The sequence below is a fragment of the Lactobacillus helsingborgensis genome (assembly GCF_003173695.1).
In the GTDB taxonomy this organism is placed as follows: Bacteria; Bacillota; Bacilli; order Lactobacillales; family Lactobacillaceae; genus Lactobacillus; species Lactobacillus helsingborgensis.
In genome coordinates, this window is record NZ_CP029544.1 from 115,343 (window position 1) to 230,685 (window position 115,343).

Here is a 115,343-nt window from a genome sequence, read left to right on the forward strand (position 1 = left end):
TTCCCCACAATCAATTATTGATGAGCCGTACATGTTTGACTTTTATGACGGCGGCGGGATTGATTTAACATTTTTGGGCTTGGCTGAAGCAGATGCCAAAGGTAATTTGAACGTTTCTAAATTTGGTCCTAAGATTGCTGGTACCGGCGGCTTTGTCGATATTACGCAAAATACTCCTAAAATTATCTTTACTGGTACTTTTACAGCTGCTGGGTTGAAAGAAGAAGTTAAAGACGGCAAGCTGCACATTATCCAAGAAGGTAAGGTCAAGAAGTTTGTTAAGGAAGTTCAACAAGTTACATTTTCAGGGCAAGTGGCTTCTGCTAACAAGCAAAAAGTATGGTATGTCACTGAACGTGCTGTCTTTGAATTAGCCGAAAATGGTTTGAAATTAATCGAGATCGCGCCCGGTGTTGATCTGCAAAAAGACGTTCTTGATCAAATGGAGTTCAAGCCGCTTATTAGTGATGATTTGAAAGAAATGGATTCTAGGATTTTCCAGGAACCGCTTATGAATATAAAAAATAATAATTAGTTTTATTAAGTTAAGCTAATAAAAGAAGCAGTATTTTAAATGGTTTAAGAAAAAATACATTTAATGCTGCTTTTTTTATAAATCTGAACGTGAATGAAAGTAGGAGAGCTTATCTTGGATATTAATCAGATTAAATACTTGCTTGCAGTGGTAGATAATAATTTTAACCTAACTAAAAGTGCGGAAATTTTGCATGTTTCTCAACCAGCAATTAGTAAATCAATTAAAGACATTGAATTTAGGAAGGGCATCAAAGTTTTCAAGCACAAAAAAGGCAGGATTATTGGGCTCACCCGCTATGGCCAGGCTCTAGTAAATGAATCAAGAAAAGTATATCAACAATACGTTGAAATGATGGAAAAACTAAATCGTTTTTCAGAAGAAAAGAATGGAATAGTAAAAATTGGCATAGCACCAGTAATTAATTCTATTGTTTTTAATGACGCCCTGATTGCATTTATTAATTCTAATCCTGGGATTGAGCTTAAATTGGTTGAATGTGGAGCCTATAGTTTGCAAAAGATGCTCGTATTAGGAGATATAGACTTAGCGGTAATTGTTTCCCCCGCTACAATTGAGGGCATCTATGAAAATTTGATTTATGAAAGCAGCGTTCGCGTGTGGTTTAACGCTAATCATCGTTTTAATCAAATCGGTGCCAAGGTAATTCCGTTTGCTGAAATCGAAAAAGAGAAGATCGTGACTTTAACTGATAGTTTTATGGTTACTTTCCAACTAAATAAGAGATTCAGAGGGGACCGCAAGAGACCTAATTATTTTTTACAAACCGTGTCTTGGGATCTGGTGTTAAACCTGGTACAAAGAGATGCAAATTTGGTGGGCATTTTGGCCGCCCCAATTGGACAAAATTATAGTGACAAGGAAATCAAGAGTAAGGAAATGGAACCAGCTTTTCCGTGGCGGATTTCACTTTGCAACACCAGCACGTCTATTGAGAGTCCAGCGGTTGATTACACTAAAAATTGGTTTTTGAAATATTTTTCCAAGTATAAAAAAATTTCTATTGAAGGCTAGAAGGAATAAAAAATGTTGATGCAAATTGCTAATAGGAAAATTTATTATGAAGTGACAGGAAAAGGTCAGGCAGTGGTCTTTTGTCATGGCTTTGGCGGTAACCACGTGGTATGGGCTGGGCAAGTGCCTTACTTAACCCAACACGGCTACCAAGTAATTACTTTCGACTTGGCTGGACACGGCAGTTCAGAAGGACCTGCAGTAAGCACCATGGCAGACTTGGCAGATGAAGCTGCCGAATTAATTTCCAGATTGAATTTAAAAGACATAATTTTAATCGGGCACTCAATGGGTGCAGGTTTAGTGTGGGCCATTTTAAAATATCATCCCGAATTGAAGATAGCTAAGATCATTACAATTGATCAAACGCCCAAAATGCTGAATGACGAAAAATGGCATTATGGCTGGGCTCACGGCCAGATAGAATTAACGCAGCACAATTTTAAAGAAGTGCTATCTCATTATGATCATATTAAAGAAACGCTAAATGGGATTGATAGCCAAGTTTGGTCTGAACTATATCCGTTTAAACGGCAGCATCCCTTTAAGCGCGAGGAAAATATGCCACTGCTTTTTGATCACGTTCAAAAAGATTGGCGTCAAACTGTTTATAGTATTGATTTTCCGGCGCTATCAATCAGTTCAACTAAAAGTCCTTACTTTAGGATCGGCTACGTCAATGAAATGCAAAAGCACAATCAACACATTGAAATCAACACTGTTACTGATGCCGGTCATGACATAATGGCTGAAAAACCGGCAGAATTTAATCATTTGCTGGGCAAATTTTTAGGGATTGAATAGCATGCCCCCAATAGCAATTTGCTACAGGCTTCATTAAAAAAGTGGATGTTCAATAATAGCAGATACCATTATTGGCAGACTGAATAATGATAAATATGACAAAGACAATATGGAGTAAAAGTATGAAAAGAGATAATACAGTTAAATTAGCAGTTACTGCTGTGTTTATGGCGATATTGATTTTACAAACCTTTGTACCTAATATTGGCTACATCCGTATTTTGCCAGCGATTCCGGCTATTACTACCATTCCGTTAACTGTTGCTATTTATGGTAGTTTACTTAATCCTTGTTATGGTACAGTTTTTGGCCTATTTTGGGGTTTGACTAGGTTAGTGGTGGCGTACACACAACCGGGAGATATGGTTAGTCTCTTGCTGTTTCGCAATCCGGTAATTTCTTTAGTACCAAGCATCTTGGCAGGACTTTTTCCTAGTTTGATTACTAAATATTTTCAGCAAAAGAATTTACCGGTCAAAAAGTGGGTTTATGTATTAAATGGGGCTGTAACATCTTTGACCAACACGGGACTGGTCATTACTTTAGCCAGCTTATTCTTTATGCGAAATCCGCAAATATTGCTCTCAAATATCGGCAATTTCACGGCAGGGATGCCGCTATTTATAGTTTTACTTGTTTCGCTGGGAATGAATGGTTTAGTCGAAGCGATTTTTACTGCAATAGTCACACCTATAGTTGTTACGCCTTTGCACTATATAATGAAAAGAGCATAAATGATGAAAAACTTTACTAAAATTTCACGGCAGGATTGGTCCCAGGCAAAGAGTAAGACCAGCAAAATCAGCAAAAATGAGTTAAAAGAACTCACTTCATTAGGCGATATTGTCGACTCCAGCGATGTTAACGAAATTTATGCTCCCTTGGTGCATTACTTGTATCTGTTTGTGCATAACGAACAATTGCTACTGCAATCAATGAACCATTTTATTGGGGCCAATAATGTTAATAAACCCTTTATTATTGGTATTTCTGGTCCAGTTGCCGTCGGGAAATCCACAGTATCGCGCCTGTTAAAAGTCTTGCTTGAACGCCTTTATCCTAAATTGACAGTACAACTGATGACGACAGACGGCTTTTTATATCCTAATCGTGAATTAAAGCAAAAAAGACTGATGGATAGTAAAGGCTTTCCCGAATCTTACAATATGAAACTGCTAGCAGATTTTTTATCAGATGTAGCCAGTGGCCAAAAAGAAGTGTTTTATCCGTTATATTCACACGAACTGTCAGATATTGTTCCTGGCGGTTACGGCAAGATTACTAATCCTAATATTTTGATTATTGAGGGGATAAATACCCTGCAAATTCCACCTAATAAAATGATTGCGACAAGTGATTTTTTTAATTTTTCGATTTATATTGATGCAAATGAAAAACTGATCAGGACGTGGTTCTTGCAACGTTTTGTTCATCTGCTGGTCATGAACCAAAATAATCCTGCCAGTTTTTATTATTCTTGGGCAAACGGACCAAAAAGACGAGCTGTCGAAATGGCGGAAAGGGTCTGGCAAACCGTTAACTTAGTTAACCTACGTGAATTTATCGCGCCTACTAAGTCAAGGGCCAATGTTATTTTGCATAAAACAGCCGGCCATGAGATTAACTATGTGTATTTACGTAATTATTAAAAAAGAAGAAGGCAGAGCGCCTTCTTTTTTTATATGTATCCTCTTTGAAGAGCTACAAAAATGGTGACAATCAGTAAATCGGCACAGCCGCCTAAACTATAATTGTGTGTTAAACAATCACGGCATAATTTTTGCAGTTGCTTTCTTCCAGCCAAAGTCTGATAGCCGCCTAAAGCCAAGTATTTTGTTGCACCTGCGTGCAGCCATTTAATCACGCTATAATTGCCAGCTCGTTTAATCAAATTGCTGTCAACACTTACTGCAGCTATTTTAATTAGTGTGTCAATGAGTCTTGCTTGTAGTGTTCCCGTACTGCTTTTTAAGAAAGGCAAAGCAACTTCTCTGACTATAGGATAACCTTGTTCAGCTTGTGCGCGTGCCCCGCCTATTTGATATTGTATAAATTCTTTTTCTCCGGCTGTTTGCAGCTGGTTATTTTCCACTAGATCATGGTGGACAAGGCCGCGGCACATCTGGGTAATAGTGAGAAATAATTCGGTGTTATTAACTGCAGAATAACTTTCGGCACAAGCACAGATCCCTAAGGCAAATATTGCTCCTTTATGAGTATTGACACCATGCGTAGCAGTAAACATTTCTTTTTCAGCGACGATGCCTCTTTTGCGCAATTGCTGAAACATTTTGGTTAAATCAGGAGCTGAAAAATTTTTTCCAATTTGAACAGCGGCAGCAAAATATGATTCTAAACTTAAGCTGCTATCAATAAAAGTGTAAATATCCATATCTGGATGCGGGCCGGAACTTGCAGGATTTACCAAACCCGGCTTTGGTTCGGTTACGACTTCATATAAAAGAGCACGTAGGGCGTTTGTGGTAATTGAATTAGTCATAGTTATCCGTTTTCTCCATTAGTTGCGTTATTTTTGGAAATTTTAATTGACAGGAATATTATCTACAATTTTTTGAATATCTGGCTTATGGCTTTTAAGAAAGTCAATAAAATCAACAATTCCCGGTGAAAAATTCTGATTGGGGTCATAAACTAAATAAACCTGACGAGTATTTTTAGGTAAGTCCAGTTTGATGATGTGAATATCAAAGCCGCTCAAATAAATAGTTTTAGCAACAATGCCGACAATGTCATTGGTCAACACTTGCCCCGCAATCGCCAATTCATCATGCAGTCTATTTGTGATACTCAGATCAGATGCGGTTGCCAGTAGAGCATTGGTGATGTCGTTACCAATCTGAATTTTTTTAGAATAGGTAATAATTGGCTCACCTTGCAATTCTGCCGGAGAGATTTCATTTATTTTGGCTAGGTCGTTTTCCTTTGAAACGATAGCAACAATTTCCTCGGTGTAAAGGGGAATGTAAGTAAAATAACTAAATTCAGGTACAAATGAAGAAATTCCGATATCATACCAACCATTTTTAATGCCTTCGCAAATCTGATATGAGGGGTTATCGTGGTAGATGAAATGCGGGGAAATATTGCTTTCTTGTTGGAACTGCTTAGTTAAGTGGGGCAAAATAGTCCCAATTGCTGTAGGAATGCCGGCAATATGGATGTTGCCTTGATCTTGACTGATACGCTGTTCGATCTTCTTTTTACCACTATCTAAAGTATTTAGTGATTTGGTCACAGTATCATAAAAAATGCGCCCATATTCAGTTAATTGCACGTAGCGTCCATTATGTTTAAACAATTTGCAGTGCAGTTCATTTTCCAATTGTTTAATCGATATTGAAAGAGTCGGTTGACTGATAAACAAGTTTTCTGCCGCTTTAGTATATTGCTTTTGATCTGCCAATTCACAAAAATAGTAGAGTTGATTTAGATTCATGATCTTACCTCAAAAAGTATTTTTATATTTAATACTTATATTAAAAAACACTATACTCTTTTTTGTAAAGCCCTTACAAGTTTTATTTATATTATTATTGCTAAAATTAATATTTCCGTCGTATTTTTGATTGTTCTATATAGTAGTTGCTGTTCCGGGCAAAGGGGATTTAAAAAACTAGCAACTTTCTTTGCGTTAACAAATAACTTTGAGCTGCCTTGGCAATATGAATATGCAATTTACGATTGTGAGATACCTGATAAGTATCTGTTTAACAAGACAATAGAGGGTATAAATGCTGCTAATTATAGTTATTTTTTATAATTTAGCGATCAGAAATAATTATTCATATCCGTTTTAATAAGATATATTTATTTCTGAAATATTAGCAGTCTTAATTTTGAAAGGTAAAGCTATGAAAAAAGGTAAAAGTTATAGTGGTGTTGCCGCTTCTGTTTATATTCATTTTGCAGTTGTGGGAGCAGCTACCTTATTTATTAGTCAATATAGGGAGATATTGGCTCATTCTTGGAATGCTACTGAAACCCAAGTCTCGCTTGTAATTGCAATGGTGGGCTTGGGTAGAATTTTCACAATTCTATTTGCTGGTGCTATTTCAGATAAGATTGGTCGCAAAAGGACTTTGCTAATTGCATTGTTAAGTGACGCAATCTTTCTTCTTGGTGCTGTTTTTGCCAATAATATTTGGGTTGCCGGTTTAGCGGCAATGGTTTTCGGTGCAACCAATTCATTTGGCGATACTGCGGGTTATCCTGCACTTGCAGATGCTTTTCCAGATAAAACAGCTACAATGAACTCGTTTGTTAAAGCTGCAATGCAAGTGATGCAAATGGTATTTCCATTTTGCGTGAAAATAATTAAAAACCCCAAGATTACAGCGTTAATATTAGTCATTATTATTTTACTGGATGTTGTATTTACAATGAAGACGGCTTTTGCTCCACAAGCTGAAGCAAAAGCCGCACCTGCAGCAGAGAAAAAACAAGAGACTGGTGTTAGTGAGCAGAATCAGCCTAAGTTAGCCGTTGATGGCCTGATGATTATTGGTTTAGGCTTTACGCTTTGCTTTACATTCTATATTTTTTCTCTTTATGCTCCTTACTACGGGCAGTATGTGTTAAATGAGCCCGCTGCTAACGCCAATCAGCTTGTATCATGGTATTCAATTGCTTCCTTAATATCTGTGTTTGTGACATCAGCTTTAGTTACTAAGGTAAAAAGATTGAATTTAATTATGGTATATTCGGCAATCACTGCTCTTGGTCTGCTATTTATGGTCTTAAAGCCATCCCTGTTAGCCGGTGAAATAGGTGCTTTGGCTGTCGGTTTCTTTACTGCAGGAGGAGTATGGCAGGTTGGACTTTCTGTTTTGACTTCTTATTTCCCCCAGAGTCACGGGAAAATTACTTCATACTATAGTTTTGCTCCAGCCGTAGTTTACTTCGTGGCACCGCTTGTAGCCGCGTTTGTATTAAAGGCTAACGCTACAAGTACGCTAATGGTATTTTGGATAACTACAGTCATAACAATCATTTCGGTAGTTCTATGTGTTGTCTTAATTAGTCGTAGTAAAAATTTCAACATCAAAAATTAATGTAAAACGGAAGGTGGAGTTATGTCAGAAAAAACAATTAAAGCAACAGCAGAGGGCAGAAATGGTCAGATCGACTTTGATATTAAAGTTGAAAATAACCGAATTGCCGATATTAATGTAACCAAAACTGCAGAAACCCCAGGTATCTTCAACCAGGTTGTGGGTAAATTAAAAAAGAATATTATTAATAATCAAAGTTTCGCTGTTGACGCTATTTCCGGTGCTTCCATTATGACGCAAGCCATGCTTGACTCCGGGAAGAAGGCCTTAAAAGAAAATGGTGTAAATATTGCTTCTCAGCCTAGTGATCAGTCACATCAAGATGTAACTTATGATGTAGATGTAGCCGTAATTGGTTCAGGGATGGCTGGCTTAATGGCTGCCTCTCGGGCATTATCAATGGGTAAAAATGTTCTTTTACTTGAAAAAAATGGTTATCTCGGTGGGGCTACAATTTTAAATGGCTCAAACGTAGTTGGTACCGGTTCAAAATTAGCAGCTACTTTATTTGGTGAGGAAGCCCAAAAAGATTCTCCGCAGCTTTTAGTTCAAGATATTGCCCGTGAATGCCGGGGGACAAATTATCCCTTACTTTCAAATTTACTGGCGCAAAATATTGGTAAAGCAGTTGATTTTATTACTGAATTTGCGGACCTAACCTATCAAAAGGCCGAAACACAAACTATTGAGCATTCCGTTGATCGCCAAATTGAAATGCCCACAGAAAGTTCTTATGAAGTAGTTTCTAAAGTGGCAAATGCCTTTACCAAAAAGGGTGGTAAAATTTTACTTGAAACTCGGGTGGAACAACTTAATAAAAACAAACAGGGCCAGCTTGTCTCATTAGTTGCTGAAAGCAAGCACGAAACTGTTACCGTAAACTTTAAGTCCTTAGTTATGGCAGCTGGTGGCTGGGGTGCCCGTGATTACCTTAAGCATGAGACCAATATCCCTTATTACGGCCCGATGACTTCTACTGGTGATTATTTTGATTTTGCTAAAAATATGAATTTGGCTTCCCGCAATCTTGACTGGTATAAAGTTTACCCTCATGGTTTAGAAGTTGAACCTGGTATCGCCAAATTAACCACCTATTCAACAAAAGAAGCGACAGACATGGGTGCTATTTTTGTCAATACCAGTGGTAAGAGAATTGTAAATGAATCTGCCCCATACACTCACTTTAGGGATGCTATTGCTGAGCAAAAGGATAAAATTGCTTTTGTAGTAATGGATGAGAGAACTTGGAACAGATTTTATGAATTGCTGCTTAAATATGGTTTTAGCAAAGACGAAGTGCAAGGTTTCTTCGATCTTGATGGCAAGAGGAGTCCGATTTTAGTTAGCGGAGACTTAAAGACAGTAGCTCAAAAAGCCGGCATTGATTATGAAAACCTCAAGAAGACTTTAACTGACTATGATAAATACGTTGCCGCAGGTAATGATCCTGAGTTTGGTCGTCCTTGTCAGTTTATGCATAAATATGAAGGCGAGACCTACTTTGTGATTGAGCAGAAATTACGTTTTTGTACAACCCTTGGTGGCTATGAAACTAATCAGTGCATGCAACTTTTAGACCAAGACTTTAAAGCACTAGATAATTTCTATGCCGCTGGTGAGATTGTTGGCGGTGCTAACGGTCATGATTCAATGCCCAGCATGATGAATTCTTGGTCTTATGCTTCAGGTTTTGTTGCCGGAACAGAGGCTGCTGATAATACTAATTATCAAAAACTGACCACGACTTCACCTGCTTCAACTGATGCAGTGTCTGGCGCTTCTAAAAATTAACGTAGATTAATTATTTTTAATTTTAATAAAGGAGAAAAATGATGACTAATAAAATTACTGGTGTTAATGGTCCTATTACTGGCTGGCTCGATGGTCATACCTACTTAATTGGGTTGATGGCTTATCCTATTCGGCATTCAATGTCACCGACAATGCACAATAATGCGTTTGCTAAGCTGGGCTTGAATTACACCTATCTTTGTTTTGAAGTTGGCAACGATAAATTAAAAGGCGCAGTTGACGCTATTCGCACGTTAGATATGCGTGGTTCCAACGTTTCGATGCCTAATAAAAAAGAGGTCATTCAATACCTCGATAAATTATCACCTGCTGCTAAAATGTGTGATGCTGTTAATACTATTGTGAACGATCATGGCGTTTTGACAGGCTACACCACTGATGGTATCGGTTTTGTGCAATCACTTAAAGATGAAGGCTTTGATATTAAAGGTAAGATTATGACTTTAACGGGTGCTGGTGGTGCTGCAACACCGATAGCAGTTCAGTCAGCTTTAGATGGTGCTAAGGAAATTAGAATGTTTAACATTAGAGATAAAAATTGGCCTCAAGCTGAAAAGACTGTTAAAACTATTCGTGAAAACACTGACTGCAAGGTTTCTCTTACTGAACTATCTGATCAGGAAGCATTTAAACAATCAATTGGAGAAAGTGATATTTACTGTGATGCAACCAGCATCGGAATGAAGCCGTTTGAAGATAAGACGTTAGTTTCAGATCCATCGTGGTTCCATCAGGATATGGTGGTGTTTGACACGGTTTACTCTCCTAGAACTACTAAATTAATGAGAGTGGCACAAGAGGCCGGAGTTAAGCATGTCTATGACGGTATCGGCATGATGATTGATCAGGGAGCAGCATCATTTAAGCTGTGGACAGGTAAAGAGATGCCAACCGATTATATCCGTGAGATTATATTTTCAGACGACAACGATTAGTTGAGGGATTGACTAATGGCTACTGTAAAGATTAGAAATACTGTTTTAGGAGCAGGACTGCCCAAAATTGCCGTCCCTAATGTCGGAACAACCGCAGAAGAAATTTTGACTGCAGCTGAAAAGATTAAGTCTGCCAAACCTGATTTAATGGAATGGCGTATTGATTATTATGCTGCAGGAGTTAATGACTTTGACAAGCTAAATACTACTGCTAAGAAATTGCGGCAGGAAGTGGGCGAACTGCCTATTTTGGTCACATTTCGCACAAAAAATGAAGGTGGAGTTTGCAGTCTGAATGAGGAGCAATATTTAAATTTAGTAGAATATGTCATTACTAATAGACTTGGTGATGCTGTTGATATTGAACTTTTCCACACTGAAAAAAGAGTAAAATCTTTAGTGAACTTAGCTCATGACTACAATGTCGTAGTAATTATGAGTAATCACGACTTTGAAAAGGTGCCAGCTAAAGACGTAATTGAATTTCGTTTACGAAAAATGGCGCAACTTGGTGCAGATGTCCCTAAATTAGCCTGCATGCCTCATAGTGCTACTGATGTTTTAACTCTTTTAGCAGCAACGACAGAAATGAATGCAGAAATTTCTAATCCCTTGATTACTATGGCTATGGGCGATATTGGTAAAGTTACCAGGGTAGCCGGTCAAGTTTTCGGTTCTAGTTTGTCCTTTGGGGCAGTGAGTCAAACCTCTGCACCGGGTCAACTATCGATTGCAGACTTACGTAATGCAGAAAATTACTTAGCTTTATCGTAAAATTTCTTAAAATAAGAGGTATTTTTGAGTTAGCTTTAAATATTAAGGCTAACTCTTTTTTAGTTAAAACCAAATATATGTGCAAAATAAGTGTTAAACTTTTAAATAATAATATTAAGTATTTTCAGGGTAACTTTTGTATTGGAGAAATGTATGACTGCAAACGAGAACATTGAGTGGTTTAAAAACGCTCAGTACGGCATGATGATCCATTGGGGGTTATATTCGCTTCTGGCCGGAGAATATGAAGGAAAAGCAGCAGGTGTATATGCCGAATGGATTCAGTCTAAATTGCAAATACCTAATGCCAAATACAGCCAGCTTGCTGAGGCTTTTAATCCAATATATTTTGATGCTGATCAGATTGCAGCTTTTGCCAAAAGCTGTGGTATGAAATATCTAGTCGTTACAACTAAACACCATGATGGCTTTGCTATGTACCACTCACAAGTAGATCCCTATAATGTTTATGACGCAACACCATTTCATAGGGATGTCATCGGTGAACTTGCAACAGCTTGCGCAAAAAATGGTTTAAAGCTGGGACTATATTACTCTCAAGACTTAGACTGGCATGAACCCAACGGCGGCGGCTATCTGTCTAATACCATTGAATCAGCTGGATCAACTTGGGATAATAGCTGGGACTTTGAGCAGAAAAATAAAAACTTTGCGCAATGTTTTTCTGCTAAAATCTTACCCCAAATTAAAGAGATAATGAGTAATTACGGCGAAATAGCCACGGCTTGGTTTGATGTACCAATGACACTGACAAAAGCGCAAAGTCAAGAAATTTATGATACTGTGAAAAAATTGCAGCCAAATTGTTTAATTAATTCACGACTGGGTAATGGTAAATATGATTATGTTTCACTGGGCGATAATGAAGTTCCCAGTACAAAAGAAGAAAGTAAGGGCAATACTGATTATAATTCACTTACTGGATTTAAGCCCTCTAAGTATGGTTTATATGAAACAGCGGGTACAATCAATGACTCTTGGGGCTTTTCTTACCGCGATCAAAACTGGAAAGCGCCTATGACAATTGCTCATTATCGCAAGCATTTAAATAGTCTGGGAATCAATTACCTTTTAAAAGTTGGACTTGATGGTCTGGGTAGAATTCCTGTGCCAGCCCAAGAAAATATCAAGGCGGCAGCAAAATTGTTTGCAAAATAATAAAAAGGCGCATCATAATTCGATGCGCCTTAATTAATGAAAGTAATTCTAATCAAAACATTAGCTGAATAAATTTCCTTTGATTTCATCAAAATTATAGTGCTTTGACTTTTCAGCTTTTTTAATTTTGTTTACCAGCTCAAGAGCAGTAGTAAATTCATCATATTCTTCGATATCTATGAGTGCAAATTTGCCATAGCCATTTTTGGTGAGAAAAACTGGATTATCTTTTTTAACTTTATCAAGGACTTTATTGTAATTTCTTAATGCTGAAACAGGTTGTATTTGTAACATGAGCATCACTCCCTTAGACAAATATTGTACATTATTTAACTAAAAATTTACAGCATAATAATTAACAGAATTAATAAACGCCATTTTTTTAAGTTTTTCATTACTGTCTGGTATTAGACTAATTAGTTGTTAGACAAAGGATAAGATTCCTCACATAAATGAGGTTAATAGCATATTTTCTGTAGATGATGTGCCCAACTGATATTTAAAAGAAACTATTTTATTGGTATATGAGTGTATAACGACAAGAATTTGTTAGAAAAAGACTTAGAAAAGTAGTTTATTCATCAAAAAACAGGCATACAAATATATGCCTGCTTTTTACTATTTATGTTAATTAATCTTCGTAAGTACCGACTTTTTTCAGGTTACCCAAGACACTTTCACCGTGAGGTGATTGTCCTATTGCTACAGTCAAGTCGCGTCCTGCCAAGTTACCATGGTGCTCACCATCAGTCCAGTGCGGATTACCAGTAACATCATATACGACGCCTTTGATTGCTACATAGGCTGGATTACCATTTTTGCCATCGTATTTTGCTAAAGATTCTTTTGTAAATTTTTCCATTGGAATTATCCTCCTTCCGAATACACTTACTAATTGTCACCTACATTATAAGCTCAAAAAATGGGCAAGTCTAATTTTTATTTTGTTCTTTTTGATAATTAAAACGCCAGCCAGCAATATCCCATGGGGTAAAAGCTAAATCTAACTTACGTTGGTAAGCCTTTTCATAAGCTGCAACTTTTTGTTGATAGTCGCGTTTCATCATGAGCTTGGAATTTTCATTAGCAGTTAGTTTAACGTCGGGGAAAATCGGCGGTAAAACATGGACTACATATTTGGTTTGGTAAAAGTTGGGGTGGCTTTTTTCTATTTTGGTAGTTGATTGTATTTCAATAAAAGTTGAGATCACCGGTACGTTTTGCTTAGCAGCAAAATAATAGGCACCACGCTTTAATTCCCGGGGCTTACGGTAGTTCCACCACATTTCCTGTTCTGGAAAAATCAAAACCCAGCTGTTTTGCTCTAACGCATCATGCAGATGACGAGGAAATTCCGTACCCACATAGCTTGGAACTTGAATTAGGGGAATAGTGCCAACGTAGTTCATTAAGTAGCATAAAATTCCGGGTAATTTCAAGTTGGTATCTTCAATTGCAATTGTTAAAGAATTATGTGTTTTATTTGCCAGGTGCTTGATAGGCAAGGAATCAATTTGGTTAAAATGATTGGCAGTGATAATTGCTCCACCTTGTGGCAAATTAGCCAGATTTTCCAGACCGGTGAACGTAGTAGATGAAGTTAAAAAATGGGTCAAGCTATTAAAGAATAAGTGGCCAATCCGGTCATTTATCTTGCCTTTAATTGTTTTTTGCTCTTGCCAAAAATTGTTGACTAGATCTTTACTTTCATTCAGAGATAAAACAGGATCACCGACTTCGACTTTTGCATTCCAGTTACCGTTTTTTACAGCGTTTTCAATGTTGTGGATAACTTGTTCACGATTGTCACCAATAATCATAAACTGACAGGTCCTTGCTTTTTCACATTTGCCCAGTTATGAGGGTCATTAATAGTTTTATCTTCTTTAGCCAGCATGTGATCTAACTTATGCCGATCTTCATCACGCTGCTGATCAGTGTAATTATTGAGCTCGCTTAAGAGTTCCTCATAAAACTTGGTTTCTTTTGCACTGTTCCAGAAATATTTTTCGTATTGAATGTTCTTGAAGTGCCAAGGCTTAAAGAAAAGGTTGTAGTGAATTAAGCTGGGATTTGCCAGGGGTTCGGTATTGTCATTTGGCATCGCGTCCCATTTAGGGTCAAGATGCAGTATTCTTTTATCCCCAATTTCATTTAAGTAGTCTTGATCAGGAGCGATGCAGTCAAAATGATATTTGGTCAGCAGGTGCAAAAAGTGATCAATAAAGTGCTCGTCGCGAAAAGCTTTGCAGTTTAAAACCAACATTCCAGAATTAATGTACTTCTTGGGATCTAAAACCAGTACATTTTTGATGTAAGCAACCATTTTTGCTACGTATTGAATTGAAGAATCTGTACAGGCAGCAAACAAATGATTGCCAAGTTCAGTATCATATAATTTACCAATATCATCATTAACGACAGTGTCGCTATCAATATAAATAGCTTTATCATATTGCGGGAAAAGATCAGGAATGAATAAGCGGTAAAAAATTGACATAGTAAAGAAATCAGCCCGCAGGAAGTTTTCAGTCCGATTTTGAATGGGCGCAACTATTTCATCATTAATTTTAAAAAACTTAACGTGAACGTTAGCAGCACCTAATGCCTGCAAGTCTTGTTTATGCTGCTCAGATAAATCCTGACTTAAAAAGTAGACGGTGTAATCTTTAGTTTTAGCAGCATTTTGCACTAAAGAATTAAGTGATACAGCTGCATATTGAGTAAAGTCATCACTGATAGCATAAAAAACTGGAATTGTCATATATTATTTTTCTCCAAACATGAATTTTATAAATTGCTTTTTACATTGAGATAGTAAGTCAAAATGTCGTCATATTCATGTAATTTTAATACTTCGTGTACTCTTGTCACATCCCAGGGCTTCACTGTTAATGTGTGAAAAATGGGCAGGAAGCGAAAACTCGTAGTAAAGTGCTGAATTACAGTGTCTGACTGCAATTTATACTGTTCATTATAACGCCGGGGCGCAATTTTCTTCTTTCTGGCATACCGATTAAGTGCAGTTTGATCTGGCATTAAAACGGTTCTGGTCTGTAACAAGCGCCGGATTCTAGTAAATAGCTTAGTTTTCCTGATTTCAGGCAAATTAAGCAGCAATACACCGGAATTGACATAGTCAAAAACTTTGTGCTCATGAAAATTGTGGAAAAAGAACCGTCCCCAATAATCAAGGACACCTGCAAACTCAAAACCGGCTAAGTCTTGCTCATAAAAGCTGACTAAGCTGCGCCTAATAATCACATCAGCGTCAAGATAAAGTATTTTGTTTGGTAGTTGAGGAATTTCATCCGCAAATAGTCTCAGCATCGCATAAGGGGTAAAGTGTGTACTCATGTTGGCTATTAATGGCTCTCTGACAAATAAGCCGGTGCAGTCCATTAATTTTAAAGTGCTATGAGGATTTTGCTTTACCAAAAGAGATTTTAAATAGTCCGCTGCGTGTTTGCTAAAGGGCTTAAACTTTTTATGAAAGCTTTGCGTGTACATCGTTAGAATGTAAATGTGGAGTTCTTCTGCGCCGCTGTTTTTTAATAAAGAAAGAGTGGCGATAAGAATGCCATCTTCGGCGTTATGATCACCGCAAAAAAGAATATTCATTTAGAACTCCTTAATTTATTTTTTGATAAGTGCAATATTCGTAATCGCTCAAAAGAGCGCGTTTTTGCATTGTTTGATGGATTTGGCTGTGCAGCTTTTTTTGCGCCTGCTTTTTATTAAGATTTGTGTCTGGATAAAAAGGACCGTCTATGTAAACAGTCATTTTCGGCTTTGTACCTCTTTTAGGCTTGGAATAAGTAGTTGTCATGGCAAAGCTGGGAGCAGCTAACATAACAGGAAAGTGCATGCTGGTGGCAGGAAAAGGCCTAATTTTAGTGTAATAAGGCCAGACATGAGCTTCAGGGTAAATAACAACTACTTTTTTAGCTTTAATGACGGCAGTGACAGCTTTAATCAGTTTACCAGATTGGTTTAGGTTCTGACCCACTGGCAGCCCAAAATAGGGCAAAACCAACTTGCCTAAAATTGGGAGACTCCAGTTTGCTTGTGAGCCGATAGCATAATAATCTGAGGCAGAAATAATGCTGAGTGGCAAAACGACATCACCGAAGGCTTGTGTATGGTTGCCATATATAAAATAGCCTTGATCCCTTAGCAGCGATAATTTGCTTTTGCCGACAATGCGTACCCGCAGAATTAAACGAATATAGATAATACTGATTAAATGAGCAAGAAAACGCACAATTTTGGACCAAATTCTGCCACCAAGTGAGTGAGGAAAGATAGCGTAGTTCTCAGGCAAATGATATTCTTGTCTCTTAGTGACCACTACATCATCAGTTAAACGCTGGTAGTAGTATTTATGTTTACCCATGAAACCCTTCTTTCAATACAGTCATTAAGTAATTCTATCATGAATTATACCAGATTAAAAAGGGGCCAAAGGCTTCTAAAAAAGAGCTAAATTAAGTATAAAAATATTTTCATATAGTAAATGATTAATTTGTTATTCGGCTCCATTTACTAATTTGTATATAAAAAGAGTTAACCCTTAAATTCTACTCTCTTAGTAGTTAAAAAATGGTATAAATTACTATTTTTATAAAAATAATTTCAGTCTGACAATAATTTTCAGCGTGCAATAATTTTCAGCATGCTTAGTGATTAATAATAGTTTATAAAATTGTAAATACATAATATTTAAGGCGGCAACAATAAATGGTTATTTAGCAGTTGACATAATATTTTATCGCTACTAAAATGATATTATGTAATTACAAAAGGAGAACAAAATGAAATATACAATTGATGACTTTGCCCGTTTGATTGATCATACAAATTTACATGCTGATGCGACAGAAGATGATATGAAAAAACTTTGTGCAGAAGCTAAAAAATACCATTTTAAAATGGTAGCTATTAACCAGGTACAATCACATTTTTGTGCAGAACAATTAAAAGGAACTGATATTGATACTGGCGCTGCTATCAGCTTTCCTTTAGGCCAAACAACAGTAGCCTGCAAATTGGCGGAAACTGAAGACGCTTTAAAAAATGGTGCTAATGAAATTGATTATGTCGTTAATTTAACGCAAGTCAGAGCTCATAACTGGGCTTATATTGAAGATGAAATGCAAAAAATGGTAAACTTCTGCCATCAGCACCAGGTACCATGCAAAGTTATTTTTGAAACTTGCTATTTAACTAAAGCAGAAATTAAACAACTCGCTTTAGTAGCTAAAAAGGTCAAACCCGATTTTATTAAGACTTCTACCGGCTTCGGTACTGCTGGTGCAACAGTAGAAAATGTCAGGTTAATGAAAGAAACCGTGGGTCCAGATGTCAAGGTCAAGGCTGCAGGCGGAATACGCAATACTGATGACTTTTTGGCTATGATTGCTGCTGGGGCTGAGCGTATTGGTACTAGTTCTGGAGTCAAAATTATTGAAGCATTAAAAAAGCGTTTTGCAGAAGACGGTATTAGTGCCATTGAAATATAATTAATTAGTAAGTCGCTGTGAAGCTGGAAGGTCTTTCTTACTTTACACTGGCTTTTTGCATGATATAGTAAATAATTGTAATGACATTATTAGTAATCTGAAAATGGTGGGGTAAATTGACAGAGAAAGAACTTCCTAAATACCAAGTAATTGCCAATGATTTGTTAGCTAAAATTCAAACCGGTTTTTACCCGCAAAATTCAATTATTCCACCAGAAATAGACTTGGCGCAGAAGTATCAGGTAAGTAGGCCAACGGTGCGCCAAGCAATTTCCCAACTGGTGCATCAAGGCTATCTGGAGCGAAAGCGTAAACGGGGCACATTAGTTAAAAAGGTAAAAATAGAGCAAGAATTTACGCATTTAATTGAAAGCTATAGTGAGGAAATGAGTGCCAAGGGCATCTATCCCAAAACTAATCTGCTTTATTTTAATGAAGAAAAAGCCAACTCCGAGGTAAGTAAGAATTTACAATTGCCACTAAACGAGCCTGTTTTTAAGTTGGTACGATTACGGTATGCTAATAACCAACCGATAGTTTTAGTAACAACTTATGTGCCTAAAAGACGTGTACCTGAATTAATTAATTATGATTTTGCTCAAGTCTCTTTATATAGCACGCTTGAAAAATATCACTTGAAAGTGACACGTGTAATTAGAAAACTAGAGGTGCTGGCAGCAAGTGAAACTACCGCTAACTTATTAAATATAGCGGTTAACGAACCTATTTTTTATTTTCACACTCAGGGGTTAACGGCTGACGAGCAGCCAATTGAATATTCGATCGCCGAATACCGTGGTGATATTAATTCATTCGTAATTGATGTGCGACGATAATTGAGGAATTTAAAAAGTCTTGCTTTAACCCATATTAGTCAAAAGCAAGACTTTTTTATTTGATTTTGATTGAGCCTACCGAGCTGAAAGCAGTTAATTGGTTAGCGTTATCGTCGTGTTTGTAAAAATGTTTACCTATTTTACTACCATGGAAATAAATTGAGCCTAAAGTAGTAGATAAATCATAATCAGTCTGATCATCTCTATCGCCTAATGTTTTTAGTGATCCAGCAGCCAGTTTAAAGTGGTTTTTTCCTTGTAAACCTTTGATCTTGACAGATCCAGCAGCTAGTCTGGCGTTAGAATTCATCTTACAGTGATTGATATCTAAACTGCCAGCATCTAAACGTATTTTAGCATCGTTTTGAATCGTGACCCCCTCTAACTTTAACGAACCGGCATTTTCTCTGATCTCAAGTTGTTGCATGTTCAAGTCACTCAAAATAATGCTACCGGCAAAGTCTTTTATTTGTACTTCATTGAGTATGGCAGTCTGGGGAACCGTAATTATCAATTCAGATTTAGTTTTGCGAATATAAATTTTTTCCCGATGATTCTGATAATATTGAGGCTTTTGCTCACGAATAAAAAGAGTTTGTTCTGCGACACTGATTTTCATGCGCTCAGGATTAATATCATGAGTTGATATATGAAAAGCAGAGCCCACTTGAACAGTAACACTAGCGGCGTAAATTTGGGCATCTATGTTAATAAAATTTTCTAAATCAATTTCTTGTGATTCTACTTTTTCTTCTTCAGCGTCAAAGTCTCCGTTAATATATATTTTCATACTTAAGCTATCTCTTATCTTTTTAACACTAATTTAATTTTTATTTTAATTTATCATATCATGCTAGTTTAAGTGAAGCAATAAAAAATTAAACATGGTAGTTATTACTTTTGATATAGATATATAAAAAGACCTGAATTAATTTTTAAAATCAATCCAGGCCTTTTTATTTTATGTGGTTAATCATTTGCGTGCTGCATAGTTTAATTTATGAGAATATCACCGTCGCCACAAGAAACTTTGAGTAGAGGCGTGCCCCTTAATTTTTTAACAAAATGTCTGTGATAGTTATTACCGTGAAATACAAGCTCGTCTTCTGAAGAAGTTGACAACTGATAGCTGGCCTTAGGAGGTCTGCTCATTTGGAAATCTCCTTCACTCAAATTAAAGGAACTGTCAGCCAGTAACTTGGAATCATTGACTCTGACATCACCGTCACCCAAAGTTGCCTTTACTTTAAATTGACTATTTGTAACAGTTAAATCACCATCACTCAAGTTCAAGATACCACTGGTTAAAGTTGAATTAGTAATTTTTAGGTCACCGTCGGCAAGGTCTAGATTGGCTTTGTGAGTTGTCACGTTCTCAGCACTAATATTACCATCTTCAACCTGCAAGTCGAGGTCAGCGATAGATAAGTCAGCTAAATGAATATTCCCCTCAGAACATGATCCTGTTATTTCTTTGATAGAGCCAATTGCCGGAACGGTAACATTTACCTGATAAGTCCCGTCTTCATAAGCATTATTGTCAGAGATAGTCAGCTGGTCGTCTGCAACTTTAGCACTAATCTTTTTGACGTTGGGGCCGCTGATAGTAACCTGAAAGTCGTTTCCCTTAGTAATTTGGATGTTGGGTTCTTCAGCATCAATATTAATCTTAGAAAACTTGTCTAAATTAAAAGTGCGCTTTTTGGCTACTATGTGATGGGACTTTCTACTACTTTCATTGTGATTAAAGAGATTGCCAATATTAGTTGTCCTGCCCGAATGAATGTTATTGATATCATCATTTCCGCCTTTGGCATGACCAAAAATAAATAAAATGATGCCAATAATGACGATCAAGCCGCTAATTTGGTAAAACTTTTTCATTGCTGTCCTCCTTGTTTTGGGCTACGTTTTTTTAAATAGTTGCTACTTACCAAGAAAGCATCTACGTAATTTACTTGCCCACTAATTAATTAAAATATCGCCATCCATACTGGTAACTTTTAGTACGGGTTTATTTTTAACTTTTTTTGCAAAATGGTTGGAATGGTAAGAACCTTTAAAAATAATTTTATCATCCGAGTGATTTGTCAATACATAGTTGATCTTCGGCGCGTTTGACATTGAAAAGTCGCCGTCATTCAATATAACTGAGCTGTTATTTAGTATTTGAGAATCGCTAATCTTAACATCGCCATCATTTAGTTTTAGTGAACTACGTGAAAAAGTCGATTGATTTACTTTGAGGTCACCGTCATTTGAATTTAGGTCAAGGTTTTTCGCAGTAAGCTTATTAATCAAGATGTCGCCATCTTCTATTGTCAAATTGATGCGGGGAACATTTAAACTGTTGATATAAAAATCGCCTTCTGCACAAAAACCAGTTATCTTTTTCACTGCGTTTTTAGCGGGAAGATAAACATCAACGCTGTAATAACCATCGTTATAATCATGTTCAGGCTGATCCGAAATAGTGAGCACATTATGCTCAACTTTAGTTTTTATTTTGTTGATGTCTGCTCCGTGCCCACCTCTAACTACCACTTTGAACTTGTTAATATCCTTAAGTGAGATTCGGATATCGGGTCTGTAACAGGCTAACTTGATACTGTCGAACTTTTTTACGTAAAAAGTCTTGCTTGCATTATAATGAGCGTGTTTACCATTATAATCATGTGATGGGTTATCATTTAATCTAAATACGACTAGAAGAACGAGACCAATAAGTACTATCAGTCCAAAGATTAGCCCACAGATTTTGTACAACTTTTTCATTTTTATTTATCCTCATTAGTATTTTTTTCAGAACTCGTCTGAAAGTAATTTTTCTTAAGCAGATTTTTACCTAAGTTTCTAATAATTTGGGTACACTTGGCAATCAAAATTTGGCCTAGTTTGACGATAAACGGGAGTAACAGCAGGATGACACCGATACAAATTAACGATTTACCTAAGTAGATGCAGCCTGTTGGCCAGTTACTGGTGAATAGAAGGGCCAGTGACCTAAGAAAGTTTAGACCGCCACCAACAAAGAATTTGAACAAAAAGGCTACTAAGGCGAAAAATAAGCCAAAGAAAACCGCCAGTAAAAAGAAGATCACGAATAAAATTGCCAAAATGAGCGGGATGCCGATTGGTGCAGCACAAATTCCCAACAGAATATACCAGCTTGCTTTTAAGTTTGACTTAGGAGTCTCAGGTTTGGCGGGAGCAGAATCTTCTTTGGTTGAATAATCGGCCATAATGTTAATTGCCAGCTGCTTGGGAGTTCCTAGTTCAGTATCAATTGTTGAGCGTCGAACAAAATCACCATCTAACAAAAATTCACGATAAAACTCAACGACATCTTCACGATCTTTTGCAGGTAAATCGACTAAGTTTTGTTCAAGTTCGGAAATATAATCATCAATTACTTTGGTCATTTTGTCCTCCTAATACTTGATTAACTCTTGCACTAAAATCTAGCCATTCATCTTGTATGGTTTTTAATAAAGTTATGCCATCATCGGTAATGTGATAATAACGCCGGTTACGACCTTGATATGGTTCATCATAAGTTGTTAAACAGTTATTTTTCTTTAGTCTGCGTAACACTGGATAGATAGTTGACTCGGAGATGTCAAAAATCTTTTGGACATTTTGCGTCAAAGCGTAGCCATACAGATCATCTTGTTTTAGAAAAGCTAAAACTGCACCATCTAGCAAACGAGTTGGTATTTGAATTGCCATGCTTTGCCTCCCTTAATATTATATGATATATAATATTTTAATTTAGGTTTTACACATTAGCAAGTACTAAAAAGAAATTTTTATTAACTGTCCCGAAAAAAGAAGAAGCTCATAAGAGCTTCTTCTTACTGTATTGTTTTAAAAATTTGAACTGCTTTATTTGATGACTATATCCCCATCTCTGACAGATGCTTTTAGTAAATCACCTTGCTTGGTTTGGCTGGTAAACTTGTTGCCAATACTGGAATTATGATAGATAATGTCCCCATCTTTAACGTCTAATTGTACACCTGTATCATGAGTGATTTGGTGTAAATTCAAATCGCCGTCTGCCATTCTAATATTATTTTGGTGCTCGAGTTGAGTCTGGGTGATATTAATATCACCATCGGCTGCTTCAAGGTTGGAGTTTATATGACACTGTTTGATCTCTAAATCTCCATCACGTGTTTGCACAATTGCCTGTTTGATAATGCTGCGTTTAAAACTGCTGTCGCCATCATGGATTCTGCTTGATAGTTGGGCAATTTCTGACTGTGTAATAAAGTTGTCGGAGTTTTTTCCAGAAAAAATCACTTCACCAGTAACATGAACGTTATTTAAATATAGGTCCCCTGTACGCAGATTAAATGTAATATTATCGAGCTGCAGGTTTTGCACCATTATGTCACCATTACGGCTGTGACCACTAATTTTAGCTAATGAGTCTTTTTGCGGAACTGTGATTTCTACCCGACTGGCACTTGTGAGCCTGTTAAACATTACCACATGATTTTTTTCTTTAGCAATACCTTCCTTAATCAAAAGTGTTTGCTTCATTAAACTAACTTCTATTGGTCTGCTGCTATAATCCGCTACCAATACCTGAAATTTATTCCCTAAATGGATAATGATGTCTGTGCTATGCACTGCCAGCTGGACTTGATCAAAACCTGCAAATGAAAGTACACGTTCTCTGCGAGGATATTTTTTAACCCGTAACCCGTTAAAATAATTGTCACTGGCGTGGGGATTGTTTGCAGAAGACATAACAGCAGTTAAGAACTTAACGTAATCTTGTTTAATTTCGTTAGCCAAGCTGTTAGGCGTTCCCAGCTCTTTAATGATTTCTTCTTTTGTTTGAAAATCACCGTCCAGCAGAAAAGTCCGGTAAAAGTCAAGCGCATAACGCTGCTCAGAGTCAGATAATGTTGACAAGTTTGAAGCTAATTTTGCAATAAAATTTTCAATTACTAGTGTCATTTTTATTGTCCTATTACTAAAATAATTATCGCTTTTCTTTTATTATACGCTATAATTTATGAAAAAAATATTAAAAATGATTATAGTTTAAAGATTAGTTTGACCATAAAAACTGGCCAATATAGCGGTCCACTTTTGAATTTTCATGCAGTTGACTATGTTGGCCCTTTGCACCCTTAATTTCAATTTCGCGGTAATTAACTTTTCCCCTTAATAAATAGCGTAAGGACTGAGCAGAGACACAGCTGACATCATCATCAGAATTAGTGCCGTCTTCTTTATTGCCATAGATATTCAACACAGCAGCTTTGCTGGGAAAATTATGACGTTCTTTTAAAAGAGCGCGGTAAGACTGGGTCATGTATTTTGGCCTGCCGTTATGTAAAAGGTAATTATGATTAGGTTGATCGTCTATGCCGATAATACCATTAAACGGCGCGCCCAGATTAACCTGCTTTTTTAATTGGGGCAAACCTTGTTTTTGACCATATTTCAGTTGATAAGAAAGAGTCATTAAATTGCCCATTGAATGAGCAACTGTATTATAGTGCTTAATATGATATTTGTGCTGCAAAGACAAGATGAGGTTATGAAACCATTCTCTAGTCACAAGGTAATCGCTATTTTTGTTGTCCGTTAAAATTACCTGAATAAGTGGTCGCTTAGTTTGCGGACGCCAATACCCTTGCAGGTTAACTTTGCCGGCAGCAGAAATTCTGGCTGTTAAAACTTTATGAGCACCATTATGTTTTTCTGCAAAGGCAATCATGCTTGCAGTCGAATGTGCTCCTGCACCATAGCCATGTAAGTAAATCGTGGGCGTAGCTTCAGCACGCCTTGCTTTTTGCAAGTCGTATTTAGTTTGCGGTATAGCTGGTTGAGAAGTAGCTTGCTTGCGCAGCCCAATTCCAACAATTACTATCAGCGCTATACAGAAAATAATAATAATTAATAGTCGTTTTTTCTTCATTTTTTTTGCCTATTTTACGAATTTTTGCCGTCAACTAATTATAATAAAGAGCAATTAAGGGATAAGCAACTAATAGCCTTAATAATGTCTTAAGCATTTCATTTTAATATGGAAGTTTGTTATGAAAATTAATAGTATAAAAAGAGCGCAACCTAAGAACAATTAAAAATGTTCGCAGTCACTTTTACTACTAGGAGAAAATTAATGCAACCAATCTTTATCTTAATTAGAGGCAATTCAGGTAGTGGCAAGAGTACTTTAGCTACCAGCTTGCAAGAATATTTTGGCTATCAGCAGTGTCTGCTTTTACACGAAGATATATTACGACTAGATATTTTACATGCTAAGGAAAATATTTCGGGACCAACAGCTAGTCTAATAGAACTAATGACTATTTTAGGAGGAGAATATTACCCGATCACCATTTTGGAGGGAATATTACCTAAAAGTATTTATGAACCAACTTTAACTAAATTGATACATAGATTTGGGTCTGGTGCCTATGTTTATTACTTGGATGTTCCTTTTGCGCAAACCTTGATTAATAATAGTCAGAAGCAAAATCCGTTCCCCACAGAAGTTTTACAAAAATGGTGGCTTGAAGATGATACATTGGGAATCAATGAGCGTAAATTAACAAATGGCACGGTAAGCGAATTGACAAAACAAATTTTGTCAGATATTCAAATTGGGACAAACAAAAAAGACGACTAATTAGTCGTCTCTTTTTTATTTGTCAAAAAGGTAATAAAAAAAGCACCGACTACTTGCAGTGCTATTTTTATTATGGTGGGTGGCCAGGGGCTCGAACCCTGGACCCACGGATTAAGAGTCCGTTGCTCTGCCAACTGAGCTAGCCACCCGTCATTATTTCTGTTGACCGTTAATTATGATAACAATTAATTTATTTTTTGACAAGCCTTTTGTGCAAAAAACTTATTTTAAAAAGTGTTACGGCCTTTTATGCTTAATAAAATCCATAAAAGCTTAAAGATTGACGTGTGATAGATGTATGTTATCATTGTTCAGCCGTAATAATTAGTCTAAAACAGAATACGTCATTTCTGTAGCCAGCATCTTTTTGACAAACAAAAAGGAAGCAACCAAGTGATTGCTTCCTTTAATAATCAATGGGTGGCCAGGGGTTCGAACCCTGGACCCACGGATTAAGAGTCCGTTGCTCTGCCAGCTGAGCTAGCCACCCATAAGCGTTGTATTAAATAACCAACGAAAACTATTATGCTATTATTTTAAAGGAATTGCAAGTTTTTTTATTAAATTTTGATGACTTTTTTGGCTAATAAACTAAAAACCAGTATAATGATAACAAAAGGGGGCTTTTCGATGTCAAAGAAAATTCTCGTTGTTGATGATGAAAAACCGATTTCTGATATTATTAAATTTAATTTGACCAAAGAGGGTTTTGACGTCGACACTGCTTATGATGGTGAAGAAGCCATCAAGAAGGTTGACGAATACAATCCTGACTTAATGATTTTAGACTTGATGCTGCCTAAAAAAGATGGCTTGGATGTAGCACGTGAAGTAAGACAAACACACGATATGCCCATAATTATGGTTACGGCTAAAGATACTGAAATTGATAAAGTTCTAGGTTTGGAAATGGGCGCAGATGATTATGTGACCAAGCCTTTTTCTAACCGTGAATTAGTGGCACGGGTAAAGGCTAATTTGCGTCGGCGCAATATTGTTAAAAAAGATGAGAGTGCTAACGAGGACGCTTCATCCAAGAATATTACCATTGGCAATCTGGTAATTATGCCAGATGCTTATATTGTTGAAAAAGAAGGTAAAAAGATTGAACTTACTCACCGTGAGTTCGAATTACTTTATTATTTAGCCCAGCACATGGATCAGGTGATGACTAGAGAACACCTTTTACAGACGGTTTGGGGTTATGACTACTTCGGTGATGTTAGGACAGTTGATGTTACAGTTCACCGTTTACGTGAAAAAATTGAAGATAACCCAATTCAACCGCAGATTTTAGTGACTCGTCGCGGTGTTGGCTATTATGTAAAACAGCCTAATGAAGACTAATAAAGAAAGCCCGCAATGTTTAATAATGCGTGGCTTTCTTTTTATTTAATTTTGCGAAACCATGAAAAAAATCAAAAACAAGTTTAAACACTTAACCATTTCTATTAACACTACTTTAGCCATTGTATTTATGGCGACGATTATTGCCACAATTGAAGTAATCGGCGCTTATTTTACGCGTCAATTGGAACAAAACAGTATTGAAAACTTTCAATCTTCAATTCAGGTTTTGCCCATTGTGTCGAACCAGCTTTCAAATCAATTGCTAAAAGATAATAAACATACTGATAGCAATTTAAACAGAATAGTAAATGATTACAGCAACGGCGTGGGCACGATTAGCGAAATCATCGTTGTAGATAATAAGGATATTATTCGTGCAGTTTCAAATTTAAATGATAAAAACCGCATTGGTCAGCGCGTTAACAATACTATGGTTAAACAGGTCACTTCAACTGGCAGACAGGCAACTAAAGTTGTTAATGACCGCGGGGACTATATGATTCAAGTCACACCTCTTAGTGCCGGCAACGGTTCTGCTAATACCGTTGGCGCCATCTATGTGCGCGCGTCAATGCAAGGGGTTTTTAACGATTTGCGTAACATTTCACTGATGTTTTTGGTTACTTCGTTGATTGCGGCGGTAATGGGAGCGATTTTGTCCTTAGTTGTTTCCCATGCTATTACTAAGCCGATTGAAGAAATGCAAAGTCAGGCACTTAATATCGCCGATGGCGATTATTCAAGTCAGGTAAAAATTTATTCAAACGATGAGTTGGGCCAACTAGGACAAGCCTTTAATACCCTATCAGTTAGAATTGAACGTTCTCAAGAAGAATCTGAAAGTGAGCAGCGCAGGTTGGACAGCGTTTTATCGCATATGAGTGACGGCGTCCTGGCTACTGACAGGCACGGCAACGTTAATGTTGTTAATCAAATGGCGCTTAACTTCTTAAATACTACCGACGATGAAATTATTAATAAGCCAATCGCTAGTGTATTAGGGTTAGAAGAATCGTCGCAAGACTTAATTGGCAGTCAAAAAGGGATAGTTATTACAATCAATAAGGGCACGCGCGATGAAGTGATTTTACATGCTAGCTTTTCTCTGATTAAGCGGGTTACCGGCTTTGTGTCCGGTAGCGTTTGCGTATTGCATGATATTACTGAGCAGCAGAAAAATGAAAATTCACAAAAGCAATTCGTTTCTAATGTTTCCCATGAATTGCGTACCCCACTTACAAGTTTGCATGCGTATATTGAAACTTTAAATGAAGGTGCTTGGAAAGATCCTAAGATTGCCCCTAAGTTTTTGCAGGTGACGCAAGAAGAAACAGAGCGCATGATTAGAATGATTAGTGAACTGCTTAGTCTGTCACGAATGGATAGAGGAGTTTCAAAAGTTGATTTGGAGTGGGTTAACTTTAATGATTTTGTCGCTCATATCTTGGATCGCTTTGATATGATTGTAAAAACCGATAAGGCAGAAAATAAAAAATATACGATTGAGCGGCACATTGGCAAACAGGCATTATGGGTAGAAATCGACACGGACAAGTTTGCCCAGGTAATTGATAACATAATGAATAATGCGATTAAATACTCACCTGATGGGGGTAAAATTACGGTTAAATTACATTCTGAACAAAACCGAATTGTGCTTAGCATAGCTGATCAGGGGTTAGGTATTCCGCGTGAAGATCTTAATAAAATTTTTGACCGTTTTTACCGCGTTGATAAGGCCCGCTCTCGGGCTCAAGGCGGTACGGGATTGGGTCTTGCAATTGCCAAAGAAATTGTGGAAGAACATCATGGTCATATTTGGGCTAACAGTAGTGAGGGCAAAGGGTCAACTTTCTATATTTCACTGCCGTATGAGCCAATGAGTGAAGGAGATGATTGGGATGAAGTCTAAATTTAAACTCGGTGACGCTTTACTTTTAATAGGAACGTTAGCAGTTTTTATTCTTTCAATCGTTCTCTGGATTTTCATCATGACTAATGACCAGTATTTTCATCACATTAGTCAACCAAGTAGAGTGACTGAGCAAGCCAAAAACCGGCGGGGACGCATTGCTTCTAATCTTTATATTCCTACCAACTCTTATGGCTTTAGAGATGGTCAACTCTACCGTTTGTATGATTCTAAGAAAAATCTGCCGCTAGAATTTATTAAAGAAATGAAGGGCGTTAAGTTTCGCAGTATTAGAAAAAGCAGTACGGGTAAAAAAGAATATGAAGAAATGCTGCATGATGAAGATTGTGTTCAGCTCAGTTTTCCTAAAGAGGTCAGCGTCAATCTGTTCACTAAGAAAAAAGTTAGAGAAAACGATGAAAGATTTAGACGTATTTTTGTCACCAGTAGCGACGATTACCTTTATTTAGGCAACGATAAGACCAATACTATTTACCGCGTTAACTTGATTAAAGCCGACTTTACCAAATTACGTGACTATGCCGGCAGAGCTCGGGGCAAAATTCCGGTTGAATTCGTCCGGCTTAAAAATTGTTATGAAGTCTTTTTTACTAAACAAGACCATTGGCGCATCTACAGCTACCTGACAAATACGCAAACCGATTCTTATTTTGTTTCCCGATTATTAGGTACTACTAGTGTGACTACCCGTTCTAATAAAAAAGGCTGGACCACGTATTCTCTCAACTACTATACAAATTTACGTGTTCCTAAAGCCAAGAGTGATAGGCATGATTTTCATTATACCCGCTTTGAAAAGCAGAAAGATTTGTCACTTAATGAACGTTTGTTAGAAAGTGTTGATTTTGTTCATAAACTGGGTTTAAGTGAGCAGGATCTGCGGTATTTTGATACGATTAATGACTCCATGAGTTATGTGAACTATATTGAAGGAATACCTGTTTTCTGGGATGAAAGCAGTCCCCAAGTCACTACTACCTTTACCGGCGACGCAGTTAAAGTTGACTTTAACAATACCGATTTGCAAATTCCCATACCTTTTGACGGGCAGACCAAGACTTTGCCTACTAGTGCAGCAGTGATGCAGAAACTCTTGAATGCTGGTATGAAAGAAACAGAGATCCAGCGTATTATTGTCGCGTTTCGGGTGGAAAAGGATAACTCTCATGATCATCTGGTTAACCTCATCCCCGGCTATTACATAAAAGCTTATGACCAATGGAAAAGTTTAGCCGCTTGGGAAAAAGAAGATTTTTCCGGCTTAAATAAATATAATGAAACATTGCCGAAAGAAGGAAAATAAGATGGACCGAAAAAGAATAGAATGGTTATTTTTCATTATCTTTCTCTTAATTGATATTTATTTAGGCATTGAGATATGGCGCTCACCTATTAATTTAAGCAGTACCCCGGGAACAACGGCAACCAGTATTCGGGCTGAAATGCGAGCTGATGGCATTGACGTTCCTTTACACATCTCGCGCAAACAGCAGTCTGGCTACTATTTAGCTGTTAAAAACCGTGATTATCTTTCTCGCAAAAGCGGCGGTTTAACCCAAGTAACAACGCATTATTCCAAAAGCGATAATTCGTTAACCGGAACGCCCAAGTCTATGATTTTGCTTAATGGCAACCGTAAAAAAATCATGCAGCAGTTGGAAGAATTTAAGAATGAACCTGCCAATGTTCCTTATGGTAAAGAATTTAAGTTTGAGCCCAGCATGTCAGGAGATAATACGTATTGTTATGTGCAAAATACTGATTATGGTCGTATCTATGACAGTGACGCCCAATTAACAATTAATGTGCGCAATGACCAGATTATTAATTACACTATTTCTTATATGGGACCAATAAAAGCGGTGCGTGAGCCACAATTGATTATTAGTGCTTGGCACGCTGTTAAGGCAATGTATACTGATAGAGAAATTGTTAACAATTCCAAAGTTATGCAAGTTAGTTTGGGATATTCCAAGTTAACCGATGTTCGCGGCAGTACGATCTTGCTGCCAACTTGGCTAATTCAAGTTGAGAATAAAACCACTAAAAATATTACCGTTAAAAGAGTTAATGCATTTACAGCACAAATTTTGCAAGGTAGCTCTTATAATGTTAATGTACAGAAAAATTAGAAAGGGAAAACACAGTGCAGGTTTCTGTTTTAGCTAGTGGTTCGACTGGCAATACCAGTTTAATTGAAACCGACCAGCATAAAATTTTAATGGACGCTGGTTTATCCGGTAAAAAAATAAAGTCTTTGTTAGCAGAAGTTGGTGTTGATATTAATGATATTGACATGGTCTTTTTAAGCCACGATCATTCAGACCATAGCAAGGGACTAGGTGTTTTAATGCGGCGCTATCCCCAAATTGCCGCATTTGCCAACAGCGGCACCTGGGAATATTTAACCGAAACTCAAAAAATTGGGCAAATACCAGTTGAACAAATCAACGTGATTGAACCGGGACAGACTAAAACGTTTGGCGATTTAGACGTTACGGCTTTTGCTACAAGTCATGATGCCGCCGAACCGCAATATTATGTTTTTACTAGTGGCGGCAAGCGTATGGCTTTTTTGACAGATACAGGTTACGTTTCAGGTAAAGTAAAAGGCGTCATTAGCGATGCTGATGCTTATTTAATGGAATTTAATTATGATGACATGATGCTGCGTAACGGCCCGTATTCATGGGGCTTAAAGCAGCGGATACTGTCGGATGTAGGACATTTGTCAAACGAGGACGCGGGTCAAGCGTTGCTAGATGTAGTAACAAGTAGGACAGAGCATATTTTTTTAGCACACAGAAGCCAGCATAATAATACGGCTAAATTAGCTTATGATGCTGCTAAAAAGATCATGATTAACGGCGATGCTAACTTACCCAGTGATGTTAAAATTGTTCTGACTGATCCGGTTCAACCAACTAATTTAGTACAAATTTAAGAAAACTTTTTATCTTTTTTCAAGATTTGTTAGTATAGTAAACAAAGATGTGTAAAGGAGACTGAATGATGTATAATCAAAACTCTGGTCATCAGCAGCATGGCATTGTTAAGACTGTTATTATTGGCTTAGTAGCGGGACTAATTGGTGGTGGCGCCTCGTATGTGGCTCTCGATCAAATAAATAATGCAAATATGAACAACAATGCGCAAACCAGTATTAGTTCAAGCAGCGCGAAGACTTCCAAAAATAGTGCCAAAACCAGTGGCACAATGACACCTGCTTATAATGACGTCAAAGGTGCAGTAGTATCCGTAATTAATATGAAAAGACAGTCAAACAGCAATAACTCTTTGTTTGATATTTTCGGCGATGACGACAATGACAATAAGAGTAAAGGAAAGCTGCAAACTTATAGTGAAGGTTCTGGAGTAATTTACCAGAAAGCTGGCAATAAAGGCTATATCGTCACTAATAATCACGTGGTTTCAGGTAGCGATAAAATACAAGTGATGCTTTCTAATGGTAAAACGGTCAACGCCCGCATTATTGGTACGGATGCAACAACAGACCTGGCAGTTCTTTCAATAGACAGCAGCTATGTTACTCAGACAGCCGAATTTGGCGATTCTAAGAGCTTACAAGCCGGTCAAACCGTAATTGCGGTTGGTTCCCCTCTTGGTAGTGAATATGCCTCTACGGTTACCCAGGGGATTATTTCAGCTCCTGCACGTACCATTACAACTTCATCTGCTAACCAGCAAACTGTTATTCAAACTGATGCAGCTATTAACCCAGGTAATTCGGGTGGTGCATTAGTCAATTCTGCCGGACAAGTTATTGGGATTAATTCAATGAAACTTTCTCAATCAAGTGATGGTACATCAGTTGAGGGTATGGGCTTTGCGATTCCTTCAAATGAGGTAGTCACAATTGTTAACCAGCTGGTTAAGAAGGGTAAAATCGTTCGTCCACAGCTGGGAGTTAAGGTCATAGCTTTGCAGGGCATTCCGTCCAGCTACAGAAAACACCTTAATATCAAGTCTAACCTCAAGAATGGTATTTATGTTGATTCGGTTACCAAGCACAGCGCAGCTGCAACAGCAGGAATTAAAGCGGGTGACGTAATAATTAAAGTTGACAACAAGGCTGTCTCTGATGTTGCTTCGTTACACAGCATTTTGTATAATCACAAAGTCGGAGATAAAGTGACTTTAACCGTTAACAGAAACGGCAAAGAAATTAATTTACAAGTAAAATTACAATCGGATTAGCTGAATTAATATTCTAAAAATAAGCTAAAAAAAGGCTATACTATGCGATTTAAAACATAAGTATAGCCTTTTTGTTAATAAAATTAGTGGGAAACAAAATAAGGTTCGTATTTTAAGTCTGTCAAGTAAAAAACTAGTCGTCAACCTTTGTTGACAACTGTGGAAAACTTTGTGGATTGTGCATAAAAGGCGGAAATTAACTTAGGATAAATTGTGGAAAAGCTGTGAATTGTGTGTAAATAATAGTGAAAAGTAATTAGCACAAACAGTTGTTCAAGGCTTAACAGCAGTATTTGAGGTCTAAAAGTTTGTGAAAAATAACTATGAAAAATCTGTTTGTGGGTAAAATGTTCTCAAGTAAAGTAAAAAAGTTTGCTAACCACAATTTATTTGCTTACTAAAGGTAAAGACCACAAAATATAGATTTTGCTTATACACAGCTGTGGAAAAACCAGGTGGAAACTTTGGGAATTGGGGGATAAAATAGCAATTATGAATATTAAGATTGTTTGTGTGGGTAAGTTAAAAGAAAAATATTTTAGGGCTGCGATTGCTGAGTATCAAAAAAGACTGAGCAGGTTTGCCAAAGTCCAGATAATAGAAGTGCCAGATGAAAAAGCTCCTGAAAAATTTAGTGCGGCAGAACAGGAAAATGTTAAGGAAATAGAAGGACAGAGAATTCTCAGTAAAATTAAAGCTAAAGAATATGTTTTTGTGACGGCAATTAAAGGCAAAGAGAGAAGCAGTGAAGAACTTGCTGGAGAAATAAAAGATTTGGGCACTTACGGTCATTCAGATCTTACTTTTGTAATTGGTGGCAGCCTAGGTACCAGTGCTGCCGTTAATAAGCGGGCGGATGATCTACTCAGTTTTGGCAGGTTGACTATGCCTCACCAGTTAATGCGGGTTGTGCTAATTGAACAAATTTATCGCAGCTTTATGATTAATAGTGGGAGCCCGTATCACAAGTAGACCAAATTGTCTGAATGTTGTATTTTAAAGAGTAGATAGGATTGATTTTAAATTATATTTAGGATGGAATTTTAGTATGAAAAAGATTGGAATCCGTGAAGTTGCCGAAGAAGCACAAGTTTCTACCGCTACGGTTTCACGAGTTTTAAATAATAGGGGCTATATTAGTAAAGAAACTCGTGATAAAGTCCAGGCAGCAATGAGAAAATTAGAGTATTATCCCAACGATTTAGCTCGTGCGCTTTATCAAAAAAGAACATATACAGTCGGTGTCATTTTTCCTTCAAATGTTCATCCTTTTCAAGCTGAATTAATACAGGATATTGAATATTTGTTGTCTCAAAAGGGCTACAAAATGCTTCTTTGCAACAGTCTAAATAATCCCCAAAAAGAAATTGATTATTTGACAATGCTCCGCAAAAATCAAGTAGACGGCATTATTGTTGGCACGCATAATAAGTATGTGTCTGGTTATCAAAATTCTAAATTGCCCATAGTTGCTATTGACCGTGACTTGGGTGAAAATACTACAACTGTTGCCTGTGATAATTATGCTGGTGGTAAAATGGCGGTGCAATTGTTAATTGACCGTGGGTGTAAGCAAATACTTGATATTAGGGGTGATAGTTCAGTTAAGTTGCCAGCTAACGATCGCTCAATTGCCTATTTGAATTTGATGAAAAAAAATAATTTACCTAAAAATGTTCTGGAAGTTCCATTTGTGTGGAGTGCTGCTAAAAAGAAAGAGACTATTGAAAATTATTTGCAGAAGCATCCCCAAATTGATGGCATTTTTGCAGGAGATGACTTATTAGCTTCATTAGCTATTTTTTATCTAGAGATGCATGATAAAAGAGTACCAGAAGATGTCAAAGTTATCGGTTTTGATGGGGCAAAGCAAACTCTATTATATAACCCCAGATTAACAACAATCAGACAACCAATTGGTCAAATAGCACAAGTAGCAACAGAAAAATTAATAAATAAAATTAACGGTAAAAAAGAAACAGATTGCCTTGACCTTCCTGTAAGCCTTTATATAGGGCGCACAGTGTAATAATTACCAGTTTTTTTAACTGGCTTTTTTTAATTTTATATATGTAACCGGTTGACATATGTAACGGGTTGCAGTATATTCAATAGTAAATGTAAGTGCTAACAAGGAGGAAACGATGGATTTAAAGCCGACTAATAATCAACAAATTTACTATCAACCTAAAGATGTTTGGGTAGGAGATATTATGCCTTACGCTCAGGATAGTAAGTTTTATATTTACCATCAACGAGATAAACGGATTCATGGTCCAATTACTGATCCGTTTGGATGGTCGCTTGCAACCACCACAGACTTTGTACACTACGATGATTATGGAGAGGTACTAAAGCGGGGCAGCGATCAAGACTGGGATCAATTTGTTTATGCTGGGTCTGTTTTTGAAGCTAATGGTAAAATTCATGCTTTTTACACAGGTTTTAATAAAGAATTTTTAAAAGAAGGAAAGACTTCGCAAATATTATTGCATGCCACAAGTAATGACTTTATTCACTGGACGAAGTCAAAAAATGCTTTAAAGCTTGAACCACAACCCAGCTATGATAACCGTAATTGGCGTGATCCATCGGTCATTTGGGATGATACCAAAAAGGAATACCTGCTGATTTTAGGAGCGCGTAAAGGTCAAGATAAGCATAAGTTAACTGGAAGACTTGTAAAATACACTTCAAAAGATCTAGAGAACTGGCAATTTGAGGGTGACTTCTGGGCCCCAAATTTATATACCATGTTTGAAATGCCTCAACTTTTTAAAATGGGTGATTGGTGGTATCTGGTTTATTCAGAATATAGCGTCAAAAACAAGGTTTTTTACAGGATGAGTAAAAGTCTAAATGGCCCTTGGATTAAGCCTAAAGATGAAGCTTTTGATGGTCGAGCTTACTATGCTGCCAGAACAGCATTTGACGGCAAGCGCCGAGTACTCTTTGGCTGGGTTCCCACTAAGGTTGGTCTGAATGATATGAACAATTATGAATGGGGCGGTACTTTTGTGCCACAAGAAATTTACCAACGTGCGGATAATACGTTGGGTGTACGTCCTGTTGCAGAAATTTGTGCAGCCTTTGCAAATAAAAGAGAGATTCCGCCGCAGGAATTGCAAACTACAGACACTCTTGAGGAAAAAGAACTTATTAAGGATACGGGGGAACACTTCTATTTCCATACTAAAATCAGTTTTAGCAAATCTGTTAGTGATTTTTCTATTCGACTTTACCGAAATCCTGCAACAGATGAATCTTATGAGTTTAGATTTAATTTAGATGAGAACTGCTTAACTTTGGATAAAAATCCTTGTTACAAGTGGTACCAAATGATGAGCAAGGGACTTAACAGACCAATCGATTTAAAGGCTGGTAAAGAATATGATCTAAAAGTAATTGTGGATGATAATATCCTAACGATTTATTTAGATGGTACTGCGTTAAATGCCCGCGTTTACCACAAATTTGGTCATACTTTAAGTGTGACTGTGACTAACGGAACACTTCAACTTGATCAAATTGAGTTTTCAAATGATTATCGTAAATGATAAAAAGGGATAAAAACAAATGGCAGATTATAATAAAATTGCACAAGAAGTCTTAAAAAATGTTGGTGGTGCAGATAATGTTGTTAGTGCCACTCATTGTGTTACCAGATTAAGGCTAGTCTTAAAAGATGCTAATAAGGCCGACCAAGATGCACTTAATAACATTGAGGGCACTAAAGGAGTAATTTACAACAGCGGGCAACTGCAAATAGTATTTGGTCCAGGAGCAGTAGAACAAGCTTATGATGCTTTTGTTAAAATCTCTGGGACTAAAGAAGTATCAGTTGATCAAATTAAAGATGAAGGTATCAAAAACAAAAATAAATTTCAGCAAGCCTTTAAAGTTTTTGGTGATATCTTTATTCCTATAATTCCGGCTTTTATTGGTGCTGCTATGATCTTAGGCTTAAGGTCATTGCTTGCTACTCCGGGCATGTTTGGTATGACCAAGTCACTGGCCCAACAGAGTGTGTATGTGGGCGATTTTTGTAAATTTTTAAATGTTATCGCCACTACATTTAAAATCTTGCCCGTATTAGTAATGTATTCAGCCACTAAGCGCTTTGGTGGTAATCCAATTTTGGGGATACTAGTCGGCTTTGTCATGATTTCACCTGATTTGGCTGATAGAAATGCTTTTGTCTTGGGACAAGTTCATCCAGCGTACTGGAATTTGTTTGGTCTAAAAATAGCTGCTGTCGGTTTCCAAGGCGGTGTCTTTGCGGCAATTTTAACTGCGTGGTTTCAGGCCAAGGTTGAAAAAATAGCTACTAAATATATACCTCAGGTTGTTTCGTATATACTCGTGCCTGCTGTTACTTTGTTAGCGGCCAATTTATCACTATTTCTAATTTTTGGACCTCTTGGTCTCTGGATTGGGAATATTTTAGGCGGCATTATTAATTTCCTTTATATGAAGATGAGTGCTTTTGGTGCCTTTGTCTTTGCTGCTGGATTGCAACCTTTAGTGGTAACAGGAACGCATCAAGCTATCCAGGGAATTGAAGCTAATTTAATTGTACAGACAGGATTTGATTATATTCAACCTATTTGGTCAGTTTCCATTATTGCCCAAGGCGGTGGCTGTATTGGGATGTACTTGATTTTAAAGCAAAAATCCAAAGATCGTGATATTGCTATTTCAAGTTTTATTCCTACGTTAGTCGGAATTACTGAGCCCGCTATCTTTGCTGTTAATCTTAAATACAGTATTGTGCCTTTCGTATGTTCGTTTCTGGGAGCCGGATTTGGCGGAGTTTACATGAAGCTGTTAAATGTTAAAGGTTTAGCGCAGGGTCTTACTGTACTTCCCGGTTTAACGGTTGCCAGACCGATAGGACCGTATGTTATTGGTAACCTAATTGCATTTGTTTTGCCAATTATTTTTATTCTTGTTTGGAATAAATTCAGGCCGATATTGCCGGAAAACAAAAGAAGAGTGGACCACAAAGAAAGCAAAATACTAGTTGCTACTGATGATAATTCAGTCTTAGCGCCAGTTGATGGTGAATATTTACCTCTTGAAAAAGTTAATGATGAAACTTTTTCCAAAAAATTAGTTGGGGACGGTTTCGCTATTCAACCAACTACCGGTGATATTTTTGCACCCGTTAATGGTAAAGTGATATCTGTTTTCCCGACAAAGCATGCAATTACCTTAAAGAGTGAAAATGGCGTACAAATATTACTGCATATGGGAATTGATACTGTTGATTTAGGTGGCAAAGGTTTTACAATTTTAGTAAAAGATGGTCAAGAAATTGCAGCAGGCGATCCACTGGCTAAGATGGATTTAAAAGCTATTCAAGCATCTGGTAAGCAAACAACAGTCATGGTATTATTCCCTGAATATAAAAATGGTTTTACCACAAAGAACAAGGATATAGAAGTAAATCACGGCAATTTAATTTTGCAATTAAACAAGTAAGCGAACTGAAATTTATAAAAATAAATAAGGAAGAAACAAAAATGCAGGTTCCAGCAAAAATTACTAACGAGCGATATCGCCTTAATTATCATGTCTCAACGCCTTCCGGATGGATGAATGATCCTAATGGCTGTTCGTATTATCAAGGCTACTACCATATTTTTTACCAGTATTATCCTTATTCAGCTGAAAGAGGTCCAATGCATTGGGGGCACTATCGTAGTCAAGACCTAATTCACTGGGAAGAACTGCCAATTGCACTGACACCAGACAGCCCTGAAGATGACAATGGCTGTTATTCTGGCAGTGCGATTAAAAAAGATGGCCGTTTATATCTGATCTATACTGGCAATCATTATTATGATGTGAATGATCACAGTCGTTTTTGCCAAACGCAAAATGTTGCATATAGTGATGATGGTGTTCATTTTACAAAATACAGTGGTAATCCAGTGATTGCTGTACCACCGGCTGATAACTCACAGCACTTTCGTGATCCAAAAGTATGGCAACATGGAGATTCATATTATATTATTGTTGGCAGTCAAGATAAAACAGGATTAGGTCGAGCAATTACTTATAAGTCAACTGATCTGTTGCACTGGGAATATTTAGGACCAATTGCAGTTTCTCAGGGAACTGATAATGAAGGATATACGTGGGAGTGTCCAGATCTTTTTTCACTAAATGGGCAAGATGTTCTGTTATGTTCACCTCAGGGGATTGCAGCAAAGGGTAAAAAGTATCTTAATCTTTACCAAACGGGATATTTCATCGGCAAGATGGATTATCACAAAAACCAGTTTGAACACAGAGCGTTTCAAGAACTTGATCATGGTCATGACTTTTACGCAGCGCAAACCATGTTAACACCTGATAACCGGCGCATTCTTTTTGGCTGGCTTGATATGTGGCATGCTGACTTTCCTGAACAGGCTGATGGCTGGTGTGGTGCTTTAACTATACCCAGAGAATTAACTTTAAAGAACAATCAGCTGTATATGAAACCCATTAAAGAACTGAAACAGCTGCGGCAAGAAAAAGTAATTGATGAAAAGTTGATGACTTCGTTAAAGCAGATTAATGTTTCTGATCCGCAGCATCTGGAATTGCTTTTGACAGCTGAAACTGAAGATTGGTCTGGTAGTGAGATTAATTTTATACTCAAAAATAAGCAGGAAGATTTAGTAACACTCACTTGGAACAAAGGGAATAACGAAGTGGTTTTAACTCGAGCTGATAAACCCGCAGATGATTCTCGACGCTATGGTAGATTAAGACCAAAGTCCAATCTGAAAATCCGGGTATTTATTGATACCAGTTCAATTGAATTTTTCATAAATGACGGTGAACTGGTATTTTCAGAACGATATTATGCTTCCGAAACACCTCAGATTTTTGTCAATGCAGACCAGCCAGTCAAAGTGAATATTATAGGCTATACTTTAGCAAAATAAATTAGGCCAAAGAAAAAGTGGACATGAACGTCCACTTTTTTATTTTAATGTGAATAAAGCCAAGTTTACTAAAAGAAGGATAATGATGGCTGTTAACCAGTCACTTTTTTTAATAGGAATGGGCACAATGACGGAGCGTTTAGCATTTTCCTGATAGCCATGAGATGCCATTCCTTGTGCCAGATTTTCGGCTGAATTAAGGGCCACTAAGATCGCTTTAAAATAGAGAACGGGTGACCAAAAGCTCAGGTAAACGCCGCGCATCATGCCGGCAGTCCGAATTTGTTTAACGGCTGTTTTCATTCGCGGCACAATATTGAGAGCAGCTAAAACGCCATAAGCAAACTTACTCGGTAAATGAAAGTTTTGTTCAAAAGAGCGAGCTAAGTCTGTGGCAGTGGTTCCAATTGAGACACAGTAAATCGTTAGCGTATAGACATAAACACGGCTGGATAAACTCAGTGCATTTTGCAAGTTAGGTTGCGGTGCAAACCAATATAAAGTAGCAAAAACCGTAAATGCAGCAATTAGGGGCATTAAGAGCGTTAGCAGCAAATTCTTTAATTTAATATGTTTGTAAATTAGATAAATTAATGCACAACCGATGATTAACAAATTGGTGCATAAACTGGACTTAAGGGATATTTCTAATGAAATAATTAGTGCCAGAAAAAATTTGAAACTAGGATTCATTGTTGATAGCCTCACTTATTTGTATAGCTTAAATGCTGGTCTTGAAAAACAAGATGATAGTCGCACCAATCAGCCAAATTAGTTAATTCGTGACTAATGATCAATAGCGTTTGGTTGCGGGCCTTTTGGCTTTTTCTTAATAACGTCATTACTTTACCCGCAGAAACCGCATCCAGCCCGCTAAGGGGCTCGTCAATCAGTAATACATCTTGATCAGAGATCAGCATCAGTAAAATTTGCAGTTTCTTTTGTTGGCCACCGGATAATGAGTAAACAACATGATCAAGCAAAGAATCAAGTTCAAGATAGGATAGTGTTTCATTTATTTTTTCATCCGTAAAGAAAGAATTAGTCCGGTGCTTTTTGCTCAGGTTAATTTCATCTGCCACTGAAACGTTGATGAACTGATCACTTGCACTTTGAAAAATTTGCCCGACTTTAAGCAGGTACTTGCGGGTCGCTAATTTGTTAATTTCCTGATTGTGGTAAGTGATACTGCCAGAATACGGCAGCATTTTAGTTAATGCGTTAAAAAGCGAAGTTTTGCCCACACCGTTTGCTCCTGTTATCAGGGTAGTTTTACCAGCAACAATGTTTAAATGTTCTTGCTTGAGAAGCAAACGATTTTGATAAATCCGGGTATTTTGCAGCGTAAAACAATTTGGCTCGTTTTGTTCTGGCAAAGCGAAAGAATAAGAGGCAACCGTCATACTTTTTTGTAACAGCTGTTCTTTTTCATCTGGTGCAAGTTGCACTATTTTTTTACCCTGAAATTGAAACAGGTTATCACAAATGCCCTCATAACCAGATAATACGTGGTCACTCACAATGATTGTTTTGCCCTGATCGCGCAAATGGGCTAGTTTAGCAATCAAAAACTTGCGGGCTGCAGGATCGCAACTGGCAAACGGCTCATCGAGTAAAAAAAGGTCAACATTCATTGCAATTAAAACGGCTAAAGCTACCCGCTGCTGTTCGCCGCCAGACATGGTATTAATTTTTTGATCAAGCAAATAATCAATTTGGGCAAACTGAACGGCTTCATTTAGACGCTTCTCATACTGCGCTTTGGTTAGGCATAAGTTTTCAAGTGCAAAAATGATTTCCTCACGTGGCGTTGCCATAGTGAACTGCTCACCGGCACTTTGAAACATCATTGCTGATTTTAATCCGGCTAAAGTCACAGTGCCGCTTAAGTGACCGGCAAATTTAGGGTATAAGTCTGCTAAAATTTTTAATAAAGTAGACTTGCCGCAGCCGGTAGGGCCAACTAATAATGAAAATTCTCCCGTAGGAATCTTTAAATTAATATCAGTTAATATTTGATTTTCTTTATCGTATGAAAAAGTGAGGTTCTTTAATTTAATCAATTTAGTTACCAAAAAAATCGTCAGGAGAATACCTGACGACGTAAAATCTTTCGTTTTCCCTTCGCTGGCATTATCCATAGCAGGTTCAACGGGTATATTCTCAGCCTATACGGCACCCCGATATTATTTTCATTATACCTAAAAGAATTTTTATTGTCTAGACTGATTAGTCTTGCTTTTAACGGCCTGTAATAATAATTGTGAAATAACAAAAATTTATTAGCAAGCTGCCAATTTGCTATATAATAAATTTATGAAAATAAAAAATAAAACAAGAAGGTGACGTAATGGCGGCAGTTAAGTTAGAACAATATTTGGCTAGTGTCTTGGACTCAAAAAAGTCGGACACAAATGAGATAAGAATAAAGCCGGGAAATGAAGATTTTAATTTATTCAGTGCTTTTTTGGAAAATCGGAATACTGGGATACATCGTTATCAAACTACAGGCTTAACCATTCTTTATTTGGCAAAAGGAGCAGTCAAAACCAGGATTAACGCTCAGGAACTTACTTTGAGTGCTGGTAATATTATTTTTTTACAGAAGAAATGCAACTACGAGATTTTAAAACCAAACCATAAAGATATTTTAGTTAAACTTGAATTTGACCCTAATTTAACTATGCAAGATTTTCTAGGTGATTACTCTAAACTGAATAGTGAAGAAAAGGGTCTACTTAAAAAAATTACTACAGCTTTTAATCAGAAACGCTTATTAAGTATGAGCGGCACGCCAATGTCTAAATCCGCTCATCTAGTTAAAAAAGTAATTGATGAATATCTCAATCAAAATCTTTTTGCACGCAACATAATTATGGCAGAACTTAATTTGCTCTTATTTTTAGCAATTAGAAGCCAAGACTTAGCTGCTGAAACTAGGTTGATTACTAATCATCAGTTTGCTCAAACCGAGTTAGAGCAGTATATTGATGCTCATTTCACTGATGTCAGCCTTAATGATGCGGCCAAGTATTTTGGCTTTAACCCCAATTATTTTTCAAGTTTGGTTAAACAAAAAACGGGCAAAAGCTTTATGGAACATGTTGATGAAAGACGTATGCAGGAAGCGCGAAGTTTGCTGGCACGCCCGGATATCTCTGTTAAGGAAATAATTACCCGTGTAGGTTATAGCGGCAAATCATTCTTTTATAAAAAATTTAGTGAATATTACCATGAAACGCCCGTGCAGATGCGTGCAGAACTATTTCGACAAGCAAATATCAACTTAAAATAAAAGCAGCCTTACTAGAAAAGGCTGCTTTATTTATTACATTTTTTCCAAACGTTTAATTCTATCCGCTGTCGGCGGGTGACTGTCAAATAAATGCGTAAAACTGCGTCTTTTGCGTAATGGATCCTCAATATACATTCCCGCACTGCTCGGATCGGCTTTTTTCATTGGTGCAGAACCGTCAATTTTCTCTAGCGCCGAAATTAATCCTTGAGGATTGCGCGTTAATTCAACTGACGAAGCGTCAGCCAAGTATTCCCGATTACGCGATAATGCCATTTGCGCTAAGCTGGCACAGATCGGACCCAGAATTAACACAAACAAAATAGCTATAACTTTGAAAATCACAACAATAGAACCGCCGTTGTTGTCGTCTCTATCTCTATCATCGTCAATCCACCAGATGTAGCGGCTGGCAATTCCCGATAAATATGAAATGACGCCAACCAAGACTGCAGCAATAGTAGAAACCAGAATGTCATAATTTCTAATATGAGAAATTTCATGACCTAAGACGCCCTCAAGTTCCTCACGGTTCATCATGTCAAGCAAGCCTTGTGTCACTGCTACAGCAGAATGGTTAGGATCACGTCCTGTCGCAAAGGCATTGGGACTAGGATCGGCAATGATAAATACACGCGGCATCGGCACCTGTCCCACAAGTGCCATGTCTCCTACAACATGCCAAAGTTCTGGATTATCCTGCTCATGGACTTCTTGGGCATGATTAAGACTCATTACCATGTTGGCTGGGTTAGGCAAGACAATTAGCATATAAATGATACTAAAAATGACGGCAATAACTAACCCCAAGACGGGCCGATCACTAAAAAGATAACCTAAGCCTGCCCCTACAAGTGCCAAAATAATAACAAACAGACCCATAATACCAACGGTCTTACGCTTATTGCAGGCAATTTGTTGAAATAACATAAAAATAACCTAGTATTTAAAATTTAACTTTAGGTACTTCTTTTTCCGACTCGTTAGTTTGTAAGTAATCAACTTTCTTAAAGCCGTGAATATGAGCAACTATGTTGGATGGGAAAGTTAAAAGTTTTTGATCATATAAGGCAGCTGATGAATTGTACAGTTGTCTGGAATAAGCAATCTTGTTTTCAGTGTTAGTTAATTCTTCTTGCAATTTCAAGAAGTTTTGATTTGCTTTAAGATCAGGGTAATTTTCTGATAAAGCAAAAATTGACTTAAGGGCATCGGAAATTTGGTTAGAAACCTTCAGAGTTTGAGCATGGTCATCGCTAGGAATATTTGTTAACTGGTTACGCAAATGAACAACGTTTTCTAAAGTTTCTTTTTCGTGTTTAGCGTAACCTTTAGTAGTTTCGACCAAGTTAGGGATTAGATCATTACGCCGCTTCAATTGTACGTCGATCTGGCTCCAAGACTCATCGGTGTAAACCTTGGCTTTTTGTAAACCGTTGTATACTGCAATGTAAACTATAACTAATAAAATAGCAATTATTACAATTATCCAAGTTAAACTGATCATAATTTTCCTCCTTAATTTATATCACTCAATTATAACTGATTATGAAGCTTTTGAATATAAAAAAGAAGCTTATGCTATTTCTCATTAGCAAAGCTTTACTGATATTATTTATTATTAAATTAATAAAAGACCCCAGCCGGCAACGGTTAGAACCAGCAGACCAATAAACTGCATTAAGGACCATTTCTTGAAGAATTCTCCTCTTGAAACTGTGGCGTTTTGGGTAAATGTTTTTAATACCAGCATGTTAGCCATTGAACCGATTGGAGAGCCAAAGCCGCCGATATTGGAGCCGAGAAATAATGCCTCCGCGTATGGCGTAAACTTACCAACTAAAATAGTTGCAGGAACATTGCTGATAATTTGACTGGAGATAATCGAGGTAAAGTAGGTCGAGCTTTCCGAATTGATCATTGTGTGAATGATACTGACAATCATCGGAATCTGTTGAATATCACTAATAAAAATAAAAAAGCAGGTAAAAGTTAATAGCAGAGCAAAGTCTACTTTAAGTAAAATTCTGGGATTGATTAATAAAGCCAGTATAATTGCCACAATCATCGGAATGGCAACGTTAATTACCTTAAAGACCCCTAAGAAAAATAGGGCAAAAACCGCAGTCGTAATGATTGTCGGTCTTAAACTAATATTAATTTGTTTAATGTCTTGCCGCGGAATCTCTTTACGAGGAATGAAGTGAAAAATAATAAACGTGATGATCAGCGCCATTAATAGATATGGCAATGACCATGAGAAAAACTGCAGGGCGTTAACAGAATATTTGCTGACCAAAAAAATATTGTGAGGATTACCCCACGGTGTAAAAGCAGCACCAATATTTGCCCCCATCCCAATTAAAGTAACGGGCAAGATTTGAGGCAAATCACATCTTTTGGCGATATTCAAATACAAGGGAATTAATGTAAGCGCTGTTATGTCGTTGCCAAGAAACATCCCAGCAATAATTGCTAAGAGTGTAAACAAAATGTTTAATTTCTGCATATTGTCGGCAATACTGGTCAATTTATACGCCAACACGTCTAACACGTGCAGGTAGGCGTATATTTGAATAATGATTAGCATCGCGGCAACTGAAAATATTGTATGAAGGTTGATATCTTCAAGCCGCGGTCTAGCAAAAAAAAGACTGATAATCGTTATTACAAAAGTAATCTGCAGGATTTTATCACTAAAAACCTTTTTCAAGACGGTCATAAAATGTCCCCTTTCACAAGTTACAATCATCTATAATCGCTATATACATTTTGACCTTTTTTCCTCGTATTCGCAATAATAAATTTTCATATTGAAAATGCTCTTTTACTATAAACATATTTTTTGACACTATAACTTAATATATCCTATACTTGAGAAAATTGCTAAGGTTTAGGAGGAAATATTAAAATGAGTGATTCCGAATCAGTAAAAATGAATGTTAAATCAAGTGCTGCTGATAAGATTAGAAAAAGTGTGAAAGATGGACAAGTTGTTTTACTTTCATTAAATGACGGTTCTAACAAATATTCTAACATTGCTGGCAGCTGTGCTGCCGGTACTCGTTTTCAATTTGTAGTTTTGGATAAGCAAGATCCGGAATTTTCAATTAAAGTTGAAAATAATGCCGGCTTGGATTTATACACCAGTCCTGCAGAAATGCAATATTTAGGCAACAACTTGGTTGTTGATGAAAAGAATGCAGCTATTAGTTTAGCTGATGACAGTGGTGTAATTGATGCAGCTATGACTGTCAGTGAAAATAATTAGTGTAATAAACTAATAATATCTAATTAAAAATCACCTAATTTTTTAGCGGTCTCATTGAGGCCGCTTTTTTGCTCAAACCAAAAAGTCACACTCAAAAAGCGTATCTTGCTTCATTCTAGCTTAAGTGGTAAACTATATAAGATTTTCGAAAATCTTGAAAGGAAGTATAGTACTATGCGTAAAGGTGAGAATTACAACACTGGTTGTGAGCCAAACCAAAGACCTAAGAACAAGAGAAACGGCAAAAAACGTGTTGCGCACGTAGCAGCAGTTGTTGCTTTCTTGAACAAGGCCAAAGCAGACGAAAATAAATAGTCTGTTTTTAATTAAGACTAAAGGGTGGATGAAGCTTTCGTCCACCTTTTTTTATTACTCTAAATTGAGTAAAATTAAATTGAAGTAATTACTTTTTGCTTTAAGGAGAATACTTAAAAGTGAAGTTTCAATGCAGTGCGTGCGGTTTGCGCATGAATGCCAAACATTATAAACAAACAGGCTTACTTAACCCTAAATTAACCAGTATTTGCGATCTGTGTATCCAGAGAGGGGAAACGCCGGAGAATTTTGCCAATATTGCGGTAAAAGTCTTTGCACAATGCCTACTGTATACTTTTGTAGGAAAAGATGATGACTCAGAAAGCCCCGCGCTTTTAATTGCCAAAAATGACCTACGTAAGCGCTATGAGGCTTTTATTCAGGATTATGACGGCAATGAATTAGCTCAGCAGCAACTATCAGCACATGATTTTAACCAGGCAGTAATTGACAGCGAGACGGGTCAAACTGATTTTGTGCCCAGCAGCGAATTTACTTTTGCCGAAAATCTGAGTAAATTAGGATTAACAGTCGACTTTAAACTAAATGAAGTGGATTACATTGATCGTGAGCGTATTCGTGCTAAATACCATTATCGCTGCCAATATTGCGGTAGGCGCGGTCGTAGCGTCGATCACAAAGATCCGGTTTCGCTGTCACATAATAATGATTTTGACAACCTGATTTTATCCTGCACGGAATGCAATCGCATCAAGTCTAACATGCCGTATAAATTGTTTGTCAGTTTAAATAATGAAATCCCTGAAGTTAACCACAAACTCGTCAAATATGAAGACGCTCTTGCTACTTTGAAGGGTGAATTTGAGGAAAGACGGCGCGAATTAGCTGCTAAAATGCACCTAAAAGGCGTTGTTAATGATCCCGAACTTGACCAGATGCGTAAGCAAAACAAAAAACTGCAGGATGCAATTGATAGCTTGGAAAGCGATTATAACGACTTGCGTTCTTTACGCGAGCAGCACTTTATGACTGGCTGGAAACTAGCGCAAGTAAACACAAAAGAAGATATTATTTAACTTTTAAAAGGCTTACAATGAAGTTAAGGAAAAAGGGAGGTTAAAAAATGAAGTCAACTAAATTCAAGCAAAATATTTTAGCAAAATTGGGGATCAGTATGGCTGCCGCAGTCTTGGGCATGATGAGTGGCGCTAATCTGGTCCAGAATGTTTTGGCAGCTTCTGCTACACCTGCTGCTAACGATCAAACTGCAAAAACTACACCAACTGCAACCAGCACTGTCAATAATCAGCTAGGCTTTTGGACTGGCACAGATGGCAGTTGCACTTGGAAATATGATGTTCTTACCGATACTCTGACTATTAGCGGTACTAAGGGAGCACAACTGTCAAGTACGCCTTTTACTAAAGAATTCAAATGGGCTGGGAATATCGAACATATTGTTTTTGAAGATCCGATTCAAATGGCACCGGACTCAAAAGAAAAATTTGCTCAATTAAGTTCACTGCAAGATATCAAAGGCATAGACAAAGTTGATACCAGCAACGTAACTAATATGTCGAAGTTGTTTTCTGACGATTCGAACTTAACCAGTCTTGATGTCAGCCATTTTGATACTAGCCGGGTAACCGATATGAGTCAAATGTTTTTGGGTCTAAAAACGACCGAACTAGATGTTAGTCACTTTGATACCAAAAATGTAGTGAACATGAACGGCATGTTTGCATTCACAAAAGCCAAGCAGTTGGATCTGAAGAATTTTAATACATCTAAAGTAGCTGACATGGGAAGTATGTTTACCAATACGGTTGTTACAAAATTGGACCTAGACCACTTTGATACCAGTAATGTAACTAACATGGCCAACATGTTTGGGGAAGCTAAGGTCACACAACTTAATCTTAAAAACTTTAATACGCAAAATGTAACAGATATGAGTGGGATGTTCGCAAATGACAGCCTAACTAACTTAGACCTAAGTAATTTTGACACCCACAATGTTACTAAAATGAATGGTATGTTTGAAAAGCTTAAAAAAGTAACCAGTCTTGATTTAAGCAATTTTAATACCCAAAATGTGACCACAATGGCCTATATGTTTGCTGACGCGCCTGATTTAGTAAAGGTAAATACCACTGGCTGGGATACCCGCAACTTAACAGATACTCAGTATATGTTTAAAAATATGAATAGCCTAACTGATTTCGATTTGGGTAATTTGAACACCAGTAAAGTCAAAGATATGACTGGGATGTTTACCGGTTTTAATCATCTTGATCAACTGGACTTAAATAAATTAGACACACGCAATGTCATTTCCATGGTTGGTATGTTCGAAAATGTCTCTAATGTTAAGAAAATTGATGTCAGTCATTTTGATGTTCGCAAAGTTACGCGCACTTTCAATATGTTTAGAAAATGTACTGCTTTATCTGAAGTAAATTTGAAGGGTTGGAACCCAAAGAGTTTAACGGATATGGGCAACATGTTTAGGAATGATAAAAATTTAGTTAATGTCGATTTAGGTAAGCTGAACACCAAAAATGTTTCCAGTATGATTGACCTATTCAGAAATGACACCAAGTTGGAAACTGTAGACCTGCATGACTGGAACACGAGTAAAGTATATGCGACGGCTAGAATGTTCATGGATTGTCCTAATCTAACTTATGTCAACTTACACGGGTGGAAAATGCCCAAGTTAGAAGATTCAACGCAAATGTTTTATCACGATAAAAACCTGATCGGTGTGGATCTTAGTCATTTTAATATTCATAATAGTCAAATATTATTGGAGGCTGGCAATCCTAAAGGGTTTGCTGTAAAGCTGGGTCATTACCGTTTGCGTAAGAGTTCAGGAGTAGGTCAAGGATTTAAGCATATTCAGGCTGTAGGCAAAGGAACAATTAGAAATCCGAAAGGCAAAAAATATACTGCAAAGCAATTATTCAAGCTGTATAATCATTCTGCCAAAAAGAGCCCTAAAGAAACTTATGTCATGTATAATGGTAAAAAACCACAGCTGCCAAAATCATTTCATTTTTAATCTTTAGCAAAATAAAAGGATTAGTTCATTTCAGAACCAATCCTTTTTAATTTGGCTTTCCAGCAAACCTTAACTAAAATCTTCGAAGTACAAAGTGTCTATCTGGGTTTTAGTGGTTTCTAATAACCAGTTTGCTTGGTCTACTTGTGCCAAAGTTGCTTTTGTTGATCTTAAAACCACAGCTGCGTTAACTAAAGCATAGTCGTAACTAAGCAAAAGTCCAACATGGCGGCCACTGCCGTTACCAATTTGCTGCCCAGAATCAAAGGCTTTTTGTAGCTGTGCTTTATCACTGGCAGTGGCTATTTTTTGTTTCTGCTCCGTTTCTGCAGGTTTATTTAAAGGTGAAAGCTTAATACCGTCATAAAATTTTACGTCGCTGGCTTTGACGAAACTGTTAACGGAAATTATTTTTTCAGCGGTAGTTAAAGTGCTCCCAGCATTTTGAGAGTCTGACTTAGGACTGCTTAATTGTGTACCGTCATTATTGAGGAGGTCTTTTTTGTTAAAGCTGCTGCTTAAAAGATGGTAATACAATTCAGCCTTATTTGTTGCTGTATTCCAAATATAGAACAAGCCGTCAACATTGAAGATGGACAGCTCCGCAGCATTAAAGCTAACTCCAACAGGGTTGCCTGTGACATCATACAACTTAATGTTTGCAGGCTTCTTTGATTTCACATAACTGCAGACTTGAGCAAGATAATCAGAAGTTGGCAAATAGTTTCTTAAGCTGATGTAGCTTTCATATATGTACTCGTCAGGATGATCATGTAGACGGAAAATATAGCCTTCAAAGTCTTCTGCCCAAGGTTCAACAGCCAAATCAACTTTTATTTTCTGCCCCTTTTTTAAAACATGTTTTGTTGTCTTATTTTTGATAGTTTGAGTTGCTGTCTTTTTTAAGACCGTGGCAGTTGTAACCCCATTGTAAGTTAGAGGATAACCATCTAAGCTTGCCACATTATAGGCTTTGACATAGCGGTTTTTACCAATGGCATAATAATTTTTCCCTTTAATTTTTGTAAGAGGAAGGTAGAAAAAGTGCTCGTCGTTATCTGATTTAAAGTATTTACTATAATAGTATTTCGGCTTTGACTTAACTTGTTTAACTTTGCCCTGATACTTAACAATAGCGCGCTTAGGTAAAGTATAACCACTCTTGTTACCGGCTTTAGTATATACAGCTGATTTCTGTAATAAAACCAATTTGCCCTTTTTGCTGTTCTTACCATTGACTTCTTTAATATCCGCCATACTAATGTAGCAACCATCACCAATATTATAGAATTTTTGTCCATTAATTATTTTGGTGCCGTAATATTGCATAACATCTGCATTAAATCCTGGAATGTACTTATAGCCATTGGCATCATCTTCAGCATAAGGCAGATATTTGTTCTTGTTTTTAATTTTATGACCATATTTATTATAAAGATGGGCATCATAGATTAACGTGATTTTACCCTTTGCGGTCTTTTTACTGCTTTTGGTAGCTGCAACTGTCTGTATTTGATTGCAATTTGCTAAAAAAGGTGTGACGACCAATGCCAAAGCCGTAATCGCCAAACAGATTTTTTTGGTAAGTTTCATGATTTACCTCCTTACTAATCCTTTCTACTAAATTTATTATAACCTAATATAGGGGGTAGTAATACATGTCTTACAGTAAAAGAATAAAGGCTGACAAAGTTTAACTTAAGTTTTAAATTATTAATTAGTTTTAAGTAAAATACCCGTATAATTAGGGTAAGAGAAAAGAGGTGTCAAGATGAAATTACCCAATTTAATCAAGTTAAAAAAGACAGGTGCAGGCTTGGCAGCAATGGCATTAGGTTTAGTCGTAACGTTGCACACCAATTTAAATGTGGCTGCCGCAACAGAACCTCCTACTGTTGTCCCAATTAGTGCGACAGGTTTGCCATCTGATGCCGGTCTGTGGACTAGCACTGATGGTGGCTGCACATGGAAATATGACATTATTACCAGAACCCTGCGGATTAGTGGCGCGCAAAAGAATAGTCAATTATCAAGTACACCGTTTTTAAAACAGTTTAAATGGTCTGGTAATATTGAGCATATTGCGTTTGAAACACCGGTTCAAATGGCTCCGAACTCGGCAGAAAAGTTTTCCGATCTTGAGCATTTAGAGGACATTACGGGCCTCGACAAAGTTGATACTAGTCAAGTGACAAATATGGCTTTGCTTTTTACTAATGACCAAGCCCTAACTAAAGCTGATGTGAGTCACTTTGATACCAGCCAAGTGACTAGTATGGAACGAATGTTTGACAGCACAGCACTGACAGAAGTAGATTTGAGCAGTTTTAATACCAGCAAAGTCACTAATATGGGTGGTATGTTTAGAAACAGTGCGATGAAACGTCTTAATCTGAGTAGTTTTGATACTAGCCAAGTGACCAATATGGCAGATATGTTTGCGGATAGCGATGTGGCAGAACTTAATTTGGCTAATTTTAATACCGGTAATGTCACTAACATGTCTGGTATGTTTGCTGGAGTAAAAGTTCCTGAACTAAATCTGAAGCACTTTAACACCAGAAAAGTTACTAATATGTCCGATATGTTTTCCAGTACCCCAAATCTGTCAAGTCTTGATCTGAGTAGTTTTGCTACCAGCCAAGTGACAAATATGGCTGAAATGTTTTCGGGCAGTAAGGTTATTCACTTAAACTTGGCTAATTGGGACACCAAAAAAGTCACCAGTATGAAAAATATGTTTCAAGGGTGTTCTAACTTAACTAAACTTGACTTAAGTGGCTTTAATACTGGTAATGTTACAGATATGGCGGGGATGTTTGCAAAATTCGCTCATTTGGATCAGCTAAATTTCAGTCACTTTGATACGAGTAAAGTTGAAGATATGAGAGAAATGTTCGCAGACAATCCAGCTGTTACTAGTTTAGATTTAAGTAGTTTTGATACCAGCAACGTTACTAATATGATCTCGCTGTTTTCTGGAGACAGCTCTTTGACCAAACTCAATTTAACGGGCTGGAACACCAAGAACGTACGCTGGATGAATTATATGTTCAGTGGTGACAGCAGTCTAAAAGACATTGACTTGAGACACTTTAATACTGCCAAAGTTACTGATATGCTTAGGATGTTTAAGGGTGCAAAAAGTCTTGAGCAGCTTGACCTGCATACTTGGGATACACGCCAAGTTACTAGGGTCAGCGAAATGTTTATGAACTGTGATAATCTTGTTTTTGTTGATCTGCATGGCTGGCGGTTACCAAAAGTATACGATTCAACGGAAATGTTTACTAATGATCAGAAGCTCGCTGGAGTTGATTTAAGTCATTTTAATATCCATAATAGTCAGGTTTTGAAAAATGCTGGCAATCCCAAAGGCTTTGTTGTCAAGCTTGGGCATTACCGCTTACGTAAGAGTTCGGGAGTAGGCAAAGGCTTTAAACATATCCAAGCAGTAGGTAAAGGCACAATTAGAAAGCCGAAAGGCAAAAAATATACGGAAAAACAATTGCTCAAACTGTATAATCATTCGGCTAAAAAGAGTCCTAAAGAAACTTATGTTATGTATAATGGCAAAAGACCACAGTTGCCTAAAGGGTTCAAACTTAAATAGATAAGACAAAAAAGGCTAGTTCGTTTTAAGTACGAATTAGCTTTTTCTAGTACATCTTTATTATTGTCCATATTGTTACCTCCATTATATTCAATTAATAGAAGTAAATATGGTTATTTTAATTTACCTTCGTCAATAAGTTTATCATCACGTTTTTGAAGTTTCTTATTATGTGCTTCGTATCCTTTATCAGATAAGTCTTTATTAAACTTAAAACCACGTTTCTTTAAATCTTTAATATCATTTTGAACTTTCTTTTTATAATCACTTGGATATTTACGATAATATTTATAATCTATTATATAGTCATCATATAATGTACTATCAATCCAACCACCATGATCTTCTGATGGTTGTTTCTTAGGAGGATTTACAGGTTTTGGCTTAAGATCTCCAGAAGGTTTAGTAGTAGGAACATCTTTCTTAATTTGTCTCTTTAACCATTTAATTTCTGCATTAAGATATTTCTTGAAAGTCTTGGCATACTTAGTCTTATAATTTTTAAAATGCTTCAAGGTCTTCTTGTAAAGGGCTAATTTTTTAGTCTTATTCGTTAACTTCTGCCCCTTCTTGACGTTCTTATTGAAATAATTATTTGCTTTCTGGTGGCGTTTTGACCAGGTCTTCTTAGTCTTGTGGATGTTGGTCTTAGGCTCGGGATCATTATCTTCAATAGGTTGCGAAATTGGTTCAGCTACAGGGGTTTCAGTTTTATCTGTTGCACTTGTGTCTGGATTATTGGTATTAGTATTTGTTTGATTAGTTGCAGCTACATCTGCTAAAACAGCTGAAGTTTGACTAATAATTGGCGCTAAAACGGTAATACCCGCAACAGCTGCAACAATAATATTTTTATGTAATTTCACTTTGGTTTACTCCTTTAAATTTGATTTTAATAGCCTTTATCACTAAGCTTATCACTACTTTTTGTCAGTTCATAGTTATTTTTTAATAACTAATAAATCGGCATTAAACTGATAGTCTCGTTTTTGCCAGGCTCTACATATTGTCTATTATATTTGCTTGGACTATTTTTGTAAAACTAATATTGCTCTGACCAGTAGCCATTTAATCACCGGGAGGGGTAGACATAGTTGTCAGCTGCTTTTTAGCGGTTTTAACATACCAGACAGCCTCATCTACCTGTGTGACAGTTGCCTTATCAGACCTTAACATAGCAGAAGCGTTTCTTAAGGCACAATCATAATTAGACATAAGATCATGATAAGCGCTATTTTGTGCTAGATCTTTTCCTTCATTAAAAAGTGTGAGCAGTTCCTGTTTGTCAGCTCCTGTCGCAATTTTTTGCCCATTTTCAGCCTGCACAATTGTATTCAGTGCTTTTAGCTTTAACCCGCTGACGTATTTCACATCGTTCACCTTAATAAAGTTATTGCCATAGATTAGTGCTTGCTTTTTTGCAGGGTAAGTTGGCTCTGAATTTGGCACCGGGTTTGGTTGGTTGGCATCAATCACACTAGCGTCACTGTAATTTAAACAATGATAAAACAGTTCCGCCTTGTTTTCCTCGGGTACCCAGAGATACATTAAGCCGTCAACTGTCAAATTACTGTATTGCGGCTTTATGATGCGTTTACCAATTGTCTTGCCAGATGTGTCATAAAGTTCAACGCTGTTATCTGTCACTGGCGTAACGTAAGTATAAACTAAGTCGCGATAGTCAATGATAGGCAAATTCTTTTTCAATTTAACATCGTCTTCATCAACATATTCATCCGGATAGTCGTGCAGTCTGTAAAGATAACCCTCAAAGCCATCATTTTGGTAAGGAATAACAGTTAAATCAAGTTTAATCTTCTGTCCTTTTTTCAGTTTACGTTTAACGGCAGAATAATTTACCGTTATGCTGGCGGTGTTCTTAAGAACAGTCGCTGACGAAACACCGTTGTAGCGAGCAATGTGACCGTTAATATAGCCGACGTTAGCTGCTTTAATGTAACTGTTATGTCCTAAGGAGTAAAAATATTTTCCTTTTATTTTGTGGGCAGGTACGTATTTGGGCTGGAAGTACCTTGCGACATCCTTAAGGTAGTAAAAATATTTGGGTGTTTTAGTAGCAGTCTTAGCTTTTCCTTGGTACTTAACAATTGTATTAGTTCTTAGTTTCTTTCCCGTTGTTTTGCCAGTCTTGGTGTAAATCAGTGCATCGTGTTTGATAGTCAATTTGCCTTGTGTGATATTGCGCCCATTGACTTTTAAAACATTAGCACTATTAATGTAATAGTTATGCCCCAAGTGGTAAAATTTTTGTCCGTTAATTTTTTTAGTGCCGTAGTAGGGATAACTGGTTCTACTGTCATCATCATAAACTATCATTTCTGTAGTCAAATAGCCCTTGGGATCAGCGCTAAAGCCGTTAGGAATGTTATAGCTATGTGTACCCCGATTTTGCTTCAATTTTATTTTATGGCCTGACGGGTTGTAAACATAATCGCTCTCAAGCAGCGTGACTTTTCCTTTGGCTTTCTGAGCAGCTTCTACTGTTTGGGAGTTAGCGGTATATGGCAAAAATAGAGTGGTGGATAGGGCCAGGGCTGTTAAGCCAATGCCAACTTTCTTGAAAAAATTCATATTATGACCTCACAAAAAATCGCTTAAGTTAATATCATTGTACCCTAAACTGATATTTAAAATTGTTTTATTATATAAATTGTTAGAACTTTTGTCTGGTTTGTAATATTTTTGCGAGAATAAACTGTGATTTTCTAAACTATTTTAAGTGTAAAACAGCATATAATGAACTTAAAAAGTAGGTCTTAGTTTGAAGTGAGTCTTAATATCATTATATTTTGCCAGCAAAATAATTTTAAGATTTATTAGTCCAGTTTTTATTTTGCATTAAACTTTATAAATTTTAGACTAAAAAATGTTATTGGGATCATTAGTAAAATGAAATTTATAGTGAGGGGTAGCATGGATCAAGATTGGAAAATAGATAAAATTGACACTACTAAGGTTGCCGAGGCTTTTGCAAAGGAGCTTAGAGAAGAGCAACCTAAAACTTTTTTTCTTAATGGTACTTGGGGAAGCGGAAAAACCGAGTACTTGAAAGAAGTTGAGAATGTAAGTAATAACAATTTTAAATTTGTTTATTTGGAATTATGGAAACCTAAAAATAAAGCTTCACTTGCTCAAAATATATTCGAAGCCATTCATCCAAGATTCTATTGGCTAAAGATAATTCTATATATTGCACTGCTCTTTATAACAGTTGTAGCTAGTACATACTTATCAACAATTACTATTATTCAAAGGCAACTTAGTAATCATGAAAAAAGTTGGTTAGTAGTTGTAGCGTGCTTAATCACAACTTTAATTACATATTATCAAAATAAATTTTTTGATATGGATAGGTTATTATTGTGGATAGATAAAAGAAACTTGCAACGTAAAAAGCACCCCAGGATTTTGATAGTTGATGATTTTGACAGACTACATAAGGATGTGCAAAATGAACTTTACTTGTTTTTTAACCAACTTAACGGAAAAACAAGAATCATTTTTGTAGGTGATTTTGATAAAATAAGTAAAAATGAAGATAACTATTTAAGTAAGATAATTGATCGTCAAATCGGATTACCTGTGCAATTACAATCAGTTAATATAGCAAATAAAATCGAAAACAAAATTAGGCAAGAATTAGAAAAAATAAATGATCCCAACGCTAAATACACTACCTATCAAAATACTAGGGATTTTAGTTTTTCTGATATAAAGAAATTATTTATTAGTGAAAAAAGGACAGCAAGAAATGCAAATCAATATTTAAGTTATGTTCAGAATCAGTTGATTTTCAGGTCAAAGCTAGATAGAGTCGATTTAGGTCAAGAATTATTTATTATTTATTTATATTTGTTTCATAAAAGCAATTATAATAAATTACAAAATGGTTATAAACCAGAGGTGAATGATCAGGATAATATTCAAGTTAACAAAAGTGATATTGAGCAATTAATGGATCAAGTTCTTAGCTCGAGAGAGTTAACCATAATAAAATATCTTGAAAAACCAGATTCTTATTTTGTTGATGACTTAGCAACAAGTCATAGCATAGCAGACCTAGAGAATATATTAGAAAATAAAGAGAAGTTAAAGACTATTTTTTATAAAGAAAATGAAGAAAATGTCGCTGAACTTAAAAAATATCTTTACAACAAAGCTGGACTAAATATAATACATGAAAAAGAATATTTGTTTATGGCAGAAGTAGCTATTGAAGTAGTGGGATCTTCAGAATATGAAATGCCAAATAGCTTAATCAGATTTGTATTACAAAAATATGCTAGTCAGCTTTATAATAAAAGAAAAACAAAGATAAACAGCAAATTGTCAGAGCAAGAAAAATTAAAATATAAAGCAAGTGCTGATGAATATGTTATTTCTAAATTTGAAAAGATTTTTAATAAGGTTCAAAAAGAAGCAGATCATGTAGTTACTAATGGTAAAAAACTTCATATCTATAGAGAATTGGTAGATTTATTTAATTTAAAGCAGTTTTCATATGATGATTATGCGCAAAAATATTTTAAACAATTAATAATAAATTCGGAAAAAGAGAAAGATTTTGGAAGAAAACCGTATGATGCAGAAACATTGCTTTATGTACTAAACTTTAATTATATTCATATAAATTTTTCTAAATTTTATACAAAAGTTTCACCTAGGATTGAATCTCAAGTAAAAATTATTGAAAATCTATGTGATACTGAATATATATACTTTTGGAATATTTATTTGATGAACCCGCGCGAATTTCTTCCTGTTGTGTCAGATAGTAACTTATTAGGTGTTGATCAACTGCGCTTTTCATATAGAGGAGAAACCTATGCTGATCACGTACTTACTCGATGTAGAGCCATTTCCGCTAAGTCTTAACTAAATTGTTAACATAAAAAAGTTAATAGGCTGATAGATAGTAAGGATTTTATGAATATTAGTTTAGTTATAAACTGCAATTTTCAAATTAGACAGTAAATTTAAGCAATAAAAAAGGAGTTAGTTCACTTGTATTTGATAGACTAACTCCTTTTTAATTTAACTTCATTGCGCAAAATTTAAAGTGCTAATTGAGTTCTAATTGGTTCAAGTAGCCACAGTGCCTGCCTTACCTGAGCAATTGTTGCTTTAGGTGATTTTAGAACGGAAGAAGCAATCAACAAAGCATTATTATAATTCTTTACTGCACTTTCATCATGACCTTTAACATTCTGGGCATTCTTTTTTGCCTCAAATTTTCTTTGCAATTCTTGCTTATCCTTATCTGTTGCTACTTTCTGATCGTTCTCGGCATCCTTAGGAGAATTAAGAGGGACTAATTTATTTCCTCCGGCATAAGTGACATCACTGACTTTGATAAAGCTGTTACTATAGTGGATCTTGTCTTCTGTCGTTTCAATTGGTTTGTTGGTGTTTTTATCAATCTCTGCATCTTTAAGGTCGGTGCCATCGTTATTAACAAAATAACTTCTGTCCTGTTTGTAGGGTACGTAGTGATAAAACAGTTCGGCTTTGTTTTCGCTAGGTACCCATAAGTAATAAAGACCATCAGTGGTTAGCGGGGTTTGATTACGGTTCCTGTAACTGACACCTGTTGGGGTACCGTCAAGACTATAGAATTTAGTATCTGCTGTAGTCTGAGGCTTTACAAAAGTGAATGTAAGCTCACTATAACTTGATGTTGGCAAATAGTTTCTCAATTTAATGTAACTTTGAGCAACATATTCGTTAGGATAATCGTGCAGGCGATAGATATAGCCTTCAAAGTCTTCTGCCCAAGGCTCAACCGCCAAATCAACTTTAATTTTTTGACCCTTTTTTAGAACGTGCTTAGTAGAATCATTGGTTAATGTTTGAGTTGTCGTCTTTTTGAGAACAGTGGCATAGGTAACGCCATTATACATAAGAGGATATCCATCTATACTATCAACGTTATTTGCTCTAATATAACGATTCTTTCCCATTGCATAGCAGTCTTTACCATTACTGTTTCTGCCTGCAGGTAATAATAAGTTGGTTTTTGCTCAGAAACACCAGAATAATATCCAATTTCTTTACTTATATCATTGTAATGCAAACTAGTTAATAAATTTAGAGCAAACAGACGTTCATTTTTTTGCTAGCGGACAAATACTTGTATAATTAGGTTAGTAAGTATCTAGAAGTAAATAAAGAAGATGTAATGATGAAGCAAGAATCATTATTTGCAAACAGTGGGCAAAATGAACCATTGGCTAACCGCGTGCGTCCCCAAAATCTAGCTCAGTTTGTAGGACAAGAACAGCTGCTGGGACCGGGAAAAATTTTGCGAGAAATCATTGATAATGACCAGGTTTCCTCAATGATTTTTTGGGGACCACCGGGAGTCGGTAAAACGACTTTGGCTGAAATAATTGCCCGGCAGAGTCAAGCGAGCTTTTTTAATTTTAGTGCGGTTGACAGCAGCATTACTAAAATCCGCAAAATTATGAAGCAGGCAGAAGCTGAACACGAAGTGGGGCAAAAAACGCTGGTATTTGTAGATGAAATCCATCGTTTTAATAAAGCACAACAAGATTCTTTTTTACCCTACGTTGAACGTGGCAGTATCATTTTAATTGGTGCTACGACCGAAAATCCTTCCTTTGAGGTTAACTCGGCGCTGCTTTCACGCTGTAAGGTTTTTGTCTTAAAACCGCTTGAAGTCAAAGATATTATCAAGTTATTGCAAAACGCTTTGCACAACCCTAACGGTTTTGGCAAGTTAACCGTCAAAATCAGTGAGCAGGAGATTAAAGCCATTGCCAAATTTGCCAACGGTGACGCCAGAACAGCTTTAAATACGCTGGAGATGGCAGTTTTAAACGGTCATAAAACTGGCAATACGATCGCCGTGACTATGGAAAGTCTGGGACAATTAATCACCCAAAAGTCAGTCCTGTATGATAAAGACGGAGAAGAACACTACAATATCATCTCCGCTTTGCATAAATCAATGCGTAACAGCGATGTGGACGCGGCAATTTATTGGCTGTCGCGGATGCTTGAAGGGGGAGAAGATCCGCTTTATATTGCACGCAGACTAGTGCGCTTTGCCAGTGAAGATATTGGCTTGGCAGATACTAATGCGCTGAATGTGGCGGTCAACGTCTTTCAGGCTTGTCAATTTATAGGGATGCCGGAATGTGATGTGCACTTGACGGAAGCAGTGATTTATTTGTCGCTTGCTCCGAAATCAAACGCAGTTTATAAGGCTAGGCTGGCTGCTGAAGAAGATGTTAAGAAGACTATTGATGAACCAGTGCCTTTGCAAATTCGCAATGCCCCGACTAAGTTAATGAAAGATTTGGGCTATGGTAAAGGTTACCAACTCGCGCATTATGCTAAAGACAAGTTAACGACAATGAAAACTATGCCACCGAGTTTAGAGGGACACGAATATTATTTGCCAACATCGCAGGGTCATGAAGACCGCTTTAAAAAGAGATTGGAGCAGATTAAAGAATGGCACATAGAACACGATGATTAGCGCGCAGCTTTTAAAGTCTAGCCTCATTGGTTTTAATTACCGGGACACTGCTATTTGAGCATCAACTAAAAAGCGGGCAAACCACAATTTAAGTGGTTTGCCTGTTTTTGTGCTCTTTCTTTTCTGTGGCAATATTTATTTAAATTCATTATTTGACGAAAACCATGTTGCCTGAAGCCCACATAATGTAAAAAAACAGAATAACACTAATTATTAGAGCTAATAGCCAACCCAAAACCAAACTTATAATAAAGGTAATATGTTTGTGTTGAAAAAATGTTGTAAATACATCTGACAAAGCTGATAGTAGGAGACCCAAAGCGCCAACGCTTAAACCAAGAGATTTGAAAAACGGTAGGATTAAAACCAACAAGAATTCGCCTAATGCAATAAGCCATACAACTTTATATAGATGATCTGATAACAGTTGTTCTTTCATCTTAGTCTGTTTTTTGGTCATTATTAATAGCTCCAATCATGATATTGCCAAGATTTATTATGCACAAAGCAATATTAAACTTTTCACAGATACAAGAAACAGTTATAATTTAATTTAAACTTTTAGTTATATCAGTGATAATAATTACTTATAGGTTAGTACATAAATATTAAATTGTAAAATTTTTAATTAGAGATAAATTAAGCTGATTTTTGACCAATCTGAAACAGATGTAATAGCTGATATTTCTAACGGAACAACTGCAGTGACTAATAGAACCTTTGATTAATACCACATTTCATTTATAATTATAAATAATAAAATAATTAAAATAATTCGAAAAAGAAAGGCTGTGGGAAATAAGATGAAAATGAAATTAGCAAGAGTTGCTTTACTGTGGTTGTGTATAATTGAAATGGAGGCTTTTTTCTCCAATAAGCCGAATTATAACTTAATATGGTCAATTAGTGCATTCATCATAACAATAATTGCTACAGCTTGCTTTGAAGTAAAAGAAGAAACATTTACTAAGCAAGTCGAAAATGATTTATTTTATTTTATGGCATTACAAGGTGCACCTATTAGTTTTGAAACTTTATATTTATTGAATATGACAGATGAGCAAGAAGATCACCCATTATTAATACTCTTAATTATTGTCTTAAATCTAATCTGTGTGCTTTTATTTGACTATTTAATTAATCGGGCTAAATTTTACCAAGCTGAAGGTAAAAATGAGTAAAATTTAACAAGATTTGAGTACCAGGCAACTATACTGCTTGGTACTTTTTTCTAGCGTAAAGTTCGTCAGACTTTTTGATAAAAATTGCGTTAGTCTTGTAAACATAATTTGCAATTTACAAAGCAGAGACATTAATAATATACTTAAATAAAGTAGCAGTGTATGCATAATAACAAGCGATTATATGAATATAGGCAAAAAATGAGTAGTACATCAGTAATAGAAAACGTAGAAATTAACGGCGCTAAACTTTATTTTTCAATTAGTTCAAAGCAAGGCCGGAAACCAATCATTTTATATTTGCATGGTGGACCGGGCGATGCCTGCATCCCCTTGACCAAAAAATTTAATAGCGAACTAGAAGATCATTTTATCTTTGTCAATCTGGAACAAAGGGGCAGCGGACTATCGTATTACAAATTTTCACCTGAAGAAAACTTGTCCATCAATATCATCTTGGCAGATATTCATCAGTTTGTGCTTTATTTATTAAAACGGTTAAAACAAGATAAATTGATTATTATGGGTCATTCTTGGGGTACGGTTTTAGGGCTCAATTTTATTCAAAAGTATCCAGACCTGGTTACGCAATATATCGGAATAGGTCAAGTCGTTAATATGAAAAAGAATATTGCTTTACAAAAAGCTTTTCTACGAACAAAAATGAAAAATACTGCCAAACTTGACCAACTTGATTTTGTCCATGAACCAACTAAAGCCAGCCTCAAATTAACTAAAATGATTGTGGCTTATGGTGGCTCAATCTACGGCGCTAAAAACTACCGCAAATTAATTGGTCCTTTTATATCTGCTAAAGATTATTCTTTTAAGGACCTAATTCATCGCTTGCAGGGCTCGAAACAATCAATTCAATATTTCTGGGAAGAACTGATGGACGTTAATTTTGAAAATATCCTGCATTTTGCCGTTCCCATCACTTTCTGTGAGGGCAGGCATGACCACCATGTGTCCTCACCATTGACTGCAGAATATGCTGCTAAAATTACTAGTCCGTGCAATATAATTTGGTTTGACCATTCCGGTCATTTCCCGCAGTGGGAGGAGCCAACTAAATTTAATCAGGAAATTATTGGACTTTTAGAGCCACAAGCAAACTAAAAAACTGGCAAATCACGTTATTCATCACGTAGATTTACCAGTTTTTTATATTCAATTAGACCTTATTAATTATTCTGAAAATTACTCAAAAACTTGACGGTTTTTTCATTTTGCGGGTGATTGAATAATTGATCTGGCGTGCCTTGTTCAGTGATTACGCCATCGCTGATGAAAAACATTTGATCGGAAATCTCCTTCGCAAACGCCATTTCGTGGGTTACGATAATCATCGTTAAACCAGTAGTAGCCAGATTCTTCATGACGCTTAAAACTTCACCGACCATTTCTGGATCTAAAGCACTAGTAGGCTCATCAAATAGCAGAATTTCAGGATCCATGCAGATTGCTCGGGCAATCGCAACCCGTTGTTGTTGTCCACCTGAAAGTTGGCTGGGACGAGCATTAACGTATTGCTCCATACCTACTTTTTTCAGATTAGCAAGTGCAATTTTACGCGCCTCGTCTTTTGACCGTTTTAATACTAACTCTTGACCTACCATACAATTAGCTAAAACGTTCTTATTTTCAAACAAGTCAAATTGTTGGAAAACCATGCCGACTTTAGCACGATAAATATTACGATTGTAGTTTGGTGCCAAAACATTTTCACCATGAAAATCAACTTCACCGGCAGTAGGTTCTTCAAGCAGGTTGATACAGCGCAAAGTAGTTGATTTACCGCCACCTGAAGGACCGATAATGGTGGCAATTTCACCTTTGTTAATGTCAAAAGAGATATCTTTTAACACTTGGTGTTCACCAAATGTTTTCTTGATGTGCTTTAAACTTAAAATAGTTTCGTTTGTTTCAGTCATTAGTTCTTAGCCTCCATGTCTTTTGGTGTGCCCACTTGAACTTGGTTTGCCATTAAGTTGTAATTCTTACTTCCTTGGAGGTGTTTTTCAATTAAGTTGAATATTCTGGTAATGGTAAAGGTCAAGATGAGGTAGATAGCAGAAATTGTCAGGTAAGTCGGGAAGAACTTAAATGTCTGACTTGCAATAGTTGAACCAACGAAGAACAACTCTGATACGGAGATGATGCTCAAAACTGAGGTATCTTTGATATTAACGATAAATTCATTAGTAATTGAAGGAAGACAATTCTTGATTGCTTGTGGCAAAATAATATGCCACATTCTCTGGTTGTGGGTCATTCCTAGCGCACTGGCTGCCTCAAACTGACCTTCAGGTGTAGAAATAATTCCGCCGCGGATGATTTCGGCTAAATACGCTCCAGTGTTGATCGAAACAATGATTAGTGCGGCGACCGTTCTGTCAATATTCAGGTGCCAGAATTGGGCAATACCATAGTAAATCACAGCTGCTTGCACCATCATTGGCGTACCCCGGAAAATCTCAATATAAACCGAAAGCAGCCAGTTGACAAACTTGAGCAGCCATCTTTTACCACTGGTAGTTGGTGTAGGAATAGTTCTGACAATACCCACTGCCAGACCGATAAAGAAACCTGCAATGGTACCAACTGAAGCTAAAAGTAAGGTCATACCGATACCGTTTAAAATCATGCCGCCATATTGGCGCCACATTGATACTAACCATGGTTCTGACTTAGCCTTTTTACCTTTTTTATCACTATCAGTTTTAGGCTGCTGCTTAACAGCTTCAGTCATTAACCTAACCCTTTTTGCTTGAGGAATAGTAGCTAAAATTTGGTTGACACTCTTTAGTAGAGCCTTGTTAGGCTTGGCAATTCCGATTGAGGTAACAGATTCTTCCTTAGTAGCGTGAAAACCAGCCATTTTGCTGACAGGAATTGACTTAATGTCAGGATCAACCATCTTAAAGGAAGTTGATTCAGTGTCTTCGGCCACATAGCCGTCAATGGTGCCAGAGATTAAACTTTGCCGCATTGCCGCAAAATCGCGCATAGCTGGTTGTCTCTTAGCACCTTTTAACTGCTTGATTAAATCATAGTGGAAAGTACCTTGTTGCGCTGTTAATTTTGCACCCTTAAAGTCAGTCAGCTTTTTAGCGTTGGCGTATCTGCTGTTAAGTTTGGTAATTACCACAAAAGTACTGTTTCTATATGGCTGAGAGAAATTAATGGCTTTTTCACGTTCAGCTGTTGGGCTCATGCCGGCAATAATTAAATCGGCTTTACCACTGGTTAAAGCAGGAAGTAAACCGTCCCATTCAGTCTTAACAACTTCGACTTTTCTGTGTAATTTTTGCCCAATGACTTTAGCAATCTTGACATCATAACCATTGGCGTATTCTTTTGAGCCCTCAATTGGCACAGCACCGTTGGCATTATTAGTCTGTGTCCAATTGTACGGCTGATAATTAGCTTCCATGGCGACTTTGAGCGTACCGTCGTCCTTTTTGGCACTAACTTCATTCAGGCTAAAATCAGCCCCAATGCCTAAACAAGTGAATAAGGCAACCAAGGTAGCCAACCACTTAAATCTTGACTTCATTTTGAAAACCTCCACAAAATATGTTTCAAATAAAGCCAACACAATAAAAGCGTAAATAAAAAACTCGCTGTTACGCAAAACAACGAGGTTATAATCTATTATTAGAACAAATCATATAGCGCTCCCCGGGGACTAACCGGGACAGTCTGCAAAATATTCTCTTGCAGCCCAACAAGAAGATTGAAACGAACAACATTCTTGTTTCGGCGGTAATTCTTACGCTAACCTTCAAAGTGTTCGCTCACTCAGATTAGTTTCGTAACAACCGCGACCTCTATTGCATTGGAAATTATTTAACTTAGAAAAATAATAGGCTATTAAGAGTGACTTGTCAATAATTTTATTTAAAAAATATTTTATAATTATCTCATTTATTTTCTTTTACTATTTTAAAAGACTTCTGCAAGCTGCTCTTATCGCCAGCCGTTATCTGTCTGATAAGCGCTCTTTTTCATTCTAGAAACATAGGGATTACCGGCAACATAATAACGTAATTTTTTGTTAGCCCATTCTAATTCGGATTGACTAACACCAATTCTGGCACTGGTTTTAATTTCCTTAGCCCACTTTTTATGATTATCATCTAAATCAATTTTAAATGGGGAGTCAGACAAGAAGTGTAAATTCCATTTTTTATCGTGAATGCCAAAAGCCTGCATCATTTTAGCAGGACCATTAGTTAAAAGCACACCATTTTTGCCCCCGCGGTTTTTAATCATCTGCTCTATACCCCAGACTGGTTCGATAGCCCTGATTAAAATTCCTTGCGGCTCATTATATTCTTGCGTTGCGACATCGAAAAAGAAGTACTGTCTTTGAGCGTAAATATAAATGGTTCCGCCTTTGCGATAAAGACCTTCATTAGCTGGGCTACGATGGCCGCCGTAAGAATGTGCTGCCCTGTCTTTGACCCCTAAATATGCTTCAGCCTCCACAATATAGCCACCCATTATATTCTGACCATCATTATATGTTAATGGTCTGCCGATTAAGTCTTTAGTAATAGCAGCAGTTGGTTTATTAGTAAAATAAGTTGAATAATTCATTTTTTCTTCCGTGTAGTAAACTTAAACTAAAAGGAGATATTATCATGACAAAAATAAAAGTAGTGCGCATTTACGAACATGAGCAGCCTGCTGGCTATCGCATTTTAGTTGATCGTCTGTGGCCACGAGGCAAAAGCAAAAAAGATGCTAATTTGGATGAGTGGGTCAAAGAAATTGGTCCCAGCACCGAATTGCGTAAGTGGTTCAATCACGATGATACTAAATATCCTGAATTTAGGCAAAAGTACATTGCTGAATTAGAGCATAATCCAGCGACCACAGCTTTTGTCGCCCAAGTGAAAGACGAGCTTGCCGAACAAGATGTCCTTTTTCTTTATGGTGCTAAAAACAAAGAACACAACCAGGCAGTTGTGCTCAAAGAATATGTTGAACAAAGATTATAGTTTTTGACTTTTCTTTTAGTACGCAAAAAGTGAAAAGCAATAGTTAAAATTAGGATGCTGAAAACGAGCAATTCAAATAGCTTAAAGGCTTTTTTAAAAACTTAAATTAAAGCTGTTTAAAAACATCCATGGCGTCCGCAATAATAGCAGAAATTCCTTCTGCCGGAATAGCTGTTTTATTAATTGCCCAAACTTTGGCACCGGCTTGTCTATATGATAATAATTGGGCAAATGGATACACAACAAAACTGGTGCCTGAAATAATTACGAGGTCAGAATTTTGCATTGCGTTGACAGATTTGGCTAAACTGTCGCCGTTAATTGCTTCACCGTATAAAACAATTCCTGGTCTGATAATACCGCCGCAATTTTCATGACGGTAGGACTTAGCATATTCAGCGTAGTCAACGACTTTGTGACATTTAGTGCAGTAGATATTATAGAGACAGCCGTGAAATTCAGTCACGTGTTTATTACCCGCTTTGGTATCTAAGCCGTCAACATTTTGGGTGATTAAATCGCCTTTTTTGTTGCAGATAGCAGCAATTTTTTCGTGGATTTCGTTTGGCTTGGCGTCAGGGAAGTACATATTATCCATTACGAACTTGTAGAAAAAGTCAGGGCGCTGATAAAGAGTTTCTTCGCTCAATATTGTTTCTGGACTTTCAGAGACGCCGTCATAAATGCCGTTTTTAGAGCGGTAATCGGGAATACCTGAATGGGTCGATACTCCCGCACCGGTCAAAAAAGTAACGTGGCGCGCCTGATCAATATCATTTTTTAACTCAGTTATCTTGTTAGAATCAATCATAATTTTGCCTTTCTTAAAACTAGTTCTGCTACTGCTAGTTTACTACAAGATTTTGTCTAACATATAGGGTTATTGCAATAAAACCATGCCATCAGTTATTGACAGCATGGTTTTTGTTTATTAAAGAATTTGGATACCGTGCTCTTGGCACTTGGTAATCATGTCATGCGGCCAAACGCTGGCTTGAACTTCTCCAATGTGAGCTTTGCCCAGCAAAAGCATACATAACCGTGATTGTCCAATACCGCCACCAATGGTATAAGGCAATTCCCCGTCAAGCAGCATCCGGTGAAATTCCAGCTTTTCGCGTTCAAGGCAATCAGCCTTTTTTAATTGTGCGTGCAAACTTTCAGGACTAACGCGAATACCCATTGAAGAAATTTCGATTTTTTGCTTTAAAGGTTCATACCAGAAAATCAGATCGCCGTTTAGTTGCCAGTCATCATAATCTGGTGCTCGACCATCATGAGGTTTACCACTTCTTTTCAGTTTATCACCAACTTTCATAATAAAGACCGCCTTTTCTTCCGCGGCAATCTTGTTTTCTCTTTCTTCAGGACTGATGTCTGGCCAGCGGTCTTCTAATTCCTGTGTAGTGATAAAGTAAAGTTTTTCTGGTAAACGATAAGTAGAGGCAGGGTAGCGGAAAGCACAGCCAGCTTCAATCTCTTTAATTGCAGCAAAAATTTTAGTAACCGTACTTTTAAGGGTTTCTTCCGTTCTTTCCTCCTTGGCAATAATTTTTTCCCAATCCCATTGATCAACATAAATTGAGTGGAAATTGTCTAAGTCTTCATCGCGGCGAATTGCGTTCATGTTGGTATAAAGACCTTCGTGCATGTTAAAGCCGTATTTTTTCAGTGCCATTCTTTTCCATTTAGCAAGGGAATGGACGATTTCAACTGTATCATCTGCCGGTAAGTCCTTCGCATCAAAAGCAACGGGACGTTCAACGCCATTTAAGTTATCGTTTAAACCAGTATGTTTTTCAACGAACAGCGGGGCAGACATCCGTTGTAAGTTTAATTTTTTAGCCAAAATCTTTTGAAATTCTTCACGAATGAAAACAATCGCAGCTTCAGTGTCACGAATGGTAAGAGTAGGGTGATAACCTGCAGGTAAAATTAAAGTCATTGTCTTGACCTCCTATGATTTTAAGGAAAAGAAAAAGCCTCCATCCCGTTTTTAATAAAACAAGGACGAAAGGCTTTTTCCGCGGTACCACCTTAATTGCCCTAAATAAGGGCCAACTCATGAAGCACTAACATGCTCCACCAGCGTGGTAACGTACTGGAGACGACACAACCTACTTTCACGTAAATTTCAGCGTGCTGCTAAAAGTGTTTTTCAATAATTCAGGGTCTAACAGTTTTCCACTATCACTGTTTCACTTAAAGAAATAAATTATTTACTCGTCTTTTTCACTGCATTTAATTTAATAGTAATTTAACAATAATTTCAATGAAAATTCAAGTAATATTTTATTTATTTTGTGAATATTTGGTAAAGAAATGCTATTCGTTAAATTTTATCTGCCAGTACATGCTTAACGTCAGAAAGCGAATCAACTAAATAATCTGCTGCAGCTTGAGAAAAGGGAAAGCGTTCCTCTTTTAGGGCAATAGTGAACATTCCGGCATTTTTACCAGCCGCAATGCCATAATCCGAATCTTCAATCACAACGCATTGTTTGTTTTCTAAGCCTAGTTTGGCTGCTACAGTATTATAAATTTCAGGGTTGGGTTTTGATTGCTTGAACATATTGCCACTGATCACCGGGTCAAAAAATTGTGTTAGCTGACACTGCGTCAGTACAGTCTTGATTTTTTCTGGAGCTCCAGAAGACGCCAAGGCAAGTTTTAGCCCTTGTTTTTGCAGCCACTTTAATAACGGAATCGCATCAGGATTTAATAATTTCCGGTAGTTAATTGGGCGGTCTTTAAAGTATTGTTGAAATTTTTGATAATATGCACGGTAATTAGGTTCACCAGAATAGTATTTTGAAATAATGTCAAAGTACATTTTCTTATTTCCGCCAACCATTTTGATGAGTTCCTGCTCGGGAACGGCAACACCTAAATAGTCCAAGTATTCTTTTTGGCGTTTTAACTGTAATGGTTCACTATCAATTAACACGCCATCCATATCAAAAATAACAGCTTTGAACATATATTCTTACCTCTGCTTCTTAATCTTGTCGTATTCCGCAGCAATTTGCTGCACCACAGTATTAGTGGTTGGTCGTTCAATGTACTTGGAAATGGTCTTGGTGATACCCATTTCTTTGATGTCTGCTTGAATTTTCATCGCTTGAGAATCACGAGGCTCGTCATAGGCAAATGCGGCTGCTAATGCTTTTACATGGGCGGTATATGGCAGATGATATTTTTCACACAGATTGATTACGCCCATTAAGCGGTCATTTTTACCAACTTTACGGATAGGATCAAAGCCTACACGATAAATTGAATCTGACATTTCGTCTTTAGCAGCCGGTAAATATTCCAGTTCCCGAATTTGATCACGTGTTACCGGATATTCATACAGCACTGCTTCTATTGTTTCGTCATGGACACCCTGAACCAGCTGGTGGACTTTCTCGTCTGTTTCAGCTTTTGCAATATCATCATATCCTTGCAGGTAGCCTTCATAGGCAGTAGTAGCATGGGGACCATTAATGGTGAAAACTTTGATATCTTTTAACATTTCTACATTGTCACGCACATCAAGCCACTTAACATCGCTAAAATCTGAGTATACGGGACCTTGGATAATAAGGGAAGCTACAGCTGTTGTTACTAACTTGGTCGCATAATTTGAATCCGCGTCGGTTGAACGACGAACGATTGAGTCTCTTATTACCACGTTTTGATCAAACCAGTTTCTCACTTCGTCATCAGCCAAGTGACTGCGGAAGTCTTGGGTTATTTGGTTAATCAAATGGTTTTTATTAGTCAGGCAAATTAGAGTCTTTTTTGCAGTGGGATCAACTTTAAATTGTTGGTTAAAGTAAACGGCTAATTCATTTGCCGCTGCAGGAAAATCACTGGGATAGAGGGGCAGCATCAATAAATCTGCCTTTAAAAAAGCCTTTAACACATGCTCGTAATCGTCTACCAGGTAGGCGTCATAATTTTTAATAGTATTCGTGAAGACGCGTTTGGTAGTGTGAACACTTACTTCATAGGTATGGGTCCGGTTCAATTCCTGAATAACGCGGGGATCATTATCTAAGAAAGTAATTTTCCACCCGGCATTATAAAATGTTTCTCCCATAAAGCCTTTACCCAAACGACCTGCACCAACAATTATTACATTTTTCATGTTTAAAATAACCCTCCGATAAAATTTTTTATTCAAATACTGCTAAAATTTCCTCAGGACTTTTGGCAGTCCTGATTTTTTCTACATTTGCTTCATCCATTAAAGTCTGAGAAATCACTTTCAGAATATTGAGATGATCATCGCCTTCGCCGGCCAATCCCAAAAGGACATAAGCAATTTCATTTTTACCAAACTTGACTCCGTCAGGAACTTGAATGATTGATATTCCTGTTTTCTTAATTGCACCCCGTGTGTCTTCAAGACCATGGGGTACGGCAACGTGGTTACCGATATATACCGGCAAATCTTGATTTCTTTCAATCATTTGGTCGATATAATCTGGTGTAACGTAGCCGTTATCAACTAATATTTGTCCCGATGCTCTAATGGCATCATCAACACTGGCAAACTTTTGATTGAGACGGATATTGTTAACGTTTAAGATTTGAGGATCAAGTTCTGGCTTTTTGGCCTGCTCCTCAGCGGGAGCTTCTGCTGTACCGCTGCTGTTTTGCTTTTTAACAAAATCAATTACTTCTTTATAATTAGTATCTTTTAGAAAGTTATTGATTGGAATAAAAGTGGTATCCGGGTTATTACTGCTTGCTTTAGCCCGGTCAATTAGAGAATCAAGTGTAACTACCAGATCTGCATCTTGATCAATTTTGTTGGCAGAAGAATTTTTAACCTGAATGCCCGTTAAATTCTCCTTTTGCAATAATAACTTTAAGACAGAAGCACCCATTGCACTGGAACCCATTCCGGAATCGCAGGCAACAATAATTTTCTTAATTTTGCCTTTTGCAGGCTTAACAACAAAATCATCTGTAGTTTTAACTTCATGATCGTCAACCGTGAAGGATAAAGTGGGGTCAACATCTTCTTTTGGTGGGAAGACCTTTAGTAAAAACGTACCAATTGCTGCAGCTACAAGGAAACCCGCAACGATTGAAACTAAATTAGCGAAAATAGCATCACGTGGAGTCATAATTGCAATATTGATTAAACTGCCGGGTGATGCTACACCGATTAGACCGCCACCAAAAATAACTTGCAGATAAAGGGAAACTGCCAAACCACCCATTGTGGCAAAAATCATGATTGGGTTTCCCAGCACAAATGGAAAGTAGACTTCACCAATTCCAGCGATACCAGCAATAAACATTGCCATAGGTGCAGTATTTTTTGCTTTACCCTTGCCAAAGATCGAGATTGAGAGCAGAGTGCCAAGAAGTGGCCCGCAGTTACTATCGACTAAGAACATAATTGATTTTCCGGCTTTAGCTGCTTGTGCAAAACCGATAGGAGCTAAAATTCCGTGATTAACAACATTATTTAAAAATAAAACTTGTGCGGGAGCCATAAAGACGGACAATAACGGAATTACCTTATTCTTAGTGGCCCAGTTAACACCTGCTGTAATCATTGCAATTAATCCCCTAATTGCGGGGCCAACTGTGATAAACGCTAAAATACAATAAAATGCCCCGATAATACCTAAACTGAAATTATTTACCAGCATTTCAAAACCGGGTCTGATTTTGTTTTCGACGGCATGGTCAAACTTTTTCAATGTCCAAGCTGCTAGTGGAGCAATAACCATTGCGCCACTAATCATTGTGATATTTGAACCCACAATAACGCCCATGCTGGCAAAAAGCCCGATGACGCCGCCTCTTTGTCCGTGAATGTTATATCCTGCCGTATAGGCTATTAATAAAGGAAAAACGTAGTCCAAGATTGGTGCGATCAGCTGATTTAATTCCTTGTTAGGCATCCAGCCATGCGGAATGAAAAGAGCAGCCATCAGCCCCCAACCAACGAAAGCGCCAAGGTTGGGCATGACCATTGCGCTCATAATGCCGCCAAAACGTCTGATTTTGGTTAAAACGGTTGAACTATTGCTATTTTGGTTCATCATCTCCACCTCCTATCTAGTGGATTTAGCTCCTGTAATGTTAATGGTGGTGCCAGAAATATAGGAAGCATGGTCGGAAGATAAATATGTAATTAAATCAGCAATCTCACTGATTTTTCCAGGACGACCCAAAGGAATAATCGCTTTGTAGTCTGAACTAATATTATTAGGATCCTGTCCTCTGGTGTAAGCCAATGCTTTGAAGGCTGCGTCATTATTCATTGGCGTACGCTCATTAACACCGGGTGCCACAGCAACTACTCTGATGTTAAATTGACCTAGTTCTTTGGCCCAGGCTTTGGTGTAAACTGCGACTGCTGCCTTGTTTCCTGAATAACAGCTCTGACCTTTAGATCCCTCTAAACCTGCTTCAGAAGACATGTTAATGATCACGCCCGATTTTTGCTTAATCATTACTCGTGCAACAGCTTGGGCACAGAAAACAACGCCTTTTTGATTGATATTGGTCATGAAGTCAAAGTCATCTTCACTAAGTTCATATTCGGGATGCGTGCCGTAATAATCGACTAACATACGTGGTCTGCTTACTCCCGCGTTATTAACTAAGACATCAATGTGACCGTATTGGTCGACAATTTGTTTGACAACCGCTGCAACTTCTTTTTGATGTGAGACATCACAAGTCATTGTTGTAACGTTTGCCTGATTTTTATGTGCGTCATTTGCCGCAACGTCTAGTGAAATTACTTGGGCCCCATTTGCGGCCAATTCATTAACCATTGCTTCGCCAAGCCCCATACTGCCTCCAGTAACGATTGCCACTTTACCTTCTAAACTAACCCATTGTTGAGTCATAATCTGTATCTCCTTTTCTATATATTGCGGTCAAAATAGATACCGCTTTCATTAACCACCTGTATTCTATATGCGATTTATGCAAAAATCAATATATTTTTGCATGTTTGTTCAAATAAATTGCATAAATATGCAAAAACGTGCTAAAAGAAGCTCATTTTTGCTGCTAAAATTGAAATAAGTTAGTAAAAAGAAAATATGTTAAAATTAGTGAAGATAACACGTTAAACGTAAACTAGGGATGCCTAATGTTAAAAAAAGAGCGCCAAAACCTGATTATTCAGGCAATTAATTTTCACAAACACGTTACTACAGCTGAATTGGTGGCTAAGTTTAACTGCTCAGAAGATACTATCCGCCGTGATCTACGGGAGCTGGACCAAAAGGGGCTAATTAAAAGAATTTATAATGGGGCCATCCGCATAGGACCTCCTGTAACTACTTTTGAACAGCGCTTAACGATTAAAACCGAGATTAAAAAGCAGTTGGCCCAAAAAGCCTTGTCTTTTTTGCGTGAAGACACGGTTATATTAATTGATGGCAGTACAACTAATTATTATTTAGCACAAGCTATACCCGAAAATTTTGCTGCTACGTTTATTACTAATTCGCCTTATGTAGCAATTCAGCTATCAAATAAAAGAAATGTTAATATCATTACTTTGGGCGGTATTTTTGCCAAAAGAGCAGCTGTCAGTTTGGGAGTAGAAGCACTTGATGCCTTGAGAACGTTTAGAATTGATACCTATGTCATCGGCATTCATAATTTGGATCCTGATAACGGCGTATCATTTCATAGTCAACAAGAAGCGCAGGTCAAAAAGAAAATGATTGATGTTGCTGATAACGTTATTGCCTTGGCTACTAGTGATAAATTGGGCTTGTACAGCAATTTTATTTGTTGTGCCGCAGACAAAATTGATCAATTAATTACCGATTCTCAAGATGAAGAACTTTTAGCTCAATTTGCTAAAAAGCATATTGAAGTTGATCAAATAAAAAAAGCTTAGAGCCGCTTATTTAGCGGGCTTTAAGCTTTTAATGTATTAAAATTGTTTTTTTACGCAAACTGGAATCTCTTTTAAGAGCTAGCTATTAAATAATTTGCTGAATTAATTTTAAAAAAATATGTAGTTACATTTACTTTATCCAACCAAAACGCCCCAGTCTGTTATAATGAGAATGAACAAATGTGAGGAGAATTCTATGGTAATTTTTTATCTTATTTTAGATGCCCTGCTTTTAGGCTATACTTGCTATAGTTGGTACTGGCAGGCAAACATTGATTTAAAAGGGCATTATCGCTCCTCTTCAATTATTTGGGCAATAATTTTTATTTGGATTGGCTTTACTTGGCAATTGATTGAAAAAAGTGATCCGGGACTGAGTTTCTTTTTAGCTATCTTTTTAATGATTGGAATTATAGACGGCTTTACGGGGTTCGCTCCCAAAAGGGCTGTTGTGTCGGGCTATTTTCGCCGCACCATTTCATACGCGGATGTGGTAATGGTGACTCTAATCAAAGTACCTAATCCTAATAAAAAACAGGTAATTTGTATCTTGACCACCCAGAAGAATAAACAATATTATTTACGCTTTTCTTATGGTGTAGCTCAAATTATTGAAGCATTAAAAAATCATATTCATCATGATATCCGCATTGAAGTACAGGATATCTTTTAAGATCACGCGGTTAGCGTGGTCTTTTTTGATGGCAAATTATTCTTCCCAGTTCATTTCCAAAAATTTACTGAAGCCGCCTTTAAGGGCGCGTTTCTTATTAACTTGCTTTAAAAAGGTCTCTTGGTCAACATTTTTGAATTTAAGATAAGCCAAGATCACCTCATAAACATCACCCAGTTCTTCAACAAGGTTTTCTTCGGTTTTAGCAGCAAGAACCTCATTAGTTTCTTCAATTAACTTTTGCTTTAAAGCCGGCTCAATTTCTGCAGGTGCAAGTTCACGATAAGTCGCATAATGTGCAAATTCTGGAATTTTGTCTCTGACTAATTTTTTCATCTTTTAAGCCTCTCATACAAACTAAATTTTAGTATTATTATACTGCTAAAAATGGTAAAAAATATTGTGAAATATGTAACAAAAAGTAATAAAGTAAAAGAAGCTTAATTTAGTTAAGAAAGTGCGACTTCTATGCGCAATAATGATTTTAATGATGTTGTTCAAAATCGTCATTCGGTTCGGAACTTTGATAAGACGGTCAAAATCCCGCGCTCAGAATTTAAAGAAATGTTTGCCGAAACGATCACAGCGTCATCTGGTCGCAATTGGCAAGAGTAATGAAACTGAAGCAACTTTAGCAAGGACAATTCGCTATCCGGTTGAAAGTGTTTATCACTTTACTGAAAAAATAAAAAATTTGTACTTTAAAAGCCTTCCCTGAATGGAAGGCTTTTTGCTTACTATAAAATTGGTGAGAGCATCCGTGAAAAGCTCTGCAAAATCTTAAGCCAGCGACCTTGTTTGGCAATATCTTCTGGGGTTAGTAGTGATGAAACTTTCATATCATCTTCAAATGATTTGGCAACCTCAAGCGTGAAATTTTTATCATAAAAAACGGCAACATCTTCAAAATTGAGATCGTATGAGCGGTAATCTTGGTTCATAGATCCGACCGTAGAGAAAGTATCGTCAACCACTATGGTTTTGGCATGGATAAATCCCTTGTTATAAATGTAAATTTTGATACCATAACGGGATAGTTCGTTAGCGTACCACTGCGTTGCCCGGTAAATGAAGGGGTGATCCGGTTTACAAGGAATCATAATTCTGAGATCTACTCCTGAGCGCGCAATGGTCTGTAAAGTCGCAAACATCGCATCGTCTGGAATTAGGTAGGGCGTTTGAATCCAAACCCTTTTTTTAGCTAGCGACATGAGCCGCATAATCCCATTGCGCATATTAGCATTATAACTGTCTGGCCCGTCTGAAACTATTTGGGTTGCCACGTCACCACGATGAATGTCGTTTTCATCCAAATTTGGGAACAAAATAGTGTTAAATGTGATTACTTGGTTCTCTTTTTGAATAGAGGCATTCCAATCCATGACAAAACGTTCTTGCAGTAATAATGACGCTGAACCAACAATTCTGACTTGACTATCACGCCAGTAGCCAAATTTCTTTTTTCTGCTTAAATACTGATCACCGATATTAAAGCCGCCAGTCCAAGAGGTTTTACCGTCTACTACTACAATTTTACGGTGCAAGTGGTAGTTAATCCGGTACCGTGTAATCATGTTGCGCGAAGTAATAAAGGGTAGCACAACGCCGCCTGCTTTTCTTAATTGGTCAAACCAGGCTTTGGTTGCTCCCATGGAACCCCAAGCATCATAGAGCAAGCGCACAGATACACCTTCTTGGGCTTTTTTAATTAGTAAATCAAGAAAGTCATTGCCAATTTCATCATTATAAAAAGTGTAAAACTCCACGTTCACCGATTGCTTGGCTTTTTTAATATCACGCATCATGTCGTGAAACATGATTTCACCATCGGTGTAGAGCTTAACGTGATTGTTTTTACTTAAAGGTGATTCACCATCATGGTCAAAAAAATGTACTACCATCTTGGCCTTATTAGAGCTGTCAGAGGTGCTGATCTTTTTGGGGGCCGCAGTAATGGACTTTTGAACGTTGCGCAGACCAATGTGGTGCTGTTTGTTAATCGCAAAAATATTTTCCTGCGAAATTCCCCGCCCGAAAAAACCGTAAATAATCATTCCTAAAACTGGAAAAACCAGCAGGATAATCAACCAAGCCCAAGTTGTTGAAACAGAGCGCCTTCTGTGAAAGACGATGTAAAAGGCTAAGATAGTATTAGTAATAATGATGATGCGTCCTATGTCACGGAGCAGAATCACACGTATTTCCTCCAAAAATTAAGTTACTTTTTAAGACCAATAAATTTATCAATAATATCAATCACAAACGGATTATCATGCATCCAGCTGTGTTCGGCGTATTTTTGCCCTCGTATTTCAACTTCATGGTATGACTTAGCATATGGAGCCAAAATATAACGGATGCTTTTAGCAGAAGTTACGGAGATAAACTTGTCGCTGTTTGTGTTATCTAAAACATTGCCGTAAATATTTAACACAGAAATGTTGGGATTGAACCGTTTGCGTCTTAGTAAGAGGTAAAGATAATGCAAATTCACTACAGCTGGACGACCTTTTTGGTTAAAGGCGTTCACATTGGGAATATCTCCTAAATAAACTACCCCATCAAACGGTCCGGCAATAAAAGCACATTTTACCAGATGGGGGAAATTCTTTTTACGATATTCACGCATTTCTGTCCGCACTATACAAGGGCAAGCCAGAGAGTGGGCAATTGCCGAATAGTGTGAAAAGTGGTACCTTTGAGCTAAAAAGGGTAGGGTAAAACGGAGATAATAGTCGATTGCATACACTCCGATCAATCTCTGCCGAAAAACCACTTGTACAATCGGATTGCGATCTCCGGTCCAAGTACCTTCCAACTTAAAGTTACCAAACAAATCTGCGGTAACTTTAAGATATTTCGAAGTCCCTTTATCGGCAAGTGCCTGTTTAACCATTACCCTTGTAGTGTAGTCACCGCCACGAAACCCGTGAAAGTAAATAATGGGTATCTGCTCAAAGTTGCCTTCTTTTGGTTCAACCGTGGCATTATCTTCTATTCTTTTTTTATGCAGGCGTAAGAAAACGCGAGTGGGTGCAAAAGTTGCTAAAATAGCAAGGAAAAGCATGCTAATCTTACTTGGTTCTTTTGCGAGGTCGCGCTTGTGGTTTTTCTCTACTTCTTCCTTGTATTTTTTAGTATTGAAGAACATAATACCACCTTAAAAATAGAACTACTTCTATTTTAGCATTGACAGAAGAATTTAGTGATAGGGGAACATATGAAATTTTATGCAGTCAAAAAGGGCCGCCAACCAGGCGTTTATCGCACCTGGGAGGAAGCCAAAAAACAAGTTAATGGTTTTTCTGGTGCTGAGTTTAAATCTTTTGCCAAAATAACCGACGCCACAGAATACTTAAACTGGGACAAAGAAACAGTTAATCAGGTATTTCAAAAAGGGGAAGACACTTTACAAGAAGCAATTGCCAAGATTCAAAGGGAAAGCCGAAAAATTAATAGTAGCAATGAAACTGCTGCAAGTTCCGAGCAGGTACCAAAATCTGCGGCAACAAGCAAAGCTGCGGGCAACTATTTTGCCACGATTTATACTGATGGCGGCACGCGCAATACCGGCAATTTCAAGGGTGGTCATGTGCGTCAAACAGACAAGGCGGCTTGGGCCTATTTAATTGAGTGGCATGAAAATGGTCAGCCTAAGTCAACTTATAATTCAAATGGTGAGTTTGGTGCCACCAATAATAAAATGGAACTGACAGCTCTAATTGAAGCCCTTAAAAAATTACTGGAATTGGGCTTCAACGACAAGCCGTTATTGTTTGTGCTTGATTCCCAGTACGTTTTAAATCCAATCACCAAAGGCTGGCTTAAAGGTTGGAAAAAGCGTGGCTGGACCAAGTCTACTCCAGGAGCAATTGCCAATCTTAGCTGCTGGCAAGAACTTGACCAACTATTAAGTAAATTTACTCAGAACAAATTTGAATGGACTAAAGGGCATGCTAATAATCGCGGCAATGAATTTGTTGACCAAACTTTAAATAAGTTTATGGATCAAATGTAATTAGTTAATATTGAATAGCCATTAAGCCACTGAAAAGGTGGCTGAAGAATGCAGTAATATTATGCCAAATCTGTTCAAGCCAGTTACGGTTTTCTGGTGTATTGATCTTATCAAAAATGCCTTTGGCATTCTTTTTAATGTTTTTTGAAAGTGCATCTGCCTGATCTTTAAATTTGTGATTTTTTAAGGCACCAGAGTCGCGTACTTCAATGAGAACGTTAATAATCTGTTGCTTCTGGTTATTATTAATCACGTCACCAAGATGGTTGATGTTGATTTGGTTGGTAACAATGTCATGAATTTGACTATCGGAAACGTTGTTGCCGATTTGTCCCATTTCCTGTTTGGCACCGGCAACGGCATTGTTTAATTGGGCGTCGCTATAGCCGTCTTTATCCTTATTTTCTTTAGTGATTTTGCTTAAAGTGTTCATTTCATCTTGAGCAGCATTAACTTGACTTTGGTTTAAGTTTTCGCCGGTTTTACTGTAAGCAGCGTAAACACCGGCTAAAGCACCAGAGCCATCAATCGGCACAGCGCTGGTAACGTAGATATTGGCATCAGAGATGCCGGCGGTTAAAGCCGCATTTTGATATTGGTCGGCAGTGATGGTGGTAATGTTGTTGTGCCCGTTATAATCGAGAATGTGGACGTTAATGCCATTACCTGCAGCTGTTTTTTCGATCATAGCACTGGACCATACGCCCGATTGGGTCGTGAAATTAGCACCAGAAGGGTTGAGATACTTCACCAGATCGGCACCTGTGATAGTTATAGTTTGATAGCTGCTGCCGTTTAGTGGATTGCTAAGCGTTTTTAAAGTACCGCTTTTTTGAGTTTCAGTCAGGGATGTTCCCAAACAAATAACAGGTAAGTCGTCTGCTTTAACAGTCTGTTCAAAGGCACCGCAGACAATTGTACTTAAAAATAACATGGTAACAATAGTTAAAAAAGTTTTTGCTTTTTTCATATAATAATTAACTCCTTTTGAATGAACCTAATTATACTAAATACTCAAAACAAAAGTTTAAATTATGGTTATGTACCACCTAGTTTACGTTATTTTTAAGATTTAAGATGGTATAATAACAAAAGTAAAGGAGGAAACTATGATTCAGCAACCTGAATTAACAGTTATCATGCCAATTTACAATGTTGAAAAATATTTAACTCGGGCTCTTGACCATTTAGCTAAACAAGATGATCCGAATTTCAAGTTGTTAATTGTCAATGACGGTTCAACGGATAATACCAGAAAAATAGCTGAAAGCTATCGTGAACGCTTCCGTTACTTTAAAATAATTAATAAACATAATGGCGGCTTGTCTGATGCCCGCAATGTGGGCATTGCCAATGTAGATACGCCTTATTTTACATTTCATGATGGTGACGACTGGGTTGATTCCGGTTATACTGCCTTTTTTGTCCGTGCGTTTCACGATCATCCTGATGCAGCGCTGGTTTCCTGTGGCTTTTGGCTTGATTATGAAAATAAACAAGGTTCAGTTCCTGTAACTAAAAAACAAGTACGGGGAATGAAAGGCAAAGCGCGAACATACCAGTTAATCAGCAATCCTTTTGGCTCTTTATGTGATAATCATTGCCTAGCTACCCCAGTAAAGGGTTATACTTGGAACAAGGGCTATAAGTTATCGGTTGTACGGCAAAATCATTTACATTTCATGAAAGACTTAGCTTTTATGGAGGATCAGATTTTTAACGTACAATACTTGGCATTGACCGAGGGCTTTTACTGCGATAGCACTCCTATCTACCATTACTGGCAGCGTAAAGACAGTATGGTTCATCACTTCAACTTAAAAATGATACCCGATAATTTTAAGGCAAATTATATTGTTGCTAAAATTATTGTCCGTAGTCTATGGCAAGAGCATAGAAAAGAAAATGGTTCTGAACAAAAGTTAATAGAGGCTAGTGAAAGAGACCAGAGATGAGAGTAAAAGTTAATGGTAATGAGCTTTATTATAGTAAATTAGGTAAAGGTGCCCCGCTTTTGTTACTGCATGGGCACCATTTAGATGGTGGCATGTTTGACCAGATTGTTGCCCCGCTATCTCTTTATTACACTGTTTATGTGCTGGACATGAGAGGGCACGGATTGAGCCAGGGAGAAGCAGCAGAACACTATCAAACAGAAGTTGAAGACCTGTCTGCTTTTATTAATCAGGTAAATATTAGAGGGTGCTATTGCTTTGGCTTTGATGCCGGTGGCTTAGTGGCAATGATGCTTGCCAGTCAAGATCAGACTGTGTTTCAAAAATTGATGGTAGCCGGTGTTTTTGTCAATGGCAACGGTATTAGGTCATATCATTATCTGACTGAAGGGTTTCTGCGTTTCTTGCGGATGAACCGCGATAGTAAGGTAGAACTGTCAGAAAGTTTTATGTCGGTCGATAGCTTGAAGGCAATCAAAATTCCAACCTATTGTGTTGTTGGAGAAAAAGACTGGGTTAAAGTTGAACACGTTAGATGGTACAGCCAAATTATCCCTCAGGGTCAGCTTTTGGTTATGCCTAGACAAAAGCACGACAGTTATGCCGTTAAGAGCTTTAAATTACTGAACTTAATGGAAGATTTTTTTAAATAGATTACTAAAATTTAAAAGAGAAACTTGAATAAAAAAGCCGAAAACTACTTTCGGCTTTTTTTCAATTTATTACTTTGCTAGGCACTAGGGACTTTTTTGGTTATAATAGACATGCAAAGATTGTATTTTAAATAAATGAGGTAGCTATGAACAAGGAAGAACTTCTTCAGTTAATGCACCCAATGAAGCTGATTGGGTTAGGCGGAAATCCCGCTTTAAATGAAAAAATTGCGCAAATTTTGAAAAAACCGTTAATCGAAACTGCCGTGCAGCATTTCAGTGACGGCGAAATTCAAGTTAATATTGGTGAAAGTGTCAGGGGATGCGACGTTTTCGTTATTCAATCAATTCAAGACCCTGTAAATGAAAACTTTATGGAACTGGAAATTGTTTTAGATGCTTTACACCGTGCTTCAGCTCACCGGATAAACGTAGTAGTACCATATTTAGCATACTCGCGCTCAGATACCAAAACACGTTCGCGGGAACCAATTACTGCTAAATTGGTAGCTAATTTATTGCAAATTACCGGTATGGATCACTTAATCGTACTGGATTTACATGCTTCACAAATTCAAGGCTTTTACAATGTTCCAGTTGACCACTTACATGCTATGCCGTTATTAGCGCAATACTTTATTGATAACGGTATTGCTACTAAGGAAGAAGACGATATTGTAGTTGTTTCACCAGATCATTCTGGTGCTAAGCTGGCTCGTAATTTTGGGCAATTCTTTGATGCTCCAATTGCAATTGTAGATCAGCGCAGGGCTCGTTACGATGCCGATGTGCACAGCATGATTGGTGATGTGAAGGACAAGAAATGTATTATTGTTGATGACTTGATTGACACCGGTTCACGTATTTCTTCTTCAACCAAATCAGTTCTAGCAGCGGGCGCTAAAAAAGTTTATGTTGCTGCAACGCATGCACTGCTCTCACAAAATGCACTGGAAGTTCTGAATGAATTACCAATTGAACAAATCGTAGTAACAGATACAATTAAACACAGCCATTATCCAGATAGAATGGTTCGTATCTCAGTAGATTTGCTTTTAGCGCGGGGAATTAATTATGTATATAATGACCGCTCAATGCATTCATTAAGTGAAAGTGACTTGAAATAATCACATGATAAATGGCTTACTTTTAGTATGTAATTAAAATAGTTAAAACTATAAGCAAATAATATACCAGTGCCTTTTTGTTTATTTATTCTATATCATTGGTATAATTAAAGCAAAATGTATAGGAGCTGAGAAAACATTATGGCACGACGTAAAAATTATAAAAGAAGACGTACTATTTTAAGTAATACTTTTCATTTAATCAGAGAAAACGGAATGGATAGTGTTTCGTTTCAAATGATTGCAGAAAAATCGGGGATTTCTAAATCCTTGCTGCAATCTTATTATCCACATAAATCTGGCTTAATTGCAGATGTTGTCCGCAACATTCTCAATACGTTAGACAAGCAAGTGCAAAAATTTAGTGCTACTAAAGAGGACGAAGTATGTGCTCGCACCAAAGCCTTTATTTATGCAATTGAAATGTTGGGAATTTATGATGAGGGTCTTAAGCGGATCATTACAGAGGTATTCAAGAGTAATGAATCACTCGACTTTTGGAGTCAAACAATCAATGATTGGTTAAAAGAAAAACAACTATTTGACCACCTTGACTTTGAACCTAGAGAAGTACGAATGGGGATTGCCTTTGTAGTGACCGGTATTAGTCGTCTTTATTATGATAATCAAAAATATGAAGTTTCTCCTGAAGAAATAGCAGATTATGGTACAGAATCATTTATGTATAGTTTTCTGCATAGTTCAAGAAAAACTATTGATAAGGCGCTCAAAGAGGGTCATGATATCATTGAATCTACCGATATTAAGACCATTCATCATGCAATAGATACAATGTTTGATGAAGACAAGGAGATTGTCTGTTAGGAAGGAAAAATATGGCAAATGGCGCGCGCAATGGTTTGCACAGAATGAGCGAAGAAGAAAGCAGTCAATATAAAAAAGCTTTGTCCTTTATTATCTTTCTGATTGTATCGCTAACCATGATTACCGCGACTTTCCTTAACCCCTTTTTTATGAAGGGACAAATTAGAAACAGTAGTAACGAAGCTGTAGTGGTTAGACAGGTTAATAAGCATTTTGATACATTAGCAGAAATAATAGGTGCTAATAAAAATGGTAGTGCCAACCTGTTAACTACTAAGCAAACGCAGCCGATTGCTGATCATATTATTGATTACACGTTGGGTACTCCCTGGTTTAAATTTAATAACATGAATTTAGCTAAACAAATTTTGCATGATATTGAATTAAATATTGACCAGGATTCTTCTAGTGATGCGCAACTAGTACAACACAAATTAAAAGTGCAAGCAAATAATGCTCCCTTTGACGTGAAGGATGCTTTTAATCTGAACACGATCACTTTGGGAGGCAATATTGCATTTATTTTGTTAATCGTTAACGTAATTATACTAGTAATGGCATTTATTAGTTTGCACTCACTGATTAGTGATATGAAGTTATTGCTTAATTCAAAAATGCTGACCCATGAAGTTACCGCATCTGGAATGTGGGCGGGCTTTTGGCTAATGCTAAGTGCAGGAATATTAGCTATTATTCCTGTCATATTTAATGTCGAAGGCTTGGCTGTATTAGGCTATGTCTTAGAGATCGGTAGTAGTATTTTCCTCGATTTTGTCATTGCAGGTGTCATTCTTTATATCCTGAGTGCAATTCCGTGGGAAATCAGCTCGCCAAATAATTAGGTAATTTAGGTGTCAAAAAAGCAATTTACCGTTGCTTGCCAAAGGAAGTTCAAATGAAAATTTATTTTGCTAATGCTCTGTTTTCACAGGCAGAAATTAATTATAATGCGCAACTGGCTGCTAAAATTCGGCAAATAGATGATGCAATTGATTTATATTTGCCCCAAGAAAACGCGTCAATCAATGATAAACAAGCGTATGCTGATTCTAAAATGATTGCACAAGCAGATACCGAGAAGTTGGTTAACAGTGATTTAATGATTGCGGTGCTTGATGGGCTTAGCATTGATAATGGTGTTGCCAGTGAAATAGGTGTCGCTTATGCAAAAGAAATTCCGATAATTGGCTTGTACACAGATACACGCCAGCAGGGCGCTGATAATCACGAAAAGTTGCAGGCTTTGACCCAGATTGCTGAAAACCAGTTTCACTACGTTAATTTGTATACTACGGGTCTAATTAAACTTAATGGTACCATTGTCAATAATGAAAATGACTTGTTGGCAGCGGTAGCCAATTACATTTAAAAATGTGCTCAGTTCTAAAAATAACTATTTAAAGATATAATTATCTCTCTAAAAAGGGATATTAATTCATTTTAAATAGAAACCATATTTCGCTTAACTTTCGAAATATGGTTTTTATTTATTTAATTTTATCTATATTTTACCTCATTATAGTTGATAATGGGGTAAAATATAGATAAAAGGATGTGACTGAAATGACTGATAAATCTGAATTGGAAAATTTGTTAAAGCAAAATAATTATGTACTGTCTAGAAAACAACTTACAAAGAAAAACTATTCGGGACAGCAAATCAAGAGCTACATTAGAGACAACATGTTGATTTTAATTGACAAAGGGATTTATGGCAGCCCAAATCATTTAGAAGATGCTTTTTATACTATTCAGCTTAGGCTCAAGAAAGGAATAATTTCGTTGAACTCCGCTCTTTATTTATTTGGTTTGAGTGATCGTGTCCCAGATAAAATCGATCTTACCTTTCCGAGAGGATACAAAAATTCGAAATTAAAAGAACAAATTGTGTCCCATCAGCAAGTACCTCAAATGTATAATTTAGGTATAGAAATAGTAAAAACTCCTACTGGAAATAATGTTAGGGTTTATTCTATTGATCGAACTATGGCAGAAATATTACGTCCACAAAACCACATTGATCCTGAAATAATAAATAAGGCTTATAAGCAATATTTAAAACAGCCAAATAAAAATATTGCCAAATTGCTGTACTTTGCGAGAAAATTCAAAACTGTTAAGAAAGTTCAAGAATACCTAGAAATATTGCTATAAAAATGAATGATAAATTTCGAAGCTTTTATTATTGCGCAGAACTGGATTTTTCCTGAAGTTGAAACAGTTTAAAACTATAACTGGTTAAACCCGTGATTTTTACTTCATATTCATGGCCAACTATTAGCGGTATTGATCCAGGATAATAAGTAATAATCGTTTCAAAGTTGCCGTAACCGGTCTTACTATAATTACGGACGTTTTTTGCATGATAAGTTTCACCATTATCTTTATCGGTAATAGTAATGACTGGTATTCCCTCAAAATGGCGGCTGGAAAGATAAACTGACCAGGCAATATTTTCACCTGCTAAAAGTTCAATAGGGAAAACGCCAGCGCTAGGATATGTGACCATTTCTTGGCTCGGAGAGCGGAAAACGTCAACCGGATTGAATACTTTTTGCACAGAATAACGGTAGCCATTCGTACCATAAGCCGCACCGATACCGGTTGTAGTTAAGCGCGTTGATAGCAGCCAAGCACGATGACCGGTGTCTGCTCCGCCTAAATTATAGCGGTCAGTCAATAAATCAGTGATAACATCTCCTGCAGATTGGTCAGTGGTATTGAAATTAAGATTTGCTTGATTAGATGTGTTACGGGCAAGTTGCCAAGTATCTTTGCTAATTAATTTGGGGCGCTTATCATGAGGTAAATTATGCTGGTTAATCATCGGGTTAGCATTTAAGGCAGCTAAAACAGCTGCAGTTTTTTGCGCGGCAATATTGTCCTCCGAGTTTTCATTTACCGGATTTAAACCAAACAATTCGCGGTAATAGTTTGTGTACGCCAATTGACTAGTGAGATATGCAGGTACAAGCACACCCTGCTTAAATTTGGTTTTAAAATGGGGTTTAGTTAAATAAAGGTTATTAAAGTTAAAAGCAGTATTATCGAGCTGTGCGTATTCCTGTTGCAGCTTGTTTATCTTGCTTTTTTCAATTGGTGTGAGTTCCGCAGCGTATGTTTGTGTATTGCTAAAAGGAAAAAAGAAAAGCAAACATAAGAGGGCAGTATAAATTTTTTTGAACATTTAAAGATGCTCTCCTTTCTTTAACACTAATTATAAGGCAAAATAAAAATAGGTATGTGTAAATTACCAAATGATAGTTATATTTAATAATTTGAATGGCTTTTTGTAAAGGACTTTTATAAGGAAAAGATTTTGACTAACAGTGAAGGCATGCGACTAGCAAAAAATATCAGTATCACTTTAACAGCTAATTTAGATGACTGGGACGGGGTCACTGGACCAGTAGATCAGGACTTGCGCCAGGTAGTAGTGCAAAAAACCAGTATCATTGATGGCAAGCTCTATGCTATGCAGCGTGTTGCGGGTGATACTCTGGTTTATCGCGGGCAAAATAACATTAATGCTGTTTTTAATAAAAAAATACCAGTTTTACATTTAACCGGTTCAGCTGCAGGACATACACAAACTTTGGAATTTGCCGGCAGATCTGGTCAATGGTTTATAGGCACCAAACCAAATGATTTAAATCAAAGTTGGTCGACATGGTCAAAGCAAGTCGCACGTATCAAAATGCCGCATTATTTTAAAATTGCTGCCAATACTAAAATGCAACCGCGATTATCAAATTTGAATTATGCAGGAGCAGATTTGGGCATCAGCTGCTCTGGAGAGCAGTTTGCACGTGTAGAAGTCGCTGTGTCACCTGATCTGCGCTACTTTTTAGTAGCCTATGGCGATAATGACTATACCGGCTATTTTGCGCTTTATTATCTAACTGATATTAATGATGCTCTTGATCACGCTACAACTAAAACCAAACATGTTGATATTAGAACGATAAATTGCATTGCTGCATTTAAAGTGCCCAATTTTTCTGGTCATGGTGGGTTAGTTGGTTCGCTGCAAGGCTTCGCTATTAGCAATCACCGTGATATCTATCTCTCCAGCCAATTTGCAGATGATAGGTTAGGTCGGGATAGAAAGATTATTAAAATTCCCTGGGCAGCAGTCGATCCTCAGGCTTGGGAATTAGTTGACTTAGCTGGTGCAAACAAGCTGGAAATCCCCGGCTATTATACAGAACTGGAAGGCTTACAACTAGTTAGTGCGAATGATGTTTACTTGACGGTAGCTTATCATCAGTCTTTTGTCCCAGCTGCTCCCGACAAGCACCCAACAAAAATCAATAAACTTTATGAAATCACTTGGGATTCAAATAACAATTTTTAATATAGTATAAATTTTTCGGATATGATTTTGCCTTATGCAAGACTTTTTGCTTATAATAAAAAATATTCCTAAAAAATTGTCTAATTTACAATTCTTCGGGTTTTCTTGCCGTATAATTAAAAGTTAGAAACAATGACTAAGAGGTAAAAATAATGACTAAGAAAACACAAGTTGGTTTAATTTTTGGTGGTAATTCATCTGAATATGAAGTATCAATTATGTCTGGCCATAATATTTATAATGCCATCGACCAAGATAAATTCGATGTGCATCCAATTTGGATTACTAACGACGGCTATTTAGCAAGTGAAGAAGACTCTTTTAAAGTCTTAAAAAATCCTAAATATACCATTGAAAATCCTCATGAAGTTGCCAACATTTCAAATTTAATTCAATTAAAAAATTTACCGGAAATTGATGTTTTCTTTCCGATTGTACACGGCAATTTAGGTGAAGACGGTTGTTTGCAAGGGCTGTTCCGCATTTTAAATAAGCCTTTTGTCGGTGATGATGTGTTAGCTTCGGCTGTGACAATGGATAAGGAATTTACCAAGATTTTAGCACAACGCGTCGGCGTTCCTGTAGCTGATTGGATCGCGATTAAGCGGTTTGAATATGAAGACGCTGCTAATGCCAAGCGGGACTATGACAAGGTCAGTGCTAAACTTGGTAGCGACCTCTTTGTTAAGCCGTCAAATCAAGGTTCTTCAGTTGGAGTTCATCATGTTACTAACAAAGAGGAGTTTGCTGAGGCTCTAGCCGATGCTTTTAGATATGATGATAAAGTTTTAATTGAGGAAACCATTCACGGTACCGAAGTTGAGACTGCGGTTTTAGGTAATGATCAACCAATTGTTTCCGGTGTCGGACAAATTATTAATGCAGCTGGTACTTTCTACAGCTATGAAAATAAATATGATGATGATTCCACTACTACCTTGCAGATTCCTGCTAAATTACCTCAAGAAATTGTAGCTAAAGTTAGAGCTAATGCCCTAAAAGTTTATCAAGTCACAGAATGCAGTGGGTTAGCCCGTGTTGACTCCACACTGCGCGATAGCGATAATAAGATCATCTTAACTGAAGTGAACGCATTACCGGGCTTTACCAATATAAGTATGTATCCTAAACTTTTTGAAGAAGCAGGTATTTCATATTCTGAGTTAATTACCCGCCTGATTGAAAAAGCCCAGGAGCGTTTTAACCATAAGAAAAACTTGTTACATAAGATTGGTTAATTTAATTGTGCTAGGGAGTATATCTGATGAGTGAAGATAAGCATAATTTTGAAGAATTAACCGCACCGGCTGCAACGGCTAAGAAATTGCACATTAGTGTGGCTACTTTACGCAAATATTCTTTAATTGTAGAGAAAATTACTGGTAAACCCGACTATTATGCACGTACTAAGCAAAACGCCCGCTTATACAGTAAGCAAAATGTGCGTGATTTGGAAGATTTTCACCAATTGGCTCAGGATAACGGCTTAACCTTGCAGGAAGCCGCACAGCAAATTTTTGCAGTTACTGACAAAAATGAACGGATTAAGAAAAAGGAAAGTGGCAAAAAACAAGAAGTAATGTCCACTTCCCAAATGGTGAAATTGCTGAACGCTTTGCAGCAAACAATTGGCCAGCAAAATACGGCTCTTAACAACCTGCAAAAGCAATTAAACCAAATTGAAGAACAGAATAAAGAGCTGCTCAAAAAGCAGGAGCAATTAGAACAGCCTGCTGCCAAAACAAATGGTGCTGCAGAAGATTTTAGTGTGTTACCGGATATTTCGGGAATTGTGACTGATGATCCTATCACGGATGTGCAAGAAATGCCGGCAACCAAACCATTAACTGCGGCTGAAAAGCGGGCTCAAGTAGCGCAAGATGAAGGAAAATCAAGTGAGCAGATGCATGAGGAAATCTTAGCCAAGGCAAAGGAAAATGCGGAAAAGAGTGCAAACGCCAACGCTCACCGTACTTTAGCAGATATGCAGGTGGAACCGGAAAAGACACATTGGTGGCAGCGGTTCTTAGATATGTAATAATTGAAAACGACTTTTAACCAAAAGTCGTTTTTTTATAATAGTTAAATTTTGCAAATTTAACTAAAAATTTATTTATATTGACTGTTTTTAAGTTACAGTAGGTAAGTATAAATTGATGGGAATGATTTTGATTGAAAAAAATTAAGAAGCGCTACTTATTTGCGGTATTAATTGCAGTCGTGGGTTTAATTTTAACCACTTGCACCTACTTTGCGACAGATATTTACTCTAAAAATGATGTAGCCGTAGTGACCGATAGTCAAATTAAGGATACTTTAGAAGAAAAAAGTACCGATGTCTATGGCAACAAAGACGAAACCAGAAAGCAAGTTCTTCATTTAAAGGTCTTGTCAGGTAAATTTAAGGGTCAGACATACAAAACTACCAATATGTATTATCCGTCACAATTAGTCACCCAGAAGTTCCGTGCGGGTCAGCGGTTATTTGTTAATATCAAACATGGCGAGCCGATCATCCAAGACCCTAAGCGGGATTGGGTGTTAGTTTTAGCAATGACTGTGATGTCTACGCTATTAGTGGCAGTTTCAGGTAAGAAATCTTTGAGTTTAATAGCTTCAATGATACTTAGCTGGGTAATTTTCTACCTCGTGATCATGCTCGATATTAAGCTGAATGGATCTTATATTGTCTTGCTGTTTGGCTTAGCCGACATTGTCTTTTCCTTCTTTAGCTTATTAGTCGTTCAGGGCTTTAACCGCAAAATGTTGGCAACTTGGCTCGCGACTATTCTAGGCACCTTCGTATCTTTTGCACTATGCTATTTAATTATGCGTCTGACAGGGGAATCGGAAATTAAATACGAAACTGGAGATTATGCCACCCAAGATCCGCGGGGCATCTTTTTAGCACAAACTTTATTAGGTATTTTAGGAGCGGTAATGGATGAGGCCACCGATATCATTTCCAGTCTTTACGAACTAGTTCAGACTAAGGCAGACTTAACTGCCAAGCAATTAGTTCACAGTGGGCGCACAATGGGTCAGGAAATCATGGGGCCACTAATTAACGTGTTGGTATTAATTTTTATGTCGGAGGAACTGCCGCTGACAATTATTTATTTACGGGATAACAACAGTTTGCGCTCCACTTTCGGTTTTACACTCTCTCTTGGTGTTACCCAAAGTGTCATTTCCGCGATTGGGATCGTTTTGACAGTGGTCTTCGCGACTGGATGCAGCCTGCTATTTTTAGAAGAAAAAAAGTGGAAAGCGGGGAATAAAAAATGAGTACGTTAACTGCTTTATTGATTGTATTAGCAATTTTAATGACAATTGTTGGTGGAGAAACCGGAATTCGCAGTTTTTTCAGCGTTTTAATCAACACATTGTTGTTAATTTTAGTGGCTATTCTGATTTCTTGGGGTATCAATATTCCACTTCTGATTTTGATTTTTGTGCCGCTAAAACTGGTAACCATAATTTTTCTTGGAACACATGATTATCAAGTTGCGAAAAACTCTTTTTATTCCTCACTCATTGTGTGTCTGGCAGTTAGCGTAATTATCCTAGGCTTTGAGTGGCTGGCACAAGCTGCCGGTCTTGGTCCTGAAGCGGGCGAAATTCTGGTGGGCTTATCGCAAATGCCGGGATTGAGTTACCCTTTAATTGCAGTAGCAGTTGCTATCTTTTCCACACTTGGTGCTGTAGCTGAATCTGCCGTTGCGATGAGCTCCGGTTTGCTCGAAATCAAAAAGCATAATCCGCAAATATCGTATGAGGAGCTCAAGGCCAGTGGTGCTAAAATCGGTAATGACGTATTGGGAACAGCGATGAATACCATTTTGTTTGGGATGTTCGGCAGTTTTCTTTCGTTATTTTTGTGGTACATACGTTTGAATTACACTTTAGGCGAAGTATTAAATGAAAAGATGTTTGTCAATGAAGCTTTGATTATAATGTATTCTTTAATTGGTGTATTATTAACAGTACCATTAACAACAACATTTTTGGCGAAGAATATGATAAAAGTGGGGCAAAAAGATGAAAGTAAATGATCTAACGTTAACTAATTTTAACCAGCGCAAATTCCAGCTGCATACATATACTTTGGGATCAATTGGCGAATTGGTGACTCCCAAGCATCCCCTCGCAATAGTGATACCCGGTGGTAGTTTTGACCATTTGTCAAAAAGAGAAGGCGAGCCGGTTGCATTGGCTTTTAACAATTGCGGTTTCAACAGTGTGGTGATGGAATATAACTTAGTGCAAGATGAAGGCGACATTTATCCAGATGCTGGTCTTGATGTCTTAACCACTGTTAAGTATTTTCGTGAACATGCGCAAAAATACCAAATTGACCCTGAAAAAATTGTGACGATCGGCTTTTCAGCGGGCGGACACGTTACCAGTTTTGCCAACAGTATGGCTAATTCTGCCAAATACCAGCAAGAATTTGGCTTTAAGAGTGAAGAAGTTCTGCCTAATAAAACTATTTTGGGCTATCCCTTAATTAATTTGACCAAGATCGGTTTTGATATTCCGGCAGATGAACAAGATAAAGTTCCCGCAGATGAATTTATTAAGGACAGTTCTTTAGGCGTAACTGCAAATACGCCGGCAACTTTTATTTTTCATGCTTGGGATGACCCCATTGTTCTTGTAACTAATACGTTTGAGTATATCGAGGCCTTACAAGAAAAGAAAGTGCCGTGTGAAGTTCATATTTTTAATCGTGGTGGTCACGGCTTTTCTTTGGCACGCAAAGACATGGTGGTTAAAGGCAGAGAATGGCAGGAAAATCCGCACGCGGCGCATTGGTTTGAACTAGCGCAAGAATGGTTAACAAGTGAATGGCAATAAAAAGGAGTACGAGTTTTGTACTTCTTTTTTGTTCGGATTTAGAAGATTTAATTATAAAATTCTAATAATATTCATATTAGAAACAAAAAATTTAAATTATTTTAAGCAAAGGGGTTGCATTTATTTTTAAAGGGTATATAATGCTGGTATTTAAATCGAAAGAAAGGACATGATTTTTTGAAGTTAACGAAGATGAAAATTTTAACGGCAGTTAATGGCTTACTAACTCTAAGCAGTCTAATCATGTTATTCTTTGGATTATGCAACCAAGTTAATGAGTCAAAGAACCTGCTAGATGAGGAACAGACAATTACGCTGAACAATAATAATATGATTATTTTGGCAGCTGTAGTTGCGTTGATGGTCTTCGGCTATGCGTTCTTTGCGACTTGGTTAAAAGGTGAACCCGCAAAGGCTCATTTGTTAAGACACAGAGTGTAGCTGATTAGGAAAAAGCGGGCTGTACTTCAATAGTTGAAGTATAACCCGCTTTTTTGCGCCCAAAATTAGGGGGCGAGCCTATTCTAATTACTTTTTTAGATAAAGTTGCTTGTTTAAATAAAGATATTTATGATGAACATAGTAGTGAAATAATTAGAAATACTGAAAGGGAATTTTGCCAATGAGTAAAATAAAAGATGAAGTTTATGATCCATTTTTACCCACTTTACTAATATCTCTACATCAAGAGTATGTAAAAGAAATTTTAACCGGTCAAAAAATAATTGAATACCGCAAAAGTTTTTTCAAAGATAGTTTTCAAGCCTTTGTCTATACTACTGGCAGTGCTGGCGGCATTCAATTATTTATTAAGTGTGCCCCGCTAATTCGCAATAATGCTGCTAATTTAGCGCAAATTGGTCAGGAAATTCAAAATGATGATTATGCTGAAATTTATGACTATTTTATGCCTAAAGATGATGGTTGCATTATTCCGATTTTAAAATCTTGTGCTGTTAAAAAAATTACGCTTGAGCAGCTGCGAGCAGTTTTACCCCAAATTGTTGTTCCGCAAAAATATTTGTTTTTAGATCGACCTGATAAAGCAGATTTGCTCAATTTTTTATTAAACCAAGAATGCGATAATTTAATCATTAATAACTGGGATAAGCGGTATGCGCTAATTAAAAATATACTTGCCGGCAAAAACTGAGTGGTAAAAGAAAAAATAAGTCTTGAAGGACCTAAATCTTTCAAGGCTTATTTTTATTGGCAATTTACCAGATAAGTTCAATATCGTGCTTATTGCAATACTTGATCGTATCTTTAGGCGGTTTCTTGTCAGAGATGATCGCCTTAAAAATCTTTAAAGTACTTGCTTTAATAAAGTCGCTTTGTTCAAACTTGCTGCTATCCATTAGGAGCAAACTTTCCTTGGCATTGGCAATCATTGCCAAACGAAAATTGGCCTGCTCCTTGTCAGTGATATAAACACTGTCGTTTAGCAGGCTGCCAAAAGAAACAATTGCCAAATTGGTATTGTAATTATTGATTTGAGCAATCGTGTCACTGCCAACGGTTCCTCCGAAACTTCTGGGGTTATGCCCGCCCAAAGTATATAACGTCACATTTTCTAATTTACTCAATTTATAGGCATGCAGCAGCCCGTTGGTAATAAACACCAGCTTATTCTTTCTAAATAAGTAGTCTGGAATAAAGCTGGTGGTAGAACTTGAATCCAAAAATACAGCCATATTGTTGGTAATAAAAGAAGCTGCTTTTTCACAAATGTATTTCTTGCCCTTAACATTCTCTTGTTCACGCACGGAATAAGGAAACTCTAAGTTTGCCTTGCCTAATAAGCTGACATAGCCAAACTTCCTGCTAATCATGTTTTGCTTTTCCAGTAAGACCAAGTCCCGCCGCAGGGTTGACTGACTAACATAAATTTTAGTGGCTAGTTCTGACGTTTTAATTTTTCCAACCGAATTAAGAATATTCATAATTTGTTGCAATCTACTATCTTTATACAAAATTTATCCTCCATTCACAACTAATTTACTAATTTTGATGACTAAGTATGAACAAAATAATCAAAAAAAGTGAACAAAAATCATAATACGTGAAACGTATTGCTTATGAAAAATAGTGTCATTACAATTAATTTTGAAATCGGTTTCTAAAAAAATTATATAGAAAAATTAACGTTAATGAAAGGAAAAGTAAATTGATAAATTTTGTAAAGGCGCTTAATGATCTTTTTTTGGGCAATCTGGGCAAAGGAATCATCCATAATATTTCAACAAATCGAATATTTTATGCAATTGGCTTTCTAATTTACGGCTTTTTACTAATGTATGCTCACATTATTTATCTTTTTTATATTCCTAAGGAGATTGAAAAAGTTGTATTAAAGAATCGAGATTTGGCTCTTGGGCAAATTTATGAGTTATGGCTCAAGCATAAAAAGGCAATGAGTTTTTGGTTGCTAGTACCAACTAGAAATGAGCTTTGGGTACAAACACTTAGCTCCTCAAGCGGTAGTTATGATGTTTTGTTTTTTAACAAAAAGAATAGTTACCAGTCTGAATACGATTTATTAACTGCTATCTATCAAAAACTCTAAGGGATTATGCTTTTGGTCAATTAAATACTGGGAGAACAATTATGAAGAAAAAATTATTATATGTTTGTTGTGGTACAGGGATAGCCACATCAACAATTTTAAACAAGAAAGTAACTGATATTGTATCGGACTTGAAAATTCCCTTTGAGATAGTCCAGTGTACTGTCGCTGATATACCAGCAAAAGTAGCTAGTAGAAGGCCAGATTTGATAGTGTCTTCGACAATGATTTCCGCTGATATTGGTGACGTCCCCGTAATTTTGGGGCAATCACTTTTAACAGGTATCGGCAAAGAAAAAACAGTCGCTAAAATCAAAGAAATACTCGAAGGCTAAACGGAGGGCAATACATTATGGAACTAATTCTCAATTTTTTCCAATATATCGTAAATTTAGGTGTTAGTGTCATGATGCCAATAATAATTACCATACTAGGTCTCATTTTTGGCAAAAAGATTGGGGTGGCTTTTAAAGCAGGATTGACCGTCGGAATTGGCTTTGTCGGTATCAACGTGATGTCGGCAATGATGATGAATTCAATTTCGCCAGTAGTCAAAGCCCTCGTGAAACAGTACCACTTTCATCTGACAGCAACTGATACTGGTTGGCCAGTGGCTTCATCAATTGCTTGGGGAACTCCGGTAGTACCGTTTGTTTTCTTAGCAATCATTTTGACCAATATCATTATGATTGCATTCAACTGGACCAAGACTATGGATATTGATATCTGGAATTATTGGCAGCCGTTGTTTACAGCCAGTGCGCTTTATTTAACCACTAAAAATATGTTTATAGCAGTATTAAGCGCGGTGATTAACATGGCAATCATATTTAAACTGGCTGATTATACGCAAAAGGATGTGGAAGAAAATCTAGGTCTGGAAGGAGTTTCGTTTCCAGGATTGCAAACTACGAACTGGGCGGTGATAGGCTATCCCTTAAATTGGCTGCTCGATCAGATACCGGGTGTGAAGAAAATTAGCTGGACGCCGGAAAAATTACAACAACACTTAGGTATTTTCGGTGAACCAATGATGATGGGCTTAATTATCGGTGGTGCTATGGCGGCAGTTGCGAGAATGTCTGTTGCCAAAATATTGACTACAGCAGTGGCAATTTCAGCCAGTTTAGTCTTAATTCCGCGCATGGTTGCCATTTTAATGGATGGACTATCAACTATTTCCGAAGCAGCGCAGGAATTTATGCAAAAAAGATTTAACGGTAAAAAGCTCTACATCGGGATGGATGCAGCTTTAGGAATTGGCAACCCGTACGTCTTAACGTTGGGGTTAATCATGGTTCCGATCACAATGATTTTAGCTTTTATCCTGCCGGGCAATAAGGCAATGCCACTTGCCGATCTGACTGCCTTACCGTTTTACGTTATTTTTGCCATTGTGCCTTCAAAAGGCAATTTGTTCCGCGGCATCATCATTTCCTTATTTATTTGTAGCATTACGCTTTACATGTCAAGCTTTGCTGCACCGCTTTTGACTAATTTAGCTTCTTCAATCGGCTATCACGTTCCGTCTGGGATAACGCAGATTACTTCTCTGGCAATCGGTACACAGTGGTATTCATGGATAACATATTACCTGCTTAAGTTGTTAGCTGGAATTTTGTAGCTGAGGTGGTAACAAATTATGATTCATTTAATTTGCCCTAATCCGGCAATTGACCGGACTTTACTTTTTGAAAAAATTGTACGGGATAAGCCTAACCGCCCATTAAAAATGAAAGAAGTGCCGGGAGGCAAGGGCTTTAATGTGGCTTATGCACTGAGTTTTGACCACGATGTTGATTTTAAAATTCATACAATTCTAGGTGGTAAATATGGTGAGCACTTTATTCAGCTGGCTGATTATTATCATTACCCCATAGTCAGAACAGCCGTTGATACTAATACCAGACTATGTCACATATTAGTTGATGAAAGTGACAGATCGCTAATTTTGTCACAGGAATATGGTTTTAAACTTAACCAGCGCTTATTTAACAGTTTTACTAATACATTGCTGGATAGTGTTAAAAATGGTGACTATATCGTTTTTTCCGGCTCTTTAATGCAGGGAATGCCTGAAACCTATATCAGTGATGTGGATGAACAGCTGCAGCAGCGCGGTGTTAAAGCCAGAATGGTAATTGATACCAGTGGGGCGCCGCTCAGGCAGGCGTATAAATTAGCTCCTTACATGATTAAGATCAACAATGAGGAAATTCTTGATATTTTTCCGCAGAAGAAGTTGGAAACAGTTCAGGACTACCTTCATCTTCTTCAATCTGATGTTGATCCCGCAATTAGCAATTTTATTATTACTCTGGGAGGCAAAGGAGCGATTGGCAGAATTGGGCACAAATACCTTTATGGTTATTCACAACCGGTAGAAGTTAAAAACCCTAATGCCAGTGGTGACTTTTTCTTAGGACGGTTCATGCACGGATTGGCACGAAAAGAAGAAGAAACGTCAATACTGCGGGAAGCGTTAGCTTTTTCAACCAGTAATGTAGAAAACTGGTTCCCAGAAGTAACGCCAAAGCAATTAGCAAATGCAAAGATAGAGATACAAGATTTAGAACTAGGAGCAAAAACTAAGTAATGAAAGCATTAGTAATTACTGCCAAAAATAAAATGGAATTGCAGGATATTCCCGTTCCAGAAATTGAAAATGACCAAGTACTGATTCATGTAGCGTATGCAGGAATTTGTGGTTCAGACTTGCCACGTTACTATGAAGGCAAGGTGCATCATTTTCCCCAGATACCCGGTCATGAATTTTCAGGAACTGTAGCCAAATTGGGCAGTGCGGTTACCGGTTTAAGCGTCGGAGATCGCGTTAGCGTGGCGCCACTTATTCCCTGTGGCAAATGTGCTGAATGCCAAGCGGGATTACCATCAATGTGTACCAATTATACTTTTATTGGTTCAAGCGTCCCGGGAGCATTAGCTGAATATGTGGCGGTGCCGGCACAAAACTGTCTGGTCTTACCCGACAATATTTCTTTAACTGAAGCAGCAACTATTGAACCACTTACGGTAGCTATTCATGGAATTGAGCGTGTCAATTTTAAAGCGGGGGCAAATGTTCTGGTTTTAGGCGTGGGCTCCGTCGGCTTATTGACCGTGATGGCACTTAAAGCAAGAGGTGCAGGGAAAATTACGGTGGTTGACATTAAAGATGCCAGTTTAAAGGTCGCTCAAGAATGTGGTGCAGATGTTGTCATCAATTCAGCCAAGGTCAATTTAGACCAATATTTGTCAAAGCGTAAATTATTTGATGCGGTTTTTGAAACTGCGGGTAACCCTATTACTCAAGTTCAAGCATTGAAGTATGCCGCTAAGCATGCCCAAGTGGTTTTTATCGGTAAGACGACTAAGCCCACAACGTTTCAATATCAGGAATTTGAACAGATTTTGCGCAAAGAACTGGAGATTACTGGTTCGTGGCTGTCATTTTCTGCACCGTTTCCCGGGTACGAATGGCAAGCTGCTATTGCTTATCTTTCATCAGGCAGGATCAGTACGCAAAAACTGATTACGGGAGTCTATTCACTAACAGATCAAGATAAGCCGTTTGCAGTATTAAGTGATAAAAATGCCGGCGCAATCAAAGTAATGTACAAAATAAGCTAAGGAGAAAAATAAAAAATTATGCTATACCAAAGTGAACGTGAAAAACTGGTTAAATTTGTCAAAAACATGTATGAACGCAAAGTAACTAATTCCGCTGGCGGAAATGTCAGTGTGAAGGTTGATGAAAATCACTATATTATGACGCCCAGATTGATGGCAGAAGATTTTCACTGTGATTTGCGTCCTGATCAAATTCTGGTTTTAGATAAAGACGCAAACGTCATTGAAGGCGACGGCAAAGTAACACGGGAAGTTAACATGCATCTGGCTTGTTATGAAGAAAATCCGGAAATAGGTGCTGTTGTCCACGCTCATGCTCTTGAATCAATGACTTTTTCAACGCTGGGGATTGATATGCCTAACTTAACCGAGGCAACCCAGAAGATTGGGACTATTAAGTGTTTTAAGTATCATCAGGCGATGACAATGGATCTTGCTAACACTGTGCGGGCACAAGTACGCGCTGATCAACAAGCGACTAAGGCATATTTACTTAATCGTCACGGCATCTTAGTAACGGGACCAACCCTTGAAAAAGCTTATGATATGGCGGAAAGGTTGGAATGGAATGCCAAAATTGCCAAAGAGAGTTTTGTTTATAAAAAGCTTTCATAAAAGTGAAAAGAGAGTTGACCAATGAGTTTGCAGGATATTTTTAAAACTGATTTGATAGATATAAACATTGAGGTAGACAATGAACCCGATTTGTTTGCTTATGCGGCTAAAAAGTTATTAGCAAAAGGTTTGGTAAAGCCGGGATATGCGGCGGCTTTGACTAAAAGAGAAAAAGAATTTCCCACCGGCTTAATGACTAAAAACTTTAATATTGCAATTCCGCATGCCGATCCCGAAAACGTCAATGCACCGTTCATTTATATTTTGCGCTTGGCTAAACCAATTGTGGTGGAACAGATGGCTGACAGAGAAAAGATTAAGGTTAAAGATGTCTTTATTCTGGGCATTAAAGACGGCCGCAAGCAGGTTGATGTTTTAGCAGCGCTCATGAACTTATTTGTGAACGATGCATTCGCCCAAGATTTTTTGGCAGCAACTACAGCTCAAGAAATATCTGCCAGTGTTACCAAACATTTACAAGTTGATTAAGAAGGTGCAGTAATAAATTGATCAAGATTGAAAATGACAAATATCAAGCAGAAATAAACGAGGTTGGAGCAGAATTAACACATTTTGTGCTTAAAGATGTCAATTATGACTTAGTTTGGAATGATCCAGACGGCTCAATTTGGAAACGCCATGCACCAATTCTTTTCCCTGCTATTGGTCGGTCAAATGAGGGCAAATACCTACTGAACAATAAATTTTATAAGATGAAACAACACGGCTTTGCTCGTGACTACCGGTTCGACGAAGTTAAGCGGTATGGTTCTGCTAAGGTAGAGCTGGTGCAACATGCGACGCCTGAAACTAAAAAGGTTTTTCCTTTTGCATACGTATTGCGTGTCATGTATGAGCTCGTTAGTGCAGGTTTGAAAATCAGTTTCACTGTAGAAAATCCCAATCAAACAATAATGCCGTTTGCATTAGGCTTTCATCCGGGCTGGAACATTAAAGGTTTTCTGGAAGAATACAGTATAGAACTTGAGGGTAGTTCTACCCCTGTTGCAAGATACGGTGTGGGTCCAGTACCTTTTCGCAATGGCATGATTGCACCGTTAGCCGAGGCAAACTTTAATAAAATTCCGCTTGGTCATAGTTTCCTAGATCAGGGCTTGGTCATTCTGGATGTGCATAACGCTAATTCAGTCTTACTAAAACGCAAGCCTGACAGCAATATTTTGCGGATTAATATTAAAGATTTTCCGTACTTAACTTTATGGAGTCCAGAAGGCAAAAACGCACCGTTTGTTTGTATTGAGCCATTTGCGGGATTGCCGGATAAAGCCGGAGAACCAGTAGATTGGTATCAAAAATTGGGCAATAATTTGCTTGCTCCGGGAGAAAGCAAACATTTTGAAACGGTCATCGGAACATTTTAACAAGTGATTTTTACTAATAAAAAAGGCAGCCTAACAATTAGTTAGGCTGCTTTTCTTAATGGGATAGTTGTATTAAAGAGGTATCTTCTAATACCAGTGATGTGTTAGCCAGAAGTTCTTGGCATTAACCCATGAACCATAACGACCGTAAACGTATCTGTCAGCGGTTCTTTCTTGGTTCTTCTTAGAATAATTACCGTTCAGGTAAGCAATGTTTAATTGGTATTTGCCATAACAAACACCGTTGCGTGCGTAGTAATTACCGCCTGATTCACGCATAGCAATCCATCTTTTAGCTGCACGTTCAGCTTTTGACATCTTACGAGCGGCTTGTACAGTTTGTGTACACGAGCCGGTGTTAGTTGTTTCTACCGCAGTGACAAAGCTAAATGAAAGCGCCAGTGCTGTAATTAACTTAAGTATTAAACTTTTACTGTTCTTCAATATATTTCAATCCCCACAATTAACTATATTAATTCTATGGATAATAATACACAGTCAATGTGTCATTGTTGTTACAGAAAGAACACGCAACTCTTACAATATTTTTTAAAAATTTAATAATTTTGCCACTATTGAAAAATAAAAGCAGCCTAACTATAGTAGTAGTCTGCTTTATTTAAATTTTACTTTTTTGCAACATTGACGGCGCGAATATAGCGATTTTTAGCAATGCGGTAGTATTTTTTGCCTTTAATGCGGTAAGCTTTGCCGTTGATTTTGACAATCGTGCCTTTCTTGAGTTTCTTCTTCGAAACACGCTTTCCTTTGTGGGTATAGCGATAAGATGCTTTTCGCAATCTTACTACTCGTGACTTAGATTTCTTGGAAGTAGAAGGTTTAGTAGTGTTACCAGAAGAATTAGAGCTGTTTGCATTACCAGAGCTTGAGTCGCCACTTACGAGGTGACCAGTCTTCTTGTAGTTAGCAACGGCATCATTAATCTCTTTAGTTAGAGTATCAACACTCTCTTGAGTTGCACCCATGCCATGTGCTGCGTAATAGCGGTTACACATCTTGGTACCCCAGTCATTATCTGCTTTAGATAATTTGGAAAAGTCAATGTCGTCAGTATAGTGTGCAAAGGCATCATCTAATTTATCAGTATTTGCGACAGGTACATCAGGATTGTTACTATCTACAGGATGAAAATCGGCAGATTTCAGATCCTCGTAATCTGACGTATTTTGTACTAAAACAACATTATCAGACGGATAGTCAATTTCGTGCCAGCCTTCGTAGTTAACATAGCCTTCTGCAATTTGTCCGCCACCAACGTCTTGTAACAGCTGGTTACCGGGAATACCACCAATTTCAAGAGTTAAATAAAACGGCTCGCTTGGGAGAGAGGTGGGTGGAATATTATCATTACTTAGTTCACGTACTACTTTAGTGCCAGCAGGATAAACTCGACCTGATGGTCCTTTTAAAGCATATTTTAAAGTACCATATTGTAGCCAAACTTTGGTTCCTTGATGGTTGGCAGAAACAGTTTGAATATTGTCAAAATTAAAGACTGCCGTCATTGGTGCAGCCAGACTTAACGCGGCAATTGTCGCAAAGATTATGCGTTTATTCTTCTTCATTTTTTCACTCCTTATAATTATTATTTAGAAACGTTGACCTTACGGATATAACGGTTTTTACCAATACGGTAGAAGGTCTTGCCCTTAATGCGGTAGGTCTTGCCGTTAATCTTGACATATGAGCCTTTCTTAAGCAGTTTCTTAGATACACGTTTACCCTTGTGAGTATAGCGGTAAGATGCTTTACGCAATCTTACTACTCGTGACTTAGATTTCTTGGAAGTAGATGAGCCAGATGAATTAGTGTTGCCACTAGTTGATCCGCCATTACTGTTAGAAGAATTAGATGAGCCAGAATTACTGTTATTGCCAGAATCTGAATTGCCACTTACGAGGTGACCGGTTTTCTTGTAATTAGCAACTGCATCATTAATCTCTTTGGCAAGATCATCGACAGTTGATTGTGGAACACCCATGGCTTTTGCTGCAAAATAACGGTCTGTAAAGTTGTAAACAGCGTTACGATCTTTACCTGAAGAAGGCAACTTGCTAGAGACTTTTGTTAACTCATGATATGCTACTTCAAGATTGTCAATGTTTGCACAAGGAACATCAGGGTTACTACTATCTACAGGGTGAAAATCACTAGATTTTAAGTCAGTATAATCTTCGGTATTTTGTACTAATACAGTATAATCTGATGGATAATCAATTTCATGCCAATCTTCATAATTAACATAAGTTTCGGCAATTTCACCACCGCCAACGTCTTGCAATAATTGATTGCCGGGAATACCGCCAATAACAAGTGTTAAATAAAATGCACGACCGTGCATTGAAATAGGTGGTTTAGCATCGTCACTAAGTTCACGTACCACTTTAGTCCCCGCAGGATAGACATGACCTGATGGCCCTTTTAAAGCATACTTTAAAGTACCATATTGAAGCCAAACTTTGGTTCCTTGATGGTTAGCTGAAACGGTTTGAACATTGTCAAAGTTGAAGACTGCAGTCATTGGTGCAGCCAGACTTAAAGCGGCAATTGTCGCAAAGATTATGCGTTTATTCTTTTTCATTTTTTCACTCCTTATAATAAAAAATTAATTGTTTCACAGGCAGAAAGGCACCTAACCGAACTGGAAGTAAAATACTATCTTTTTCTATCAGTATACTACATGAAAGTACCGTAATGGTAATTATTATGTGAAAAGCAAGTCCTAACTGCAATTAAATTTTAATGTTATTTCCATATATGTCTGTTAAAATTGATAATAACTATTATTTTAGGAGGTAAATATGGCTGCTAAACATTTTTATGAAACTTTTCACCCTGAACACTATGATTTGTTCATAGACATTAATCGGGCACAGAAAACTATTAACGGTACTTCAACAATTACAGGTGAGGCACTTGAAAATACTATTTTAATTAATCAGAAGTATATGAAAATTGCTTCTGTTACCAGTGCGGGCAAGGATGTACCGTTTACTGTCAATGAGGACAAAGAAGCAATTGCTATTGAACTGGGTCAAACCGGCAAAGTCAGAGTTGAGATTAAGTATTCGGCACCGCTGACTGATTCTATGATGGGAATTTATCCGTCATACTATCAAGTTGATGGTGTTCAAAAACAGATTATCGGTACTCAATTTGAAACAACAGCTGCACGTCAGGCTTTCCCATGTGTTGATGAGCCAGAAGCCAAAGCTACTTTTTCTTTAGCACTTAAGTATGATGAGCATGAAGGTGAAACTACGATTGCCAACATGCCGGAAGTTAAAGTTGAAGATGGCGTGCACTACTTCGAACAAACCGTTAGAATGTCCAGCTACTTGATTGCCTTTGCTTTTGGTGAATTACAATCAAAGCTTACCGAAACCAAAGACGGCGTTAAAGTAGGAGTTTTTGCGACTAAAGCACATCAAGCAAAGGAATTAGACTTTGCTTTGGATATCGCAAAACGGGCAATTGAATTTTACGAAGAATTTTACCAAACCAAGTACCCGCTGCCACATTCTTGGCAATTGGCGCTGCCTGACTTTTCTGCCGGTGCAATGGAAAACTGGGGCTTAGTCACATACCGTGAAGTCGCAATTTTGCTTGATCCTGATAATGCTACTCCTTATCAAAAAGCGTATGTGGCAACGGTTATCGCTCACGAATTAGCGCACCAATGGTTTGGCGACTTAGTTACCATGAAGTGGTGGGATGACTTATGGCTCAATGAAAGTTTTGCCAACATGATGGAATATGTTTCAGTTGATGCTTTGGAGCCGAGTTGGCATGTTTGGGATAATCTTTACCAAATTTCTGAGGTGCCAGCAGCTTTAAAGCGTGATGCCACTGATGGTGTCCAATCCGTTCACGTTAATGTAGAGCATCCAGCTGATATTGATTCGATTTTTGATAGTGCGATTGTTTACGCTAAAGGTTCAAGAATGTTGGTTATGGTACGGGCACTCTTAGGGGACGATGCTTTGCGTAAGGGACTTAAGTATTACTTTGAGCAGCACCAATATGGCAACGCTACGGGTGATGACTTATGGAATGCTCTTTCGACTGCCACCGATTTAGATATTGGTAAGATCATGCATACTTGGCTTGATCAACCGGGTTACCCTGTTGTTTCCGCTAAAGTAAACTCAGCTGGTCACTTAATTTTGAGCCAAAAGCAGTTCTTCGTTGGTGAAGGCAAAGAAGTTGGGCGCAAGTGGGCTATTCCTTTGAACGCAAACTTTGAGGCACCGCAGATTATGTCTGAACGAGAACTGGATCTGGGAGATTACCAAGAATTACGCAGTGCAGCTGGTCATGCTTTGCGTGTAAACGTAGGCAATAGTTCACACTTCATTGTCAATTATGATGAAACCTTGATGAACGATATTATGGCTGAATTTAAGCAGCTTAAACCGGTAGATCAATTGCAATTATTGCAAGATTTAGGACTTTTAGCAGAAGGCAAGCAAATTTCATACGCTGAAATTGTCCCGTTGCTGCCGAAATTTGCGGATTCCAAATCATACATTGTCATTAGTGCCTTGTTATCTAGTATCCGTTCATTATTTAAATTTGTTACACCTGATTCAGCTCAAGAAAAAGATTTGAAGGCGTTTGTTAATAAATTAGCCCAAAAGCAAGTTGAACGTTTAGGTTGGCAAGCAAAAGATTCTGATACAGATGATGATAAGAGAATTCGACCACTAGAAATAGCCTTAGCTTTGTATGCCGATAATTCTGCTGTGATAAAAGCTGGTCACCAAATTTTTGTTGAGCACGATCAAAACTTAAACGAAATTGATGCTTCAGTTAGGCCGTATGTTTTAATGAATGAAGTTAAAAATTATAATAAAGCGGGTCTAGTTGACCGTTTGCTGAAAGAATATCAAGCTGCCATTGATCCTAACTATAAGGACGATCTTACTGATGCTATTACCAACACCAAGAATCCCGCTGAAATCAAGAAACTTATTGAGAATTTTGAGAATGCTGCAGTTGTTAAGCCTCAAGATTTGCGTTCTTGGTTTGCGAATGTCTTAGCTAATCCAAAAGGCGAACAATTTGCTTGGGACTGGTTACGGGACCAATGGTCATGGCTCGAGAAAACAGTCGGTGGTGATATGGAATTTACCACTTATATTACTGTGGCTTCAAACATTTTCCATACTGAAAAGAGATTGGAAGAATTCAAAGAATTTTTTGAGCCAAAGGTTGATCAGCCGGGTCTTGGGCGTGAGATTAGAATGGATACCAAGAATATCGAGTCCAAGGTTGACGTGATTAATGCTGAAAAGGATGCTGTCAATCAAGCAATTAAAGCTGCTCTTTAATAATTAAAATTTAAGTAATATATTAATTATATATTCAAATATTATTTCAAAAAGTTGGTAAGTCAATACTTTAAAGGCATGATTTACCGGCTTTTTTAATGCTATTACTAACTTCAAGCTTTAAAAAAATAATACTAAATTTGAGTGCTTTTAGTTGTGGCAGAAAATAAAAAATGCTATATTCTAGCATGAAAGAGCTTACAAATAAGTAATGATATTTCATACGGAAGGAGTTGTAAGTAATGAAAAAACGATGGTCTAGATTGTTAACAATCGGAGCAGGCGTGTTGCTCGGCTTGGGGAGTGCACAGGCAGTCAAGGCTGCTGATGAATCACCAGCTAAACCGGGATATACACTTGATTTTGATGATGAATTTAACGGTCCAACTTTAGATAAGTCAAAGTGGACTGATTATTATTTACCTCATTGGACTGCTGATCCAGAAACTGCGAAGGCAAACTATCGCTTTGAAGATGGCAAGTTGATAGAATATATTGCTAAAGATCAGAAACCTTGGTCACCAACTTTGGATGGTACGGTCAAATCAAGTGCGATTATGTCGTTTAATAAGAATTGGATCCATAATTTCAGTGGCAATAGTCAGATCTTAAGTAACCAGAAAGAGTGGCAGGGTTATGTCACAAAATATGGTTACTTTGAAATTCGTGCCAAACTTTCCGATGTTGGTGGCGGTGGTCACCAAGCTTGGTGGATGGTTGGTATGCAAGATGATACTAATGACTGGTTTAATTCCAAGCAAACAGCCGAAATTGATGTTTTGGAAACTTTCTTTAGAAGACAAAACACTTGGCGAATTGCGGCTTTTGGCTGGAACGATCCGTTCTTTGAAAACCAATGGGAACTATTTGAAGATCCTGTTCCAGAAGGAAACCCAACAAAGGAATACCACACCTATGGTCTTGATTGGGAACCGGGGTCATTAAAGTTCTACTATGATGGCAAACTGTATAAGCAAATTAATCAGGCACCAGATTACCCAATGGGTACAATCTTGAATATTTATACTGATGCCGGTTCTGGTAAGGGGAATGATATCTTCCCTAAATCATGGTCAATCGACTACTTCAGAGTTTACAAGAAAAGCGGTGGCTATGATCTGCCAAAGACAACGCTGCAAAATTCTGCCAGCAAGAAGTATGTCACTTTAGATCCTAATTCTGCTGCAGTGCAGGTTACCTCTGAGCCAACAGAATATTCGACATGGCAATTAGTGCCAAAGGGCCGCTACTTCTTAATTCAAAATGTTGCTACCAAAGAATTACTCCATATTGAAGATATGAAGGACTATGTAGAACATGGCAAGGTACCAGCTACTCATTGGAGCGCGCAATGGCAAAAGATTACTAAGGATAACCAAATTTATTTTGTCAATCGCTGGCAGCCAAATAAGACACTTGCGGTTGATTCAACGAGTAGTAATTTGCAAAATAAAGATTTTACCAGTCCAACTGCAGACAATCTCTGGAACAATTAGTTCAAAACTAAAGAAAATTTAGCTAAAGTCATAAAAATAATAGTCAAGGTTAAAAGGAAAATAATTATATAAGCAAAAATTCCTAACAGATTTGTTGTTAGGAATTTTTTTATTTTGTTATAAATACTGGTTAACAATATTTTCAATTAAGTTAATAGTATTGCCGTAAAAATAGTTGAGGTTGGTATTTTCAGGATCAGGCACTCCGCTGCCACTGTCTACGACAAAGGCAAGGTCGCCAATGTTGGCATAAGTGCTGTGCGGTGTAGCAGTGATGGTAATGATATTGCCCCCATCTTTTTTACAACCTGCAATTTTGATTAAACCATTTTTATTTTCTCCTGATTGCGAGAATGTAATCAAAGTGTGGGGCAATTGGTCAGACGCAATTGAAATTTCAACGCCATCAAGATCGACACCATAAATTCTTTTGAGTAGGAGCTTGCGGTAAGTGTAATTAACCAGAATTTTGCAAAAGCCCTCACCAAATAAATAGGTTCTTTTTTCCAGCTTGATTTTCTGAAAAAAGTCGGCAACTACTTCATTACCTACATTACAGTGGACATACGGCAGATTGCCATAAGTTTTTAACGGCTGATTTTTATACCGAGAAGAAAGAAAAAAGATAAATTCTTTAAAATTGGCAAAACCTGCCCGCTTGACCAATCTGCTGATTGAAGCAGTAGAAAGATAGTTTTTCTTAGCTATAAAGCGAATATCTAAATTGTCGTTTGCGGTAATTGAATCAATAATCGATTCAATCACTTTAATATCTTGGGGACGCAAATGATTATTAGGAAATAACCGGTCAATTTGGAAGATTTTGGTCATTTATTATATCACCCTGAAAATATTTTCCTTTTTTGAAAATCACATCATAATTCGAGTGATTTATTGTTATTACACTTTCATTATACTATATTAACTTTGTTGAAAGAAAGCGTTTTAAATAATTTGAAAGGCGTGTGTGCATGAAGCAAGTTGTTATTAATGCCGATGATTTTGGCTATTCACTGGCTGTAAATCGAGGAGTTATTAAAGCGTATAAAGATGGGATGGTTTCTTCTACAACACTTATGGCGAACATGCCAGGTTGTTTAGAGGCAATCAAGTTAGCAAGTGAAAACAAAGACTTAGGAGTTGGTTGTCACCTCAACATCACAACGGGTAAACCCATGACGGACGCTAAGTCACTAGTTGATGAAAACGGCGAATTTTATCATTTGGCCGGCTATAAAGAGCATCGCAGTGAAATGGATCCGGAGGAAATTTACCGTGAGTGGTGCGCGCAAGTCGATTTCTTATTAAGTAAAGGAGTGAAGCTGACTCATTTAGATAGTCACCACCATGTTCATTCTTTTCCTGAGAACTTAGCTCTTACTCAGCGTATTTCTGATAAGTATCAGTTACCGGTTAGAAATTGCTACGGTATCGAAGATCAAGTTAAGTTGTCATATCAAAGAGGAATTGCCGGTTTTGATGATCTGATGAATTACCCGCATATTCGCAGTTTGGTTAAATCTTATCATGCGGATCAAGAGCAATGTTTAATAGAAATACAAGCTGTTCTTGATCGCCTGCAAGACAATCAAATAACTGAGTTTATGGTTCATCCCGCATTTGTGGATGAAACACTTTACTTTGGTTCTTCATTTAATATACCCCGAATTAAAGAAGTGGCAATTCTTTGCGATTCGGCTTTTAAACAGAAGCTGCAAGAAAATCAGGTAGAAGTGATTCCATATCCTAATTTTTAAATAAAAAAGTGTAAAGGAGGCAAAATTATGAAGGGTAAGTTTATGAAGTCCGCGAATGTATTTTCGCGGGCAATAATTCAACCCGTTATGTTTATGGCGGTAACTGGTATTATCTTATCAGTTTGTGCCATTTTGAAGTTGGACTTAATGCCGACCGTTTTGAAAGATACCGGTAATTTTATTTACAATATTCTCTCAAGCGGTATGATCGGACAATTAAGTTGTATTTTCTGTGTAGGTATCGCTGCAGCTTTAGCTAAGCCTAAATATAAAACTGATGCTGCTATTTTAGGTATCGTTACTTATTTAATCTTTTTGTTCGCCAACAACTCTTGGCTGCAATTGACTCACCGTTTGGCTAAGCCAAACTCTCAGGGACTATATGGTACTGGACAAAACATGGTTTTCGGTATTCAAGTCACTGATATGGGAGTTTTCCTCGGGATTATTTTAGGAATCCTAGTAGGCTGGATGGTAAATAAATGGGGTAATATTAAGCTCCATAAGTATTTATCACCTTATGCAGGAACAAAATCTGTTTACATTATTTTAGTATTTGTCACAATTCTGTTCGCAATTGCGATTACTTATGTTTGGCCAGCAGTTAACTGGGTCATTGAAAACATTGTTAAGGTAATGTCAACTACGGGATCCATTGGGTTCTTCCTCTATGGACTTTTGAACCGTTTGCTTTTACCTGTTGGATTGCACCACTTCTTATGGATGCCTTTGTTCTACACTCCACTTGGTGGTACTGCCAGAATCGCCGGCAAACTATACACTGGTGCGTTTAACATCTGGCTAGCTGAATTAGGTAACCCAAGTCATATTACTGCAATGCACCAATCTATTGGTTATCTATCTAACTTTGGTTCAATTTCATTACCTATCGGTATTGCTTTTGCTTTCTGGAAGATGGCAGAGCCGAAGAATAGGCAAAAAGTTGCGGCTATCCTAATCCCAACCGTTACTACAGCCTTTTTAGCAGGTGTTACTGAACCTTTGGAATTTATGTTCCTGTTCTTGTCACCATTACTATGGCTGGCTCACTCAGTTGTTTACGGAATTAGTCTATTTTTGACAAATATTGTTGGTATCGATATTCAGTTTGATACCGGTATTAATATGATTATTAACAGTTTTGCCTTTCCGGCAAGGCTGGGACACCAGTATCTCATACCAATAATGTTTGTCGTCACGGGTTTACTTGAATACTTTGTCTTCGTCTTTATGATTAAGCGTTTCAACATTCCAACTATTGGACGTGCTAATGCTGACGAATCACTACTTAATGGTGCAGAAAGTGAAGATGAATCTGTTCAAGAGGCAGAAGAAGAACTTGCTCAAAGTGACAGTGATGCAGAATCTGCAGACACTGCAAAATTTGATAATCAAACTAAAAATATTGTAACTGGTCTAGGTGGTCCAGAAAACATCGATGAAATGGTTAATTGTTATACTCGGCTTCGTGTTGATGTTAAAGATACAAGCAAATTGGATATGGATCTATTGAAGCAAAAGACCGGTACTAAAGGCGTCATGCAAGATGGTCATAATATTCAGATTGTATTTGGAGTCGATGTCGAGAGTATTCATGATAAAGTCGATGAATATCTTGATTATCTGAAAAAACACCCATCCCAAAGCGGAAAGTAACATAGGAGGCTTATTGAAATGGCAAATAAATTTGTAATCATTGGTGGCGGATCAACTCAATCACCAAGTATCTTGGAAGTTTTACGTCAACGCTCTGCTGACTTGGATATGAACCAACTGGTTCTATATGATACTGATGAAGAAAGAGTATCTCTTTTAGGGCAATACACCAAAATGTATTACAAAGAGACAGGTTCACCGGTTCATGTTTCTTATACAACCAATCTAGAAGAAGCTCTGCAAGATGCCGACTTTCTCTTTATGCAAATTCGTCCAGGTCTAAATAAACAACGGGCAATAGACGAAAAAATTTGTATTCGTAATGGCGTTATTGGACAAGAAACTTGTGGACTTGGCGGTTTTTCCTTCGCGATGAGGGTAATCCCAGATATTATTGCTATCATCAAGAAGGTTAAGCAAATTTGTCCAAATGCGTGGATTTTAAATTACACTAACCCTGAAGCGATTTTATCAGAAGCAATTTACCGCGAATTTCCAGAAGCAAAAGTTATTTGTATCTGTGATATGCCAATTTCAATTGAGGGCGCAATTGCACAATACTTCCACAAAGATTTAAAAGATATTACCTTTAAATACTTTGGCATGAACCACTTTGGTTGGTGGACGTCAATGATTGATGAGAATGGTAAAGACTTGTTGCCACAACTGCGTGAAGATGTGCAATCCGGTAAGATTGACACCCTTGCACAATGGAATGACGAAACTCTTGATGACCAATATTGGATTGATACGTACAAGCGTATGATTACCATCTTCAAGCGTTTCCCTGAATATTTCCCTAACTGCTACCTGCAATATTACCTGATGCCTGATGTAATGATGGCTGAATCAGATGTTAACTTCACACGTGGTGACTGGGTAATGCAGGGACGTGAAAAGAGAATCTTCACAGAATGTCGTCGGGTTTTAAAAGCCGGCACAGCTAAAGGTTCTTCACTTAACTCCGGTGTTCACGGCAACTATATCGTGGATATTGCCAACGCAATTATCCATAACACCCGCGAGCGTTTCACTGTTAACCAAAAGAACAATGGCGCAATATCTAATTTTGATACAGATGCTGTTGTAGAAGTGCCGGCATACATTGGCAGTATGGGTGCAGAAACCATTAGTATTGGTAAGATTCCAACTTTCCATAAAGGACTGATGGAACTGCAAAAGGCTTATGAGAAACGGACAGTAGACGCCGCTCTGTCTGGTTCATATCAAGTCGCTTTAGAAGCAGTTGTTCTTAATAAGACTATTCCAGATTATCACGTTGGTAAAAAGGTTTTGGATGAGTTATATGAGGCCAATAAAGAATACTGGCCAGAATTGCACTAATGTGTTTGAAATAAAAATCTAATTACTAAAAAGATTAGCTTTAACTTTAGTTATTGCTAGTCTTTTTTATGTGAGTAATAATTTTGGGGAACAAAGAAAAAGACTAGCTTTGAACTGAAAGCTAGTCTTGCAACGTAATATTTTGACTTATTTGTCTAAAATTTAGTCGTAAATAATAACTGGCTGGTGCTTACTTACATTGCGCCAGACTTGTTTGATTTCTCTAGGCTTAATATTAATGCAGCCATGTGAACCGCCTCTTAAATAAGCTTTTTTACTCCAATCACCGCGCCAACCGGCATCGTGAAAACCACAACCAGTTAAAGTAAATGGCATCCAGTATCTGACTGGTGAAGCATATTTAGAGCCGTCATTATTGCGCCCGCGTAAAACCGCATGACCTTGTTTATAGTGAATATACCAGACTCCTTGAGGAGTGCGGTTATTTTTATTACCGTCTTTTGTTCCAGTAACTACGTCATTAAGGTGAACGACCACCTTGCCTTTACGCACAATCCACATTTCCTGCTTTTTGATTGAAACTACAATATAGTCATTGCCTATGCCATGATTGCTTTTGCCGTAGCCTAAACCATAAGTGCTGTAGCCAAGACCATAAATATAGTTCTTGCCGTCCAGATTTTTAGTTCCGCTTAAAAATGCTTGTTCTACGGCTGTTTGGGCTCTTTTGACGTGTACGCCCCAACCATAGCTTTGATTTTTAACAGTAATTTTCTTTCCTGCTGTTTTATTACCTTTTGGCACCGCAAATTTGTAACTCTGGTGAATTGTTGACACTTCTTGGTCAATTTTATTCAGTTCCGCCGTTAAATTTTCGGAATTAAGAAAACTGTACTTGCCTTTTTTATAAATTGCTTGATTAATTAACTTTTGTGCTTTGAGCTGATAATCTTTGCCGGCAACATGATAATTAACTACAGCGTGACTGACTGCGTGCATCTTTTTGTTTGCGGCATCTAAATCAGTATTGCGGTATTCATAAACTTGTTTGTCAGGCATAGTTGTATGTTGCTTTTTAAAATAATTTGCAACATCCTGCTTTTTGATAGTGTCAATATTGGGATCGCGTTCAATCGCAACTTTGCCGTTTTCCAAAGAAACGATATTATTCGCTTTCCGATTAATCTTGGCAGTTGCTTTAGTAATTGTTAAGTTTCCAACTTCGACGCCATAAATATTAACATTAGGGTTAAAATGATTTGTAGCGAATGCTTTGGCCTGCTTTTGCGATTCAACATGATTATTATATAGAACCACGCCAAAGACAACTGCTAGAATTAAGATTATTCCAATAATAATCAGAAACAAGTTATTGCGGTTATTATATTTTTTTAAGTTTCTTTTTGATTGCATAGTCCTACCACCGTCAAACGTAATTTCAAAAAATAATTGCGGTTACAGTTTACCATCTATTGCGGCTCTAGTAAAATGCAAGCTTTAAGAAAAATTTTTAGGAGGGATTGCCAAATGGAAAACGACCCATTAGTATTTGATGTTAACATAGCTAAAGATAAACCTAATTCTTACCGTAAAGTTAAAAATAATTCCGGCTGTCCCTTTTGCGATCCCGCAGGGCTCACTCATATTTTTAGGCGTGAGGGTGGCATGATTTGGCTGCTTAATAAGTATTCCACACTCCATGACACTTTCCAAACGGTTCTGATTGAATCTAGCAAACATCAAGGTGACATTACTTCTTATTCAGTGGACTATAATCGGGCTTTAATGCGTTTTTCGCTATCTTGCTTTAACCAAGTGAACAATTCTGGCAAATTTAGGTCTGTCTTATGGTACAAAAATTATGGTCCGCATTCTGGTGGTTCATTAGAACATCCCCACATGCAGATAGTAGGATTAAAAAAGCTGGACGGCTATCAATTCATTAGACCCAGTGCTTTTGCCGGCATCACTTTATATCAACATAATGGTTTAGAAGTTAACGTTTGTACTCATCCCGTTCAAGGCTACATCGAACTCGATTTTAACCTGCTTGAAGAAAGCAGCATCGATGAGTGGTCTGACTGGATTCAGAGTGGGGCAAAATACATGCTGCAAGTTTTGTCAAATGGCAGGTGCGATTCTTATAATCTGTTTTTCTATCCGCGCAGCGATCGGGGCATTTGTGCGAAACTAATTTCGCGTTTTATTGTGTCACCTTATTTTGTCGGTTATAAATTATCGCAGGTAGACAATAGAGAAAAGTTAATTATAGAAGCGAATAAGTTCAAAAACTTTTTTGCTTCCGGCTCGATTGTTCAAGCGTAATTAGCAGCAGACACTAATTAAAAGCATTTAAGTATTTTTAAAATTCACTAATAGCGACGCTAATATTTGCGACAA

General features: G+C 37.3%; 112 protein-coding genes, 2 tRNA genes, 2 pseudogenes, 2 riboswitches and 1 other annotated feature (1 of these 119 cut by a window edge). Of the genes and pseudogenes, 69 read left to right on the forward strand and 47 right to left on the reverse strand.

Features of this window, described 5'->3' with window-relative positions; translation table 11 throughout:
- From DLD54_RS00530 to coaA, 5 genes are all read left to right on the forward strand, one after another.
- Positions 1 to 535: the 3' portion of an acyl CoA:acetate/3-ketoacid CoA transferase gene (locus DLD54_RS00530; RefSeq protein ID WP_109917869.1), read on the forward strand. It extends 1,037 nt beyond the left edge of the window; 535 of the gene's 1,572 nt are visible here — the last part of the coding sequence; the start codon falls outside the window, past its left edge; it ends in the stop codon at positions 533 to 535.
- 114 nt (positions 536 to 649) lie between these two features.
- Positions 650 to 1,570, forward strand: a complete 921-nt coding sequence (locus DLD54_RS00535) for a LysR family transcriptional regulator (protein ID WP_109917870.1) — start codon at positions 650 to 652, stop codon at positions 1,568 to 1,570.
- Between the two features lie 12 nt (positions 1,571 to 1,582).
- Positions 1,583 to 2,374, forward strand: coding sequence for an alpha/beta fold hydrolase (locus DLD54_RS00540; protein ID WP_109917871.1), 792 nt, complete (start codon positions 1,583 to 1,585; stop codon positions 2,372 to 2,374).
- 122 nt (positions 2,375 to 2,496) lie between these two features.
- Complete coding sequence (locus DLD54_RS00545) at positions 2,497 to 3,108, forward strand: ECF transporter S component (protein WP_046326552.1); 612 nt, start codon at positions 2,497 to 2,499, stop codon at positions 3,106 to 3,108.
- Positions 3,109 to 3,111: 3 nt separating this feature from the next.
- Complete coding sequence (gene coaA / locus DLD54_RS00550) at positions 3,112 to 4,023, forward strand: type I pantothenate kinase (RefSeq protein WP_046327358.1); 912 nt, start codon at positions 3,112 to 3,114, stop codon at positions 4,021 to 4,023.
- A 29-nt stretch (positions 4,024 to 4,052) separates the two neighbouring features.
- On the opposite strand, the gene DLD54_RS00555 is transcribed toward coaA, so the two are convergent.
- Positions 4,053 to 4,874 carry a triphosphoribosyl-dephospho-CoA synthase gene (locus DLD54_RS00555; RefSeq protein ID WP_109917872.1) on the reverse strand — a complete coding sequence of 274 codons (822 nt, stop codon included), beginning with the start codon at positions 4,872 to 4,874 and terminating at the stop codon, positions 4,053 to 4,055.
- Positions 4,875 to 4,916: 42 nt separating this feature from the next.
- Positions 4,917 to 5,831, reverse strand: coding sequence for a LysR family transcriptional regulator (locus DLD54_RS00560; RefSeq protein ID WP_109917873.1), 915 nt, complete (start codon positions 5,829 to 5,831; stop codon positions 4,917 to 4,919).
- Between the two features lie 415 nt (positions 5,832 to 6,246).
- Between DLD54_RS00560 and DLD54_RS00565 the strand changes: the two genes are divergently transcribed.
- The 5 genes from DLD54_RS00565 (at position 6,247) to DLD54_RS00585 (ending at position 12,146) form a co-directional block, all read left to right on the forward strand.
- Positions 6,247 to 7,446, forward strand: a complete 1,200-nt coding sequence (locus DLD54_RS00565; protein WP_109918984.1) for an MFS transporter — start codon at positions 6,247 to 6,249, stop codon at positions 7,444 to 7,446.
- 21 nt (positions 7,447 to 7,467) lie between these two features.
- A complete protein-coding gene (locus DLD54_RS00570) occupies positions 7,468 to 9,237 on the forward strand; it encodes an FAD-dependent oxidoreductase (RefSeq protein ID WP_109917874.1) in 1,770 nt (589 codons plus the stop codon).
- A gap of 41 nt (positions 9,238 to 9,278) precedes the next feature.
- A complete protein-coding gene (locus DLD54_RS00575) occupies positions 9,279 to 10,193 on the forward strand; it encodes a shikimate dehydrogenase (protein WP_046326556.1) in 915 nt (304 codons plus the stop codon).
- A gap of 15 nt (positions 10,194 to 10,208) precedes the next feature.
- Positions 10,209 to 10,967 carry a type I 3-dehydroquinate dehydratase gene (gene aroD / locus DLD54_RS00580; protein ID WP_109917875.1) on the forward strand — a complete coding sequence of 253 codons (759 nt, stop codon included), beginning with the start codon at positions 10,209 to 10,211 and terminating at the stop codon, positions 10,965 to 10,967.
- 153 nt (positions 10,968 to 11,120) lie between these two features.
- On the forward strand, positions 11,121 to 12,146 hold the full coding sequence (locus DLD54_RS00585; protein WP_109917876.1) for an alpha-L-fucosidase: 1,026 nt from the start codon (positions 11,121 to 11,123) through the stop codon (positions 12,144 to 12,146).
- A gap of 60 nt (positions 12,147 to 12,206) precedes the next feature.
- On the opposite strand, the gene DLD54_RS00590 is transcribed toward DLD54_RS00585, so the two are convergent.
- The 6 genes from DLD54_RS00590 to DLD54_RS00615 form a co-directional block, all read right to left on the reverse strand.
- The gene (locus DLD54_RS00590; protein ID WP_109917877.1) at positions 12,207 to 12,440 is read right to left on the reverse strand and encodes a type II toxin-antitoxin system prevent-host-death family antitoxin; all 234 of its coding nucleotides are present in this window, start codon (positions 12,438 to 12,440) and stop codon (positions 12,207 to 12,209) included.
- A gap of 337 nt (positions 12,441 to 12,777) precedes the next feature.
- Positions 12,778 to 13,008, reverse strand: coding sequence for a cytochrome b5 domain-containing protein (locus DLD54_RS00595; protein ID WP_034981697.1), 231 nt, complete (start codon positions 13,006 to 13,008; stop codon positions 12,778 to 12,780).
- A gap of 70 nt (positions 13,009 to 13,078) precedes the next feature.
- Complete coding sequence (locus DLD54_RS00600; protein ID WP_109917878.1) at positions 13,079 to 13,966, reverse strand: lysophospholipid acyltransferase family protein; 888 nt, start codon at positions 13,964 to 13,966, stop codon at positions 13,079 to 13,081.
- A complete protein-coding gene (locus DLD54_RS00605) occupies positions 13,963 to 14,910 on the reverse strand; it encodes a glycosyltransferase family 8 protein (protein ID WP_109917879.1) in 948 nt (315 codons plus the stop codon). The genes DLD54_RS00600 and DLD54_RS00605 overlap by 4 nt, the downstream gene beginning before the upstream one ends.
- Before the next feature lie 26 nt (positions 14,911 to 14,936).
- Positions 14,937 to 15,767, reverse strand: coding sequence for a glycosyltransferase (locus DLD54_RS00610; RefSeq protein WP_109917880.1), 831 nt, complete (start codon positions 15,765 to 15,767; stop codon positions 14,937 to 14,939).
- A gap of 10 nt (positions 15,768 to 15,777) precedes the next feature.
- Positions 15,778 to 16,542 (reverse strand): lysophospholipid acyltransferase family protein, encoded by a 765-nt coding sequence (locus DLD54_RS00615; RefSeq protein ID WP_109917881.1) that lies wholly within the window; start codon positions 16,540 to 16,542, stop codon positions 15,778 to 15,780.
- A gap of 418 nt (positions 16,543 to 16,960) precedes the next feature.
- Between DLD54_RS00615 and deoC the strand changes: the two genes are divergently transcribed.
- Both deoC and DLD54_RS00625 read left to right on the forward strand, forming a co-directional pair.
- Positions 16,961 to 17,668 carry a deoxyribose-phosphate aldolase gene (gene deoC, locus DLD54_RS00620; protein WP_109917882.1) on the forward strand — a complete coding sequence of 236 codons (708 nt, stop codon included), beginning with the start codon at positions 16,961 to 16,963 and terminating at the stop codon, positions 17,666 to 17,668.
- A gap of 116 nt (positions 17,669 to 17,784) precedes the next feature.
- Positions 17,785 to 18,504 carry a GntR family transcriptional regulator gene (locus DLD54_RS00625; protein WP_109917883.1) on the forward strand — a complete coding sequence of 240 codons (720 nt, stop codon included), beginning with the start codon at positions 17,785 to 17,787 and terminating at the stop codon, positions 18,502 to 18,504.
- Positions 18,505 to 18,559: 55 nt separating this feature from the next.
- Here DLD54_RS00625 and DLD54_RS00630 read toward each other — a convergent pair whose 3' ends face one another.
- The 7 genes from DLD54_RS00630 to DLD54_RS00660 form a co-directional block, all read right to left on the reverse strand.
- Positions 18,560 to 19,294, reverse strand: coding sequence for a DUF4097 family beta strand repeat-containing protein (locus tag DLD54_RS00630; protein ID WP_109917884.1), 735 nt, complete (start codon positions 19,292 to 19,294; stop codon positions 18,560 to 18,562).
- A gap of 203 nt (positions 19,295 to 19,497) precedes the next feature.
- Entirely contained in the window at positions 19,498 to 20,388 is an 891-nt protein-coding gene (locus DLD54_RS00635; protein ID WP_109917885.1) for a DUF4097 family beta strand repeat-containing protein, read from the reverse strand.
- Between the two features lie 81 nt (positions 20,389 to 20,469).
- Positions 20,470 to 21,279, reverse strand: a complete 810-nt coding sequence (locus DLD54_RS00640) for a DUF4097 family beta strand repeat-containing protein (RefSeq protein ID WP_109917886.1) — start codon at positions 21,277 to 21,279, stop codon at positions 20,470 to 20,472.
- A 2-nt stretch (positions 21,280 to 21,281) separates the two neighbouring features.
- The gene (locus DLD54_RS00645) at positions 21,282 to 21,926 is read right to left on the reverse strand and encodes a DUF1700 domain-containing protein (RefSeq protein WP_109917887.1); all 645 of its coding nucleotides are present in this window, start codon (positions 21,924 to 21,926) and stop codon (positions 21,282 to 21,284) included.
- Positions 21,910 to 22,233 (reverse strand): PadR family transcriptional regulator, encoded by a 324-nt coding sequence (locus DLD54_RS00650; RefSeq protein ID WP_038520749.1) that lies wholly within the window; start codon positions 22,231 to 22,233, stop codon positions 21,910 to 21,912. The genes DLD54_RS00645 and DLD54_RS00650 overlap by 17 nt, the downstream gene beginning before the upstream one ends.
- Positions 22,234 to 22,389: 156 nt before the next feature.
- Entirely contained in the window at positions 22,390 to 23,475 is a 1,086-nt protein-coding gene (locus DLD54_RS00655; protein WP_109917888.1) for a DUF4097 family beta strand repeat-containing protein, read from the reverse strand.
- Positions 23,476 to 23,569: 94 nt separating this feature from the next.
- Entirely contained in the window at positions 23,570 to 24,445 is an 876-nt protein-coding gene (locus DLD54_RS00660; RefSeq protein WP_109917889.1) for an alpha/beta hydrolase, read from the reverse strand.
- A 204-nt stretch (positions 24,446 to 24,649) separates the two neighbouring features.
- Here DLD54_RS00660 and DLD54_RS00665 point away from each other — a divergent pair, with 204 nt between their 5' ends.
- A complete protein-coding gene (locus DLD54_RS00665) occupies positions 24,650 to 25,159 on the forward strand; it encodes a zeta toxin family protein (protein WP_158593302.1) in 510 nt (169 codons plus the stop codon).
- Positions 25,160 to 25,232: 73 nt separating this feature from the next.
- Here DLD54_RS00665 and DLD54_RS00670 read toward each other — a convergent pair.
- Positions 25,233 to 25,308 (reverse strand) — tRNA-Lys (locus tag DLD54_RS00670).
- Positions 25,309 to 25,576: 268 nt separating this feature from the next.
- Positions 25,577 to 25,649 (reverse strand) — tRNA-Lys (locus DLD54_RS00675).
- A gap of 140 nt (positions 25,650 to 25,789) precedes the next feature.
- Here DLD54_RS00675 and yycF point away from each other — a divergent pair.
- From yycF to DLD54_RS00730, 12 genes and pseudogenes are all read left to right on the forward strand, one after another.
- Entirely contained in the window at positions 25,790 to 26,506 is a 717-nt protein-coding gene (yycF, locus tag DLD54_RS00680) for a response regulator YycF (RefSeq protein ID WP_038520760.1), read from the forward strand.
- A gap of 61 nt (positions 26,507 to 26,567) precedes the next feature.
- Positions 26,568 to 28,421: a cell wall metabolism sensor histidine kinase WalK gene (walK, locus tag DLD54_RS00685; protein ID WP_038520763.1), complete on the forward strand. Its 1,854-nt coding sequence runs from the start codon at positions 26,568 to 26,570 to the stop codon at positions 28,419 to 28,421.
- Positions 28,402 to 29,745: a two-component system activity regulator YycH gene (gene yycH / locus DLD54_RS00690; protein WP_179853379.1), complete on the forward strand. Its 1,344-nt coding sequence runs from the start codon at positions 28,402 to 28,404 to the stop codon at positions 29,743 to 29,745. The genes walK and yycH overlap by 20 nt, the downstream gene beginning before the upstream one ends.
- A 1-nt stretch (position 29,746) precedes the next feature.
- Entirely contained in the window at positions 29,747 to 30,574 is an 828-nt protein-coding gene (locus DLD54_RS00695) for a two-component system regulatory protein YycI (RefSeq protein ID WP_109917891.1), read from the forward strand.
- A gap of 14 nt (positions 30,575 to 30,588) precedes the next feature.
- Positions 30,589 to 31,386, forward strand: coding sequence for an MBL fold metallo-hydrolase (locus DLD54_RS00700; protein WP_038520772.1), 798 nt, complete (start codon positions 30,589 to 30,591; stop codon positions 31,384 to 31,386).
- A gap of 65 nt (positions 31,387 to 31,451) precedes the next feature.
- Entirely contained in the window at positions 31,452 to 32,660 is a 1,209-nt protein-coding gene (locus tag DLD54_RS00705; protein WP_109917892.1) for a S1C family serine protease, read from the forward strand.
- A gap of 492 nt (positions 32,661 to 33,152) precedes the next feature.
- Entirely contained in the window at positions 33,153 to 33,632 is a 480-nt protein-coding gene (gene rlmH / locus DLD54_RS00710) for a 23S rRNA (pseudouridine(1915)-N(3))-methyltransferase RlmH (RefSeq protein ID WP_046326576.1), read from the forward strand.
- A gap of 76 nt (positions 33,633 to 33,708) precedes the next feature.
- On the forward strand, positions 33,709 to 34,689 hold the full coding sequence (locus DLD54_RS00715) for a LacI family DNA-binding transcriptional regulator (protein ID WP_046326577.1): 981 nt from the start codon (positions 33,709 to 33,711) through the stop codon (positions 34,687 to 34,689).
- Between the two features lie 115 nt (positions 34,690 to 34,804).
- Positions 34,805 to 36,217, forward strand: coding sequence for a family 43 glycosylhydrolase (locus tag DLD54_RS00720; RefSeq protein WP_109917893.1), 1,413 nt, complete (start codon positions 34,805 to 34,807; stop codon positions 36,215 to 36,217).
- A 19-nt stretch (positions 36,218 to 36,236) separates the two neighbouring features.
- Positions 36,237 to 37,655: pseudogene (locus DLD54_RS00725) on the forward strand (PTS transporter subunit EIIC); the annotation flags it as partial.
- A gap of 57 nt (positions 37,656 to 37,712) precedes the next feature.
- Positions 37,713 to 38,144, forward strand: a pseudogene (locus DLD54_RS08935) (PTS sugar transporter subunit IIA); the annotation flags it as partial.
- A 41-nt stretch (positions 38,145 to 38,185) separates the two neighbouring features.
- Entirely contained in the window at positions 38,186 to 39,601 is a 1,416-nt protein-coding gene (locus DLD54_RS00730; protein WP_046326579.1) for a glycoside hydrolase family 32 protein, read from the forward strand.
- 39 nt (positions 39,602 to 39,640) lie between these two features.
- Here DLD54_RS00730 and DLD54_RS00735 read toward each other — a convergent pair whose 3' ends face one another.
- The gene (locus DLD54_RS00735) at positions 39,641 to 40,294 is read right to left on the reverse strand and encodes an energy-coupling factor transporter transmembrane component T family protein (RefSeq protein ID WP_109917894.1); all 654 of its coding nucleotides are present in this window, start codon (positions 40,292 to 40,294) and stop codon (positions 39,641 to 39,643) included.
- An 11-nt stretch (positions 40,295 to 40,305) separates the two neighbouring features.
- Entirely contained in the window at positions 40,306 to 41,664 is a 1,359-nt protein-coding gene (locus tag DLD54_RS00740) for an ATP-binding cassette domain-containing protein (RefSeq protein ID WP_109918985.1), read from the reverse strand.
- Positions 41,665 to 41,703: 39 nt separating this feature from the next.
- Positions 41,704 to 41,794, reverse strand: a riboswitch (TPP riboswitch).
- A gap of 157 nt (positions 41,795 to 41,951) precedes the next feature.
- Between DLD54_RS00740 and DLD54_RS00745 the strand changes: the two genes are divergently transcribed.
- Positions 41,952 to 42,896: an AraC family transcriptional regulator gene (locus tag DLD54_RS00745; RefSeq protein ID WP_109917895.1), complete on the forward strand. Its 945-nt coding sequence runs from the start codon at positions 41,952 to 41,954 to the stop codon at positions 42,894 to 42,896.
- A 33-nt stretch (positions 42,897 to 42,929) separates the two neighbouring features.
- On the opposite strand, the gene htpX is transcribed toward DLD54_RS00745, so the two are convergent.
- The 3 genes from htpX to DLD54_RS00760 all read right to left on the reverse strand — a co-directional run bounded on the left by htpX (position 42,930) and on the right by DLD54_RS00760 (position 45,618).
- On the reverse strand, positions 42,930 to 43,826 hold the full coding sequence (gene htpX / locus DLD54_RS00750) for a zinc metalloprotease HtpX (RefSeq protein WP_109917896.1): 897 nt from the start codon (positions 43,824 to 43,826) through the stop codon (positions 42,930 to 42,932).
- Positions 43,827 to 43,842: 16 nt separating this feature from the next.
- Positions 43,843 to 44,403, reverse strand: a complete 561-nt coding sequence (locus tag DLD54_RS00755) for a LemA family protein (protein ID WP_038520788.1) — start codon at positions 44,401 to 44,403, stop codon at positions 43,843 to 43,845.
- A 114-nt stretch (positions 44,404 to 44,517) separates the two neighbouring features.
- Positions 44,518 to 45,618, reverse strand: coding sequence for an SLC13 family permease (locus DLD54_RS00760; protein ID WP_109917897.1), 1,101 nt, complete (start codon positions 45,616 to 45,618; stop codon positions 44,518 to 44,520).
- 189 nt (positions 45,619 to 45,807) lie between these two features.
- On the opposite strand from DLD54_RS00760, the gene DLD54_RS00765 reads away from it, so the two are divergent.
- The 4 genes from DLD54_RS00765 to DLD54_RS00780 all read left to right on the forward strand — a co-directional run bounded on the left by DLD54_RS00765 (position 45,808) and on the right by DLD54_RS00780 (position 49,507).
- Positions 45,808 to 46,167: an iron-sulfur cluster biosynthesis family protein gene (locus DLD54_RS00765; RefSeq protein WP_109917898.1), complete on the forward strand. Its 360-nt coding sequence runs from the start codon at positions 45,808 to 45,810 to the stop codon at positions 46,165 to 46,167.
- 174 nt (positions 46,168 to 46,341) lie between these two features.
- Positions 46,342 to 46,482, forward strand: coding sequence for a hypothetical protein (locus DLD54_RS08835; protein WP_109917899.1), 141 nt, complete (start codon positions 46,342 to 46,344; stop codon positions 46,480 to 46,482).
- 119 nt (positions 46,483 to 46,601) lie between these two features.
- Positions 46,602 to 47,519: an HNH endonuclease gene (locus tag DLD54_RS00775; protein WP_109917900.1), complete on the forward strand. Its 918-nt coding sequence runs from the start codon at positions 46,602 to 46,604 to the stop codon at positions 47,517 to 47,519.
- Positions 47,520 to 47,566: 47 nt separating this feature from the next.
- Complete coding sequence (locus DLD54_RS00780; protein WP_109917901.1) at positions 47,567 to 49,507, forward strand: BspA family leucine-rich repeat surface protein; 1,941 nt, start codon at positions 47,567 to 47,569, stop codon at positions 49,505 to 49,507.
- 69 nt (positions 49,508 to 49,576) lie between these two features.
- Here DLD54_RS00780 and DLD54_RS00785 read toward each other — a convergent pair whose 3' ends face one another.
- Positions 49,577 to 51,100, reverse strand: coding sequence for an SLAP domain-containing protein (locus tag DLD54_RS00785; protein WP_109917902.1), 1,524 nt, complete (start codon positions 51,098 to 51,100; stop codon positions 49,577 to 49,579).
- Between the two features lie 178 nt (positions 51,101 to 51,278).
- Between DLD54_RS00785 and DLD54_RS00790 the strand changes: the two genes are divergently transcribed.
- On the forward strand, positions 51,279 to 53,120 hold the full coding sequence (locus tag DLD54_RS00790; RefSeq protein ID WP_109917903.1) for a BspA family leucine-rich repeat surface protein: 1,842 nt from the start codon (positions 51,279 to 51,281) through the stop codon (positions 53,118 to 53,120).
- A 113-nt stretch (positions 53,121 to 53,233) separates the two neighbouring features.
- Here the strand turns inward: DLD54_RS00790 and DLD54_RS00795 are convergent, their stop codons facing one another.
- Together DLD54_RS00795 and DLD54_RS00800 are read right to left on the reverse strand one after the other, a co-directional pair.
- Complete coding sequence (locus DLD54_RS00795; protein WP_109917904.1) at positions 53,234 to 53,986, reverse strand: hypothetical protein; 753 nt, start codon at positions 53,984 to 53,986, stop codon at positions 53,234 to 53,236.
- Between the two features lie 202 nt (positions 53,987 to 54,188).
- On the reverse strand, positions 54,189 to 55,712 hold the full coding sequence (locus DLD54_RS00800; protein WP_109917905.1) for an SLAP domain-containing protein: 1,524 nt from the start codon (positions 55,710 to 55,712) through the stop codon (positions 54,189 to 54,191).
- Between the two features lie 342 nt (positions 55,713 to 56,054).
- On the opposite strand from DLD54_RS00800, the gene DLD54_RS00805 reads away from it, so the two are divergent.
- Positions 56,055 to 58,016, forward strand: coding sequence for a P-loop NTPase fold protein (locus tag DLD54_RS00805; RefSeq protein ID WP_158593305.1), 1,962 nt, complete (start codon positions 56,055 to 56,057; stop codon positions 58,014 to 58,016).
- 179 nt (positions 58,017 to 58,195) lie between these two features.
- Here DLD54_RS00805 and DLD54_RS00810 read toward each other — a convergent pair whose 3' ends face one another.
- Positions 58,196 to 59,101 (reverse strand): hypothetical protein, encoded by a 906-nt coding sequence (locus DLD54_RS00810; RefSeq protein ID WP_147442448.1) that lies wholly within the window; start codon positions 59,099 to 59,101, stop codon positions 58,196 to 58,198.
- Between the two features lie 221 nt (positions 59,102 to 59,322).
- On the opposite strand from DLD54_RS00810, the gene DLD54_RS00815 reads away from it, so the two are divergent.
- Positions 59,323 to 60,645, forward strand: coding sequence for a replication-associated recombination protein A (locus tag DLD54_RS00815; RefSeq protein WP_109917908.1), 1,323 nt, complete (start codon positions 59,323 to 59,325; stop codon positions 60,643 to 60,645).
- 148 nt (positions 60,646 to 60,793) lie between these two features.
- On the opposite strand, the gene DLD54_RS00820 is transcribed toward DLD54_RS00815, so the two are convergent.
- Entirely contained in the window at positions 60,794 to 61,105 is a 312-nt protein-coding gene (locus DLD54_RS00820; protein WP_109917909.1) for a hypothetical protein, read from the reverse strand.
- 349 nt (positions 61,106 to 61,454) lie between these two features.
- Between DLD54_RS00820 and DLD54_RS00825 the strand changes: the two genes are divergently transcribed.
- Both DLD54_RS00825 and DLD54_RS00830 read left to right on the forward strand, forming a co-directional pair.
- Positions 61,455 to 61,826: a hypothetical protein gene (locus DLD54_RS00825; protein ID WP_162542252.1), complete on the forward strand. Its 372-nt coding sequence runs from the start codon at positions 61,455 to 61,457 to the stop codon at positions 61,824 to 61,826.
- Between the two features lie 201 nt (positions 61,827 to 62,027).
- Positions 62,028 to 62,945 (forward strand): alpha/beta fold hydrolase, encoded by a 918-nt coding sequence (locus tag DLD54_RS00830; RefSeq protein WP_158593306.1) that lies wholly within the window; start codon positions 62,028 to 62,030, stop codon positions 62,943 to 62,945.
- Between the two features lie 65 nt (positions 62,946 to 63,010).
- On the opposite strand, the gene DLD54_RS00835 is transcribed toward DLD54_RS00830, so the two are convergent.
- The 3 genes from DLD54_RS00835 to DLD54_RS00845 all read right to left on the reverse strand — a co-directional run bounded on the left by DLD54_RS00835 (position 63,011) and on the right by DLD54_RS00845 (position 66,431).
- Positions 63,011 to 63,760 (reverse strand): amino acid ABC transporter ATP-binding protein, encoded by a 750-nt coding sequence (locus tag DLD54_RS00835; protein WP_038520816.1) that lies wholly within the window; start codon positions 63,758 to 63,760, stop codon positions 63,011 to 63,013.
- The gene (locus tag DLD54_RS00840; RefSeq protein WP_109917912.1) at positions 63,760 to 65,385 is read right to left on the reverse strand and encodes an ABC transporter substrate-binding protein/permease; all 1,626 of its coding nucleotides are present in this window, start codon (positions 65,383 to 65,385) and stop codon (positions 63,760 to 63,762) included. Before DLD54_RS00840 ends, DLD54_RS00835 begins: the two co-directional genes overlap by 1 nt.
- Positions 65,386 to 65,493: 108 nt before the next feature.
- Positions 65,494 to 65,670: riboswitch (Lysine riboswitch) on the reverse strand.
- Positions 65,671 to 65,798: 128 nt separating this feature from the next.
- Positions 65,799 to 66,431: a DNA-3-methyladenine glycosylase gene (locus DLD54_RS00845; RefSeq protein WP_109917913.1), complete on the reverse strand. Its 633-nt coding sequence runs from the start codon at positions 66,429 to 66,431 to the stop codon at positions 65,799 to 65,801.
- A 44-nt stretch (positions 66,432 to 66,475) separates the two neighbouring features.
- Here DLD54_RS00845 and DLD54_RS00850 point away from each other — a divergent pair, with 44 nt between their 5' ends.
- Positions 66,476 to 66,835, forward strand: coding sequence for a DUF488 domain-containing protein (locus tag DLD54_RS00850; protein ID WP_109917914.1), 360 nt, complete (start codon positions 66,476 to 66,478; stop codon positions 66,833 to 66,835).
- 106 nt (positions 66,836 to 66,941) lie between these two features.
- On the opposite strand, the gene DLD54_RS00855 is transcribed toward DLD54_RS00850, so the two are convergent.
- From DLD54_RS00855 to DLD54_RS00880, 6 genes are all read right to left on the reverse strand, one after another.
- Positions 66,942 to 67,646 carry an NAD-dependent protein deacylase gene (locus DLD54_RS00855; protein WP_109917915.1) on the reverse strand — a complete coding sequence of 235 codons (705 nt, stop codon included), beginning with the start codon at positions 67,644 to 67,646 and terminating at the stop codon, positions 66,942 to 66,944.
- 120 nt (positions 67,647 to 67,766) lie between these two features.
- Positions 67,767 to 68,780, reverse strand: coding sequence for an aspartate--ammonia ligase (asnA, locus tag DLD54_RS00860; RefSeq protein WP_109917916.1), 1,014 nt, complete (start codon positions 68,778 to 68,780; stop codon positions 67,767 to 67,769).
- 58 nt (positions 68,781 to 68,838) lie between these two features.
- Positions 68,839 to 69,080, reverse strand: a binding site (T-box leader).
- Positions 69,081 to 69,167: 87 nt separating this feature from the next.
- Complete coding sequence (locus tag DLD54_RS00865; RefSeq protein ID WP_109917917.1) at positions 69,168 to 69,815, reverse strand: HAD family hydrolase; 648 nt, start codon at positions 69,813 to 69,815, stop codon at positions 69,168 to 69,170.
- A 6-nt stretch (positions 69,816 to 69,821) separates the two neighbouring features.
- Positions 69,822 to 70,970 (reverse strand): mannitol dehydrogenase family protein, encoded by a 1,149-nt coding sequence (locus tag DLD54_RS00870; protein WP_109917918.1) that lies wholly within the window; start codon positions 70,968 to 70,970, stop codon positions 69,822 to 69,824.
- A 28-nt stretch (positions 70,971 to 70,998) separates the two neighbouring features.
- Complete coding sequence (locus tag DLD54_RS00875; RefSeq protein ID WP_109917919.1) at positions 70,999 to 72,891, reverse strand: PTS mannitol transporter subunit IICBA; 1,893 nt, start codon at positions 72,889 to 72,891, stop codon at positions 70,999 to 71,001.
- A gap of 9 nt (positions 72,892 to 72,900) precedes the next feature.
- Positions 72,901 to 73,704 carry a sorbitol-6-phosphate dehydrogenase subunit gene (locus DLD54_RS00880; protein WP_109917920.1) on the reverse strand — a complete coding sequence of 268 codons (804 nt, stop codon included), beginning with the start codon at positions 73,702 to 73,704 and terminating at the stop codon, positions 72,901 to 72,903.
- Positions 73,705 to 73,952: 248 nt separating this feature from the next.
- Between DLD54_RS00880 and DLD54_RS00885 the strand changes: the two genes are divergently transcribed.
- Together DLD54_RS00885 and DLD54_RS00890 are read left to right on the forward strand one after the other, a co-directional pair.
- Positions 73,953 to 74,714 (forward strand): DeoR/GlpR family DNA-binding transcription regulator, encoded by a 762-nt coding sequence (locus DLD54_RS00885; RefSeq protein WP_046326601.1) that lies wholly within the window; start codon positions 73,953 to 73,955, stop codon positions 74,712 to 74,714.
- Positions 74,715 to 74,910: 196 nt separating this feature from the next.
- Positions 74,911 to 75,387 carry a hypothetical protein gene (locus tag DLD54_RS00890; RefSeq protein WP_038520846.1) on the forward strand — a complete coding sequence of 159 codons (477 nt, stop codon included), beginning with the start codon at positions 74,911 to 74,913 and terminating at the stop codon, positions 75,385 to 75,387.
- 36 nt (positions 75,388 to 75,423) lie between these two features.
- Here the strand turns inward: DLD54_RS00890 and DLD54_RS00895 are convergent, their stop codons facing one another.
- Entirely contained in the window at positions 75,424 to 75,723 is a 300-nt protein-coding gene (locus DLD54_RS00895) for a nucleoside triphosphate pyrophosphohydrolase (RefSeq protein ID WP_038520849.1), read from the reverse strand.
- Between the two features lie 132 nt (positions 75,724 to 75,855).
- On the opposite strand from DLD54_RS00895, the gene DLD54_RS00900 reads away from it, so the two are divergent.
- Positions 75,856 to 76,002 carry a nitroreductase family protein gene (locus tag DLD54_RS00900; protein ID WP_233559183.1) on the forward strand — a complete coding sequence of 49 codons (147 nt, stop codon included), beginning with the start codon at positions 75,856 to 75,858 and terminating at the stop codon, positions 76,000 to 76,002.
- Positions 76,003 to 76,124: 122 nt separating this feature from the next.
- Here DLD54_RS00900 and cls read toward each other — a convergent pair whose 3' ends face one another.
- Both cls and DLD54_RS00910 read right to left on the reverse strand, forming a co-directional pair.
- Complete coding sequence (gene cls, locus DLD54_RS00905; RefSeq protein WP_370448307.1) at positions 76,125 to 77,588, reverse strand: cardiolipin synthase; 1,464 nt, start codon at positions 77,586 to 77,588, stop codon at positions 76,125 to 76,127.
- A gap of 17 nt (positions 77,589 to 77,605) precedes the next feature.
- Positions 77,606 to 78,538 (reverse strand): alpha/beta hydrolase, encoded by a 933-nt coding sequence (locus tag DLD54_RS00910; protein ID WP_038520858.1) that lies wholly within the window; start codon positions 78,536 to 78,538, stop codon positions 77,606 to 77,608.
- Positions 78,539 to 78,607: 69 nt separating this feature from the next.
- On the opposite strand from DLD54_RS00910, the gene DLD54_RS00915 reads away from it, so the two are divergent.
- Complete coding sequence (locus DLD54_RS00915) at positions 78,608 to 79,405, forward strand: ribonuclease H family protein (RefSeq protein ID WP_109917922.1); 798 nt, start codon at positions 78,608 to 78,610, stop codon at positions 79,403 to 79,405.
- Between the two features lie 4 nt (positions 79,406 to 79,409).
- On the opposite strand, the gene DLD54_RS00920 is transcribed toward DLD54_RS00915, so the two are convergent.
- A complete protein-coding gene (locus tag DLD54_RS00920) occupies positions 79,410 to 80,375 on the reverse strand; it encodes a DUF1002 domain-containing protein (RefSeq protein WP_109917923.1) in 966 nt (321 codons plus the stop codon).
- 139 nt (positions 80,376 to 80,514) lie between these two features.
- On the opposite strand from DLD54_RS00920, the gene DLD54_RS00925 reads away from it, so the two are divergent.
- The 7 genes from DLD54_RS00925 (at position 80,515) to DLD54_RS00955 (ending at position 86,119) form a co-directional block, all read left to right on the forward strand.
- On the forward strand, positions 80,515 to 81,360 hold the full coding sequence (locus DLD54_RS00925; protein WP_109917924.1) for a glycosyltransferase family A protein: 846 nt from the start codon (positions 80,515 to 80,517) through the stop codon (positions 81,358 to 81,360).
- Positions 81,357 to 82,013, forward strand: coding sequence for an alpha/beta fold hydrolase (locus tag DLD54_RS00930; RefSeq protein WP_038520869.1), 657 nt, complete (start codon positions 81,357 to 81,359; stop codon positions 82,011 to 82,013). The genes DLD54_RS00925 and DLD54_RS00930 overlap by 4 nt, the downstream gene beginning before the upstream one ends.
- 146 nt (positions 82,014 to 82,159) lie before the next feature.
- Positions 82,160 to 83,140, forward strand: coding sequence for a ribose-phosphate diphosphokinase (locus DLD54_RS00935; protein ID WP_046326611.1), 981 nt, complete (start codon positions 82,160 to 82,162; stop codon positions 83,138 to 83,140).
- A 141-nt stretch (positions 83,141 to 83,281) separates the two neighbouring features.
- Positions 83,282 to 83,965 carry a TetR/AcrR family transcriptional regulator gene (locus DLD54_RS00940; protein WP_046326612.1) on the forward strand — a complete coding sequence of 228 codons (684 nt, stop codon included), beginning with the start codon at positions 83,282 to 83,284 and terminating at the stop codon, positions 83,963 to 83,965.
- A gap of 11 nt (positions 83,966 to 83,976) precedes the next feature.
- Positions 83,977 to 84,807, forward strand: a complete 831-nt coding sequence (locus tag DLD54_RS00945) for a hypothetical protein (RefSeq protein ID WP_109917925.1) — start codon at positions 83,977 to 83,979, stop codon at positions 84,805 to 84,807.
- A gap of 53 nt (positions 84,808 to 84,860) precedes the next feature.
- A complete protein-coding gene (locus tag DLD54_RS00950; RefSeq protein ID WP_109917926.1) occupies positions 84,861 to 85,334 on the forward strand; it encodes a nucleoside 2-deoxyribosyltransferase in 474 nt (157 codons plus the stop codon).
- Positions 85,335 to 85,528: 194 nt separating this feature from the next.
- Positions 85,529 to 86,119, forward strand: a complete 591-nt coding sequence (locus DLD54_RS00955) for a type IV toxin-antitoxin system AbiEi family antitoxin domain-containing protein (RefSeq protein ID WP_109917927.1) — start codon at positions 85,529 to 85,531, stop codon at positions 86,117 to 86,119.
- 28 nt (positions 86,120 to 86,147) lie between these two features.
- Here DLD54_RS00955 and DLD54_RS00960 read toward each other — a convergent pair whose 3' ends face one another.
- Positions 86,148 to 87,152: a CAP domain-containing protein gene (locus tag DLD54_RS00960; RefSeq protein ID WP_109917928.1), complete on the reverse strand. Its 1,005-nt coding sequence runs from the start codon at positions 87,150 to 87,152 to the stop codon at positions 86,148 to 86,150.
- 132 nt (positions 87,153 to 87,284) lie between these two features.
- Between DLD54_RS00960 and DLD54_RS00965 the strand changes: the two genes are divergently transcribed.
- The 8 genes from DLD54_RS00965 (at position 87,285) to DLD54_RS01000 (ending at position 94,335) form a co-directional block, all read left to right on the forward strand.
- Entirely contained in the window at positions 87,285 to 88,322 is a 1,038-nt protein-coding gene (locus tag DLD54_RS00965) for a helveticin J family class III bacteriocin (protein WP_233559184.1), read from the forward strand.
- A 152-nt stretch (positions 88,323 to 88,474) separates the two neighbouring features.
- Positions 88,475 to 89,560, forward strand: a complete 1,086-nt coding sequence (locus DLD54_RS00970; protein ID WP_109917929.1) for a D-alanine--D-alanine ligase family protein — start codon at positions 88,475 to 88,477, stop codon at positions 89,558 to 89,560.
- A gap of 26 nt (positions 89,561 to 89,586) precedes the next feature.
- Positions 89,587 to 90,360, forward strand: coding sequence for a transcriptional regulator (locus DLD54_RS00975; RefSeq protein WP_109917930.1), 774 nt, complete (start codon positions 89,587 to 89,589; stop codon positions 90,358 to 90,360).
- A 134-nt stretch (positions 90,361 to 90,494) separates the two neighbouring features.
- Positions 90,495 to 91,610 carry a YibE/F family protein gene (locus DLD54_RS00980; RefSeq protein ID WP_046326617.1) on the forward strand — a complete coding sequence of 372 codons (1,116 nt, stop codon included), beginning with the start codon at positions 90,495 to 90,497 and terminating at the stop codon, positions 91,608 to 91,610.
- Positions 91,607 to 92,377 carry a YibE/F family protein gene (locus tag DLD54_RS00985; RefSeq protein ID WP_046326618.1) on the forward strand — a complete coding sequence of 257 codons (771 nt, stop codon included), beginning with the start codon at positions 91,607 to 91,609 and terminating at the stop codon, positions 92,375 to 92,377. Before DLD54_RS00980 ends, DLD54_RS00985 begins: the two co-directional genes overlap by 4 nt.
- Entirely contained in the window at positions 92,364 to 93,182 is an 819-nt protein-coding gene (locus tag DLD54_RS00990) for an alpha/beta hydrolase (protein WP_109917931.1), read from the forward strand. The genes DLD54_RS00985 and DLD54_RS00990 overlap by 14 nt, the downstream gene beginning before the upstream one ends.
- Before the next feature lie 192 nt (positions 93,183 to 93,374).
- The gene (locus DLD54_RS00995; RefSeq protein WP_109917932.1) at positions 93,375 to 93,623 is read left to right on the forward strand and encodes a hypothetical protein; all 249 of its coding nucleotides are present in this window, start codon (positions 93,375 to 93,377) and stop codon (positions 93,621 to 93,623) included.
- A 181-nt stretch (positions 93,624 to 93,804) separates the two neighbouring features.
- The gene (locus DLD54_RS01000) at positions 93,805 to 94,335 is read left to right on the forward strand and encodes a hypothetical protein (RefSeq protein WP_109917933.1); all 531 of its coding nucleotides are present in this window, start codon (positions 93,805 to 93,807) and stop codon (positions 94,333 to 94,335) included.
- Between the two features lie 64 nt (positions 94,336 to 94,399).
- Here the strand turns inward: DLD54_RS01000 and DLD54_RS01005 are convergent, their stop codons facing one another.
- Positions 94,400 to 95,155 carry a DeoR/GlpR family DNA-binding transcription regulator gene (locus DLD54_RS01005; RefSeq protein ID WP_046326622.1) on the reverse strand — a complete coding sequence of 252 codons (756 nt, stop codon included), beginning with the start codon at positions 95,153 to 95,155 and terminating at the stop codon, positions 94,400 to 94,402.
- A gap of 194 nt (positions 95,156 to 95,349) precedes the next feature.
- Here DLD54_RS01005 and DLD54_RS01010 point away from each other — a divergent pair, with 194 nt between their 5' ends.
- The 8 genes from DLD54_RS01010 to DLD54_RS01045 are packed head-to-tail and all read left to right on the forward strand — an operon-like array spanning position 95,350 to position 101,375.
- Entirely contained in the window at positions 95,350 to 95,748 is a 399-nt protein-coding gene (locus DLD54_RS01010) for a hypothetical protein (protein WP_109917934.1), read from the forward strand.
- Positions 95,749 to 95,789: 41 nt separating this feature from the next.
- Positions 95,790 to 96,083, forward strand: a complete 294-nt coding sequence (locus DLD54_RS01015) for a PTS sugar transporter subunit IIB (RefSeq protein ID WP_109917935.1) — start codon at positions 95,790 to 95,792, stop codon at positions 96,081 to 96,083.
- 17 nt (positions 96,084 to 96,100) lie between these two features.
- Positions 96,101 to 97,372 (forward strand): PTS galactitol transporter subunit IIC, encoded by a 1,272-nt coding sequence (locus DLD54_RS01020; RefSeq protein WP_038520906.1) that lies wholly within the window; start codon positions 96,101 to 96,103, stop codon positions 97,370 to 97,372.
- Positions 97,373 to 97,390: 18 nt separating this feature from the next.
- Positions 97,391 to 98,344, forward strand: a complete 954-nt coding sequence (locus tag DLD54_RS01025; RefSeq protein WP_109917936.1) for a 1-phosphofructokinase family hexose kinase — start codon at positions 97,391 to 97,393, stop codon at positions 98,342 to 98,344.
- On the forward strand, positions 98,344 to 99,378 hold the full coding sequence (locus DLD54_RS01030) for a galactitol-1-phosphate 5-dehydrogenase (RefSeq protein ID WP_109917937.1): 1,035 nt from the start codon (positions 98,344 to 98,346) through the stop codon (positions 99,376 to 99,378). Before DLD54_RS01025 ends, DLD54_RS01030 begins: the two co-directional genes overlap by 1 nt.
- 18 nt (positions 99,379 to 99,396) lie before the next feature.
- Complete coding sequence (locus tag DLD54_RS01035; protein ID WP_038520915.1) at positions 99,397 to 99,993, forward strand: class II aldolase/adducin family protein; 597 nt, start codon at positions 99,397 to 99,399, stop codon at positions 99,991 to 99,993.
- Positions 99,994 to 100,014: 21 nt separating this feature from the next.
- A complete protein-coding gene (locus DLD54_RS01040; protein WP_109917938.1) occupies positions 100,015 to 100,482 on the forward strand; it encodes a PTS sugar transporter subunit IIA in 468 nt (155 codons plus the stop codon).
- A gap of 17 nt (positions 100,483 to 100,499) precedes the next feature.
- Positions 100,500 to 101,375, forward strand: a complete 876-nt coding sequence (locus DLD54_RS01045) for an aldose 1-epimerase family protein (protein WP_109917939.1) — start codon at positions 100,500 to 100,502, stop codon at positions 101,373 to 101,375.
- Positions 101,376 to 101,462: 87 nt separating this feature from the next.
- Here DLD54_RS01045 and DLD54_RS01050 read toward each other — a convergent pair whose 3' ends face one another.
- The 3 genes from DLD54_RS01050 to DLD54_RS08870 all read right to left on the reverse strand — a co-directional run bounded on the left by DLD54_RS01050 (position 101,463) and on the right by DLD54_RS08870 (position 103,977).
- Entirely contained in the window at positions 101,463 to 101,822 is a 360-nt protein-coding gene (locus tag DLD54_RS01050) for an aggregation-promoting factor C-terminal-like domain-containing protein (protein WP_038520922.1), read from the reverse strand.
- Between the two features lie 179 nt (positions 101,823 to 102,001).
- Positions 102,002 to 102,961 carry an SLAP domain-containing protein gene (locus tag DLD54_RS08865; protein WP_233559185.1) on the reverse strand — a complete coding sequence of 320 codons (960 nt, stop codon included), beginning with the start codon at positions 102,959 to 102,961 and terminating at the stop codon, positions 102,002 to 102,004.
- Positions 102,962 to 102,981: 20 nt separating this feature from the next.
- Entirely contained in the window at positions 102,982 to 103,977 is a 996-nt protein-coding gene (locus DLD54_RS08870; protein WP_233559186.1) for an SLAP domain-containing protein, read from the reverse strand.
- 220 nt (positions 103,978 to 104,197) lie between these two features.
- On the opposite strand from DLD54_RS08870, the gene DLD54_RS01065 reads away from it, so the two are divergent.
- Together DLD54_RS01065 and DLD54_RS01070 are read left to right on the forward strand one after the other, a co-directional pair.
- Positions 104,198 to 106,729: a M1 family metallopeptidase gene (locus tag DLD54_RS01065; RefSeq protein WP_109917940.1), complete on the forward strand. Its 2,532-nt coding sequence runs from the start codon at positions 104,198 to 104,200 to the stop codon at positions 106,727 to 106,729.
- Positions 106,730 to 106,971: 242 nt separating this feature from the next.
- Entirely contained in the window at positions 106,972 to 108,225 is a 1,254-nt protein-coding gene (locus tag DLD54_RS01070; protein ID WP_109917941.1) for a glycoside hydrolase family 16 protein, read from the forward strand.
- A 117-nt stretch (positions 108,226 to 108,342) separates the two neighbouring features.
- Here DLD54_RS01070 and DLD54_RS01075 read toward each other — a convergent pair whose 3' ends face one another.
- Positions 108,343 to 109,056 (reverse strand): MurR/RpiR family transcriptional regulator, encoded by a 714-nt coding sequence (locus tag DLD54_RS01075; protein WP_046326633.1) that lies wholly within the window; start codon positions 109,054 to 109,056, stop codon positions 108,343 to 108,345.
- A gap of 140 nt (positions 109,057 to 109,196) precedes the next feature.
- Here DLD54_RS01075 and DLD54_RS01080 point away from each other — a divergent pair, with 140 nt between their 5' ends.
- The 3 genes from DLD54_RS01080 to DLD54_RS01090 are packed head-to-tail and all read left to right on the forward strand — an operon-like array spanning position 109,197 to position 112,982.
- Entirely contained in the window at positions 109,197 to 109,982 is a 786-nt protein-coding gene (locus DLD54_RS01080) for a carbohydrate deacetylase (protein ID WP_109917942.1), read from the forward strand.
- Positions 109,983 to 110,009: 27 nt separating this feature from the next.
- Positions 110,010 to 111,638 carry a PTS transporter subunit EIIC gene (locus DLD54_RS01085; RefSeq protein ID WP_109917943.1) on the forward strand — a complete coding sequence of 543 codons (1,629 nt, stop codon included), beginning with the start codon at positions 110,010 to 110,012 and terminating at the stop codon, positions 111,636 to 111,638.
- Between the two features lie 18 nt (positions 111,639 to 111,656).
- Positions 111,657 to 112,982, forward strand: a complete 1,326-nt coding sequence (locus DLD54_RS01090; RefSeq protein ID WP_038520944.1) for a family 4 glycosyl hydrolase — start codon at positions 111,657 to 111,659, stop codon at positions 112,980 to 112,982.
- Between the two features lie 162 nt (positions 112,983 to 113,144).
- Here DLD54_RS01090 and DLD54_RS01095 read toward each other — a convergent pair whose 3' ends face one another.
- The gene (locus DLD54_RS01095) at positions 113,145 to 114,356 is read right to left on the reverse strand and encodes a L,D-transpeptidase (protein ID WP_109917944.1); all 1,212 of its coding nucleotides are present in this window, start codon (positions 114,354 to 114,356) and stop codon (positions 113,145 to 113,147) included.
- Between the two features lie 114 nt (positions 114,357 to 114,470).
- Here DLD54_RS01095 and DLD54_RS01100 point away from each other — a divergent pair, with 114 nt between their 5' ends.
- On the forward strand, positions 114,471 to 115,268 hold the full coding sequence (locus DLD54_RS01100) for a DUF4931 domain-containing protein (protein ID WP_109917945.1): 798 nt from the start codon (positions 114,471 to 114,473) through the stop codon (positions 115,266 to 115,268).
- Positions 115,269 to 115,343: the final 75 nt, after the last annotated feature.

What these genes read in the sequence shown, in the direction of transcription:
- DLD54_RS00540 (WP_109917871.1), top strand. Translation starts at nt 1,583, where the DNA reads ATGTTGATGCAAATTGCTAATAGGAAAATTTATTATGAAGTGACAGGA.
- DLD54_RS00545 (WP_046326552.1), top strand. Translation starts at nt 2,497, where the DNA reads ATGAAAAGAGATAATACAGTTAAATTAGCAGTTACTGCTGTGTTTATG.
- coaA (WP_046327358.1), top strand. Translation starts at nt 3,112, where the DNA reads ATGAAAAACTTTACTAAAATTTCACGGCAGGATTGGTCCCAGGCAAAG.
- DLD54_RS00555 (WP_109917872.1), bottom strand. Translation starts at nt 4,874, where the DNA reads ATGACTAATTCAATTACCACAAACGCCCTACGTGCTCTTTTATATGAA.
- DLD54_RS00560 (WP_109917873.1), bottom strand. Translation starts at nt 5,831, where the DNA reads ATGAATCTAAATCAACTCTACTATTTTTGTGAATTGGCAGATCAAAAG.
- DLD54_RS00565 (WP_109918984.1), top strand. Translation starts at nt 6,247, where the DNA reads ATGAAAAAAGGTAAAAGTTATAGTGGTGTTGCCGCTTCTGTTTATATT.
- DLD54_RS00570 (WP_109917874.1), top strand. Translation starts at nt 7,468, where the DNA reads ATGTCAGAAAAAACAATTAAAGCAACAGCAGAGGGCAGAAATGGTCAG.
- DLD54_RS00575 (WP_046326556.1), top strand. Translation starts at nt 9,279, where the DNA reads ATGACTAATAAAATTACTGGTGTTAATGGTCCTATTACTGGCTGGCTC.
- aroD (WP_109917875.1), top strand. Translation starts at nt 10,209, where the DNA reads ATGGCTACTGTAAAGATTAGAAATACTGTTTTAGGAGCAGGACTGCCC.
- DLD54_RS00585 (WP_109917876.1), top strand. Translation starts at nt 11,121, where the DNA reads ATGACTGCAAACGAGAACATTGAGTGGTTTAAAAACGCTCAGTACGGC.
- DLD54_RS00590 (WP_109917877.1), bottom strand. Translation starts at nt 12,440, where the DNA reads ATGTTACAAATACAACCTGTTTCAGCATTAAGAAATTACAATAAAGTC.
- DLD54_RS00595 (WP_034981697.1), bottom strand. Translation starts at nt 13,008, where the DNA reads ATGGAAAAATTTACAAAAGAATCTTTAGCAAAATACGATGGCAAAAAT.
- DLD54_RS00600 (WP_109917878.1), bottom strand. Translation starts at nt 13,966, where the DNA reads ATGATTATTGGTGACAATCGTGAACAAGTTATCCACAACATTGAAAAC.
- DLD54_RS00605 (WP_109917879.1), bottom strand. Translation starts at nt 14,910, where the DNA reads ATGACAATTCCAGTTTTTTATGCTATCAGTGATGACTTTACTCAATAT.
- DLD54_RS00610 (WP_109917880.1), bottom strand. Translation starts at nt 15,767, where the DNA reads ATGAATATTCTTTTTTGCGGTGATCATAACGCCGAAGATGGCATTCTT.
- DLD54_RS00615 (WP_109917881.1), bottom strand. Translation starts at nt 16,542, where the DNA reads ATGGGTAAACATAAATACTACTACCAGCGTTTAACTGATGATGTAGTG.
- deoC (WP_109917882.1), top strand. Translation starts at nt 16,961, where the DNA reads ATGAAATATACAATTGATGACTTTGCCCGTTTGATTGATCATACAAAT.
- DLD54_RS00630 (WP_109917884.1), bottom strand. Translation starts at nt 19,294, where the DNA reads ATGAAAATATATATTAACGGAGACTTTGACGCTGAAGAAGAAAAAGTA.
- DLD54_RS00635 (WP_109917885.1), bottom strand. Translation starts at nt 20,388, where the DNA reads ATGAAAAAGTTTTACCAAATTAGCGGCTTGATCGTCATTATTGGCATC.
- DLD54_RS00640 (WP_109917886.1), bottom strand. Translation starts at nt 21,279, where the DNA reads ATGAAAAAGTTGTACAAAATCTGTGGGCTAATCTTTGGACTGATAGTA.
- DLD54_RS00645 (WP_109917887.1), bottom strand. Translation starts at nt 21,926, where the DNA reads ATGACCAAAGTAATTGATGATTATATTTCCGAACTTGAACAAAACTTA.
- DLD54_RS00650 (WP_038520749.1), bottom strand. Translation starts at nt 22,233, where the DNA reads ATGGCAATTCAAATACCAACTCGTTTGCTAGATGGTGCAGTTTTAGCT.
- DLD54_RS00655 (WP_109917888.1), bottom strand. Translation starts at nt 23,475, where the DNA reads ATGACACTAGTAATTGAAAATTTTATTGCAAAATTAGCTTCAAACTTG.
- DLD54_RS00660 (WP_109917889.1), bottom strand. Translation starts at nt 24,445, where the DNA reads ATGAAGAAAAAACGACTATTAATTATTATTATTTTCTGTATAGCGCTG.
- DLD54_RS00665 (WP_158593302.1), top strand. Translation starts at nt 24,650, where the DNA reads ATGCAACCAATCTTTATCTTAATTAGAGGCAATTCAGGTAGTGGCAAG.
- yycF (WP_038520760.1), top strand. Translation starts at nt 25,790, where the DNA reads ATGTCAAAGAAAATTCTCGTTGTTGATGATGAAAAACCGATTTCTGAT.
- walK (WP_038520763.1), top strand. Translation starts at nt 26,568, where the DNA reads ATGAAAAAAATCAAAAACAAGTTTAAACACTTAACCATTTCTATTAAC.
- yycH (WP_179853379.1), top strand. Translation starts at nt 28,402, where the DNA reads ATGATTGGGATGAAGTCTAAATTTAAACTCGGTGACGCTTTACTTTTA.
- DLD54_RS00695 (WP_109917891.1), top strand. Translation starts at nt 29,747, where the DNA reads ATGGACCGAAAAAGAATAGAATGGTTATTTTTCATTATCTTTCTCTTA.
- DLD54_RS00705 (WP_109917892.1), top strand. Translation starts at nt 31,452, where the DNA reads ATGATGTATAATCAAAACTCTGGTCATCAGCAGCATGGCATTGTTAAG.
- rlmH (WP_046326576.1), top strand. Translation starts at nt 33,153, where the DNA reads ATGAATATTAAGATTGTTTGTGTGGGTAAGTTAAAAGAAAAATATTTT.
- DLD54_RS00715 (WP_046326577.1), top strand. Translation starts at nt 33,709, where the DNA reads ATGAAAAAGATTGGAATCCGTGAAGTTGCCGAAGAAGCACAAGTTTCT.
- DLD54_RS00720 (WP_109917893.1), top strand. Translation starts at nt 34,805, where the DNA reads ATGGATTTAAAGCCGACTAATAATCAACAAATTTACTATCAACCTAAA.
- DLD54_RS00730 (WP_046326579.1), top strand. Translation starts at nt 38,186, where the DNA reads ATGCAGGTTCCAGCAAAAATTACTAACGAGCGATATCGCCTTAATTAT.
- DLD54_RS00735 (WP_109917894.1), bottom strand. Translation starts at nt 40,294, where the DNA reads ATGAATCCTAGTTTCAAATTTTTTCTGGCACTAATTATTTCATTAGAA.
- DLD54_RS00745 (WP_109917895.1), top strand. Translation starts at nt 41,952, where the DNA reads ATGGCGGCAGTTAAGTTAGAACAATATTTGGCTAGTGTCTTGGACTCA.
- htpX (WP_109917896.1), bottom strand. Translation starts at nt 43,826, where the DNA reads ATGTTATTTCAACAAATTGCCTGCAATAAGCGTAAGACCGTTGGTATT.
- DLD54_RS00755 (WP_038520788.1), bottom strand. Translation starts at nt 44,403, where the DNA reads ATGATCAGTTTAACTTGGATAATTGTAATAATTGCTATTTTATTAGTT.
- DLD54_RS00760 (WP_109917897.1), bottom strand. Translation starts at nt 45,618, where the DNA reads ATGACCGTCTTGAAAAAGGTTTTTAGTGATAAAATCCTGCAGATTACT.
- DLD54_RS00765 (WP_109917898.1), top strand. Translation starts at nt 45,808, where the DNA reads ATGAGTGATTCCGAATCAGTAAAAATGAATGTTAAATCAAGTGCTGCT.
- DLD54_RS08835 (WP_109917899.1), top strand. Translation starts at nt 46,342, where the DNA reads ATGCGTAAAGGTGAGAATTACAACACTGGTTGTGAGCCAAACCAAAGA.
- DLD54_RS00780 (WP_109917901.1), top strand. Translation starts at nt 47,567, where the DNA reads ATGAAGTCAACTAAATTCAAGCAAAATATTTTAGCAAAATTGGGGATC.
- DLD54_RS00785 (WP_109917902.1), bottom strand. Translation starts at nt 51,100, where the DNA reads ATGAAACTTACCAAAAAAATCTGTTTGGCGATTACGGCTTTGGCATTG.
- DLD54_RS00790 (WP_109917903.1), top strand. Translation starts at nt 51,279, where the DNA reads ATGAAATTACCCAATTTAATCAAGTTAAAAAAGACAGGTGCAGGCTTG.
- DLD54_RS00800 (WP_109917905.1), bottom strand. Translation starts at nt 55,712, where the DNA reads ATGAATTTTTTCAAGAAAGTTGGCATTGGCTTAACAGCCCTGGCCCTA.
- DLD54_RS00805 (WP_158593305.1), top strand. Translation starts at nt 56,055, where the DNA reads ATGGATCAAGATTGGAAAATAGATAAAATTGACACTACTAAGGTTGCC.
- DLD54_RS00810 (WP_147442448.1), bottom strand. Translation starts at nt 59,101, where the DNA reads ATGGGAAAGAATCGTTATATTAGAGCAAATAACGTTGATAGTATAGAT.
- DLD54_RS00815 (WP_109917908.1), top strand. Translation starts at nt 59,323, where the DNA reads ATGAAGCAAGAATCATTATTTGCAAACAGTGGGCAAAATGAACCATTG.
- DLD54_RS00820 (WP_109917909.1), bottom strand. Translation starts at nt 61,105, where the DNA reads ATGACCAAAAAACAGACTAAGATGAAAGAACAACTGTTATCAGATCAT.
- DLD54_RS00825 (WP_162542252.1), top strand. Translation starts at nt 61,455, where the DNA reads ATGAAATTAGCAAGAGTTGCTTTACTGTGGTTGTGTATAATTGAAATG.
- DLD54_RS00830 (WP_158593306.1), top strand. Translation starts at nt 62,028, where the DNA reads ATGAGTAGTACATCAGTAATAGAAAACGTAGAAATTAACGGCGCTAAA.
- DLD54_RS00835 (WP_038520816.1), bottom strand. Translation starts at nt 63,760, where the DNA reads ATGACTGAAACAAACGAAACTATTTTAAGTTTAAAGCACATCAAGAAA.
- DLD54_RS00840 (WP_109917912.1), bottom strand. Translation starts at nt 65,385, where the DNA reads ATGAAGTCAAGATTTAAGTGGTTGGCTACCTTGGTTGCCTTATTCACT.
- DLD54_RS00845 (WP_109917913.1), bottom strand. Translation starts at nt 66,431, where the DNA reads ATGAATTATTCAACTTATTTTACTAATAAACCAACTGCTGCTATTACT.
- DLD54_RS00850 (WP_109917914.1), top strand. Translation starts at nt 66,476, where the DNA reads ATGACAAAAATAAAAGTAGTGCGCATTTACGAACATGAGCAGCCTGCT.
- DLD54_RS00855 (WP_109917915.1), bottom strand. Translation starts at nt 67,646, where the DNA reads ATGATTGATTCTAACAAGATAACTGAGTTAAAAAATGATATTGATCAG.
- asnA (WP_109917916.1), bottom strand. Translation starts at nt 68,780, where the DNA reads ATGACTTTAATTTTACCTGCAGGTTATCACCCTACTCTTACCATTCGT.
- DLD54_RS00865 (WP_109917917.1), bottom strand. Translation starts at nt 69,815, where the DNA reads ATGTTCAAAGCTGTTATTTTTGATATGGATGGCGTGTTAATTGATAGT.
- DLD54_RS00870 (WP_109917918.1), bottom strand. Translation starts at nt 70,970, where the DNA reads ATGAAAAATGTAATAATTGTTGGTGCAGGTCGTTTGGGTAAAGGCTTT.
- DLD54_RS00875 (WP_109917919.1), bottom strand. Translation starts at nt 72,891, where the DNA reads ATGATGAACCAAAATAGCAATAGTTCAACCGTTTTAACCAAAATCAGA.
- DLD54_RS00880 (WP_109917920.1), bottom strand. Translation starts at nt 73,704, where the DNA reads ATGACTCAACAATGGGTTAGTTTAGAAGGTAAAGTGGCAATCGTTACT.
- DLD54_RS00885 (WP_046326601.1), top strand. Translation starts at nt 73,953, where the DNA reads ATGTTAAAAAAAGAGCGCCAAAACCTGATTATTCAGGCAATTAATTTT.
- DLD54_RS00890 (WP_038520846.1), top strand. Translation starts at nt 74,911, where the DNA reads ATGGTAATTTTTTATCTTATTTTAGATGCCCTGCTTTTAGGCTATACT.
- DLD54_RS00895 (WP_038520849.1), bottom strand. Translation starts at nt 75,723, where the DNA reads ATGAAAAAATTAGTCAGAGACAAAATTCCAGAATTTGCACATTATGCG.
- DLD54_RS00900 (WP_233559183.1), top strand. Translation starts at nt 75,856, where the DNA reads ATGCGCAATAATGATTTTAATGATGTTGTTCAAAATCGTCATTCGGTT.
- DLD54_RS00910 (WP_038520858.1), bottom strand. Translation starts at nt 78,538, where the DNA reads ATGTTCTTCAATACTAAAAAATACAAGGAAGAAGTAGAGAAAAACCAC.
- DLD54_RS00915 (WP_109917922.1), top strand. Translation starts at nt 78,608, where the DNA reads ATGAAATTTTATGCAGTCAAAAAGGGCCGCCAACCAGGCGTTTATCGC.
- DLD54_RS00920 (WP_109917923.1), bottom strand. Translation starts at nt 80,375, where the DNA reads ATGAAAAAAGCAAAAACTTTTTTAACTATTGTTACCATGTTATTTTTA.
- DLD54_RS00925 (WP_109917924.1), top strand. Translation starts at nt 80,515, where the DNA reads ATGATTCAGCAACCTGAATTAACAGTTATCATGCCAATTTACAATGTT.
- DLD54_RS00930 (WP_038520869.1), top strand. Translation starts at nt 81,357, where the DNA reads ATGAGAGTAAAAGTTAATGGTAATGAGCTTTATTATAGTAAATTAGGT.
- DLD54_RS00935 (WP_046326611.1), top strand. Translation starts at nt 82,160, where the DNA reads ATGAACAAGGAAGAACTTCTTCAGTTAATGCACCCAATGAAGCTGATT.
- DLD54_RS00940 (WP_046326612.1), top strand. Translation starts at nt 83,282, where the DNA reads ATGGCACGACGTAAAAATTATAAAAGAAGACGTACTATTTTAAGTAAT.
- DLD54_RS00945 (WP_109917925.1), top strand. Translation starts at nt 83,977, where the DNA reads ATGGCAAATGGCGCGCGCAATGGTTTGCACAGAATGAGCGAAGAAGAA.
- DLD54_RS00950 (WP_109917926.1), top strand. Translation starts at nt 84,861, where the DNA reads ATGAAAATTTATTTTGCTAATGCTCTGTTTTCACAGGCAGAAATTAAT.
- DLD54_RS00955 (WP_109917927.1), top strand. Translation starts at nt 85,529, where the DNA reads ATGACTGATAAATCTGAATTGGAAAATTTGTTAAAGCAAAATAATTAT.
- DLD54_RS00960 (WP_109917928.1), bottom strand. Translation starts at nt 87,152, where the DNA reads ATGTTCAAAAAAATTTATACTGCCCTCTTATGTTTGCTTTTCTTTTTT.
- DLD54_RS00970 (WP_109917929.1), top strand. Translation starts at nt 88,475, where the DNA reads ATGACTAAGAAAACACAAGTTGGTTTAATTTTTGGTGGTAATTCATCT.
- DLD54_RS00975 (WP_109917930.1), top strand. Translation starts at nt 89,587, where the DNA reads ATGAGTGAAGATAAGCATAATTTTGAAGAATTAACCGCACCGGCTGCA.
- DLD54_RS00985 (WP_046326618.1), top strand. Translation starts at nt 91,607, where the DNA reads ATGAGTACGTTAACTGCTTTATTGATTGTATTAGCAATTTTAATGACA.
- DLD54_RS00990 (WP_109917931.1), top strand. Translation starts at nt 92,364, where the DNA reads ATGAAAGTAAATGATCTAACGTTAACTAATTTTAACCAGCGCAAATTC.
- DLD54_RS00995 (WP_109917932.1), top strand. Translation starts at nt 93,375, where the DNA reads ATGAAAATTTTAACGGCAGTTAATGGCTTACTAACTCTAAGCAGTCTA.
- DLD54_RS01000 (WP_109917933.1), top strand. Translation starts at nt 93,805, where the DNA reads ATGAGTAAAATAAAAGATGAAGTTTATGATCCATTTTTACCCACTTTA.
- DLD54_RS01015 (WP_109917935.1), top strand. Translation starts at nt 95,790, where the DNA reads ATGAAGAAAAAATTATTATATGTTTGTTGTGGTACAGGGATAGCCACA.
- DLD54_RS01020 (WP_038520906.1), top strand. Translation starts at nt 96,101, where the DNA reads ATGGAACTAATTCTCAATTTTTTCCAATATATCGTAAATTTAGGTGTT.
- DLD54_RS01025 (WP_109917936.1), top strand. Translation starts at nt 97,391, where the DNA reads ATGATTCATTTAATTTGCCCTAATCCGGCAATTGACCGGACTTTACTT.
- DLD54_RS01030 (WP_109917937.1), top strand. Translation starts at nt 98,344, where the DNA reads ATGAAAGCATTAGTAATTACTGCCAAAAATAAAATGGAATTGCAGGAT.
- DLD54_RS01035 (WP_038520915.1), top strand. Translation starts at nt 99,397, where the DNA reads ATGCTATACCAAAGTGAACGTGAAAAACTGGTTAAATTTGTCAAAAAC.
- DLD54_RS01040 (WP_109917938.1), top strand. Translation starts at nt 100,015, where the DNA reads ATGAGTTTGCAGGATATTTTTAAAACTGATTTGATAGATATAAACATT.
- DLD54_RS08865 (WP_233559185.1), bottom strand. Translation starts at nt 102,961, where the DNA reads ATGAAGAAGAATAAACGCATAATCTTTGCGACAATTGCCGCGTTAAGT.
- DLD54_RS08870 (WP_233559186.1), bottom strand. Translation starts at nt 103,977, where the DNA reads ATGAAAAAGAATAAACGCATAATCTTTGCGACAATTGCCGCTTTAAGT.
- DLD54_RS01065 (WP_109917940.1), top strand. Translation starts at nt 104,198, where the DNA reads ATGGCTGCTAAACATTTTTATGAAACTTTTCACCCTGAACACTATGAT.
- DLD54_RS01070 (WP_109917941.1), top strand. Translation starts at nt 106,972, where the DNA reads ATGAAAAAACGATGGTCTAGATTGTTAACAATCGGAGCAGGCGTGTTG.
- DLD54_RS01075 (WP_046326633.1), bottom strand. Translation starts at nt 109,056, where the DNA reads ATGACCAAAATCTTCCAAATTGACCGGTTATTTCCTAATAATCATTTG.
- DLD54_RS01080 (WP_109917942.1), top strand. Translation starts at nt 109,197, where the DNA reads ATGAAGCAAGTTGTTATTAATGCCGATGATTTTGGCTATTCACTGGCT.
- DLD54_RS01085 (WP_109917943.1), top strand. Translation starts at nt 110,010, where the DNA reads ATGAAGGGTAAGTTTATGAAGTCCGCGAATGTATTTTCGCGGGCAATA.
- DLD54_RS01090 (WP_038520944.1), top strand. Translation starts at nt 111,657, where the DNA reads ATGGCAAATAAATTTGTAATCATTGGTGGCGGATCAACTCAATCACCA.
- DLD54_RS01095 (WP_109917944.1), bottom strand. Translation starts at nt 114,356, where the DNA reads ATGCAATCAAAAAGAAACTTAAAAAAATATAATAACCGCAATAACTTG.
- DLD54_RS01100 (WP_109917945.1), top strand. Translation starts at nt 114,471, where the DNA reads ATGGAAAACGACCCATTAGTATTTGATGTTAACATAGCTAAAGATAAA.